We start from the raw sequence: 110,913 nt of genomic DNA on the forward strand, positions 1-110,913 counted from the left end.
CCGGCAACGGCCGTGCCCACATTGCCCGCCTGGCCATTGACCTGCGAGACATGGAGGGCGTCGCCGTCCGGATCGGTGTCATTGGCCAGCACGCCGTTCTCGGCGTCCACGTTCAGGGCGTTGTCTTCGTCGGTCGCGCCATTGTCGGCGACGGCGGTGGGCGCCGGGTTGGCGACGTCCCACGAGAAGTCTTGCGACACCGATGCGCCGCTCTTGTCGGTGGCAGTGATGGTGACGGCATAGACGCCGTGCTCGCCGCCTTGTGAGGCGGACTTGTCCAGGGTGCCCGAGATGATGCCGGTGGCCGGATCGATCGTCAGGCCCGGGGGCAGGCCGGTGGCCGAGAACGTCAGCTTGTCGCCGGTGTCCACGTCGGAGAACTGGTCGGAGATATCAACCGGGATGATGGCTTGGCCGTCGTTGCTGGCCTGGTCGTCCAGCGTCACGTCCGGGTTGAGGATGGGGGTGTCGTTGGTGCCGGTGATGGTAACGGTCAGAGTGGCCGTGCTGGTGCCGCCTTGGCCGTCCGAGACGGTGTAGGTGATCGAGCTGGTGGCGGTCTCGCCGGCGGGCAGGCTGTTGAAAGCCGAGCCCGGGTTGAAGCTGTAGGAGCCGTCGGCGTTCAGCGTGAAGGTGCCGCCGCCTACGCCGGCAACGGCCGTGCCCACGTTGCTCGTCTGGCCATTCACCTGCGAGACAAACAGCGTGTCGCCGTCCGGATCGGTGTCATTGGCCAGCACGCCGTCCTTGGCGGTGACGCTGAGCGCCGTGCCTTGGTCGGTGTCGCCGCTGTCGGCGGTGGCGGTCGGCGCCGGGTTCTTGACGTCCCACGAGAAGTCTTGCGACACCGATGCGCCGCTCTTGTCGGTGGCGGTGATGGTGACGGCATAGACGCCATGCTCGCCGCCTTGTGAGGCGGACTTGTCCAGGGTGCCGGAGATGATGCCGGTATCCGGATCGATGGTGGCGGTGATGGTGACGGCATAGACGCCATGCTCGCCGCCTTGTGAGGCGGACTTGTCCAGGGTGCCGGAGATGATGCCGGTRTCCGGRTCGATGGTCAGGCCCGGGGGCAGGCCGGTGGCCGAGTAGGTCAGCTCGTCGCCGGTGTCGGCATCGGTGAACTGTTCGGAGATGTCGACGGGGGTGATGRGTTSGCCGTCGTTGTTGGCCTGGTCGTCCAGCGTCACGCCCGGGGTGAGGGTGGGGGTGTCGTTGGTGCCGGTAATCTCAACCGTCAGGGTGGCCGTGCTGGTGCCGCCTTGGCCGTCCGAGACGGTGTAGGTGATCGAGCTGGTGGCGGTCTCGCCGGCGGGCAGGCTGTTGAAGGCCGAGCCCGGGTTGAAGCTGTAGGAGCCGTCGGCGTTCAGCGTGAAGGTGCCGCCGCCCASGCCGGCAACGGCCGTGCCCACATTGCCCGCCTGGCCATTGACCTGCGAGACATGGAGGGCGTCTCGATGGTCAGGCCCGGGGGCAGGCCGGTGGCCGAGTAGGTCAGCTCGTCGCCGGTGTCGGCATCGGTGAACTGTTCGGAGATGTCGACGGGGGTGATGAGTTGGCCGTCGTTGTTGGCCTGGTCGTCCAGCGTCACGCCCGGGGTGAGGATGGGGGTGTCGTTGGTGCCGGTGATGGTGATCGTCAGGGTGGCGGTATCCGTCGCGCCCTGCGCATCCGCGACCGTGTAGGTGATCGAGGTGGTGGCGGTCTCGCCGGCGGGCAGGCTGTTGAAGGCCGAGCCGGGGTTGAAGCTGTAGGTGCCGTCGGCGTTCAGCGTGAAGCTGCCGCCGTGGGAACCCGCCACAGCCGCGCCGACGCTGGCCGCGCTGCCATTGACCTGCGAGACGTGCAGCGCATCGCCATCGGGATCGGTGTCGTTGCCGAGCACGCCTTCGGCGCGGTGGTCCACCTTCAGCGTCTCGGCCTGGCCGGTTTCGCCATTGTCGTCGACGGCGATGGGTTCGGGATTGCCGACCTTCCAGACAAAGGTCTGCGAGACCGTGGCGCCCGACGAGTCGGTGGCCGTCACGGTGATCTTGTATTCGCCCTTCACGCCGGTGTTGGTGTGATCGGAAGCCCATTTGGCAAGCTGACCGGTGAAGGTGCCCGTGGCCGTGTCGAACGTCAGCCCGCCGGGCACATGGTCGACCGAGTAGGTCAACACATCGCCGCTGTCCACATCACTGAAGAAGCCGGACAGGTCGTAGTTGACCTCATCGCCGTCCATGTTGTCCTGATTGTCCAGCGTCACGACAGTCGGTGCGTCGTTCGCGCCGGTAATCTCAACCGTCAGGGTGGCCGTGCTGGTGCCGCCTTGGCCGTCGGAGACGGTGTAGGTGATCGAGCTGGTGGCGGTTTCACCGACCGGCAGGCTTTGGAAGGCCGAGCCGGGGTTGAAGCTGTAGGAACCGTCGGCGTTCAGCGTGAAGGTGCCGCCGCCCAGGCCGGCAACGGCCGTGCCCACATTGCCCGCCTGGCCATTGACCTGCGAGACATGGAGGGCGTCGCCGTCCGGATCGGTGTCATTGGCCAGCACGCCGTTCNCCGTCGGCGTTCAGCGTGAAGGTGCCGCCGCCCAGGCCGGCAACGGCCGTGCCCACATTGCCCGCCTGGCCATTGACCTGCGAGACATGGAGGGCGTCGCCGTCGGGATCGGTGTCATTGGCCAGCACGCCGTTTTCGGCGTCCACGTTCAGGGCGTTGTCTTCGTCGGTCGCGCCTTCGTCGGCGACGGCGGTCGGCGCCGGGTTGGCGACGTCCCACGAGAAGTCTTGCGATACCGACGCGCCGCTCGTGTCCGTGGCGGTGATGGTGACGGCATAGACGCCATGCTCGCCGCCTTGCGAGGCGGACTTGTCCAGGGTGCCGGAGATGACGCCGGTGTCCGGGTCGATGGTCAGGCCCGGGGGCAGGCCGGTGGCCGAGAACGTCAGCTTGTCGCCGGTGTCCACGTCGGAGAACTGGTCGGAGATATCAACCGGAATGATGGCTTGGCCGTCGTTGCTGGCCTGGTCGTCCAGCGTCACGTCCGGGTTGAGGATAGGGGTGTCGTTGGTGCCTGTGATGGTGACGGTCAGGGTGGCCGTGCTGGTGCCGCCTTCGCCGTCGGAGACGGTGTAGGTGATCGAGCTGGTGGCCGTCTGGCCGGCGGGCAGGCTGTGGAAGGCCGAGCCGGGGTTGAAGCTGTAGGAACCGTCGGCGTTCAGCGTGAAGGTGCCGCCGCCCAGGCCGGCCACGGCCGTGCCCACGTTGCTCGTCTGGCCATTGACCTGCGAGACAAACAGCGTGTCGCCGTCCGGATCGGTGTCATTGGCCAGCACGCCATTTTCGGCGTCCACGTTCAGGGCGTTGTCTTCGTCGGTCGCGCCTTCGTCGCCGGCGGCGGTGGGCGCCGGGTTGGTGACGTCCCACTGGAATTCTTGCGAAGTGGAGGCGCCCGAAGGATCGGTGGCCGTCACCGTGACCGAGTAGACGCCTTCCGCGCCGCCTTGCGACGCCGAATGATCGATGGTGCCGGTGATGACGCCGGTGACCGGATCGATGCTCAGGCCCGGCGGCAGGCCGGTGGCGCTGAACGTCAGCTTGTCGCTGGTATCCGGGTCCGAGAACCGGTCCGAAACGTCATAGCGGACTTCCGTTTGGGCATCGATGCCGGACTGGTCGGAAAGCGCGGAAGAAACGGGACCGTCGTTGGTGCCGGTGATCGTCACGACCACGGTCGCGGTGGACGTCGCGCCGCTGGGGTCCGTGATGGTGTACGAGATGGTGCTGGTGGCGGTTTCGCCCACGGCCAGGTGATCGTACTGGCCACCCGGCGTGAACACATAGCTGCCGTTGGGTTGCACGACGAAGGTGCCACCGGTGGAGCCAAGCACGCTGACACCGTCGGGCGTCATCGGACGGCCGCTGACCGAGGTGATCGCAAGCGGATCGCCGTCGGGGTCCGAGTCATTGATGAGCAGATTGCCGCGGACCAGGGCGCTTTGGTTGCCGCTGCCCGCATCGTTCAGCGCGTTCGGCGCATTGTTGACCGCGACGGGCGTGACCGTGGGCGGAGTGACCGTGGGAGGCGTGACGGCCGGCGTGCCGGCGGCGTCGCCATCGTCGGCGCCGTCGCCCGACAGGGCCGCGCCCGAGACGCGGGGCAGGGTCACGTCGCCGCGCGACGGGTTCGGGTAGGCCAGGTCCAGCGGGCTGGTGCTTTCAAGGATGCGGGCCAGGCGGACAAAGCTGCTGCCGCCGGCCTCGCCGCCGCCGGCCACGACGGCGGCGGTGGGGTCCAGGTCTTCGAAGGGGTCACGGCCGGCTTGCAGCGCGGCCAGCAGGCGGTCGGAGTCCGTACCGGAGGGGGGAGCGACCGCGGCTTCCGTCGGATCCGCCAGCGGGCCGGTCATGTCGCCATTCACCGCGACTTCACGGCCTTCGCCGATGACGATCGGCATGCCGTTTTCAACCTGAAGCGAAACCGTGGCGCCCGAGGCGGTGACCACGTCGCTGCCAGCGGGGACTTTGCTGCCTTGATGCAGTTCGGTCAGGGAGCCGTCGCTATTGCGTATCCACGCGCGACCGGTGATTTCGTTGACGACTGCGGGTGAGGAGTTGGCCATGTTGGTTCCGTTTCAGGGAGTTATCCAAGATGGCCAAATACTAAGGGGCGGCGCTGCGGGCGGATATTGTCCTCAAGGACAGTATCAGGCGGTGATTTTGCTCCGGGCTTCCGCGGGTGCGGAAATGCCGTGAACCAGCAGGGCAAGCTGCAGGCGATCCGTGACGCCAAGCTTCTCGAAAACGGCCGAGAGATGGGCTTTGACCGTGCGCTCGGTAATCCCCAGCGCCTCCGCGATCTGCGCGTTGGCCTGGCCGCTGGCGGCGTAGCGCGCGACCGTGATTTCGCGTTCGGTGAGCCGGCCGCCGTCCCAGGCGTAGGCATCCTGCGCCCGTTCGCTGACCAGCTTGAGCAGGCGTGACACCAGGGACCGGCCCATCCAGATGCCCCCGGAAGCGACGACGTCCAAGGCCTGCGACAGCGCAGCGGCCTGCGCGTAGCTGTGGCAATAGCCGTGGGCGCCGGCGCCAAGCGCCTGGGTGCCTTGCTCGTCGTTCGGGCTGGCGCTGGCGACCACGACGTGCAGGCCGGACAGGGTGGCTGTCCAATCGGGATTCTGCCAGGAGGGCAGCCGAGGCACGTCGGCATCCAGGACCGCCAGCGAACGGCCTTGTTCGCGCCAGCGTTGCAGATCCGCCAGGCCTCGCCCGCGAGCGGCCATCCAGCGCGCCGGGTCAAGCGCGCGCCAGTGCTGCCAGAGCAGATCGTCGTGCGTAATCAACAGGACGGGAACGGGTTTCATAGGGCCTTGAAGCTCTCCATTAACGTTCGGTGAAGGCGTTAGCCTTGGCGCGCAATATGGGCTTGAGCAGGTACTGAAGCACCGTGCGCTTGCCTGTCAGGATATGAACCTCGGCCACCATCCCGGGGATGATGGGCAACAGCTTGTCGCCTACCGTGCTGCGGTCCGTGCGGACGCGCACCACGTAATAGGAATTGCCTTTCTCGTCGGTCACGGTATCCGCGCCTATCTGTTCCACCTTGCCTTTCAAGCCGCCGTAGATGGCGAAGTCGTAGGCCGTGAACTTGACCTCCGCCTCCTGGTCCGCGTGCAGGAAACCGATGTCGCGCGGCTGGATGCGCACTTCGAGCAGCAGGGTGTCGTCCTTGGGGACGATTTCGATGATGTCCTTGCCCGGCTGGACGACGCCGCCCACGGTGTTGTTGAACAGCGTTTTGACCGTGCCGCGGACGGGTGCGCGGACTTCGGCCAGCTTCACGCGGTCGGCCAGCGCCAGCTTGCCCTGGCGCAGGGTGGACAGCTTGGTGTTGGTTTCCGAGAGTTCGCTGCGGGCCTGATTGCGAATGTTCAGCTCGGTTTCCTGGATCTTGCTTTGCGCTTCCTTGATGGCGGCCTGGAAGCGGTCGATCTGCGCCTCGGCTCCCTTCTGTTCTCCGCAATAGCGGGCGACGTCGCGCTGCAGGCGCAGCAGGTCCACTTCGGAAACGGCGCCGCTCTTGAGTAGCGGACGCGTCACTTGCAGTTCGCGCGAGGTAAGGCCGCAGCTGGCCGACGCCTGGTCGCGCTTGGCGACCGTTTCGCGCAGGTCTTCTTCGCGTTGTTTGAGCTGTTCGCGGGCGACGTTCACCGTGGCGTTGAGCTCTGAGTTGCGCGCCTGCCAGGCGTTGCGCTCCATTTCGACGAGGCCCGGCGCCTGTTTCAGGGCTTCTTCGGGCGCCACGAAGGGCTCGCCAGTGGCCAGCGCCTGCAGGCGGGCCGACTTGGCCAGCAGCGACAGGTATTCGGCGTTGTTTTCGCCCAGCGACGAGGCGAATCGCGTGGAGTCGATCTTCAGCAGGATTTCGCCGGCTTCCACTTCCTGGCCGGGCCGGACCAGGATCTCCTCGACGATGCCGCCGTCCAGGCTCTGGATGATCTGCACTTGCCGCGACGGCACGACCTTGCCTTCGCCGCGGACGACTTCATCGATGCTGCCGGTGCCCGCCCAGAACAGCAGCCCCATCGTGGCCAGCAGGGAGGTCCAGAGCAGAATGCGCGAGCCGCGGGCCTGCGATTCGTGGATGACCCATTCGGCGTTGCCGACATAGTCGGAACGCTGCTTGGGCTTGCCCTTTTCCGCGCCGTCCAGCAGCCGGTCGAAAAAGAACACAAAGATGTTGCGCGGTGCGCGCCACAGGCTGCCAAAGAAGCCGTGCTTGGTTGCGCCAGGATTATTCAGCATGGCTCTCTCAGCTTCCGCGTCCAACGCGTCCTTGACGCAGGGCTTCGACGACTTGTTCCTTCGGACCGTCGGCGACGATGTGGCCGTTGTCGATCACGATCAGCCGGTCGACCAGATCCAGCAGCGCGGTGCGGTGCGTGACCAGCAATATCGTCTTGGTCGCGCTGGCCTCGCCCAGCCGCTTGCGCAATTGGGCCTCGCTCTGGTGGTCCATGTTGCTGCTGGGTTCGTCCAGCAGCAGGATGGGCGGGTCGTTGATCAGGGCGCGCGCCACCGCCACCGACTGGCGCTGGCCGCCCGACAGCGACTCGCCGCGTTCGCCGATGAGCATGTCGAAACCATTGGGGTGCAAATTGGCGAATTCGGTGACGCCGGCCAGGTTGGCGGCGGCCAGGATGCTCGCGTCGTCGGCGTAGGGCGCACCCATGGCCAGGTTGTGCTTCAGGCTGCCGTAGAACAGCAGGGGATCCTGCGGCACGTGGCCGATGGCCCTGCGGACGTCGGCCGGATCGATCTGGCGTACGTCCACCCCGTCCAGCAGCACCGCGCCTTCGGTCGGCTGATACAGGGCCAGCGCCAGCTTTTCCAGCGTGGTCTTGCCCGAGCCGATGCGGCCGATCACGCCGACCTTTTCTCCGGGCTGGAGCTTGAAGGACACCTTCTTGAGCACGGGCTGGCTGCTGCCCGGATAGGTGAACGTGACATCGCGGAATTCGATGCCCCCGTGAAAGACGGGGCGATGCAGGAATTCGGCCTCGGCCGGACGTTCGATCGGCAACTTCATGTAGTTGTCGATGGAACCCAGCGACGTGCGCGCATTCTGGTACTGCATGAGCAGGCCGGCGACCTGTCCCAACGGGGCCAGGCAGCGGCCAGCAATCATGGATGCCGCGATGATGCCGCCCATGGACATGGCGGACTCCTGGGCCTGGTACACGCCGATGATCACAACCGCGATCGACACCATCTGCTGGACAGCCTGCACGAAGCCGACCGTCGACGACGAAATCAGCTTGAGCTTGCCGCCGGTCTGGGCGATGTACTCGGTGGCGCGCTCCCAGTTGCGCTGGATCGCGCCCTGGGCATTGAGGGTCTTGACGGCTTCCAGTCCGGTCAACGCTTCCACGAGCGTGGCGTTGCGCTGCGAAGAGGCCTGGAACGAGGCCATCGTCAACGCTTCCATGCGGGCCTGCGCGGCAAGCGAGACCAGCAGAATCAGCACGATGGCGACCAGCGGGGGCAGGATCATCCACGGCGATATCCAGGCCAGCGCGGCCAGGAACAGCAGGATGAAGGGCAGGTCGACCAGGGTGGTGATGGTGGCCGATGCGATGAAGTCGCGAATGGACTCGAATGAACGCAGGTTGGCCGCGAAGGAACCGACCGAGACGGGCCGGCCTTCCAGGCGCAGATCCAGCACGCGTTCCATGATTTGCGCGGACAGGCGTACGTCGACCCGTTTGCTGGCGCTGTCCACCACATGGGCCCGCGCCGTGCTCAGGATCATGTTGAAGATCACGACCAGCGTGATCCCGATCGCCAGCACCCAGAGCGTTTCGACGGCGTTGTTGGGCACCACGCGGTCATACACGTTCATGGTGAACAAGGGCATCGCCATGGCGAAAATATTGATCAGCAGCGCCGCGACGAGTGCGTCGCGGTACAGCCGGCGGTTCTCCAGGATGGCGGCCCAGAACCAATGACGCTCGCGCACCTTGGCGACTTCCGGGGCACGGGCGTCAAAGCGGAACTGCGGGCGGACAAAGCACACCAGTCCGGTGTATTCGGCGGCCAGGCCGGCCAGGTCCATCTCGATGGAACTGCCGCCCAGCTCGGGGTGGCTGACAAGATACTTGCCGCCTTCCTTCTTGAGCAGAAGGCAGGCGCGCTCGCCATTCAGCAGCAGGATGGCGGGAAGCAGATCTTGCGAGATGCTGTCCAGCGTGCGCTTGACCACCCGCGCCGAGAGCTGCGCGCGCGCGGCGGCGCGGGGCAGCAGGGCGGGAGTCAGGCGGTGTTCTTCCAGCGGCAGGCCCGAAGACAGGGCCTGCGCGGTTGCCGTGACGCCATGCAGGCGCGTGATTTCAACCAGGCAGTCCAGCAAGGGGTCGTCGTGCGCGGCGCGAGCGTCCGCACGCCATTCCCGGGCGGCCATTTCAGATAACTTGTCCATCTTCGTCATCCAATAGGTCCAGATGTTCCGAGAGGCGCGCGCGCTGTTGCTTGCGCTGTGTGAGCTTTTGCTGAGCCTGGATAGGCAGATCCGTCATGCGCAAGGTGCCGTTGGCGATCAACGCGTCGATCAAGTCTTCCAGGACGCGGACAAAGTCCGCGTCCAACTGCGAGAAATCATTGCCTTGGTTTGCCATTCGGCCTCCTTGCGTCCTCGGCCGTTCAGGGCTTGGCGTTGGGCGCGGTGATCGGCACGAGCGTGGGCGGCAGCGTGCCTTCGTTGTAATGCACGCGCACCGGAGCCAGGCGGGCGGTGTCCGGAACCGTCGAATTGCAGAGTTTGATCACTTCATCCGACACTTCCAGCTTGCCGTTTTCTTCGGGCATCTCGTTGCGCGCGGGCTGCAGGGACAGCGCGGGCAGCAGCGCATGCGACAACGCCAGCCAGCGGTACTGCGCGAGGCGGAGATCATAAATGCCATTGGTCAACGCGCGGCGCGATTCGAACAGTTCGTTTTCGGTGTCCAGCAAGTCCAGCAGCGAACGCTGGCCGATCTGGAACTGCTGCGCATAGGCATCGCGCACCTTGGTGGTGGCCACTTCGTGGTCGCGCAGGAAGGGCAGCTTCTGGCTCAGGCTGGTGATGTTGTTCCAGGCCACGGCCAGATCCTGCTGCACATTGCGGCAGGTGTAGTCGCGGATGTCGCGGGCGGCGTAGGACTGCGCAGAGGTCTGGCGCACGCGGGCGGAATCGGCGCCGCCACGGTAGAGGTTGTAGCTCATCACAACCTGCACGCTGGAGCTATTGATGTCGCGGTTTTGGGGCGTGGGATCGTTCTGGTCGCGGCCGGTACTGGCCACGAATTCGAATTTCGGTGAGAAAGCGCCCTTGGACGAGGCGACGCCGGCCTGCGCTGCCTGAAGGCCGGCCTGCTTGGACAGGAAGCTGGGGTTGCGGCGCAGGGAATCGTTGAAACTGCCCGGCTTCACCGGCAGCTTGTCGGTGATGTCGGGCGGCGGCTGCATCGATTCGGGCGGGAAGGCGCCCGTCACGCGCTGGAAGCGCTGCTGCACGTCCAGCAGGTTGGCCGTCTCGGTCATCAGGTTGGTCTGGGCCAGCGACAGGCGTCCGCCCGCCTGTTCCAGGTCGACCCGGCGGCCCACGCCCGACTCGGTGCGCTCGCCGATCTGCTTGAGCGTCTGCTCATGCAGGGAATAGTTCTGGCGGGCCAGCAACTCCATGTCGCGATAGCGCTGCAGGTCGATGTAGGCCTGCACGGCGGAAAAGGCGGTGGTGTCGCTGGTGGCCAGCACGTCATAGAAGCGCGCCAGCTTGTCGAAGCCGGCCTGCTTGACGTCGTTGTTCGTGCGGAAGCCGTCGAATATGAGCTGACGCAGTTCCACGCTGTAGCCGGGGCGGCTCCAGCTCTGCGACCCGACTCCGGGTACGTTGTTGCGGTATTCACGGCCCAGATAGCCTTGCGCGTTGATCTGCGGGAAGAAGGCGGCGCGGGCGACGCTCTGGCCCTCTAGCGAGGCTTGGAAATCGTGGTACTTGGCCTGGATTTCCGGGTTGCTGAGCAGCGTCTGTTCGACGACCTGATTAAGTGTTACAGGTTGTCCCGCGGACGGTGCCGCGGACTGTGCAAATGCAGCAGGAACGAACGCCAGGGCGAGGGCCGAAGCCGTGCTTTTGAGCAAAAACGAAGCCATAGTGATTATTCGCGAGTCGGGTTGATATGAGTGGCCGCCATATTGTGTGGAAATGTCAGTTTTGGCGAGTCAAGATTTGTTAATTCTTGATTGGGTTTACTAGCGGCTGGCAGGTGTTTTTCGCGCAACATCTTATAACTTCGTTGAATTTGCACGAACATCGCTTTTGCGAAAATATTATATTTCTATTAATACGGTTTATTGCGTATTATTTCGAACAGCATATTGACGCGGCGAAGCGGGATTATATCTATTTGCGAGTTTTGTATCTATTTAGTTTAAAGATCTTTCTGCCCGCGCCGGTTTAAACGGTATGCGGCGGACATGAAATAAATTGATGCATTTGCGAGTTTTGCCCGGCATTTTCAGGGATCGTGGTAGTTGTAGTACTGGTATATGCGGTGTTCTTGTACTAGGTTCAGTGCCTGGGCATAATTCCCTCATGCCGCAGCAGCCGGCGCGGGAGCGATCCGCTTCTTTCACCGCGCGAGGCTCGAGCCGGATTGTCCTTTTGCAGAGCGCACCCATGGCCCAAACCCTTTACGACAAACTCTGGGACGCCCACATCGTCCATCAGGAATCAGACGGCACCTGTCTGCTCTATATCGATCGCCACCTGGTGCATGAAGTCACCAGCCCCCAGGCGTTCGAAGGCCTGGCGATCGCCGGCCGCAAGCCATGGCGCACCGGCGCCAACCTGGCGGTTGCCGATCACAACGTGCCGACGCTGAACCGCGCCCAGGGAATCGATGACCCTGTGTCCCGCCTGCAGGTGGACACGCTGGACGCCAACTGCGAGAAGTACGGCATTACCGAATTCCGCATGAACGATCTGCGCCAGGGCATCGTCCACGTGATCGGCCCGGAACAAGGCGCGACCCTGCCTGGCATGACGGTCGTCTGTGGCGACTCCCATACCAGCACGCACGGCGCGCTGGGTGCGTTGGCCTTCGGCATCGGCACCTCCGAAGTCGAACACGTGCTGGCCACGCAGACGCTGCTCATGAAGAAAGCCAAGAGCATGTTGATCAAGGTCGAGGGCGAACTGCCCTTCGGCTGTACGGCCAAGGACGTGGTGCTGCACATCATCGGCATCATCGGCACGGCCGGCGGCACCGGCCATGCCATCGAATTCGCCGGCAGCACGATACGCGCGCTGTCCGTGGAAGGGCGCATGACCGTCTGCAACATGGCGATCGAAGCGGGCGCCCGTTCGGGCATGGTGGCGGTGGACGACAAGACCATCGAGTACTTCCGCGGCCGTCCCTTCGCGCCCACCGGCGTGGTCTGGGACCAGGCGGCCAAGTACTGGCGCACCCTGCGCACCGACGAGGGCGCCACCTTCGACACCGTGGTGGAAGTCAACGCGCGCGACATCAAGCCGCAAGTTACTTGGGGAACGTCTCCGGAAATGGTGCTGCCGGTGGATTCCCGCGTGCCGGACCCGGATCGCGAAAAAGACGACGTGCGCCGCAGCGGCATGGAACGCGCCCTGCAGTACATGGGCCTGAAGCCCAACACGCCGCTTACCGATATCCGCGTGGACCGCGTCTTCATCGGGTCTTGCACCAATTCGCGCATCGAAGACCTGCGCGCCGCGGCCGTGGTGGCGCGCGGCAAGCACGTGGCATCCAACGTCCGCCAGGCCATGGTGGTTCCGGGGTCGGGGCTGGTCAAACAGCAGGCCGAACGCGAAGGGCTGGACAAGATCTTCATTGAAGCCGGCTTCGAATGGCGCGAACCGGGCTGCTCGATGTGCCTGGCCATGAACGCCGACCGCCTGGAACCGGGCGAGCGTTGCGCCTCCACGTCGAACCGCAATTTCGAGGGCAGGCAGGGGCAGGGCGGCCGCACGCACCTGGTCAGCCCGGCCATGGCCGCCGCCGCGGCCGTCGCCGGCCATTTCGTCGACGTCCGCACGTTCCGTTAAGCGTCAAGCACCGAGTAGACATCATGCAAGCATTTACCACTCACGAAGGCCTGGTGGCTCCGCTCGACCGCGAAAACGTCGACACGGACCTCATCATCCCCAAGCAATTCCTCAAGTCCATCCAGCGCACGGGCTTCGGTCCGAACCTCTTCGACGAGCTCCGCTACCTGGACCATGGCGAGCCGGGCATGGACAACAGCAAGCGCCCGCTGAACCCGGATTTCGTGCTGAACCAGCCGCGCTATCAGGGCGCTTCGGTGCTGCTGGCGCGCAAGAACTTCGGATGCGGCTCCAGCCGCGAGCACGCGCCCTGGGCGCTGACGCAGTTTGGCTTCCGCGCCATCATCGCGCCGTCCTACGCGGACATCTTCTTCAACAACAGCTTCAAGAACGGTCTGCTGCCGATCGTGCTGTCCGAGCTGGAAGTGTCGCGCCTGTTCGACGAAGTGAAGGCCTTCCCGGACTACAAGCTGCGCATCGACCTCGACCGTCAGGTCGTGATCGCGGCGGATGGGCGCGCCATGGGTTTTGACATCGAACCCTTCCGCAAGTACTGCCTCATCAATGGCTTCGACGATATCGGCCTGACCTTGCGCCATTCCGACAAGATCCGCGCCTTCGAGGCCGAGCGCCTGGCCCGCCATCCCTGGCTGGAAAGCCGTCCCATCGCCTGATCATCATTCTGACCACTGGATCGCTTCTTAAATGACTCACAACATCGCAGTCTTGCCGGGTGACGGCATTGGCCCGGAAATCGTCGAACAGGCCGTGCGCGTCCTGAAGGCGTTGGACGTTTCCTTCGACATCAAGCAGGCCCCGGTGGGCGGCGCGGCGTTCGACCAATTCGAGCATCCGCTGCCGCCGGCCACGCTGAAGCTGGCCAAGGAATCGGACGCCGTCCTGTTCGGCGCCGTCGGCGACTGGAAGTACGACAGCTTGCCGCGCGAATTCCGCCCCGAACAGGCAATCCTTGGCCTGCGCAAGGCCCTGGGCCTGTTCGCCAACCTGCGTCCCGCGATCCTGTATCCGGAACTGGCCAGCGCATCGTCGCTCAAGCCCGAAATCGTGTCCGGGCTGGATATCCTGATCATCCGCGAGCTGACGGGCGACATCTATTTCGGTGCGCCGCGCGGCGTGCGTTCGTCGCCCGACGGCGCATTCGCCGGCGAGCGCGAAGGGTACGACACCATGCGTTACGCCGAATCCGAGGTGCGCCGCATCGCGCGCATCGGCTTCGAATCCGCCCGCAAGCGCAACAAGAAGCTGTGCAGCGTGGACAAGGCCAATGTGCTGGAGACGTCCCAGTTCTGGCGCGACATCGTCATTGAAGTGGCGCGCGAGTATCCGGACGTGGAACTGTCGCACATGTATGTCGACAATGCCGCCATGCAACTGGTGCGCAACCCGCGCCAGTTCGATGTCATCGTGACCGGCAACCTGTTCGGCGACATCCTGTCGGACGAAGCCGCCATGCTGACCGGTTCGATCGGCATGCTGCCGTCGGCGTCGCTGAATGCCGGCGGCCAGGGCCTGTACGAGCCCAGCCACGGTTCGGCGCCCGACATCGCTGGCCAGGGCATCGCCAACCCCCTGGCGACCATCCTCTCGGCCGCCATGCTGCTGCGCTATTCGTTGAACCTGGCGCCGCAGGCCGACCGCATCGAGGCCGCCGTGCGCGGCGTGCTGGCCAGCGGCCTGCGCACCGCCGACATCTTCGAGCCGGGCACGACGAAGGTCAGCACGGCGGGCATGGGCGACGCGGTTCTGAAAGCCCTGGCCTGATCCTGGGCAAGGGCGCGCCCTTGCGGGCGCGGCCCTTCGATATCAAGGGCCGCCCGCCGGGCGGCCCTTGGCCTGTGTTGCCGGTGCGCAGCGAAAGCGTCTCCTGTCATATTGCGGCCCCATTTTTTTCTAGCTGCGCCGCAACATCCCCCCGTGCATTCTGATAAATTGTTGAATTGCACGTAATTTCCCTTTCCCGGGCCCTTGTCTCCACCTTTAAAGAGCGATTGAAATGAATCAAGCAGTAGGCCTTGTCGGCTGGCGCGGTATGGTCGGCTCGGTGCTCATGCAACGCATGCGCGACGAGAACGATTTCGCACTGATCGAACCGGTGTTTTTCTCCACCAGCAACGCTGGCGGCGCCGCGCCCACGTGGGCCAATGGCGCAGGTCCGCTGCAAGATGCCTACAACATTGATGCTCTGAAAAAACTGCCGATCATTCTGACGGCACAAGGCGGGGACTACACGTCCGAGGTCTATCCGAAGCTGCGCGGCGCGGGCTGGAACGGCATCTGGATCGATGCGGCCAGCACCCTGCGCATGGCGGAAGACGCCATCATCGTGCTGGATCCTGTCAACCGCCCGGTGATCGACGCGGCGCTCAAGCGCGGCGTGCGCAACTTCATCGGCGGCAACTGCACCGTCAGCTGCATGCTGATGGGCTTGGCCGGCCTGTTCAACAACGACCTGGTGGAATGGATGACCTCCATGACGTACCAGGCGGCGTCCGGCGGCGGCGCGCAGCACATGCGCGAACTGCTGACCCAGTTCGGCGAGATCAACCAGTCGGTCAAGCCCTTGCTGGACGACCCCGCGTCGGCCATCCTGGAAATCGACCGTGGCGTGCTGGCCAAGCAAAAGGATCCGTCGCTGCCTCACGAGCACTTTGGCGTGCCGCTGGGCGGCAACCTGATTCCCTGGATCGACAAGGATCTGGGCGATGGGATGTCCAAGGAAGAGTGGAAGGCCGAAGTCGAGACCAACAAGATCCTGGGCCGCGGCGCCGCCTTCGGCACGCCCGCCACCCCGATCGACGGCCTGTGCGTGCGCATCGGTGCGATGCGTTGCCACAGCCAGGCGCTGACCATCAAGCTCAAGCGCGATGTGCCGCTCGACGAGATCGAAGCGCTGATTGCACAGGGCACGCAATGGGCCAAGGTGGTTCCGAACACCAAGGAAGCCACTGTCGCCGCGCTGACGCCGGTTGCCGTGACCGGCACGCTGGACATCCCGGTCGGCCGTCTGCGCAAGTTGTCGATGGGCTCGCAATACCTGGGCGCCTTCACGGTCGGCGACCAACTGTTGTGGGGCGCGGCAGAGCCGCTGCGCCGCATGCTGCGCATCGCGCTGGCCGAAGCCTGATCACGGCAGGGCCGCGAATCACGCGGCCCGGTCATGCGGCACAGGCCGGCAGGGGGCACCTTCGGGTGCCCTTGTCATTTGCGCGGCGCGGCCCCCGCAGGTGACGCGTGTGCCGGTCAGCCAACGTCCATGCCCCTTTCAGGTTTGTGAAATGCGCTTCATCCATTACACTTTTCGGGTGAATTGAGGCCTTTTCCCACTGAAATCAGTGTGAATGGGTTCGAGCCCGTAATTCGACTACAAGAACGGAAATTCCAGCTTATGTCCCAGCGTTCGCGCCAAGTGAAGCATGCCCGCCGTTTGAAAGCCCTTCAATGGGCAATTGCGCTGGCGATAGGCTCAAGCGTTTGCGGGTCGGCGCTGGCCATGCGCGTGGGGCATTCGCGTGTCACTTCCGTGCCCGGCGCGCCGCTGCAGGCAGTAGTGGGATTGCAGGAACTGACGCCAGACGAAGTCAATTCCCTGAAAGTCTCGGTCGCCGATGAAGCCGCCTGGCAACGAGCGGACGTGAAACCGCCTGCTCCCTTGGCCAGCATGGTGGTCCGGGTTGAAGACGGCATGGACGGCACGCGCAAGAATCTGCGTGTCCGGTCCACGCAACCGCCCGCCAGCGGCGCCGTGGATCTGCTGCTGAATATCAGCTCCAGTTCGGGGCAGCGGCAGGTGCAGGTCAGCATTCTGGTGCCGCTGCGCGGCACGGGCGCCGATGTGACGCCGGCCTCGGTAGGCACGCCGGCGCGTTCGGGTGGCACCACGGGGACGGTCACCGTGAAGTCCGGCGACTACCTTTTCGCCATTGCCCAGCGCAACGCGGTGCCCAATGCATCGGTCTATCAGATGCTGGTGGCTTTGTGGCGGGCCAATCCCGAAGCCTTCATCCAGAACAACATGAATCTGGTGCGCACCGGGCAGAAGCTCAAGATACCGGATGCCGCCACCGTGCGCGCCGTGGATCCCGCGGAAGCGCGCCGCATCTTTAACGAACACGCCGAAGCCTACGCCAAGTACCGCGCCAGGGTCGGCGCGGCGGCGGGCGCGAAGCCCTCCCTGGTCAAGGGACAGGATGCCGCGTCCGGAACCGTCGCCCAGCCGGGCGATGCCGGTGTTGCCAGCGCTTCGCCGCCGCAAGACAGGGTGCGCCTGTCCACCGGTCAGGCGCAGGATGGCGTCTCCGCGAAAGCCGAGGCGCAGGCGGATGCAAGCGCCTCTTCTGGACGCGCGTTGGCGGATGCGCAGGGGCGCGTGAACCAGCTTCAGAGCAATGTGGATGACCTGAACAGGGCGGTGGCTCAGCAAGGCGCCACGGCAGGCTCGGGCGCCGCCGGTTCCCCGGGCGTAGCGGGAACGCCGGGCGCGACAGGCGCTTCGGGCGCGGGTGGAACGCCGGGCACGGCAGGCACTTCCGGCGCGGGCGGAGCTCCCGGTACTACAGGCGCTCCTGGCGCAGCAGGCACGCCCGGTGCGGCAGGCGCTCCCGGTGCGGCAGGCACTCCCGGTGCGGCAGGCACTCCCGGTGCGGCAGGCACTCCCGGTGCAGCAGCCACTCCCGGTGCAGCAGGCACTCCCGGTGCAGCGGGCACTCCCGGTGCGGCGGGCACTCCCGGCGCGGCGGGCACTCCCGGCGCTGCAGGAACTCCCGGTGCAGCAGGCACTCCCGGTGCGTCAGCAACTCCCGGTACGGCCGGCACGCCCGGTGCAGCAGGCACTCCCGGTGCGTCAGGAACTCCCGGTACGGCCGGCACGCCCAGTGCGGCAGGCACTTCCGGTGCCGCAGGCACGCCCGGCGCGGCAGGAACTCCCGGTACGGCCGGCACTCCCGGTGCGGCAGGCACGCCCGGCGCCGCAGGAACTCCCGGTACGACCAGCACTTCCGGTGTGGCAGCCACGCCCGGCGCCGCAGGCACGCCTGGCGCGGCGGGCACTCCCGGCGCGACAGGAACTCCGGGTACGGCAGGAACGCCAAGCGCAGGAACGTCCGGCTCGCCGGGGACCTCCGCACCCGCCGCGGCGGACAAACCTGTCGGCACCTTGCCGGACAAGACCGTCTCATCGGGCATGCCCAGTTGGCTGACTGACAATCTGCTCGTCATCGTCACCGCCGTGCTGGCGCTGATCGCGTTCGCCATCGCCTGGCTGTTGCGCAGGGCCGGCGCCCGCCGCGGCGACGATGATGAGGAAACCTACGAGTACAACGAGCCGGCGCTGGACACGGCAGCGCTGAACCGCAAGCTCGACACCATCAATCTCGACCTGGACGAACCGCCCACGGACGAACCGCGCCGGGTCGGCGGTCCACGGGTTTAAGGCATGTCTAGAGTTGCATTGGGGCTGGCTTATGACGGCTCCGCCTGGCAGGGCTGGCAGACACAGCCGCACCGGCAAACGGTGCAGGACACGCTGGAATCCGCGCTAGGCCGTTTTTGTGGCGTCGCGGGCCCGGTGCCCACCATTTGCGCGGGCCGCACCGATACGGGCGTGCACGGCGCGATGCAGGTGGTTCATCTGGATACATCGCTGGACCGCCGGATGGAGTCCTGGGTGCGGGGCGTGAACGCGTTTCTGCCGTCCAGCATTTCGGTGCAATGGGCGCAGCCTGTCTCCGACGAGTTCCACGCGCGCTTTTCCGCGCGGGCGCGCACCTACGTGTATCTGCTCTGGCGCGGCCGGGTCCGCCCGGCGCTGTGGGCGGGGCGGGCCGGCTGGTGTTTCCAGCCGCTGGATGTGGATGCCATGCGCGCGGCGGCCCAAACCTTGGTCGGCGAACATGACTTCTCCAGTTTCCGTTCCTCGCAATGCCAGGCGAAGCACCCGGTGCGCCATATGCACGGCCTGGATATCGAGGAGCGCGGTCCCTTCCTGGTGTTCACATTGAAAGCGAATGCGTTCCTGCATCACATGGTGCGCAATATCATGGGAGCGCTGCTGCAGATCGGGCAGGGCAGGGAATCGGTGGACTGGATGGCGCAGCTTCTGTCGTGGCGCGACCGCAAGCTTGGCGCGCCCACGTTCGCGCCGGATGGCCTGTACCTGTCCGCCATCGATTACCCTGAATCGTTCGGCCTGCAAGAGCTGGACGGGGGATCGTTGTTATTGTCGCCATTCACTCAATCCTATTAGGGAAGCCGCCGCGCGAACGGCTGCATCCACCCGTGCCCTGGAGGCCTCGCCATGCAACGCCGCGCGTTTTTAAAGCAAGCCGCCTTGGGCGCCGCTTCGGGCAGCGCCGTGCTGGCGGCCCCGGTTGTCGCTCAGGAAGCTCCCAACGTTGCGTGGCGCCTGGCGTCCAGTTTTCCGAATGAATCGCCCACGCTGTTCGCGGGGGCGGAAGACGTCGCGCGCTATGTGAGCGAGGTCACGGAAGGGCGTTTCAGCATCGAGATCTTTCCCGCTGGCGACCTGGTGCAGCCCGGCCAGGTGCTGGAAGCCGTGCAGCACCGCATCGTTGACTGCGGCCATACGGCATCGACCCGCTATTTCGACACCGACCCGGCACTTTGCTTTGACGCCGGCGTGCCCTTCGGTCTCAACACCCGCCAGATGAACGCCTGGATGAGCCAAGGCGAAGGCCTGGCGCTCACGCGGGTCCTGTTCGACAAATACAACATCCTGAACTTCCCGTGCGGCTACACCGGCGCCCAGATGGGCGGGTGGTTCCGTGGCGAGATCAAGACCGTGGACGACTTGCGCGGGCTCAAGGTGAAGGCCGGGGGCTTCGCCCGCCATGTGCTTGCGCGCCTGGGCGCCACGCCCGTGGACGTGCCGGCCTCGGAAACCTATTCCGCGCTGGAGCAGGGCGTCGTGGATGCCGTTGCGTGGATTGGACCGTATGACGACGAACGGCTGGCGCTCTACAAGGTGGCGCGGAATTATTACTTTCCGGGATGGTGGGCGGGCACTCTGCAGTTGTCGTTGTACGTGAACCAGGAATCCTACGACGAACTGCCCAAGCCCTATCAGTCGGCCCTGGCGTTGGCTTGCGGCATGGCCACCAGCAACATGATCGCCAAGTACGACGCCGGCAATCCGGATGCGCTGCGCCGGCTGGTGTCGCACGGCGCGCAACTGAAGGCGTTTCCCAAGCCTGTCCTGCAGGCCTGCCACGAAGCCTCCCTTGCGGCCTACAAGGAATTGAGCGCGAAGGATCCGATGTTCAAGAAGCTCTACGACAGCATGGTTGCTTTCCGGGACAAGCAGATTCCCTGGTTCCGGCTGGCCGAGGGCAGCTTCGACAATCTGGTGGCGACCATGAGCCAGCCGGGCGCGTAGGCCCCTGGCCTGCGCCGGATATACTGATTCAGCACGTCGCGTTGGGCGGCGTTAGTGAAGAGTGCCATGCGTACACGCATCAAGATCTGCGGATTGACCCGCGAACAGGATATCGACGCCGCCGTCTCGGCCGGCGTGGATGCGATCGGTTTTGTTTTCTATCCCAAGAGCAAGCGTTGCCTGACCCCGACGCGCGCCGCGCAACTGCGGCGTATGGTGCCGGCGTTCGTGGATGTCGTCGCGCTGTTCGTCAACCCCGAGCAGGCGCAGGTTCAAGCCGTGCTGGATCAGGTGGCGCCCGATCTACTGCAATTTCATGGTGACGAAACGCCGCTGGACTGCGCGCGTTACGGCCATCGGTTCCTGCGGGCTTTCCGCGCCGGCGCGCCTGGGCTGGATACGGCGGAAAACCTGGCCTCCAGTTGCCGCGCCTACGGCGAAGCCGCGGGCTGGCTGTTCGACAGCTACAGCGCAGGCTACGGCGGCAGCGGACATGGTTTTGACTATGCCTTGCTTGATGAGGTCCGGGCGGATCCCATGTCGCGCCCGCTGATCCTGTCGGGCGGATTGAACGCCGAAAATGTGGGTCAGGCCGTGCAGCGTGTTCGGCCATGGGCGGTCGATGTGAGCAGCGGCGTCGAGGTCGAGCAAGGAATAAAAAGTTCTGATAGAATCTCGTTCTTCGTTGCTGCGGCACATGACGCAGACACGAAATTGAAGGGCAAATAAGTAGTGCAGAAGTGGTTTGAAAGCGAGGCGTGAAAACACTCCGAAAACACTTCGAACGCATTGCGAATCGAGATCTGGCGGCGAATTTTTGCAGCACATGCCACGACGCTCGAAGCGCAATGAAAAGTGCAATAAGCACTGCAAAAAATCTTCCAAGACGATTTGCACAGTTCAAAAAAGCACTATATAATTTTGCTTCTTTGCAGGCGGTTAGCTCAGCTGGTTAGAGCGCCACGTTGACATCGTGGAGGTCGTTGGTTCGATTCCAATACCGCCTACCAAATTCCTGCAAAGTGGTGCCAAGCACCACCTGAAAAAGCCGCGAAGTCATAGACTTACGCGGCTTTTTTGCATTTGCCCGGCGCTTGAAGCCGAGGTCGGCATCGAGGGCGTTTATCCCTTCCTTTTATCCCCGGGTAATCGGAATTGCCATTATTCGATACCCGGCTACTATGGCGATCCCATCAGTCTGTTTTCATCGTCATGGATACTAAGCAAGCGGTTCACTTGATTATCCTTGCGCCGCAACCCGAAAACCAAAGGGAGCTGGTGGGTTTGGTTAATAGTGTTTGTTGTCGGGTCCATTGCCATCGGCGGTCTGTGATCCCGCCGAAGCGCCTCGCGAGATCCTGCCCATGCGCGTCATCCTGAAGACCGTCGTCCTGGTCCAGCTCCTGTGGCTGGCCGGTTGCGCCGTCAAGTCCCCGGCTCCATCCCCGGCGCGGGCCGACGAAGCGCCGATGTATGCGGGCGTCGACCGTTCCGCGGCGGGCGAACTGCGGGCAAGCGATGAAAAGCTGGTCGCCGAAGCCACGAAGGCCTTCGGTTCCTCCGGCAAGGCATCGCAGGCCTGGGTGGAGCAGGGATATCGCTTTTACCGGGCCGACCAACTGGGCATGGCCATGCGGCGGTTCAACCAGGCGTGGCTGCTCAACCCCGACAATCCCGAGGTGTATGCGGGCTTTGCGGCGGTCTTGCACGATCAGCGCAAATTCTGCCAGGCGATGAGCATGATGGACCGGGCCATCAGCCTGAATCCGCCGTCGTTCCAGGGCATTTATGCGGATGCCGGCAGGATCGCGGCCCGCTGCGCGGCCGAAGACAAGACGCTGCCGCCCGAAGCGCGGATCGCGGCCACGGCGCGTTCGGACGAGTGGTACCGCAAGGGCGAGGCCGTCGAACCCGACAAAGCCTATCTCTACGCTTCGTGGGCCACCGCCTATTATTGGCGCGGACAATACGCAGAGGCCTGGTCCATGGTGTTCAAAGCGCGCGCCGCCGGAGGCAAGCCCAGCCCGCGGTTTGTCGAGATGCTGCGCGCCCGGATGCCGGAGCCCGCCTCTTCGTGAGCCACGCGCCGCGTTATCGCCGCCGGCAACCTGACCGGGCATTTGCGATATCCTGCTGACCATCATGATGAGAGCACTTTGGCTTTGTCTGGGTTGTCTGATGCTGGCGTTGGGCGTCATCGGCGCGTTCCTGCCGGTCATGCCGACGACGATTTTCCTGATCCTGGCCGTGGCCTGCTTTTCCCGTTCGTCGCCCAGGCTGGAGCGGTGGCTGCTGGACAGCCCCACGTATGGCCCTTCACTGCGCGCCTGGCGCGAGCAGGGAGCGGTGTCGCGCAAGGGCAAGGCCTACGCTTGCGCGGGGATGGCGGCGGGTTACCTGATTTTCTTCTGGAGCGCGCACCCCTCGTTGCCGCTGAGCATCGGCGTGGGGATATTCTTTCTGGCCAGCGCCGCCTATGTCGTCAGCCGTCCCAATCCCAGGACCCGGGATTCGGACGGCAGGACGTCGCGCGACTGAAGTGGGGCGCCGGCGCCGTAGCCGGTTCAATGCGAATGCCGCGGATCCCCACGAGTCTCCACCACCTTGAGGTACAGCGTTGCCGGTTCCAGGCAGCCCCCGGTCGACAGTTGGCCGACCAGTTGCCGGTATAGCTCCTGCCAGGGCGTCTGCGAGGGCGGCGCCTGGTACGCGGGCTCCTGCCTGCGCCTGTCCATTTCGGTTTCGTCGACCAGCGCCGTGACCGACCGCTGGTTCAGGTCGACGCGGATCCTGTCGCCCGTGCGCAGGAGCGCCAGCCCGCCGCCCACCGCGGCTTCGGGCGACATGTTCAGAATGGAAGGGCTGGCCGACGTGCCGCTCTGGCGGCCGTCGCCCAGGCAGGGCAGGGAGTCGATACCGCGTTTGATCAGGTGGGACGGCGGCGCCATGTTGACCACTTCGGCGCTGCCCGGATAGCCCACGGTGCCGGCGCCCCGGATGACAAGAATGCAGTGTTCGTCGATGTTCAGGGCGGGGTCTTCGATGCGCGCGTGATAGTCCTCGGGTCCTTCGAACACGACCGCGCGCGCTTCGAAGGCATTTTCGGAACCGGGTTCAGACAGGTAGGTGCGGCGGAACGATTCCCCCACGACCGACATCTTGATGATGGCGCTGTCGAAGAAGTTGCCGGACAGCACGATGAAACCGGCGCGGTGCTTGAGCGGCGCATCGCAACTGCGGATCACGTCCGCGTTGTGGGTCTTTGATGTGGCGGCGATGTCGCCGATGGTCTTGCCGGATACCGTTGGACAATCGGGGTGCAGCCGGCCGGCGGCCAGCAATTCGTGCAGCACCGCCGGGACGCCGCCCGCGCGGTGAAAGCCTTCGCCCAGGTATTCGCCCGCGGGGACGCAGTTGACCAGCAGGGGCACGTCTTCTCCCAGCCGCTGCCAGTCGTCCAGGCTCAGGTCGATGCCGGCATGACGGGCCATGGCGATCAGGTGAGGCGGACAATTGCTGGATGCGCCTAGCGCCGAGGCGACGACGATGGCGTTCTCGAATGCTTCCCGGGTCAGGATATGGGAGGGGCGCAAGTCCTCGCGCACCATGTCACAGATGCGCATGCCGGTGGCGTATGCCATCTGGCCGCGCTCCCGGTAGGGCGCCGGGATGCTGGCGCAGGTGGGCAGCGACATGCCCAGCGCCTCGGCCAGCGAGTTCATCGACAGGGCAGTTCCCATGGTGTTGCAGTGCCCGATCGAGGGCGACGATGCGGTGGCCAGGGTCATGAAACCTTCGTAGTCGAGCTTGCCCGCCGCCATCAGGTTGCGCGCGTGCCAGATGACCGTGCCCGATCCGACGCGCTGGCCCTCATGCCAGCCGTCCAGCATGGGTCCGCCGGACAGGACGATGGCCGGGATGTCCACGGTGGCCGCGGCCATCAGGCAGGCGGGGGTGGTCTTGTCGCAGCCCGTGGTCAGGACCACGCCATCCAGCGGGTAGCCGTGCAGGATCTCGACGAGCCCCAGATAGGCGAGGTTGCGGTCCAGCGCGGCGGTGGGGCGCCGGCCCTGTTCGGCCAGCGGATGTACCGGAAACTCCATGGGGATGCCGCCCGCGTCCCGGATGCCCGCCTTGATGCGCTCGGCCAGCGCGAGGTGATGGCGGTTGCAGGGCGCCAGATCGCTGCCGGTCTGGGCGATGCCGATGACCGGCCGCCCCGATTGCAGTTCTTGCCGCGTCAGGCCGTAATTGAGATAGCGCTCGACGTAGATCGCCGTCATGTCGGCGTGCGAGGGATCGTCGAACCATTTCTGGCTGCGCAGTCTGCGGGGTGTCTGGGACATGGCTTTCTCGCTTGCTTCGGTTGCAGGGTGGCCCGGACCGGCCCGATGGGGCATGGGTCCGGGCCGCCAGGGCTAGTTGCGCGCCTTCTGGATTTCGTCGTTGAGCTGTTTCACCAGTTCAGGGCCGAGCTCCTGCGTGTACTTGTCGACGACGGGCTGGACCTTCTGCCGCATGCGGGCGACCTCTTCCGGTGTGACGGTATTGATCTTCATGCCGTTCTGCTCAAGCGTGCCCATGGCCTTCTTCGAGTCAGCGCGGCTGTCCTGACGCTCGAAATCACGCGATGCCGCCGCGGCCTGGCGGATCAGCTTCTGTTCGTCGGGCGACAGGGTGTCCCACCATTTCTTGGAGGCCATCACCACCCATGGCGTATAGACGTGGCGAGTGATGGTCAGGTACGGCTGCACTTCGTAGAACTTGCTGCTCTGGATCGTGGTGATGGGGTTTTCCTGGCCGTCCACGGTGCGCGTCTCCAGCGCGGTGAAGAGTTCGGAGAACGGCATGGGGACGGCGTTGGCGCCCAGCGTGTTGAAGACGCCCAGGGCAATCTGGTTCTGCATGACGCGAAGCTTGATGCCCTGCAGGTCTTCGGCGCGCGTGATCGGGCGCTTGGAATTGGTCATGTTGCGAAAGCCGTTTTCCCAATAGACCAGGCCGACCAGCCCCTTGGCTTCCAGCTTTTTCAGCATGTCCTGGCCGAGCGGCCCGTCCAGCACGGCGTCCGCCTCTTTTTCGCTGTTGAAGAGGAAGGGCAGGTCGAAGATGCCGAACTCCTTGACCATGCCGGCCAGCGGCGCGGTCGAGCCGACCATCATTTCCTGCGCGCCGCCGACGAGCGCGCTCTGCATCTGTTCGTCGGAGCCCAGGTTGGCGGACCCGAAGGTCTTCATCTTGAGCTTGCCGCCGCTGACTTTTTCCAGTTCCTGCGCCAGGAAACGGGCGGCGCGGCCCTGCACGCTCTCGTCATTCAAGCCATAGCCGAAACGGATCAGGCGCGGTTTGACGTCCGCGGCCGCCGCCACGCCCGCGACGGTGCAGGACAGCACCGTCGCCAGGACAAGAATGCGGGTCTTGAAGTGCTTGATCATGGTGTTCCTCCTTGGGGTTTTTAATGCCGCTAGTGCAGCCAGCGTGCGGGTACGGTGATCAACTCAGGGAAGATCACCAGCAGGACCAGCAGTAGCGTGTAGGCGACGACATAGCGCCACACCCCTCTGCAGATGGTTTCCATATTGATGCGGGCCACGCCGCAAACCACGTTGAGCACCGTGCCCACGGGGGGCGTCAGCAGGCCGACGCTGCCGACCATGACGAACATCACGCCGAAGTACACCGGGTCGATGCCCGCCTTGATGACCACCGGCATGAGCACGGGGCCGAGGATCAGGATGGTGGGCGTCAGATCCATGACGGTGCCCACCAGCGTCAGCAGGATCAGCAGCGCGAACATCAGCATCTTGGGCTGGTCCATCACCGGTTCGAGCAGCGCGATCAGGTCCTGCGGCATGTCGGCCAGCGTGATCATGTAGGACGACACCATGGCGGCAGCCACCAGGAACATGACCACGGCGGTGGTGCGGGCCGCGTTGATGAAAAGCGGCGCCAGGTCGCGCAGGCCGATCTCGCGGTAGACGAACAGGCTGACCAGCAGCGCGTAGACGGCGGCGACGACTGCTGCTTCCGTGGGCGTGAAGATGCCGCCGCGCAGACCGCCGATGATGATGACCGGCAGCATCAGCGCCCAGAGGGAGCCGCGCAGGGCTTTCAGCCGGTTGCGCCAGGGTTCGCGCGGCGAAGGCTTGATGCTGCCGTGCTTGCGAGCCACCCAGGCCCATACGGCTATCAGCGTCAGTCCCATCATCAGGCCCGGCGCGATGCCCGCGAAGAACAGCTTGGTGATCGACACGTTGGTGGCGACGCCGAAGATGATGAACGAGATCGACGGCGGGATGATGGGGGCGATGATGCCACCGGCCGCGATGAGGCCGGACGCCTGGCCGGCCTCGTAGCCCTTTTCGCGCAGCATCGGAATCAGCAGCGAACCCAGGGCCGCGGCATCGGCCACGGCGGAGCCCGACAGGGAAGCCAGCAACACGCTGGCGAAGATGGCCACATAACCCAGGCCGCCCTGAATGTGGCCCACGAAGGTCGTGGCAAGGTGAACGATGCGGCGCGAGATGCCGCCCGCGTTCATCAGTTCGCCGGCCAGCATGAACAGCGGCACCGCCATCAGCGTGAAGCTGTTGGCGCCCGACAGCATGTTCTGCGCGAGGAGCTGGGTATCGTAGAAGTCCAGTTGGAACATCATGGCGATCGCGCTGATGAGGAGCGCGAAGGCAATCGGCATGCCCAGGGCGATCAGGCCCAGCAGCACGAGCAGGAAGACGGTCAGGATCATTGCGGACGTCCGGGCGGATGAGGGGGAGGTGAGGGGCGCGGCCGTTTCAGACCAAGGGGTCTTCGGGGCTGGATTCCGCCGGCAGGGGACCGCCCGCAAGAACGCGGACCAGATCGATGAGCGTCAGGATGCCCATGGCAACCGCGGCGTAGAGACCGGCGACGTTGAACACGGCCAATGACATGCCCGTGACGGGCAGCACGGTGTCCAGGCCGATGACGCTCTGTACCCAGCTGCCTTCCGCCATCAGCCAGAGCACCCACAGGATCAGGAGCTGACAGGCGATGTGAGAGACCCGGCGGGCGGCGGGACCAAAGCGTTCCACCAGCATGGTCACCCCGATGTGCTGGTGTTCGCGCAGCGCGACCACCGAACCCAGGAAGATCATCCAGACAAACGCCAGCCGGGACACTTCGTCCGACACATTGATGCCGGAGTTGAACAGGTAGCGCAACGTCACGTTGCCGAACAGCAGCACGACCATGACGGCCAGACAGGCGACCATCAGCCAGGTCTGCAGCGCGAAGCACCAGTCGGCGGCGCGGGCCAGGGGCGAGCCGTCTGGCCGCCCCGATGGGGAAGCTTGCATGTTTGTCTCCTATCCGTTTCCCGGAATTTTTTCTGGATTATGCTGACAGCGATGTTAGCGCTAACATTTTCACTTTGGCAACCCCCCTTTTTTGCGTCAGACTACGCGCTTCCTACTCCATCGCGAGGGCCAATGTCCGTCCGTAAACCCAGAAGCTCGCGCGCCGGGCGCGTCACCATGCAGGAGGTCGCGCGCCGCGTCGGCGTCAGCGCCATCACGGTGTCGCGCGCCCTGCGCACGCCGGACAAGGTGGGGCAGGAGTTGCGCTTGCGCATCGCGCGGGTGTGCCAGGAACTGGGCTATGTGCCCAACCATGCCGCCAGCGCGCTGGCGTCCGCGCGCTCGCAAACCATCGTGGTGCTGATCCCTTCGCTGAGCAATGTGGTGTTCGTGGATATCGTCTCGGGCATCAAAGAGATTCTGGACAGCAACGGCTATCACATGCTGATCGGGGTTACCGGCTATTCGCCGGATGAGGAAGAGGCGCTGTTGCGCAAGTACCTGCAGCATTCGCCCGACGGGCTGGTCCTGACCGGCATCGACCACAAGCCGGGCGTGTGGGATCTGCTGCGCGCGCAAGCGATTCCCACCGTCCACACGATCGAGACGCTGCAGGGCGACGACGGCATGAGTGTCGGGTTTTCGCAGTTCGATTCCGGCTACGCAGCCGGCCGCCACCTGGTGGAGCGCGGCTCCCGCCGCATCGGCATCGTCGGGGCTCAACTGGACCCGCGTTCGCTGCGCCGCTGCGAAGGTTGCCGGCAGGCATTGCGGGATGCGGGCCTGTACGACGCGGCGCTGGAAATCATGACGCCGGAAAAGTCTTCGATCAGCCTGGGGGCGTCGCTGATGGAAGACCTGCACGCCCGACATCCCGATTGCGACGCGGTCTTTTTCTGCAACGACGATCTGGCGCAGGGCGCCGTGTTCCAGTGCGGCCGCGCGGGGCTGTCCGTGCCCGGCCAGATGGCCATCATCGGGTTCCACGATCTGGCCGGCACGGCCTGGACCACGCCGCCGCTTTCGACCATTGCCACGCCCCGCTATCAGATCGGCCTGTCCGCCGCGCAACTGCTGATGCGCCATCTGGCGGGAGAACCCGTCGGCGAACGCCATGTGGACCTGGGTTTTACGCTGGTGCGGCGCGAAACGAGCTGAGCGCCGCCGGGTTCGCTGCGCCTCAAGCGGCGCGGCGCAATGCCAGGAATACGCCCGAGGCCATGATCAGGCCCATGCCCGCCAGCGCCAACGCGTCGGGCGGTCGTTGGAACCAGAATGTGCTGAAGCCCACGGCCAGCAGCAACTGAAAGTAGTTCAAGGGCGCCAGCGTGGCGGCGGAGACGCGCTGAAACGCGGCGATCAGCAGGATCTGCGCCAGGCCGCTGCAGGCGCCCAGGCTGATGATGATGACGGTATCCGCCAGGCCGGGCCACGGATCCGGCAGAAAGAAGGGCGCCGGCAGCGCGGTGACGATGAGACAGATGAAGGCCGTGTAGGCGTACTGGACCGGGCCGGGCACCTTGCCCGACAGCTTGCGCGTCAGTACCTGGAAAATAGCGTAGCTGACCGCGGAGACCGCCATTAGGACCGTGCCCAGCCCGGGCAGATCGGAGCCGGGGCGCACGATCAGCAGCATGCCTGCGAAGCCGGCCGCGACGGCGCCCCATTGCGCGGGACGCACGCGTTCGCCCAGCATCCACGGAGACAGCGCCACCATGATCAGGGGCGCCGTGAAGTAGATGGCGGTGGCTTCGGACAACGGCATCCAGATCAGCGCCGTCATGAAGCAGGTGGCCACCGTGGCCAGCATGACGCCACGCAAAATCAGCAAGGGCTTTTCCGGCGCGTCGCGCAGGCGCACGCCGCCGCCTTGGCGCAACAGCATCACCACCGCCAGCGTCACCACGGCCAGATAGCGCATCACGTTCAGAAAAGGCGCGGGGTAGCGTTCCAGCATCTGCTTGGCCCCCGCGTCGAAGGTGGCAAAGGCCACCAGTGCCGCGAAAAACAGCAGGATGCCCGTCTGGCGCGTGGCGGCGGGGGCGGGCAAGGCGGCGGGCACGGCGCTCATCGGGTGGCGGTTCCTGGGGCTGCGATTCCTTCAGGCGGCGCCATGGTCCATGCCCTGGATGAACGCGTCCAGCGCCGGACCGATGGCCTGGACCATGTAGCCGCCTTCCTGCACGACGACGGTAGGTATCTTAAGGCTGGCGACGCGCGCGCCGATGTCGCGGTAGGCATCGATATCCAGCTTCAGGACGCTGATGGGATCGTCCTTGTAAGTGTCGAAGCCCAGCGCCAGGACCAGCGCCTGGGGCGCATAGCCGGCCAGCGCGGCCAGCGCCGTGTCCAAGGCTTGCAGGAAGGCCTCGTTGCCGGATCCGTGAGGCAGCGGCAGATTCAGGTTGTAGCCTTCGCCCGCGCCGTGTCCGCGCTCGTGCGCGTAGCCCGTGTAGAACGGGTAGTAGCCGGCGGGATCGGCGTGCAGCGACACGGTCATCACGTCCGGGCGCTGGTAAAAAATGTTCTGAGTTCCGTCGCCGTGATGCGCGTCCACGTCCAGCACCGCGACCTTGGACCAGGTCTGCAGCAAGCGGCTGGCCGCCGCGGCGCTGCTGTTCAGGTAGCAGAAGCCGCCCGCGCGGTCGCGGTGGGCGTGGTGACCCGAAGGCCGGCACAGCGCGTAGGCCATGCCCCGGGTGTTGGCGACATGGTCCGCGGCGGCGACGGCGCTGTGCGTGGACCTGAGCGCCGACCGCCACGTTTGCGGCCCGATGGGGCAGGACAGGTCGCTCAGGTAGTAGCCGGTCTGGGCCACGATGGACGGAGACGGGCAGGGGCCACGCCCGGCCAGTTCGGTCCGGCCGTTGTAGTAGGGCGAAAGGTTGGGCAGCACTTCCGGGCCGGGATCCACGCCGGGCGCCCTCAGGGCTTGCCAGCGTGCGTAGGCGGTCTCCAGGTAGTCCAGGTAGTCCTGGCTGTGGATGTGCTCCAGCGGCTTGCGGCCATAGTCGGCGGGCGCTTCCACCTTGATGCCTCTGGCGGCCAGCGCGCTTTGCAGGCTTTCGGCGCGCGACGGCAGGTCGGTGGGGGCGCTGATGCGCCCCAGCCGCATGAATTGCTGAGGGGAATGCAGCAACTGTTCTTCCGAGAAAAACGCCTTCATGGGTATCCTCGCTGGCCTTATGCGCGCTTGAGCTCGATTTCGACGAAAACGAATTCGGTATCGCTGGGGTTGATGACATTGTGCTCGACGCCGACGGGGCGGCAGTAAGCCACGCCGGTGGTGAGCTGGCTGGTCACCTGGCCGTCGGGCGTGTCCAGCAGCAGCGGGCCTGTCGTTTGGGGCACCACCACGTAGTTCATGCCGTGGCGATGCCAGCCGGTTTCCCCGCCCGGCGGAAAGCGCCATTCGGTGACGGTGACCAGTTCGTTGTCGATCTGCACGGTGGGCACGGCGGCGGGACGTTGCATGGCTTCTCCTTAATTCGATCAATGTGTCGTGTGGGGCTCAGGCGGGCTGCGCCTTGGTGGGGTCCCAGTGCTGGCCCGGCACGGCGGCGATCAGCTGCTGCGTATAGGCGTGCTGCGGATTGTCGAAGATCTGCGCGGGCGATCCGTATTCGACCACCTTGCCGCGATGCATGACCAGGACCGAATTGCAGATCTGGGCCGCCACGCGCAGGTCATGGGTAATGAAAACCAGCGCGATCTTCAGGCGCTGCTGCAGATCATGCAGCAGTTGCAGCACCTGCGCCTGCACCGACACGTCCAGCGCGGATACCGATTCGTCGGCCACCAGCACCTTGGGTTCCAGGGCCAGCGCGCGGGCGATGCCGATACGCTGGCGCTGTCCGCCCGAGAACTGGTTGGGATAGCGGTCGAAGGCGGAAGGGTCCAGCCCCACCAGCGATAGCAATTCGCGCACCCGCGCTTCGGCCTGCGCGCGGGGCACGCCATTGGCGACCGGACCGTCGCTGATGATGCGTCCGACCGTATGCCGGGGATTGAGCGAGGCGAACGGATCCTGGAAGATCATCTGGATGTCGTGCCGCATGGGGCGGAAGCGCGACTCGGACAGGGTAGCGATGTCCTGGCCGTTGAAGAGCAGTTGGCCCCCATTGATGCCCACCAGCTTGAGCAGGCATTTTCCGATGGTGGACTTGCCCGAGCCGGATTCGCCCACGATGCCCAGGGTCTCGCCGCGGCGCACGGAGAAGCTCACGCCATCGACCGCGTGGACCTCGCGCCTGCTCCCCAGCCAGCCGTGCCCGATCACGTAGGTCTTCTTCAGGTCCTTCACTTCCAGTACCGGCCTGTCGTCCTCGGTGGCGGCGCGCTCCTCGCCGCGCCGGTGCGGCACCGCCGCGATCAGGCGCTGGGTGTAGGGATGGCGGGGGCGGTTGAGCACCTCGTCCGCCGGGCCCTGTTCCACCAGGATGCCTTTCTCCATGACCGCGACCCGGTGGGCGATTTCGGCGACCACGCCGAAGTCGTGCGTGACGAACATCACGCCCATGCCTTTCTCTTTCTGAATGCGGGCGATCAGCGCCAGGATCTGCGCCTGGGTGGTGACGTCCAGCGCGGTAGTGGGCTCGTCGGCGATCAGCAGCGCGGGCTCCAGCGCCAGCGCCATCGCGATCATGACGCGCTGGCGCTGGCCGCCCGACAGGCGGAAGGGGTAGACGTGGTAGAGCGTGGCCGGGTCGGGCAGACCCACGAAGGCAAGCAGCTCGAGCGTGCGTTTCATGCGGTCGGCGCCGGGGTAGGCGTTGTGCACGCGCATGACCTCGCTGATCTGGTCGCCCACCGTCATCAGCGGATTCAGGGCCGACAGCGGCTCCTGGAAGATCATCGCCATGTCCTTGCCGCGCATGGCTTGCAAGGCGGACTCGTCCTGCTGGAGCAGGTCCTGGCCCCGGAACAGGATGCGGCCCTGTTGCGGCGTCAGGTAGTCGGGCAGAAGGCCCATGATGGCGTTCGCGCTCATGGACTTGCCCGAACCGGACTCGCCGACGATGCACAGGATCTCGCCGGCGCGGATGTCATAAGACACGTCCTGCACGGCGTAGGGGCGGTCGCCTCCCTTGGGCAGCGCAATGCTGAGGTTCTGGACGGACAGCAGGGGCGGTGCATCATTCATGTCGGCCTCCTATTCGCCGCGTTTGCGCAATTGAGGGTTGAGGGCGTCGTTCAGGCCTTCGCCGATCAGGTTGATCGCGAGCACGGTCAGCAGGATGGCCACGCCTGGCCAGACGCTCATCCACCAGGCCTCGCGGATCATGGTGCGCGCCGCGCCGATCATGAAGCCCCAGCTCATCAGGTTGCGATCGCCCAGGCCCAGGAAGGACAAGGACGATTCCGTCAAAATCGCCGTCGCCACCATGAAGGAAGCCGAGACGATGATGGGAGACATCGCGTTGGGCAGGATCTGCGTGCCGACGATGCGGGCCGGCGTCTGGCCGATCACGATGGCCGCCTGCACGAACTCGCGTTGCTTGAGCGTCATGAATTCCGACCGCACCAGGCGCGCCGCCGGGGGCCAGGACACCACCGCGATGGCGCCCATGATGGAATACACCGAAGGGCTCAGGATGGCGACCAGCACCACGGCCATGGCCAGTTGCGGGATGGTCTGGAAGAACTCGGTGAAGCGCATCAGCGCGTCGTCCACGCGCCCGCCGCAATAGCCCGCGACCGAACCCACCAGGATGCCGAATAGCAGCGCCACCGCGGTGGACAGCAGGCCCACCATCAGCGACACCCGCGCGCCCCAGACCAGCCCGGCGGTGATGTCGCGTCCCAGCATATCGGTGCCGAAGGGGTACTCGGCGTTGGTGAAGGGGCGGATCAGCGGATCGGCCACCATCATCCACGGCGACTCTTCATACAGCAGCGGCGCCGCCAGGGCCACGACCACCACGATCAGCATGATGACCAGGCCGGCTACCGCCCCGTAATTGCGCATGTAACGTTGGGCGAATGACTTCATGCGGAGGCTCCTTGCTGCGCACCCGCGCCGATGCGCGGATCGATCAGGCGGTACAACACATCGGTCAGCAGGTTGAACACCACCACCATGATCGAAGTCACCAGGAAGATCCCAAGCAGCAACTGGTAGTCGCGCTGCAGCAGGGCGTCGAACATCAGCCGGCCGATGCCCGGCCAGGCGAACACGGTCTCGGTCAGCACCGCGCCGCCCGCCATCTGGCCAAGCTGGATCCCGGCGAAGGTGATGACGGGAAGCAGTGCATTGCGCAGCACATGGGCGCGGATCACGCGGCTCGGGCTCACGCCCTTGGCGCGCGCCGTCTTCACGAAGTCCATGCCGATCACTTCCAGCATCGACGCGCGGGTCAAGCGCACGTAGACCGCCATAAAGAAGCAGCCCAAGGTGACGGTGGGCAGGATCAGGTGCTGAGCGATGTCGCCCGCGCGCGCCCAGCCGGTCAGCCCCGCGCCCACGGTTTCCATGCCGAAGGCGGGCAGCCACCCCAGCACCACCGAGAAAAGCAGGATGCCCATGAGCGACAGCCAAAAGAGCGGCGTCGCATAGAGCAGCAGGGCGCCCGTCATGACCGAGCTGTCGATCCAGCGGCGCTTGTTGCGGTAGCGCGCCTTGGCCGCCACGACCCCCAGGAAGACGCCCAGCACGATGGAAAACACAAAGGCGCAGGACATCAGCAGGAACGTGGCGGGCAGGCGCTCGACGATGAGATCCAGCACGGGGACATGATTGCGGTAGGAGAAGCCCAGGTCCAGTTGGATCACGCCCTTCAGGTACAGCATCAACTGCGTCAGGATGGGCTTGTCCAGGCCGAATGCCGCGCGCAGCTGTTCCACGTAGGCGGCGTCGCCCGCGCCAGCCTGGCCCGCCAGCACGGCGGCGGGGTCGCCGGGCGCCAGGCGGATCAGGAAGAAATTGATGATCACGACGCCCAGCACGACCACCAGGGCCTTGCCGACGCGGGAAAGAAGGAAAGACAGGAATTTCATGCTCTGGGTCCTTTCAGGACGGGCGCGGAGTCTTCATGCTTGTCCGTCGCGCGGCCAGGATCCGCCGCCGCGGGAACCTCCGCGGCGGCGTCTTGCGGCGCTTACTTCTCGATGTAGACGTCGTCGAACGACTCGTTCAAGCCGATGGCGGTCTTGACCAGGTTCTTGACGTTGGCCCGATACAGCGTGGGGAATTCCATGTCCACCATGAAGCCGTTGGCCACATCGTTGACCAGGGTCGTCTGGATCTTGCTGTAGAGCTCCTGGCGCTTGGCCGGATCGATTTCGGAGGCGGCGGCTTCCCACTGCTTGTCGGTCTCGGGGTTGCTGTAGCCCTGCACGTTGGCGAAAGGCGACCCCTTGACGATGTTCGACGAGATATACAGCCGCTGCACGCCCAGCGCGGGGTCGCCGTACTGGTAGGTGAAGGTGGTCGTCAGGTCGAAGTCCCAGTTGCCGGTGCGGCTGGCCCAGCCGCCCGCGTCGGTGGATTCCACGTTGACCTTGAAGCCCAGCTGTTCCAGTGCCTGCTTGGTGTATTCGCCCAGACGGTCCCACGTGGAGCCATAGGGGAAGCTCAACTGGCGGATCGTGTAATCCTCGGGCTTGATGCCCGATTCCTTGATCAGCGCGCGCGCCTTCTTCATGTCGAACGCCAGGGCCGGCATGTTCTTGTCGTAGAACATCTCGGTGGTCACAAAGGGGCTGGTCGACACCTTGCCCAGGCCGAAGAAGATGTTGTTGACCACCATGTTGCGGTTCATGGCCGCCATGACGGCCTGGCGCACCTTCAGGTTGTCGAACGGCGGCTTGCGCATGTTGAAGATCAGGTACGCCTGCGGCGAGAACATCTCCCAGCCGGCCGTGGTGTATTCCACCTTGGGCAGCGCGCGCAGGCGCTTGATGTCGACGTTGTCCACGTCCCCGCCGCGCAGCACGTCCACGCTGCCGCGCTCGAACGCCACGGCGCGCGAGGCCGCGTCGGGAATCACGTTGAACACCAGCTCATCCAGGTAGGGCATGCCCGGTTTCCAGTAAGCGGGGTTGCGCGTGAGCTTGATGTATTCGCCGCGCTTCCATTCCTTGAACATGAACGGCCCGGTGCCGATGGGTTTCTGGTTGGCCGGATTGGTCATGTAGTCGGTTCCGGCGTAGATGTGCTTGGGCATCATCGGCGCAAAGCCCGGCTCGAACATCAGCATGAAGGCCGGGAACGGCGACTTGAGCTTGATGACCACCGTCTTGGCATCTGGCGCCTGCACCGAATCGACGAACTTGTTCAGGATGACGCGGGCGCGCGCATGGGTCTTGGGCAGCATGTCCGCCAGCGAGAACACCACGTCCTCGGAAGTGAAGGGCTTGCCGTCATGCCATTTCACGTTGTCCTGCAGATGAAAGGTGTAGGTGAGGCCGTCCGCGGCGGCTTCCCAGGACTTGGCCAGGCCGGGCTGCGGCTTGAGGTCGGTGGAATAGGTCAGCAGGCTTTCGTAGATCTTGCCCGCGACGAACTGCGTGGGGCCTTGCTGGTTGATGGCCGTGACGATCACGGGCGGCTCCGGCTGAACGATCATGTTCAGCGTCCCGCCTTTGGTCTGGGCCAGGGCCTGCGTGGCGGGCAGCGCGGCCGCAAGGACCAATGCACCGATGCTTAGGGAGAACCAATTTTTCGATTTCACTGCGAGCCTCCGGGCTGGAAAGGGTCTGACAGGCGGCCGCTTGTGCGCGGCGGATGCCGTGCAGTAATAAGCAAACCTCATGCCACCTGTGTTTCTCGGGGGTACTGCGGGTGGAGCAGCTTCAACAATGCTTCGTATAGGTGCTGGGTAAGGCGCCGCGCACCAATGCGGCGAAATCAGCGGTGCATGCGGTGTGCGTCTGGCGCGTCTGGGCGGCACGGCATGGGCGAGCGAATGGCCGGGGCTGCCTGGCGGGAAGGGCGCTAGCGCGTGCCGTTGGCCCGCGCCACCATGGCGTCGAGCAGTACGTTGCAGCCCGCTTCCAGGTGCTGGGGCTGCGCATCCTCGATTTCGTTGTGGCTGATGCCGTCCTTGCAGGGCACGAAGATCATCGCCGTGGGCGCGACCGCGGCCATGTATACGGCGTCGTGGCCCGCGCCCGTGACGATGTTCATCGCGGGCAGGCCGCGGCTGGCTGCTCCCTTGCGCACCTTGTCCACGAGGTCCGTGTCGAAAGGGGTGGGGCGGAAGTACTGGACGTCCTTCACGTCGACGCGCACGGCATGCGCGACCGCGATGTCGTCGCAGACGCGGCGCCACTCCTGGTCCATGCGGGTCAGCGTGGCTTCGTCCTCGTGGCGCAGGTCGGCGGTGAAACGGACCTGTCCGGGGATCACGTTGCGCGAACCCGGGTGGGCATGGATTTCACCCACCGTGCCGCGTCCGTGGGGCTGGTGGGTGTTGGCGATGTTGACCACGGCCTGCAGCAGGAAGCTGGCCGCGAAGAGCGCGTCGCGGCGGATCGCCATGGGGGTCGGGCCGGCATGCATCTCCATGCCGGTCACCGTGATGTCGTACCAGCGCAGGCCCAGCGAGCCGGTCACCACGCCGATGGTTTTCTCTTCGTGTTCCAGGATCGGACCCTGTTCGATGTGGGCTTCGAAGTAGGCGTCCACGGCCCGTCCGCCCACCGGATCGGGACCCGCATAGCCGATGGCCTGGAGTTCGTCGCGCACGCTGATGCCCTGGGCGTCGCGCGCGGAGAGCGCGGTTTCCAGCGGGAATTTTCCGGCGAATACACCCGATCCCATCATGACCGGCACGAAGCGCGAACCTTCCTCGTTGGTCCAGATGGCGACCTCGAGCGGCGCTTCGGTCAGCACGTCCGCATCGTTGAGCGTGCGTATGACTTCAAGGCCCGCCAGCACGCCGTAGCAGCCGTCGAACTTTCCGCCGGTCGGCTGGGTGTCGATATGGCTGCCGGTCATGACGGGCGGCAGGTCGTTGTTGCGGCCGGCGCGGCGGGCAAAGATGTTGCCCACCTGGTCCACCCGCACCGTCATGCCCGCCTCGCGCATCCAGCCGGTGACAAGATCGCGGCCCTGGCCGTCCAGCGCGGTCAGAGCAAGGCGGCAATTGCCGCCCTTGGGCGTGGCGCCGATGCGGGCAAGGTCCATCAGGGACTGCCACAGGCGGTTGCCGTCGATGGACAGGGTGGGAGTAGTCATGGTTCGCCTCGGTGCTCGTTGAAGTCTTCCCGTAGCCGCGCCAGGATGCCGAGCAGGTGCGCATGCATGGCATGGCGCGCGCGGATCGGGTCGCGCGCCAGGATGGCGGTCAGGATGCGCTGGTGTTCGGCGTGGGCCGTCGCCCACACTTTGGTGTCGACAAAGTAATCCTGCATCCGGCGGTATACGGAGCTGGTCTGGGACAGGTTCCACAAGTGCGCCACCGTGGACGCGAGCGCCGCGTTGCCGCAAGCCGCGGCGATGGCGCCATGGAATTCGCGGTCATGCCGGCCGGGGGAATCGGTCAGGGACATGCCTTCATGGGCTGCCTGGATCGCCGTGAGCTGCGCGGACGTCGCGTGCTGCGCGGCCATGCCGGCGCATTCGGGTTCGATCATCAAACGGGCTTCCAGCAGGTCGAAGGGGCCGATGTCGTCGTGGCCCGGGACCCAGTTGGCGGCGGAACGGGACGCCACCGCGTTCGCGGGGCCTTCCTGGGTCGCGGCGAACACGCCCGTGCCCACGCGCACCTCGACATAGCCTTCGATCTCCAGCGCGATGAGGGCCTCGCGGATCGAGGCGCGGCTGACCTGCAACTGTTCGGCGAGTTCTCTTTCCGAAGGCAGCCGCCGTCCGCGGGGGAAGTCGCCCGCCCTGATCCTGCCGGCTATCTGGTCGGCGATCATGCGATACAGGCGGGTGACGGCAACGGCTTGGAAGGTGCTCATCGGTGCGGAACGCGCAATGTTTGGCCTGGTGGTCAGGCCACCAATATAGGCACCTCTTATTTGTATTAGAAGGAGAATTTCATCGTTTCAGGGAAAACGATGTGAGGGAATCCACCTCTTTTCGTCTGGTGGTCAGGCCAGTCAGAGGGAGTGTAGACGCGCGCCGGCGGGGCGGCGTCTTCGAGCTTACTGCGCGTCTTCGTCCGGTTCCGGTGTTTGCGTGAAGGCGCGCACCAGGCGGGCGATGCCGTCGAGCTCATCATGGGCGCCCACTACCCATTCCGGTTTGTCGAAGGGGCTGTCCGACGGGGCCTTATCAAGATTCGCCTTCAGGTCGTCCAGCAGTTCCAGCGCCATGTCGGTGGCCTGTGGGCTGCTGCGGGTCGATAGGGCGATGGCGATCGCCATCGCCTGGCGCAGTGCCAGCAGGCGGCCGTCCAGTTCGGTGTCCATGTACATATCCTTGTTTTCGGGGTGAATGCCCGCATTTTAAGTGCCGGAACACCGTCGCGCATGTGCGTGCCCGCCGGCACGCAAAGCGGTCCGGTTTGCGCAAGATCAAGGTGCGGTGGCCGGCACGGGCGAATAATCCAGGGTATGCAAGCCGCTCTACGCCCACACTCTTCAGAACCGCCGGCGCCCGCCACCGCCGAGCCGCTTTTCCCTCCCCAGTTGCTGGCGCGGCTGGATAAGAATGGGCCGCGGTACACCTCGTACCCCACAGCGGACCGGTATCACGGCGGCTTTGGCGAGCAGGACTACCGGCTGGCGCTGCAGCAGCGCCGCGCGGCCAGCCCGGCAGAGCCGCTGTCGCTCTACCTCCATATTCCCTTCTGCGAGTCCGTCTGTTACTACTGCGCCTGTAACAAGGTAGTGACTCGCCATCATGACCGAGCCGCCCGCTATCTGGACGCCTTGGCAAAAGAAATTGATTTGCACGTGCAGGAGCTGGGGCGGGGCGTGCCCGTCTCGCAGCTGCATTTCGGCGGAGGCACGCCGACATTCCTGTCCGACGAGGAACTCGCGCGTCTCATGGGCGACCTGCGCGCCGCTTTCCATTTCGAGCCGGACGCCGAGATCTCGATCGAGGTCGATCCGCGCACGGCGACGCCCGAGCGGCTGGCCTATCTGCAGCGGCTGGGCTTCAATCGGCTGAGCTTTGGCGTCCAGGACTTCGACAAGCGGGTCCAGGTGGCGGTGCATCGGGTGCAGTCCTTCGAGTCCGTGTCCGCGCTGATGCAAAGCGCAAGGGCCCTGGGCTACGCGTCCGTCAACGTGGATCTGATCTATGGCCTGCCCTTGCAGACCGCCGAATCATTTTCCCGCACCATCGCGCAGGTCATCGCATTGCGGCCCGACCGCATCGCGCTCTATGCGTACGCCCACCTGCCCGAACGATTCAAGCCGCAGCGGCGCATCCACGAAGCGGATCTGCCCGACCGCGCCACGCGTGTCGGCCTGCTCAGCGCCGCCATTGAAGGCTTCCTGAAGCAGGGCTATACCTACATCGGCATGGACCACTTCGCGTTGAATGGCGACGCGCTCGCCATTGCCAAACAGCGCGGCGAACTGCACCGCAATTTCCAGGGCTACAGCACGCAGCCGGACCGCGACCTGATCGCGCTCGGCGTGTCCGCCATCGGACGCATCGGCAATACCTACAGCCAGAACGCGAAGGTGCTCGACGAGTACTACGCGGCCATCGAAGGCGGGAAATTCGCCGTCGAGAGAGGGCTGGCGCTGAACGCCGACGATCTGGTCCGGCGCGAGGTGATCATGGACATCATGTGCCAGGGGCGCGTCGACTTTGCCCGGATCGAGGCACGCCATGGCCTGCGGTTTGGGGAATACTTCAGCCGCGAGCTCTCGCAGATGGCAAGTCTGGCCGAACTGGGGCTGGTCAACCTTCGGCCGGATGCGGTGCAGGTGACCGGGCTGGGCTGGTACTTCGTGCGCGCGGTGGCGATGGCTTTCGACGGCTATCTGCGCACCGTCAGCACCGGCGCCAGCTACTCTCGCATCATCTGATTCCTTGCCGCAGCCAAGGCGGCGCCGTTCGGCGCCACGCGCTCATCCGGCGAATTTCTCGCGCAGGTAGAGCGCCAGGGAGAGGTCGTCGGCCAGTTGCAGTTTTCGCATGGCGCGGCGCTTGTGCGTGCTGACGGTTTTCTTGCTGCGCACGAGCCGCGCCGCAATCTGCGTGACCGACAACCCCTGGCTGATGTGCCGCAGGATCTCGACTTCAGAGGCCGTCAGCAGCGAGTGCGGAGCGGGCGGCAGCAGGCCGCGGATCTTGCCTTCGTGTACGGACAGGAACGGCGCCTTGGCGCTGATCACCCCGCGGATCATGTCCGGCAGCAGAATCATGCCCCATTGCTTGGCAAGGTATCCGTTCGCGCCCGCGCGATACGCGGCGTATTGGGTTTCGAGCCGGTTGCCCGCGGAAAACGTGATGATCGCCATGGTGGGGTGATAGCGGCGCACCCGCCGCAGATAGTTGACGCCGTCCCAGGGCTCCAGAGGCAGGTAGAAGTCGATCAGCGCTACATCGCAGGGTGCGTGCGCCAGCTTTTCGAGCAACGCCCGGGCCGAGGTTTCCCGATGTACGAGCTGAAAGCCCGGACGGCTCTCGAGGTAGGCGCCGACTCCCAGCGCCACCACGGGGTGGTCGTCCAGGATGGCAACCCGGATGACCGGGGGCGGGCGTGACATCAGCAGGTGCCGGTGCGTACCCTGGCCTTGGACTGGGGCACCAGCAGGTGCGCCCCCTTTTTCGGGGGGCGTGGCGAAGGGGGCCCTGCTGGCTGGCTCTGAAACCGGTTTCATCGTTGCTCCACAAACGGGTGAGGGGAAGTTGGGCGACGGGCGCCGCACGAAGGCGGAGCCAGTGCACATGTCCCGATTAGTCCTAAAATTTTGTGGGCAGATTACGGTTTCGAGCGGCTGAGCGGATGTGAAACGACTGAAAATCAGACCGTTGCACCCTTGGCCTGTCAGCAAATTCGAAAGCGACTCCACGATGGCCTTCGTTTCGTCGAGGCCGGGCGGCTTGACCAGACGGGTGTCGCTTGGGCCGGATCGGGCGGAGCCATCCGGACTGTCGCGCTTTCGCCACGAAATGCATGCGGATGGTGCTACAATCGGCAACGATAAACGTGGCTGCATGCTGTAACTGATTTGGCCGCGCCGTTTTTGCTACACCTTGATCCGCGCCGCCTCGGGCGCGTACCAACAGGCCCAAACACCATGTTTTTCCCGCTGGCACGAACTACGACCCGGAACTTTCGCCCTATGTCGCGTTAGTTTTTCGTGCGTCGGGTTTTACCGTGTCAGGTCAGCGGCAGAACTCAGCAAGACAATCAAATGAACGCGGCTCTCAAGCCGCGTTTTTCGTTTCTGTTTTTCGTTTTTTTTGTTCCAAGAACCCCAGGAAGCACTCCCGATGGTACAGATCACATTGCCCGATGGTTCGCAGCGCCAATATCCGGGGCCGGTAACGGTCGCCGAAGTGGCGCAATCGATCGGTACGGGCCTGGCGAAGGCGGCCTTGGGCGGCCGAGTGACGATTGATGGCGCGGATTCCAAGCTGGTCGACACCAGCTTCCGCATTGAAGGCGATGCCCGCCTGGCAATCGTGACCGCCAAGGATGCGGACGGCCTGGACCTGATCCGCCATTCCACGGCGCACTTGCTGGCCTATGCCGTCAAGGAGCTGTTCCCGGATGCGCAGGTCACCATCGGTCCGGTGATCGACAACGGCTTCTATTACGACTTCTCGTACAAGCGCCCGTTCACCCCCGAGGATCTGGCTGCCATCGAAAAGAAGATGGCCGAACTCGTCAAAAAGGACGAAGTGGTCACGCGCGAAGAATGGTCGCGCGACGACGCCGTGGAATTCTTCAAGAGCATCGGCGAAAAGTACAAGGCCGAAATCATTGCTTCGATTCCGTCCAACGAACCGCTCAGCCTGTACCGTGAAGGCGACTTCATCGATCTGTGCCGGGGCCCGCACGTGCCGTCCACCGGCAAACTGAAGGTCTTCAAGCTGATGAAGGTGGCCGGCGCCTACTGGCGCGGCGACAGCAAAAACGAGATGCTCCAGCGCATCTACGGCACCGCCTGGGCTACCAAGGAAGAGCAGGAAGCCTACCTGCACATGCTGGAAGAGGCCGAGCGCCGCGACCACCGCAAGATCGGCCGCGAACTCGACCTGTTCCACTTCCAGGACGAGGCCCCTGGCCTGATTTTCTGGCATCCCAAGGGCTGGACCCTGTGGCAGCAGGTCGAGCAATACATGCGCGCCGTCTACCGCGACAACGGTTACCAGGAAGTCAAGGCGCCGCAGATTCTCGACATTTCGCTCTGGAAGAAGACGGGCCACTGGGACAACTATCGTGAAAACATGTTCACGACCGAGTCCGAGAACCGCGTTTACGGCCTGAAGCCGATGAACTGCCCGGGCCACGTCCAGATTTTCAACGCCGGGCTGCACTCCTACCGTGAACTGCCCCTGCGCTACGGCGAATTCGGCCAGTGCCATCGCAATGAACCCTCGGGTTCGCTGCACGGCATGATGCGCGTGCGCGGCTTTACGCAGGACGATGGCCACATTTTCTGTACCGAAGACCAGCTTCAGGACGAATGCGCCGATTTCACGGCGCTGTTGCAGAAGGTCTACCGTGATTTCGGTTTCACCGAAGTGCTGTATAAGGTCGCCACGCGTCCCGAAAAGCGTATCGGTTCGGACGAGGTCTGGGATACGGCCGAAGCCGCCTTGATGGAAAGCCTGCGCCGCACCGGTTGCGATTTCGAGGTTTCCCCGGGCGAGGGCGCTTTCTACGGTCCCAAGGTCGAGTACACGCTGAAGGATGCCATCGGCCGCCACTGGCAGTGCGGTACGATCCAGGTCGACTTCTCCATGCCCGTACGTCTGGGCGCCGAGTACGTGGACCAGAATGACCAGCGCCGTCCGCCTGTCATGCTGCACCGCGCGATCCTCGGGTCGCTCGAGCGTTTTATCGGCATGTTGATCGAAAACCACGCCGGCGCGATGCCTCCCTGGCTCGCCCCGGTGCAGGCTGTCGTATGCTGCATTTCCGAACCTTCAGCCGATTATGCGGCTGAAATCACGCAAAGCCTGAAAAAACAAGGCTTTAGAGTAGAGTCCGATTTGCGCGGTGAAAAAATCACTCGTAAAATTCGGGAGCACAGCCTGCAAAAGGTGCCGTACATTCTTGTCGTCGGCGACAAAGAGAAGCAAAACGGCACCGTAGCCGTACGCGGACTGGGCGGACTGGACCTTGGCGCCATCGCATACGACGAGTTCGTCGCGCGATTGTCCGAGGACGTAGCCGCCCGTCGCGACGTCAATCAACCTGATAGCAGTGCTGCTTAACATTTCTAGGAGCTTTCAACATCGCCACTGAAAAAGCCAATCGCATCAACGGTGAAATCCGCGTCCCCGAGGTGCGCCTGATAGGTCTGGACGGAGAACAGCTCGGCATCGTCAAGATTGCCGACGCCTTCCGTCTTTCCGAGCAAAGCGACGTGGATCTGGTGGAAATCGCGCCGAACGCCGAGCCGCCGGTCTGCCGTTTGATGGACTACGGTAAGTTCAAGTACCAAGAGCAGAAGCGCCAGGCCGAAGCCCGTTCCAAGCAGAAGGTCATCCAGGTCAAGGAAGTCAAATTCCGTCCGGCCACCGACGAGGGCGACTACCAGGTCAAGCTGCGCAACCTGCGCCGCTTCCTCGAGGAAGGCGACAAGGCCAAGGTGACGCTGCGGTTCCGTGGCCGCGAAATGGCTCACCAGGAACTCGGTATGCGGGTGCTTGAACGTGTGCGCGACGACCTGCTGGAACTGGCCCAGGTCGAAGCCATGCCGAAGCTCGAAGGCCGTCAGATGGTCATGGTGCTGGCGCCGAAGAAGAAGGTCGTGCCCGCGGGCAAGCCTGAATCGGCGGCCTGATCGCCAGCCGTAGCCTCCGCAAGAGGCTCGGCCGCTCCAACAACCCGCCGTGTCCGTTGCGTGACCGGCGGGTTCGCTTATTGGGCGGCTCTGCGCTACGATGTCATAAAGCCGCCTTCCCGCGAGGGGAGGCGGCGTCCGTTTCGGGGTGTCGCGATGCATGTTTTGTTCGTTTTGGATCCCTTGCCGCTGCTCAAGGCGTACAAGGACAGTTCTGTCGCCATGATGCGTGCGCTGGTGGCGCGCGGCCATACGCTCAGCGTGGCCATGCAGGGCGATCTCTTTATTGAGGCCGGCACGGTCAAGGCCGCCGCCACGCCGATCGAGCTGGTCGCGGACGCCGACCTGCACGGCCATGAATGGTGGCGCGAATCCGCTGCCCGGGATCTGCCGCTGGCGGACTTCGGCGCCGTCGTCATGCGCAAGGATCCTCCGTTCGACATGGAATACGTGTATTCGACGCACCTGCTCGAATACGCCGAGGCCCAGGGCGCCCGTGTGTTCAACAGCGGCGCGGCCATACGCAACCATCCCGAAAAGCTGGCCATCACCGAAATCAGCGAGTTCACCGCGCCCACGCTGGTGACCCGCAACATGGCCCGGCTGAAGGCGTTCCACGACACACATAGCGACGTGATCGTCAAGCCGCTGGACGGCATGGGAGGCACCGGCGTGTTCCGTCTGCAACCCAAGGATCCCAACCTGAACGCCATCCTTGAAACCCTCACGGACAATGGCGCGCGCACCATCATGGCGCAGCGCTATATCCCCGACATCGTCAAGGGTGACAAGCGCATCCTGCTGATCGGCGGCGAGCCTGTGCCGTACTCGCTTGCGCGCATCCCGCTGGCCGGCGAAACGCGCGGCAACCTGGCTGCCGGCGGACGAGGCGTGGCGCAGGAGCTGTCTGCCCGGGACCGCGAGATCGCCGAAGCCGTGGCCCCCAAGCTTGCCGCCCGCGGTCTGCTTCTGGTCGGTCTGGATGTCATTGGCGATTACGTCACCGAGGTCAACGTCACCAGCCCCACCTGTTTCGTGGAAATTGCCGAACAGACCGGTTTCGATGTCGCAGGCATGTTCGTCCAGGCGCTTGAAAAAGCCGTGGCGGGCGCTGCCGCCGCGGTCTGACCTCTCAGGACTTTTGTCATGACCACGGGTATTGTGATCGTCGTGCACGCGCCCCTGGGCGCGGCCATGCGCGAATGCGCCAGCCACGTCATGGGCAACCTTGACGGCATGCTGGCCGTTCACGACATCCAGCCCGAGGACCTTCCGGACGATCTGACCCCCGATGTCCTGAAGGACATCCTGGGGCAGGATCACGGCGGAGGCGTTCTGGTCCTGACGGACCTGATCGGCGCCACGCCCGCGAACATCTCGAAGCGCGCCGTCGCGGACGCGCAGGCCCAGGGCATCCAGTGCTGTGTGCTGGCGGGGCTGAACACGCCGATGCTGCTGAGGGCGTTGACCTACCGCAACCTGCCTTTGGCCGAAACGCGCGAGAAGGCACTGGCCGGAGGAGTGCAGGGCGTCTTGCGTGTAGACTGACGGGCAAGAATTTGCCCTATTATGTCGGCTATTATTTCAAGCCGAAGCGGTTCGACGATTGCTGCGATCAACACTGCGGCGTAGGCCGCGGCCATAATCTTTCCTATGCCCAATACAGACATTGTCATCAGCAATAAACTGGGTTTGCACGCCCGGGCCGCCGCCAAGCTGACGCAGCTTGCGAGCAAGTTTTCCAGCGAGATCTTTATTTCACGCGGCGCGCAACGCGTAAATGCCAAGAGCATCATGGGGGTCATGATGCTGGCCGCCGGCTTGGGCGTGACGGTCAAGCTGGAGGCTTCGGGCAGCGACGCCGAGCAAGCCCTTTCCGAAATCGAAACACTGTTCGACAGCAAATTCGGTGAGCAGGAATAGAACGTCTTCTGAATCAGCCGGCGCGAGCCATGCTCGTGCCGGCTCGTCCGCGACCCTTACCGATACTCGCAACGGGGCTGGCCCCGCCAGCCCCGTTGTCTGCCTGTATGGCAAGGGCGTCGCCAGGGGATATGCGATCGGCCGCGCGGTCGTCATGGGCGCCGCGGCGCTGGAAGTGGCGCACTACCGCATTTCGCCCGAAGACATTCCCGCCGAGAGCAGCCGGCTGACCGAAGCCCTGGCTTCCGCGCAGCAAGAGCTCCTGCAATTGGCCGACACCTTGCCGGCCGATGCCCCGCGCGAACTGGGCGCCATGCTGAATGTGCACAGCCTGCTGCTGGGCGATCCGTTGCTGGCCGAACAGACGCTGGCCCTGATCGCCGAGCGCCACTACAACGCCGAATGGGCGCTGACGACGCAGGGCCAGATCCTGGGGCAGCAGTTCGACGCCATGGAGGACGAGTACCTGCGCGAGCGCGGGGCCGACGTGCGCCAGGTCATCGAGCGGGTGCTGCACGTCCTGGCGGGCACGTCGGCGATTCTGCCCGACATGTCCCACATGGGCGGCGACGATGCGCTGGTGGTCGTGGCCCACGATATCTCGCCGGCCGACATGCTTCGGTTGCGCGGCGGACGCTTCGCCGCCTTTGTCACCGACCTGGGCGGCCCGACCTCGCATACGGCAATCGTGGCGCGCAGTATGGGCGTGCCGGCCGTGGTCGCCATGGGGAACGTGCGCGAACTGGTCCGCGACGGCGACATGCTGATCATCGACGGGGCGGCCGGCGCGGTGGTGGTCAATCCGTCCGACCGGATCCTGCAGGAATACCGGCGGCGCCAGGCCATCTACGCGGACGAACGCGCCGAACTCGGTCTGTTGCGCGACGAGCCCTCCATCACCCTCGACGGGATCGACATCACCTTGCATGCCAACATCGAGCTGCCGGACGAGGCCGCTCTGGCTTTGGCGTCGGGCGCGCATGGCATCGGGCTGTTCCGCAGCGAGTTCCTGTTCATGGGACGCCCGGATCTGCCGGGCGAGGAAGAGCAATACGAAGCGTATGCCTCCGTCGTCAAGGTAATGGCCGGCAGGTCTGTCACGATCCGCACGCTGGATATCGGCTCGGACAAGACGCTGGACGGGGAGGCCACCGTGGCCACCAACCCGGCCCTGGGGCAGCGCGCCATCCGGTATTGCCTGGCCCGGCCGGAAATGTTCGCGACGCAGTTGCGCGCCATCCTGCGGGCCTCGGCGCACGGGCCGGTGCGGCTGCTGATTCCGATGATCGCGCACATGCACGAGGTGGTGGCAACCAAGGCGGCCATCGAGGCCGCCCGGCGCGAACTCGATGCCCGGGGGCAAGCCTATGCGCCTCAAATGGAAGTGGGCGCTATGGTCGAAGTGCCTGCCATCGCCATCGCGATCGAACCCTTCGCGCAGGCGCTGGATTTTCTTTCCATCGGCACCAATGACCTGATCCAGTACACGCTGGCGATCGACCGCGGCGACCACGACGTGGCCGCGCTCTACGATCCCCTGCATCCAGCGGTGCTGCGCCTGGTTGCCAATACGATCAACGCGGGCGAACGCGCAGGCAAGCCCGTTGCGGTTTGCGGCGAAATGGCGGGCGATTCGCGCATGACCCGGTTGCTGCTGGGGCTGGGCCTGACCGAGTTCTCGATGCACCCCCAGCAATTGCTGGATGTGAAGCGCGAGGTTCGCCGGGCGCATTCCAATGCCCTGCGCATCAAGGTGGCGACGGCGCTGAACCGCGCGTTGCCCGTGGACCTGGACGCGCTGGGGCCGGCCTGATCCGCTCCGGCGCCACGTAGAAAGCCGCCCGTTGCTCGGGCGGTTTTTTTTCGGAAGACAGCAAGCCTGAAAAAAACGGCGCCGGTGCGAAAGCGCCGGCGCCGTTTCCTGTGCCGGCCCGCTTTGCCTGGAAGGCAGCGGACCGGGGCATCGCTTTAGCTGTGGTACGCCGATTCGCCGTGGCTCGTGACGTCCAGGCCTTCGCGCTCCTGGTCTTCCGGCACGCGCATGCCGCACAGGGCATTGGCGATCTTGTAGGCGATCCAGGCCACGACGCCGGACCAGACGATGGTCAGCAGCACGCCTTCGAGCTGGACCCACAACTGGTGGGCGATCATGCCGGGTTCGGCCAGGCCGGGGCCGCCGAAGAACTGCGCGTTGAACACACCGGTCAGCAGCGCGCCGACGATACCGCCCACGCCGTGGATGCCGAACACGTCCAGCGCGTCATCGGCGCGCAGCAGGCGCTTCAGGCCGTTCACGCCCCAGACGCAGACCACACCGGCAACCACGCCGATGATCAGTGCGCCCACGGGGCCGACCAGACCAGCGGCCGGGGTGATGCCCACCAGGCCGGCGATCGCGCCCGATGCGGCGCCCAGCATCGAGGGCTTGCCCTTGATGGCCCATTCGGTGAACAACCAGGCCAGCACGGCGCCCGCGGTCGCGATCATCGTGTTGAAGAAGGCCAGGGTTGCGTTCTCGTTGGCGGCCAGTGCCGAGCCGGCGTTGAAGCCGAACCAGCCCACCCACAGCAGGGCGGCGCCCACGAAGGTCATGGGCAGGTTGTGCGGCTGCATCGCTTCGCGGCCATAGCCCACGCGCTTGCCAACCACATAGGCGCCCACCAGGCCGGCCACGCCGGCGTTGATGTGCACCACGGTGCCGCCGGCGAAGTCCAGCGCGCCTTGGGCGTTGAGCAGGCCGGGCGCCGTTTCGGACGCAAACCACACCATGTGCGCGATCGGCACATAGGCGAACGTGAACCAGATCACCGTGAACACAAGGACCCCGGAGAAGCGGGCGCGTTCGGCGAAGCTGCCGACGACCAGCGCGCAGGTGATGCCCGCAAAGGTGGCCTGGAAGGAGGCGAACAGCAGTTCGGTCAGCGTGTTCGACATGGCGTAGGTGCCATCGGCGGGCGTGAACATGCCAGAGAAGAAAGCGCGCGACAGGCCGCCGAAGAAGGCGTTGCCTTCCGTGAACGCGAGGGAATAGCCATAGATGAACCAGAGAACCAGGCCCAGCACGAACGTGCACAGCACTTGCAGCAACACGGACAACACGTTCTTGCTGCGTACCAGGCCGCCATAGAACATCGCCAGACCGGGTACGGCCATCATCAATACAAGCAGGGTAGAGACGAGCAACCAGGAGATATCTGCTTTATCCATTTTCAGGCTCCATTGAGTCTTTATTTATTTACAGCGCAGCTTCGCCGGCTTCACCCGTTCTGATACGGATAACTTGTTCCAGGGGAGCGGCGAAGATCTTGCCGTCGCCGATCTTGCCCGTCCGGGCGGCTTGTTCGATCGCTTCGATGACCTGATCGACAAGATGGTCGGGTACCGCGGCTTCGACCCGCAACTTGGGCAGGAAGTCGACGGCGTATTCGGCGCCGCGATAGAGTTCGGTATGGCCTTTCTGGCGGCCAAATCCTTTTACTTCGGTGACTGTCAGTCCCTGGACGCCGATCCCGGATAGAGCCACTCGCACTTCGTCGAGCTTGAAGGGCTTGATGATGGCGATGATGAGTTTCATGGCATTTCCTCTCATGGTTGCACGCACCGTCAGTCAAGCAAATTCCGTGCCATGTTGGTCCGCACCCGGGACGACGGAAAATGGCGCGGGAATTGTGCGTGCCGGCACCATCGTGGTGCGCCATGCACCGCGCGTTGGCCTCAAATTGGTGCGTAGCTCAGAAGAAGTGAAGAATGCAACGAAACATGTTTCAAACCCGGGATTTGTAGCGATTTGATGCGGGGGCTGTTGCGGTTTGTACTGATATTCATTGCCGCTCCCGTACCGTCCATGGACCTGCCGCAGCCCGCACACCCTTGCGCGCCGGGCCTGAGAGGGCAATCGGCCCTGAGCAAGCCCCTGCTGCTGGGTCGGTGAAAACCCCAAAACGGGTGGGGGCATCTGATACCGGGGTTTACACGGACAGGCTTGTTGGCGCGGGTGGGGTCGCGAAGAATCGATCTCAGTCAGGCGCAAACCCGTTTCTGTTTGCGCAAGCGGCACGCCAGGCTGGCTGGCCGTAATGATGTTGGTAGGGGGTTGCCGTCAGGCAGCCCGGTTTTCTCCTGTGCTTTGATGGGCGGTCACCGCATGCGGCCCGCCCTTTTTTTTTGGGGCGGCCCGCCATCGGGAAAAAGGGATCCCGCCGACGCACTACACTTGAGTCATCAGAACACCGAGAGGTCCTTATGAACAATCGCACGCAATGGATGGAAGACATCCAGAAGAATATTTCCGACCTGATCGCCCGCAGCCCGGCGGCCGATGTGGAACGCAATGTGCGCGCAATGATGACGCAAGCGTTTTCCAAGCTGGATCTGGTCACGCGCGAAGAGTTCGACGTCCAGGCCGATCTGCTGGCCAGAACCCGCGCGCGCGTGGATCAGTTGGCTGCCCAGGTGCAGCAACTGGAATCGCGCTTGTCCGCCCTGGACAAGTAAGCGCCGCTGGCCCCGCCGCGCCTCGACAGGATGCGGCAGGGCGGGATGGTTTTGCCACGGCCGCGTCTGCGGCCGTTTGTTTTTTGCCGATACTGACGGTCCGCATACCCGTTTGGAGACCGCATTGACGCTCGCCGTTCTTGCCAGCAGAGCCCTTTGCGGCATGCATGCCCACGCGGTTCGCGTAGAGACGCATCTGGGGCCTGGCCTGCCGGGCTTCAATGTGGTCGGGCTGGTCGATACCGAAGTGCGGGAAAGCCGCGAACGGGTCAGGGCGGCAATCATCAATAGCGGGTTCGAGTTTCCTGCGGGCCGCATCACCGTCAATCTTTCGCCCGCCGACATACCCAAGGAATCGGGGCGGTTCGACCTGCCCATTGCGCTGGGGCTGTTGCTGGCTTCCGGCCAACTGGCCGCGCCGGCCGACGAGAGCGGCACGGGTCCGGTCGCGCCCGATCCCGCGCTTGCCAATCTGGTCCTTGCCGGCGAACTGTCCCTGACCGGCGCCCTGGTGCCCGTTGCCGCGCCCTTGGTCATCGCGTTGAGCGTGGCCCGCGAAGCCCCCCACGCCACCCTGATACTGCCCGCCGGCAGCGCCGAACAGGCGGCCTGGGTGCCGGGCCTGCGCGTGCTGTCGGCGCGCAGCCTGGCCGATGTCGCCGCGCATGCGGCCGGTGTCTGCCTGCTGCCGGATGCCGTGCCCAAGCCGTGGCCGGACGCGGTGCCGATGCCCTGCCTGTCCGATGTGCGGGGGCAGCCCGGCGCGCGGCGGGCACTGGAAGTCGCGGCGGCAGGCGGCCACAGTCTGCTGATGGTGGGACCGCCCGGCGCGGGCAAGAGCATGCTGGCCGCTCGTCTGCCGGGCTTGTTGCCGCCCCTGGCGCGCGAACAGGCGCTGGAAGCCGCTGCGGTGGCGGCGATGGCCGGCTTGCCGGACACCTTGACGGGCCAGCCGCCGTTCAGGTCGCCGCACCATTCGGCCTCGGTGGCCGCCTTGGTGGGCGGTGGCGGGCGGCCACGTCCCGGCGAGATCAGCCTGGCGCATCATGGAGTGTTGTTTCTGGACGAATTCCCGGAGTTCAGCCGCCGCACCCTGGAGGCGCTGCGCGAACCGCTCGAGGCGGGCAAGGTGGTCATCGCCCGGGCCCTGCGGTCCGCGCAGTTTCCGGCCCGGTTCCAACTGGTCGCCGCCATGAATCCCTGCCCGTGCGGATGGCGCGGGCATCCGGTGCGCACGTGCGCATGCAGCCCGGATCAGGTGGCTCGCTACGCGGGCAAGATATCGGGCCCCTTGCTGGACCGCATCGATCTGCATGTCACGTTGCCGCCATCCGACCCCGAATGGATGGCGGCTCCGCCGGGCGAGGCTTCAGACCCGGTCCGGGCGCGGGTGGTCCGGTGCCGGGAGCGTCAACTGGCTCGGCAGGGCAAGCTCAATGCTGGGCTGGCCGGGGCCGAACTGGATCAATTCTGCGCCATGGACCCCGACGCCAGGGGGCTGTTGTTGCAGGCCATGCGCCGTCTGGCGGGATCGGCGCGGGCGCTGCACCGGGCGCTGAGAGTGGCCCGTACAATCGCTGACCTGGATGGCGCGGAGGCGCTTGCCGCCCGCCATGTCGCTCAGGCGGTGCAGTACCGGCGGGCAGGTGTATGACCGGCCCCGGGGCAGGGACGTGACGCCACGTACCGTCCCGTCACGCGCTTCGACTCGACAAATTGCAGGAAATCACCATATAATCAAAGGCTTTCCCGGATATGGGCTATCTTTTTGCCTTGGCCTGGGAAGCTACGTGCGCGACGGTCAAGCATCGGCAGTCAATATCGCCAGTCAAGCAAGTTGGCAACGCCAGCAAGCCCGCCGTCACGGAAAGAGCAGTACTAGAAGTAGTACTGCAAGCAATACCCCAAGCAGTACCCCAAGCAGTACCCCCCAGAAGTGGCAACAGGTCTACAAGTTTTGCCGTCGTGGAGGCTTTCAGCCGCTGCGCGTCAAGCACCTGGCGTCATGTAAATCAACAACGAGTGTTTCAGTTTAGGGAATCATCATGCCCAAGATGAAAACCAAAAAAAGCGCCTCGAAGCGCTTTAAGGTTCGCGGCAGCGGCTCCATCAAGCGTGGTCAGGCGTTCAAGCGTCACATCCTGACCAAGAAGACCACCAAGGCCAAGCGTCAATTGCGCGGCTCCGCGGCGGTTCATGAATCCAACGTGGCCTCCGTCAAGGCCATGATGCCTTTCGCTTGATCTAAGGGAGATCTACTATGCCTCGCGTCAAACGCGGCGTAACTGCCCGCGCACGTCACAAGAAAGTCATTGCCGCCGCCAAGGGTTACCGTGGCCGCCGCGGTAATGTGTTCCGTATTGCCAAGCAAGCAGTCATGCGCGCTGGCCAATACGCCTACCGCGACCGTCGTAACAAGAAGCGCACGTTCCGCGCTCTGTGGATCACGCGTATCAACGCGGCCGTCCGCGAGCATGGCGTCAGCTACAGCGTGTTCATCGCTGGCCTGAAGAAGGCTTCGATCGAACTCGACCGCAAGGTCCTGGCCGATCTGGCCGTGCGCGACAAGGCCGGCTTTGCCGCCATCGTGCAGCAAGCCAAGGCTGCCTTGGCTGCCTGATCGCGCGCTTTAACTCATCGCGCATCGCTGCAAACGGGGCTGTAATAGCCCCGTTTGCGTTTTGAAGGCTGGATTTCATGACTCGATTGGTTGACGACCTGGTATCCCAGGCGCAAGAACGGTTCGCCGCGGCTACGGATGCCGCCGCGCTTGAGAACGCAAAGGCTCGCTTCCTGGGTAAGGAAGGCGCACTGACGGTGCTGCTGAAGGGCCTGGGCAAACTCGATCCCGAGCAGAAGCGCGAGGCGGGCGCCCGGATCAATCAGGCCAAGCAAAAAATCGAAGAGCTTCTGAATGCTCGCCGCGCCGCGCTGGCGCAGGCGGAACTGGATGTCCGGCTCGCATCCGAAACCATTGACGTCACCCTCCCGGGCCGCGGCCGCGCGCCGGGCGGCATCCATCCGGTGATCCGGACCTGGGAACGCGTGGAAGAAATCTTCCGTTCCATAGGCTTCGATGTGGCCGACGGCCCCGAAGTGGAAAACGACTGGACCAATTTCACCGCTTTGAACAATCCGCTGGACCATCCGGCGCGTTCCATGCAGGACACGTTCTACGTCGACATGAACGACGCCGACGGCCTGCCGCTGCTGCTGCGCACGCACACCAGCCCCATGCAGGTGCGTTACGCCCGCATGAACAAGCCGCCCATCAAGGTCATCGCGCCGGGGCGCACCTACCGCGTCGATAGCGACGCCACGCACTCGCCCATGTTCCACCAGGTGGAAGGGCTGTGGATCGCCGAGGACATCTCCTTCGCGGACCTGAAGGGCGTGTATACGGATTTTCTGCGTTGCTTCTTTGAAAGCGACGATCTCGTCGTGCGTTTCCGTCCGTCTTTCTTCCCGTTCACGGAACCGTCCGCCGAAATCGACATGATGTTCACCTCGGGCCCGAACCGCGGCCGCTGGCTGGAGATTTCCGGCTCCGGCCAGGTGCACCCGCAGGTGGTGCGCAATTTCGGGCTGGATCCCGAGCGCTACATCGGCTTTGCCTTCGGCTCCGGACTCGAGCGCCTGACGATGTTGCGCTATGGCGTCAACGATCTGCGCCAGTTCTACGAAGGCGATTTGCGCTTCCTGCGCCAGTTCAACGAATAACAGACGGCTGATCATGCAATTTCCCGAATCCTGGCTGCGTACGCTGGTCAACCCCCCGATCGCAACCGACGAACTCGCGCACCGGCTCACCATGGCCGGCCTGGAAGTCGAAGACACCGTGCCCGCCGCACCCGCCTTCACCGGCGTGGTCGTGGGCCATATCGTCGATATCGCTCCGCACCCGGACGCCGACAAGCTGCGCGTCTGCCAAGTCGACGACGGTTCCGGCGAACGCCTGCAGATCGTGTGCGGCGCGCCCAACGCCGCCGCCGGCCTGAAGGTGCCGCTGGCCCGCGTGGGCGCGGAACTGCCCGGCGGCATGAAGATCGGGGTGGCCAAGATGCGCGGCGTGCAGTCGTCCGGCATGCTGTGTTCGGCCCGCGAGCTGGGCTTGTCGCAAGACCACGCGGGCTTGCTGGAATTGCCGGTGGACATGGTCCCCGGCCAATCCATCCGCGAAGCGCTGGACCTGGACGACACGCTGTTCACGCTCAAGCTGACGCCCAATCGCGCCGACTGCCTGTCGATTCTTGGCGTGGCCCGCGAAGTGGCCGCGCTGACCGGTGCGCCGCTGTCGGTTCCCACGGCGGTCGCCGTGCCCGTGACCCTGGACGAACGCCTGCCGGTCAAGATTGAAGCTCCTGATCTGTGCGGCCGTTTTGGCGGCCGCGTGATCCGTGGCGTGAATGCCCGCGCCGCGACGCCCGATTGGATGAAGACGCGCCTGGAGCGCGCCGGGCAACGCTCGCTGTCGGCGCTGGTGGACATCTCCAACTACGTCATGCTTGAACTGGGCCGCCCTTCGCACGTTTTCGATCTGGACAAGATCGGCGGCGACATCACCGTGCGCTGGGCCCATGAAGGCGAATCGCTGGAACTCCTTAATGGCCAGACCGTCACGCTGGATCCGAAGGTCGGCGTCGTCGTCGCCGGCGAACAGGTAGAAAGCCTGGCCGGCATCATGGGCGGCGAAGCCACCTCCGTGACGCTGGACACGCAGAACATCTATCTGGAAGCAGCGTTCTGGTGGCCGCAATCCATCGCCGGCCGCGCCCGCCGCTATAAGTTCAGCTCGGAAGCCAGCCATCGCTTCGAGCGCGGCGTGGACTACGCCAGCATTCCCGAACACCTGGAATTCATTACCCGCCTGATTGTCGATATCTGTGGCGGCCAGGTCGGTCCCGTCGACGACCAGATCGTGAACCTTCCCCAGCGTCCGCCCGTGCGCATGCGCCTGGCGCGTTGCCACCGGGTGCTGGGCGTGCCGGTCACGCCGGAACAGGTCGCCAAGATTTTCGGCAGCCTGGGCCTGGAGTTCACGGTCGAAGGCGATGACTTCATCGTCAGCCCGCCCTCGTACCGCTTCGATCTGGAGATCGAGGAAGACCTGATTGAAGAAGTGGCCCGCATCTACGGTTTCGAAAGCATTCCCGATGTGCCGCCGATGGCGCGCGCCAAGATGTTCTCGCAGCCCGAAATCCGCCGGGGCGCCCATGCGCTGCGTCGCCTGACGGCAGCGCAGGACTACCAGGAAGTCGTCAACTACAGCTTTGTTGAAGCCGACTGGGAGCGCGACTACGCCGGCAACGACACGCCGGTGCGTCTGGTGAATCCCATCGCCAGCCATCTGTCGGTCATGCGTTCCAGCCTGATCGGCGGCCTGGTGGCCAACATCCGCCACAACGCCAACCGCAAGCAGTCGCGCGTGCGCCTGTTCGAACTTGGCCGCGTGTTCATGCGCGACGCGTCCGCGCAGGATGGTCCTCTGGAAGTGGCGGGCGTGCGTCAGCCGATGAGGCTGGCGGGCGCGGCCTGGGGGCCGGCGGTGGAAGAGCAGTGGGGCGTGCCCACGCGCCACGTCGACTTCTTCGACGTGAAGATGGACGTCGAGGCGCTCTTCGGCGCGCGCGGCCGCCGCTTGCGTTTCGAGGCCGCGCCGCATCCGGCGCTGCATCCTGGCCGCGGCGCCCGCGTCGTGCTGGACGGGCAGCAGGTCGGCTGGATTGGCGAATTGCACCCGCGCTGGGCGCAGCAGGCCGATCTGGCGCACGCGCCGGTCGTGTTCGAACTGGATGTGGCCGCGCTGTCGGACGGCGAACTGCCGCAGGTGCGCGACCTGTCGCGTCAGCCCGTGGTGGTGCGCGATCTGGCGCTGTGGGTGGACGAGCACGTGCAGGCTCAAGCCATGCTGGACACGGTGTTCGAGGCCGTCAAGGCGGACGCGCAACTGGCCGTGGTGCAGGATGCGCGTGTGTTCGACGTGTGGCGCGAGAAGGCCCAATCCAGCGAACCCGTCGCCGAGAAAAGCCTTGCTTTCCGATTCTGGCTACAGGACACTGAAGTCACGCTGGACGAGGCTCGTGTGGCGGATTGCCTGGCACGCATCAAGGATGCTTTGGTCAGTGCGCACGGCGCGCGCCAGCGCGCCTGAACCATGGGGACTAGTATGCTTGCCGAGCAACGCACCCTGACCAAGGCCGAGCTGGCCGAACTGCTCTTCGAGCGTGTCGGTCTGAACAAGCGCGAAGCCAAGGACATCGTCGATACGTTCTTCGAGGAAATCCGCGACGCCCTGGCGCGCGGAGATTCCGTCAAGCTCTCGGGCTTTGGCAATTTCCAGGTGCGCGACAAACCGCCGCGTCCTGGCCGTAATCCAAAAACCGGCGAGACCATTCCCATCGCCGCACGGCGCGTGGTTACGTTCCACGCGAGTCAGAAACTCAAGAGCGTGGTGGAGCAGGCGGTGCCTGCCGCACCCGACGCCGCGGAGTGATACGCTTTGTCGGTAATTGTTATCGGCACCCGACGCACCGCGCGCATAAAATCCGCTTATGACACGTACTGAACCCACCGTTACCTTACCGCCCATTCCCGCCAAGCGTTACTTCACCATCGGTGAAGTCAGCGACCTGTGTGGCGTCAAGCCTCATGTGTTGCGGTACTGGGAACAGGAATTCACGCAGCTCAAGCCCGTGAAGCGCCGCGGCAACCGCCGCTACTATCAGCACCACGAAGTGCTGCTGATCCGCCGCATCCGTTCCCTGCTGTACGAACAAGGCTTCACGATCAGCGGCGCGCGCAATCGCCTGGGCGATGCACGCGATGTGCCGCACGATCAAGACGCGGCCGTGCGTTTGTCGGGCACCGAAATGCAATCCTTGCGCACCGAATTGAGCAACGTGTCGACGATGCTTGCCGAAGCGCTTGGCAACCCGGCAACCGCGCCCGCCGCTGCAAGCGCGGGCCACGCGGGTCCCGCATTCTGATCCGGCGCATCGCGCCACGCCGCTTGCGTTCCAACGCTTGCTAGCAGTATCCGCAGCGCGCGTGAGCCTTCGTGGCCAAGCGCGCTGCAAACGTTGGTACACCGCGCCTCGCGCGCGTCCGTTCACCACATGCAGCTAGTGCGAACGGGCGCGCGCGAGGCGCAAATTTTTTCCGAGTATTCAGCACTTTTTTGCACCAATGCGTGCAAACATTTTTTTGTTCTGCTATACTCTTTTTCTTTCGGGGCGTAGCGCAGCCTGGTAGCGCACTTGCATGGGGTGCAAGGGGTCGCGAGTTCGAATCCCGCCGTCCCGACCAGAAGTTCCAAGGCCGTTAGTGAGAAATCACTAACGGCCTTTCTCATTTGCGCGGCCTTTATTTTCGGGCCTTTTCTTTTGCGCGATGCTAATGCGACCTGCCGTGTTCTGCTATCTCGGTATACGGCCTTTTCGCTGCTGAGCAACAGCGATAACATCGAATTCCTTCTTTCCTCCCGCTCAAGTAATCCATGTGCTCGCATCATTGGATCGTTTCTGGCCGCGCAAGCCTGTTCTCGGAAGCTGTCGGCGAGGGCGATCCGGTCGTTTTTTTGCATGCGGGCATTTGCGACCGCCGCATGTGGCGGGCGCAACTGGATGGCGTGGCCGCTTACGCCCGGGCAATCGCGTACGACCGGCGGGGCTTTGGTCAGACCCGATACGATCCCGAAGATCATTCTGCCGTCGCCGATCTGATGGCGGTGATCGACACGATGGCGGGCGGCAAGCCGGCGATTCTTGTCGGGTGTTCGCAGGGCGGGCGCATCGCGATCGATGCGGCGCTCCGGCATCCAGAGCGCGTGCGTGCGCTGGTGTTGATTTCGCCTACGGTGCCGGGTGCGCCGGAAGCGGTCTATCCACCCGATCTCGTGGGTCCGCAGGCAGAACTTGCGCAAGCCGAGGCGGCCGGCGATCTCAAGCGGGTGAATGCGTTGAAGGCGCGGCTGTTCCTGGATGGTGCCTTGGGATCCGAAGGGCGCGTCACGGGAGGCCTGCGCGAATTGTTCCTGGACATGAATGGCGTGGCGCTCGAATCGATGCCTGCGGGCGCGAATCTTGACGCCGGGTCCACCTATGATCGACTGGGCGAAATAGCGGCGCCCGCGCTTATTTTGTGGGGCAGCCTGGACTATCCCCATATTCAAGCGCGGTGCCGTCAAGTCGCGGCGTTGATGCCCGAGGCGACGGGTGTCGAGGTGGCGGGCGCAGCCCATCTTCCCAGTCTGGAACGGCCCGCGGATATCGCCGGCCTGCTTGCCGGATTCATCAACGGCTGCACGGGACATCGCGAACTAGCGGACTAGCGAACTAGCGGACTAGCGAACAAGCGAACAAGCGAACAAGCGAACTGGCGGACTGGCTGCATCGTGCAGGCCGGACGATTCCGTCGCGTGCGGCAGCATCTGTTATGAGCGGAATTTTTCAGCTCTGTGCCTTTCGCGGGCCGGGTCCGATCCGCACAATGGCCTCTTTGCCGCCATGTCCAGGCGGTCTGCGAGGATGCTCCGATGCGCTACCGCTATGTCACTGCCGATGTGTTCACAGGCCATGCCTACCAGGGTAATCCGCTGGCGGTCGTGCTCGATGCCGAGGGGCTCGGCACGGCTCAGATGCAGCGGATCGCGCGTGAATTCAATTACTCGGAAACCAGTTTCGTGCTGCCCGCGCAGGATCCGGCGCATACGGCCCGCGTGCGCATATTCACGCCGGATCGCGAGGTGCCTTTCGCCGGGCATCCCAATGTGGGCACCGCGGTGGTGCTGGCGCGCGAGCAGGTCACCGCCGGACTGCCGGCGCCCCAGGGATTTGTGTTCGAGGAAGAGGCGGGCCTGGTGCGTATTGCGCTGAACTATGGTCCGCAGGGACTGGCCGGGGCCGAACTGCTCGCGCCGCAGCCGCTGTCGCGCGGCAGCGAAGCGCCAGTGTCCGCCGTGGCGCGGGCGCTGAAGCTCGATCCGGCGGACATCGATGTGTCCGAGCATGCCCCCCAGGTGGTTTCCGTGGGCTTGCCGTTCCTGGTGGCGCAGCTTGTCAACCGCGATGCACTGCGCCGCGCCATGCCCGACGCGAGCGGCTATGCGGCATTGATGCCGCTGGTGGGCGCGAAATCCATCTATGTCTACACGACGGATACCGCGTCCGACGCCATGGATGCGCCCACCGATATCCAGGCGCGCATGCTTACCGGGCGCATGACCGAAGACCCGGCCACCGGCAGCGCGACCGCTGCCGTCACCGCGCTGCGGGCGTTCTTGCGGGATGATGAAGGCATGTTGCGGCTGCGCGTGGGGCAGGGCGTGGACATGGGGCGTGCAAGCCTGTTGCTGGCGCACGCGGAGTCCAGGCCGGATGGCGTGTGGGCAGGCGTGTCGGGGCAGGCGGTGGTGGTGATGGAGGGCACCTTGCCCGCGCCCGCCCAGGATTGACCCCGCGTATTGCCCGCGGCGCAGCAGCTCGTGTATGCTTTGCCGCATGAACGCATTGCATCCCGTCCCGGTGTTCCGGGCAGACAATCGACGAATCACTCGACGTCTACGTTGAGTGGCTAGTCACGTTCGGGCGCTGAGTGTTCAGCGCTTTCCCCTGAAGGCCACGATACCCCTCGTGGCCTTTTTGTTTGCATTCCCGTCCCGTGTCCGAGGCGTATCGCAAGGCTTTCATTCTTTTATCGAAGGAATGAAGCATGACCCATCAAGACCTCGCTATCCGGGCTTTTCACCCGTCCGACGAACCGGGCGTAATTCAACTGTGGCAGGCGTGCGGCCTGACCCGGCGCTGGAACGATCCCAGGAAAGACATTGCCCGTAAGCTGACCGTGCAATCCGACCTGTTCCTGGTTGGCGAGGTGGACGGCGCCATCGTCGGCTCGCTGATGGGCGGCTACGACGGCCACCGCGGCTGGATAAATTATCTGGCGGTGTCGCCCGCGTACCAGCGCCGCAACTACGCCACGGCGCTGATGGCGGCGGTGGAGCTCAAGCTGCTTGATTTGGGATGCCCCAAGATCAATCTGATGATCCGGTCGGGCAATGTCGCGGTGAAGGGCTTTTATGACAGCCTGGGCTTTTCTCAGGACGAAGTCATCAGCCTGGGAAAACGCCTGATCCCGGATTGTTGAAGCGCTTGCGGGCGAATCGACCGGGACATGGTCCGATACCGTCGTCTTCAGAATCGCTCGGTCCGATATGCGACGTTGAATTGCGGCCGCCCGTAAGAGGCGGTCGCACACTCCCTGTGCCTGTCTTGCAGATGCCGCGTTCCTGGCGGCGGGCTGCATTGCCGGGGCGGTATCCGCTGCGGCAAATGCCTCGGCGGCACAACAGGGAGGATGACGATGCTATATGGGAACCAATGGCTGCGTTTTGCAGCCGCAGTGTTGCTTGCGCTATGCGGACTGTCCGTCAGCGCCGAACCGGTAAAACTGAAAATGTCGCACTTCCTGGGGCCGCAGAGCTTCTTCCAGGTCGATCTGGTTGAGCCGTGGGCGCGCGAGCTTGAGCGAAGAACGGGCGGCCGGGTGCGGGTGGAGGTGCTGAATGCCGCTTCGCCGCTGGGCAACGTGCGCAACCAGGCCGCGCAGGTCCAGGAGGGCGTGGTCGACATCGCATTGGGGCTGCGCGGCGCGGAAGGCGAGCGCTTTTCGCGCAGCTCGATCATCGAGCTGCCGTTCGTGGTGTCGGATGCCGCCCGCGGATCCCAGGCGTTGTGGGGCCTGTTTCAACAGGGGATCCTTGCCGACGAATACCGGGATTTCAAGGTGCTTGCGCTTTTTGTGCAGAACCCGGGCCTGATTCACACCAAGGCCACGCCGGTAAGAGAGTTGTCGGATCTGAAGGGCTTGCGCCTGCGGGTACCGAATGCCACGGTGGCCACGGCGCTGGAACACGTGGGGGCGCTTCCCAGGCTGTTGCAGCCCGATGAGATCGTTGCCGCGCTGCGCTCGAATCAGCTCGATGGCATCGTGACCAACTGGGGCACGCCCATCGCCGGTTTCAATGATGAAACGACGTGGCATACCTCGGTGCCGTTCTATGCGTCGGCGTTCTTCATCGTCATGAACCGGAAACGGTATGACAGCCTGCCCGCGGACGTCCGCCAGGCCATCGACAGTCTCTCCGGCGATGCGCTTGTTGCTCGGTTCGGACCGCTGTGGGACCAGTGGGACAAGCCTTTGCATGACCAGGCGGTGGCGCTGGGTAGAACGATACTGCAGCCGGATGCGGATGCGCTGCAGCGCTGGAAGAGCGGCTTGCAGCCCATGTCGGACGCCTACGTGAAGATGCTTGAGTCCAAGGGGTTCCACGACGCACGGCGCGTGTATGAGCAATTGCTGGCGGGATCGGCCCGGCGCTGATGGCCGGACCATCCTGCCAGGCGCGTGCCCGCGCCGGAAACGTCAGATCGCTTGCGTCAGGTAAACGGCCTCGCGTCCGACGATGGGCATGCGGGTGGGCATGAAGATCGTGCAGTGGTCGCAAGGCGAACGGATTTCCTCGGTGCCGTTCATGGCGATCAGTTCGCCCTTGTCGAAGGTTTCGAAGCCGATGACCGGCCGCGTGAAGCTGAACGCCTCGGACTTCACCATATGGACCTCCAGCAGGCGGTAGCGTTGCGGAACCGGCGGCGGCGTGGCGCCGGCCGGCTGGTCGATCAAGCCCAGGTGCGCCAGGAAACGCAGCGTCACGTCGGTGGCAAGCAGGGCGGCGGACCGGGAGAAATGCTGGCCGCATTCCACGACCAGTGCACCGCCGCTGTCGGACGCGGGGTCGCCATGGTGGCCATATCCCATGACGCCGGTGCCGGGAAACTTGTCCTGCGGCATGACCAGATGCACTTGCGGCGCGCCGACGGCTGACGCCAGGGCGGTATTGCGGTCCATTTCGTTGTAGACCCAGAAGGGCTGCACCGGCGCTCGGGTGGAGTGGATGTCCAGCACGAAATCGGCGGCGTCCAGCACTGGGCGCATTTCGCGGGCGCGGCGCAATTCCGGGCTGTCGTCGGGCCCATCTAATTGCGCCGCCGACCAGATGCGGTTCAGGTTGTGAACGAGCTGGCGGTTGTCGTAGGGCCTGTCGATGTCGAAGGCCTCGTAGGCCTCGACGTGGGCGAAGCTGACCGTCAGGGTGCCGATCTTGGGCCGCACGCCGGAGTCCAGGAGGTGGGTCGCGGCCACCATGCCACAGATCTCGTTGCCATGCGTGATGGCGTTGATCAGCGCATGCGGCCCCGGCTTGCCCGAATCGAAGCGGTGCACGTACGGAATGCCGGTGTTTCCCTGGCGATACTGGGCCAGGTCGCGGGGAAGGACTTCAAGCGGAGCGGTATCGGGTTCGAAATTGGAGTTTGTCATGGGTATGGGGCAGGTCGTTTTGTTTACGCTATTTTGCAGTACGGACTGCGGATATGAAATAGGTCCGAGTCGTGGTGGCGCCTGGAAGAAGATAAAGGGATTTCGTGATCGGCAAGATGCGCGCGCACTACCTCGTTTAGTACTGTCAAATCCCCCGAAAACACTGCTTTTCAAGCTCGATTTTTTTTGGCATATTGCGGCCGGATAAACAGATTTCAGGAGTACCAGAATGGGCGCGTGGCCGCAGCGTCATATCGATGGATTTCAAGTGCAGTGCGAAGTCGTCAGTCTTGATATCGGGGTATTGGCCATCGAGGTAACCGTGCGCCGCAGCGGCAACGGCGATTTCCAGCAGCGCTGGTCGCTGCCTCGTTTCGTGACCTTCGAGGACGCCGCGATTGCCCGGCGCCATGCGGAACTGGTGTTGTCGGGCATTGTGTCGGTGGACGCGTCCACCGGCGAACCGCGCTACGGAATTCTCTAGGCAGGCTGCTTGTTTTTTGTTTCGTTTATCACAATCGTGTGTCTTGTCCAGAGGGGTTTGGCCGGTACAGTATGGGTGGATGACAACAAAAAAGGAGAGTTCCATGTTTGATACTTTTCCTGTCTTGCGCCGTGCCGGCATTGCCGCCGCGGCGATCGGCGCAGCCGGCCTGCTGTTCGCGGGCTGCACGACCACCACTCCCTCCAAATCTTCTGCCGCATCGACATCCGATCAGCGGCAATCGTTGAACAGCGCGGCCAACGCGACGCTTAGCCGCCTCTACGAGGATGCTCCGCAGTCCAAGGAACTCGTGGCGCGAGCCAAGGGCGTGCTGGTCTTTCCCGATGTGCTCAGCGGCAGCTTCATCATCGGCGCCGAACACGGCAAAGGCGTGCTGCGTGTAGGCGGTGCGAACGCCGGCTACTACAGCACGACGGCAGGGTCGATCGGCTTCCAGGCCGGCGCGCAGTCCAAGGCAATGGTTCTGCTGTTCATGACGGATGAGTCCCTGAACAAGTTCCGCAAGAGCAGCGGCTGGACCGTGGGCGCCGACGCCACGGTGGCCGTCGTCAACATCGGCGCGAACGGCCGGATCGATACCAACACGGCGCAGCAGCCCATCGTGGGTTTTGTCATGAATAATGGCGGCCTGATGGCGGGCGTGTCGCTGGAGGGCACGAAGATCTCGAAGCTGGATCCTTGATCCATCAGCGCTCATGCAAAACGCCGCGGGAGGCCTCCGCGGCGTTTTGTTTTGGTGCGGGGAAAGGGAATGGATGCCCCGCGAGGTTGCGTCGGCCGGCTAGCCGATCACGGAGTCGCTGTTGTTGCGGACGGCTGTCTCGCGTTCCATCTCGGCTTCTTCGATTTTCGGATCCAGGCCGCGCCAGCGCACGATACTGCCGCGCTCTTGCTCGGGCTCCCAGCCCAGCATTCCGTAGCGCGTGATTTCAGTTTCGCCTGTGTCGAACTCGACTTCAAAGTAGCCCTGACGATCGGGTAGCGTGCTGCCGGGGAACCATTCGGTTTCAGGCATGGTTTGCTCCTTGCTAAGCGATGGGAGGGACGCCGGCGCCCGCGGACGGCAGGCGCCAAGCGCCTTTATTGTGGGCTTGCCGCGGTGATCCCGCAAGTGGCGCCATGGCTGACCCTAGGCTAGCGGGACCGCGGTGGTGTAGAGCACCTGCTTGAGCGCGAAGCTGGAACGAATACTGGCCACGCCCGGAATGCGCGTGATGTGCTCGACAATAAGGCGCTCCAGCGCGTCGACATCGGGAACCAGGGCGCGGATCAGGTAGTCGGCATCGCCAGACATCAGGTAGCACTCCATGATCTCGGGCAGTACGGCGATTTCGCGCTCGAAGACGTCCAGAGCGGCCTTGCGCTGCTTGTCCAGCGAGATCTGGATGAACACGTTTACCTTCAGGCCCAATTTTCGGGCATTCAGAAGCGTCACGCGGCGATCGATGAGGCCCTCGGTTTCCAGGCGGCGGACGCGGGCCAGGCAGGGCGAAGCGGATAGGTTGACGCGGGCGGCCAGTTCCACATTGGTGAGGCGTGCGTCGCGTTGAAGTTCGTTCAGGATGCGGATGTCAGTGGCATCCAGGTTGATTTCCGGCATAAGTCACCTAGCGAATATCGATCAGCAGTTCATTTGTGCTGAGTATGCCGCTTATTGGCGCATATTGAGGTGAAAAATGCTGGGGTTTACCCTATAGACTGTTTCATTCTTTGGCTGATCGGCCAAAGCACGAAATATTCAAGCGGTAGACCGGTAGTAATGACTCAGCAAAGTGCGTGGCGCAAGGTTTTGCCGTTGGTGGGGGCGGTGATCATCTGGGGCGGTAATTGGCCGGTGATGAAGTTGGGCCTGGCGCACATGAGCCCGTTGTGGCTGGCCGCCAGCCGCTTCGGGTCCGCCGCGCTGGTCAGCGTGCTGGTGCTGGGTTTGCTGGGGCGTTTGCGCTTTCCCACCCGCCAGGAATGGCCGCTGGTGGCGGGCGTGGCCCTGTTGCAGATGGGCGCGTTTACCGCGCTGGCCCTGTGGGCGCTCCAATATGTGGCGCCTGGGCGCGCATCCGTCATTGCGTATGCAACCTCCATATGGGTGATCCCGCTTTCGTCGCTGGTCCTGAAAGAACGCCTGTCGATGGGCCAATGGTTCGCGACGGCGTTGAGCTATGCCGGCATCGGCGTCATCGTGGCGCCCGCGTTCAGCCCCTGGCAGGCGCACACTGTCATCGGCCTCGCGATGTTGCTGGGCGCGTCGTTCGCCTGGGCGTGCAACATCATCCAGTTGCGCGGCAACCGTCACGTCCGGTTGGGCGCGGACATGATTCCGTGGCAGACCGCCATCGCCGCCGTTCCGCTGGCGTTGCTGGCATGGATGCGCGACGGCGCCCCGGCGTTTCTGGGGACGCCGGATGCCTGGCCGCTGATCCTGTACACCGGGCCGCTGGCGACGGCGCTGACCTTTATCGTGGTGCTGGGCATGACGCAGAAAATGCCGCCTGCGGCGACGTCCATCGCGATGCTGTGCGTGCCCGTCATCGGACTGATCGTGTCGTCGGTGGTGTTCCATGAGCGCATTTCGGCCGACCTGGCGCTGGGCCTGGCGCTGATCGGCGCGAGCGTGGCGGCGTCGGCCCTGGCCGCCCGGTTCAAGCGTTCGCTGGTGCTGCGCGCTTCGTAGAAGGTTCTAGAATGGCTTGCGCCGGGAAAGGTCCCGGCTATCACGCAGGCGCGCAGCAGAAATGGATTCGTCGTTATACGTACTGGTCGTGGTGGGCGCCATGGCCGCGGGTTTCGTGCAGGGTTTGTCGGGCTTCGGGTTCGGCATGGTGGCGATGTCGTTCTGGGCCTGGACGGTGGATCCGAAGCTGGCGGCGGCGCTGGCGGTGTTCGGCGCCCTGACCGGGCAGCTGCTGGCGGCGTTCACGGTGCGCCGGGGGTTCGCCGCGGCGCATCTGTTGCCCTTCATCGCGGGCGGATTGCTGGGTATTCCGCTTGGCGTGCTGCTGCTGCCCCATCTGGATCCCTTGATATTCAAAGCCTTCATCGGCGGGCTGCTTGCGATCTGGTGCCCGGTCATGTTGTTTGCGGCGCGGTTGCCGCGCATTACGGTGGGCGGCAAGGCGGCGGATGGCGTGGTCGGTGCTATCGGCGGCGTCATGGGCGGAATCGGCGGCTTCACGGGCGTGATTCCGACGCTGTGGTGCACCTTGCGCGGATTCGACCGCGACGTCCAGCGCGCGGTGATCCAGAATTTCAACCTGTCGATGCTGATGGTGACGATGGCCAGCTACGTGCTGACGGGCGTCGTGACGCGCGACATGCTGCCGCTGTTCGCCATGATCGTGCCCGCCATGCTGGTGCCCACACTGTTGGGCACGCGCGTCTACGTCGGCATCAGCGACGTGACCTTTCGCCGGGTGGTGCTGGGCCTGCTGACCTTGTCGGGGTTCGCCTTGCTCGCGTCGTCGGTCCCCAGGCTCTTGGCGTAGGCCGGAAGGCCTCGTCCTGATGGCATGCTATCGTTGAGCCATTCAAGAGAGAATCACGCATGGCATTGCATCGTTTCCAGAAAGGCGAACTGGGCCATTGGCTGCGTATCGTGGCCGACAATGGCGAACCCGGCGCCGTCCAGACCGACGTGCCCGAGCATGTGGCATCGGCGCTGGAAACGCTGCGTTGCGTCCAGGCCGGCCCCGATGGCCGCTGGCTCATCACCGATAAGGGCAGGCTTGCCCTGCGCATGGAAGAGCCCGGCGCCATCCACGTGCGCTGACGGGGCCCAGGGAGCTTCTCCCTCGCGGCTTTCGGGTTTCGAACGCCTTCCGCATCGACATCGCCAAGAAGCGCGATTTCGCCAAGTTCCTGCATAGATTGCGAATGTTTTCGCGGTATTTCCCCCTTCTGGGCTGCCCCATAGGGCGGTACGGGGTTTTCCTGAGACGGAATGTGTGATTTGACATCTTTCCGACGTATCGCGGGGGGCAAGGCCCCAGTAAGATGAACTTGCGTGACGTTTGCGGGTCTATTCATTTGCGCGGGAATTCCGTCCGGCGCAACGTCACGCGTGGTTCACGCGTTTAGGTAACCGACTGGGAGGTAGCACATGCAGCATCGTGACCAGGAAGTACTGATCGACGTTTCCACGGCGGCCATGGATACCGGCGGATATGGCGTATTGCTGACGGTAACGGCCGAGGGCGGCACCGAAGTGGATGCCGCGTTTTCCCACTTGGGCAACTGCGCTTCGTTGGACGAAGCACGTGATCGCGCGGAAGTCTTCGCGCAGAACTGGGTCGAGGAAAACATCTTCCGATAGGGCGCGTTGCCCTGGACGGAGCTGATCGGCAGGACAGGTCTGTGTGTGCATGAGCCCCTGGCAGATACTCAAAAGATTGCGACGGCGATTTCGGTTATCGTTGCTGCTCCAAAACCTGGGGCCCTCATCGGGTACGCGTCTTTTCAAGATGACTGCCGCACAGACCAATTTTTCTCTCGCGGAAAACATCCGCGCGTTGCGCGAACATTTTGATTCCGTCGTGCTGCCCCTATGGATGGGGCAGGGCTTCAACGATGCGCTCGGCCTGCCTTTTGAATCGTTGGATTCCGCCACGGGCGCGCCGTTGCCCGTGGTGCGTTATCGCGCGATGGCCTGCGCGCGTCAGCTATATGTCTTCGCGCAAGCCCCTGGCATGGCCGCCGGCCAACATGCCGACCGGCTGTTCGCGTCGCTCCGGCGCGTGTTCCGCGACGAGCGCGGCGGCTGGCGCTACAGCGTCGATGCCCAGGCGCGTCCGTTGGACGATACCCAAGACCTCTATACCCATGCTTTCATCGTGCTGGCGTGCGCGGCCTATTTTCAGCGCAGCCGTAATGCCGACGCGCGCAAGCTGATGCTGGCCACGGCCCAGACCATCGAAGCGCGTTTCAAGACCGCCGATTCGCTGTACCACGCCTCGCTTACCGCCGACCTGTCCCAGCCTTTGCAGCCGCCGGCGCAGAATCCCATGATGCACTTGACCGAGGCGTATCTGGCCGCCGCCCAGGTCGCCGAACCCGCGTTGTTCGCGCAGCATCTGCGTGGGCTGGCGCAGGGCATCAGCCAGTTCTTCGTGCATGCGCCGACGCAATGCATTTCAGAAGCGCTGCAGGGCACTGCCGGCAACCGCCTCGAGCCGGGCCATCAATTCGAATGGCTGTCGCTGGTGCATGGGGCGGCTGAAGTGTTTGAAGGCCTGGATCTTGCCGAGTTGCTGCCACGCGCGGTGCAGTGGTCCAGAAAGCACGGCGTGGAAATGGGCGGGGTGATCGCGGCATTGGATGAAACGGGCGCGGTCATCGACGATACGCGCCGCATCTGGGCGCAGACGGAATATTTGCGCGTGCTGGCGGTGCTGGGCGATCTGTCCGCGCTGGACGCGGGGCTGACTGATTTTCGCGCCCGCTTTCTGCACGCAGACGGCTGGTACGAGTGCCTGGATGCGCAGGGGGCGGTCGCAAGATCAGATATGCCCTCGACGTCTCCTTACCATCTGGCGACCTGTCTGGCCGCGCTGCCAAACGTTGTTTAATGACCGCGTTAACAATTTTTGTCGATTTATGGACATGAATTGATAGAAAAATATTGGTGAAATCCCTTACAATTTGCTAACACTGTTTGTGGGGAAGCATCAATGAGCGTTATGTGCTTGGCTTGCCAACGCATTAACCCCGGGCTTGCGGGCGTGGCGCCGCATTCGCATCTGGGACATCAAGGATTTACCAACCCGACGCAGAAAGGTCGGCAGGAAAGCCGCGAAGACCATTTCCGCTGCTTGAATTGCGGTGCGAAATGGCTGCGCGAAACAGACAAGTGGGGCGTCGATCTGGGCTTCAAGCTGGCGCCTTGAGGTAATCCGCCGCAGTCATGAACGGCCCCCGAAAGGGGGCCGTTTCATTTGGTCTTGAAATTTGCGCCAATACGGCAACCGGATGATTCCAAGCCGCCGCCTGTGTGACGGGGCAGGGGATCAGGCCGCGGCGCCCGCCGCCAGGACATCGGGATCCTGGCTTGCAGTATCCAGCAGCCATTGCCGGAAGCACGCCAGCGCGTAGTGGTCGCGGCGTTGCGCCGGCGCGCACAGATGGTAGCCGCGCGCGATGCGGATGGGCAGTTCGGGGAAGGGAGCCGCCACGCGTCCGGCCTGCAGTTCGTCGCGCACAAGGCACCTCTGCAGGACGGCGATGCCCATGTCCGCCATGACGGCGCGGACCAGGATGGACACCTGATCGAAACCACTGGCCAGCGTGACGGTTTCGCGCGGCACGCCGGCCGCGGTGAACCACTGCGCCCAGTTGGCCATGCCGTTGGAGTGATACAGGAGCGGTTCTCCAAGCAGGCCCTGCGGGGTGGTCCAGAGGCCCTGGGCCTGGCGCGCCGCGAGGCGGCCGGGATGACAGATCACGACCATTTCGCGGCCGATCACGTAGTCGGCCTGCCAGCCTGGCCATTGCTCGGGCGTGCCGGACAGGATGCTGGCGTCCGGCGTGGCGCCTGAGAAATCCTCGTTGCGGCGATATGCGGAAAACCCAAGCTGGATATCGGGATGGCGCTGGTGGAAGTCCGGCAGGCGCGGCACCAGCCAGGCGCTGGCCAGGGTGGGAACCGAGGACAGCGTCAGGCGCAGGCGGCGGTCGTCGGCCCGCAGGCCGGCGCTGAGGGCTTCGATAGCCTGCAGAGGCGCCTGCGCGCCGTCGTAGAGCCGGTGGCCGGTTTCGGTCAGGGTGAGGCCGTGGGCATTGCGATGCATCAGCGGTTGGCCGAAGTGCGCTTCCAGCCGCGAGATGGCGCGGCTGACGGCGCCTTGGGTAACGCACAGCACTTGGGCGGCCTGGGTGAAGCTGCCCAAGCGCGCCGCCGTGACGAAGGCATGCAGCTCGGACATGGAAGGCGAGTGCAGGCGCATTCAGCATGACCTTTGGTAATGAAGGAGTGCAATATAGTCGTTTGAAAGGACATCGTAAAGTTTGGACACTGGCGGCCTTGTCGATAGACCTTCAACCCTTGGAGTAGCCTCATGTCCCGCCGCCTGTTGGGCCCGTCCGCGCGCTTTGCGCTCGCCGGCATGTTTGCGTCGTTGTCCTTTGCCGGCATCTCGCATGCCGCCGATTACCCCGCCCGTCCCATCAAGCTGGTGGTGCCGTTCGCGGCGGGCGGTTCGACCGACATCGTGGCGCGCCTGGTCGCGGAATATGCGGGCCGCGATCTGAAGCAGACCATCGTGGTGGAGAACAAGGCCGGCGCGGGCGGTTCGCTGGGCATGGAGCAGGTGGCCCGCTCGACGCCTGACGGCTATACGCTCGGCATGGCCACGATGAGCACGCATGGTTCGAATCCGGCGGTGTTTCGCAAGATGAACTACGACCCGGTCAAGGACTTCGCGCCGATCTCCAATGTGCTGGCCGTACCCAGCATCTTTGCAATCAATCCGAACGTTCCGGCCAAGAACATGGCCGAGTTCGTTGCGCTGGCCAAGGGCGCGCCCGAACGCTACAGCTTCGCCTCCCCGGGCGTGGGATCGCTGGGCCACGTGAACATCGAGAACTTCATGATGCTGGCCGGCATCAAGCTGCTGCACGTGCCGTATCGCGGCGCCGGGCCGGCGTTGAACGACGTGATGGGCGGGCAGGTGGACGCGATTACCGACAACCTGTCGTCGACGCTGCCTCAGGTGCTGGGCGGCAAGCTGCGCCCGCTGGCCGTGCTGGGCGCGGAACGTTCGCCCTTGCTTCCCGACGTGCCGACCTATATTGAACTGGGCTATCCCGACATGGGAACGGGCGGATGGTTCGGCCTGGTGGCGCCCGCCGGCACGCCGCCGGCGGTGGTGGACCGTCTGAACAAGGCCGTCCGCGCGGCGATGGAGGATCCGGAGTTCCGCAAGAAGGCCGAGGACGTGGGTGGTACGCTGATGCCCACGACCCCCCAAGAGTTCCAGGTGCAGATCGACGAGGCCCTGGCCCGTTACGCCAAGGTGGCCAAGGCCGCCAACATCCAGGCAGACTGACGATGACTCCCGCCGACTTCGAAGCTGTTTCCGTGCATGAGCCGACCGGCCCCGCGTTGCCGCTGGTCTGCGATTCGCCGCATAGTGGCGAGCGCTATCCCGAAGACTTCGGGGCCCTTGCCACGCTGGCGCAATTGCGCCAGGGCGAGGACACGCACGTGGACGAGCTGTGGTCGGCGGCACCCGGCTTGGGCGCCACGCTGATCGCGGCGAACTTCCCTCGCGTCTATATCGACCCGAATCGCACCTTGCAGGACCTGGATCCCGAGCTGCTGGCCGAACCCTGGCCGGAGCCGCTGGAACCCGGGGAAAAGACCCGTCTGGGCAAGGGCCTGATCTGGCGCAGGATGGATAAGGCGACGCCGATCTACGACCGCAAGCTGACGCTGGCGCAAGTGCTGCACCGGATCCAGGCGTATTACCAGCCTTACCATGCGGCGCTGTCGCACGCGATCGCGCAGGTGGAACAACGCTTTGGCGCGGTCTGGCATCTGAACCTGCATTCGATGCCCAACGACGCGTACGAGCGGCTGGGCCGGCAAAGCGAGCATCCGCTGGCGGATTTTGTGCTGGGCGACCGCGACGGCACGACGTGCGAGCCTGAGTTCATCGCGCTGATCGAAGCGGCCCTGCGCGGCAAGGGTTATACCGTGGCGCGCAATGATCCCTACAAGGGCGTGCAACTGATCGCGCAGATCGGCCAGCCCGCCTTGAACCGGCATAGCCTGCAGGTGGAAATCCGCCGTCCGCTGTATATGGACGAGGCGACGCGCGAACGCAATGCGGGCTTCGAGGCGCTGCGCGCGGATCTGGCGCAAGTGCTGGAGCAGGTGGCGGCGTACGTTCGGGTCCGCATGGCTGCCATCACGTCGACAAAATAGAATCGCGCCGATAATTTCCGGCGGGTGTTGCCGCGTGCCGAGCTGGGCGTTGATGCGAATCAACGCCCAGTTCGCATATTGCGTTTAAGTTTTCTGGCGCCGGGCCGTTGTCGAACATATCGGTTCGCGCCCATTTGAGCGCGGCCATAGGAAACCGAAATGCCTGAGAAGATCATCAACGGATTTTCAGTGGTTGCGTACGCGACACAGCCCGAAGGGCGCACACCTCCGCGCGCGTTCATCGAGACGAGGCGTCTGCCCGCCAAAACGGATGCGCAGACGGCCAGGGCCGACGCCGAACCGGAGAACGAAGCGCAAGAACCCGAAAGCCTGGTGTTCGAGATCTTCCTGAGCCGGCGCTTTCGCAGCACGATCGAGGCCATGTCGGCCGCGCGCAACGCGCTGGATCGTGTCGCTACCGTGGACGAAGGCGGCGTGCCGGATCCGCTGCCCGAGTAGGACGCGGCGGGCGCTCGGCGCCGCACTGGAAGGCCGCCGTCAGCGGCGCCTTCAAGTCAGGGTGCTGCGCATCAGGATCTCGGTCAGGGCGCGGGTGGGCTTGTTGGGGGCGGCCGCCGAGATGACGATGAATTCCACCTGGGGCAGGACGGGCAGTTGCGCCGCGCCCGCGGGCGCTGACAGCCCGGCCGTGGACAGGTGCGACGGCTGCACCGTGACGCCCAGGCCCGCGCGGGCGGCGGCCTGGCAGCCCGCGTAGCTGGTGCTGGTGCAGACGATCTGCCAACTGCGGCCGGCGCGCGCCAGCGCATCCAGCGCCAGCGTGCGCGTCACGCTGGGTTCACGCAGCAGTATCAGGGGCAACGGCTCGTCGATCGCCACGCGCAAGCCTTCCTTGGCCCGCCACAGCAGCGCTTCCTTGTGCAAGGTCTGGCCGCGGCGGTCGCCGCGTCGGCGCTTGCCTATCATCACATCCAGTTCGTTGTCGTCCAGCAGCTTGTAGAGTTCGCTGGTGACGCCGATCGTCAAGTCCAGTTCCACTTCGGGGTGGGCCAGCCGGAAGGCTGCCAGCACATCGGGCAGGGGGCCCATCGCCAGGTCGTCGGACGTGCCCAGACGGATGCGGCCACGCAGCCGGGGCGCGTCGAACAGGCGTTCGGCCCGTTCGTGGGCGTCGAGGATGATCTCGGCGTGCACGAGCAGGCTGCGGCCATCGCTGGTCAGCGCAAGCGAATGCGTGTCGCGCTGGAACAGGCGCCTGTTCACGGCCTGTTCAAGCTGCCGGATATGTTCGCTGACGGTGGGCTGGGTCAGGGCCAGCCGGCGGGCGGCTTCGGAGAAGCTGGGCGCGGCGGCGGCCGCGGCGAAGGTCTTGAGCCACAGAGGATTGAGCATGGCGTGCGCTGGTCATAGGATATGCCGATGACAGTTAAAGTAACTACTGGTCTTCACGATGGCAAGGGGCGCGCCTATAGTTTGCGCAACTTTACGGAAATCCTTCTGCCATGCGCCGCTTCCTGCCCGACCAATTCACGCTCCTCCTGATCGCCACGGTGGCCTTCGCCAGCGTCTTCCCGGCGGTGGGCAACGGCGCGTCGTTCATGATGGTGGCCAGCAACGTGGCCATTGCGTTGCTGTTCTTCCTGCATGGCGCGCGCCTTTCCACGGACGCCATCGTGGCCGGCGTGAAGGATGTGCGGCTGCATGCGCTGATCCTGGCCTGCACCTTCATCCTGTTTCCCGTGCTGGGGCTGGCGCTGCGCGCGCTGTTTCCTGACCTCTTGACGCCGTCGCTGTGGCTGGGGGTGCTGTTCGTCTGCACCTTGTCGTCGACCGTGCAATCGTCGATTGCATTCACGTCCATGGCGCGCGGCAACGTGCCCGGCGCCATCTGCGCGGCGACCGCGTCCAATCTGCTGGGCACCGTGCTGACGCCGCTGCTGGTGGCGGTGCTGCTGCACCGGCAGGGCGGCGGGCATGGCCTGGCCGACGCCGGCCGCATCCTTATCCAGCTATTGCTGCCTTTCGCGGCCGGCAGCCTGCTGCGCCCGTGGATCGGCGCCTGGGCGCTGCGCAACAACCGAACGCTGTCCAAGGTCGATCGCAGTTCCATCCTGCTGGCCGTCTATACCGCGTTCAGCGCGGCCGTGGCGCAAGGCATCTGGCATGCGTTTCCGCCGATCGACCTGGCGACCATGGTGCTGGTGAACGCCTTGCTGCTGGGCTCGGTGCTGCTGATCACGACCTGGGGCAGCCGCAAGCTGGGGCTGTCCAAGGAGAACGAGATCACGATGGTCTTCTGCGGCTCGAAGAAGTCGCTGGCGTCGGGCATTCCGCTGGCCACCGTGCTGTTCGGCACGTCGCAGATGGGCGTAGTGGTGCTGCCGCTGATGATCTTCCACCAGATGCAACTGATGGTCTGCGCGGTGCTGGCGCGCCGCTATGCGGAGCGCGAAACGCCCGTGGTTGCGGTGGCGGCGCGGGCGTAGATCCGGAAGGGGCTCTCAACCCCGCGCTTTCAAACTGGCGCGTCCAGCGGGCGGATCTTGCCGCTGGGCAGCCAATACACGCTGCCCTCGCGCTCCTGCACGGCCAGCACGGTCAGGCGGCCGTTCTTGCAGGGGCCGCCCACGCACAGGCCCGTGTCGGGCTGGTAGGTGGCGCCGTGGCGGGCGCACATGAGCAGGTCGCCCGCCCGGGTGAAGAAGCTGCCTTCCCAGTCCAGTTCCACGCCCACATGGGCGCAGCGGTTCAGGTAGCCGTGCACGCGGTCCTGGTAACGCACGAAGAAGGCGGTGGTCTGGCCGGCGCTGTCGGACACGGGCACCTTCACGCCCAGTCCCCCGTTGACGAGATCGGCGGCGGCACAGACGCGGACTTCCGGGGTGGACGAGGAATCTTGCATGGGTAGCCTGGAAATCAAAGGATGCGATGTTCGGGTAGCGGCCGGGGCTTGTCAATCGGCGGGCGCCGCGCGGGCGCTTTCCTGCTGGCGCGCCCACATGCCGGCATAGATGCCACCCTGGGCCAGCAACTGCGGGTGGCGGCCGCGTTCGACGATGCGGCCGTCGGCCAGCACGATGATCTCGTCCGCGTCCGCCACGGTGGACAGGCGGTGGGCAATGATCAGCGTGCTGCGGCCCTGGCTGACTTCGCGCAGGTTGGCCTGGATCTCGCGTTCGGTGTGGGTGTCCAGCGCGCTGGTGGCCTCGTCGAACAGGAAGATGGCCGGGTTCTTGAGGATCGTGCGGGCGATCGCCACGCGCTGCTTTTCGCCGCCGGACAGCTTCAGCCCGCGCTCGCCCACCATGGTCTGGTAGCCGTCCGGCATGGTCATGATCAGGTCGTGGATATGGGCCAGCCGCGCGGCGGCCTGGATTTCCCCGTCGGAGGCGCCTGGACGGCCGTAGCCGATGTTGTAGTGGATGGTGTCGTTGAACAGCACCGTGTCCTGCGGGACGACGCCGATCGCGGCGCGCACGCTGGCCTGCGTCACGTCGCGCACGTCCTGTCCGTCGATGGCGATGGATCCGCTGTCGGTGTCGTAGAAGCGGAACAGCAGCCGCGCGATGGTGGATTTGCCCGCGCCCGACGTGCCCACCACGGCCACGGTATGGCCCGCGGGAATGCGGAAGCTCACGCCCTTCAGGATGGGGCGGCGCGCGTCGTAGCCGAAATGCACATCGCGGAATTCCACCTGTCCGCCGCTCACCCGCAGGGCCGGCGCGCCGGGACGGTCGGCGACCTCGCGGTCCTGGCCCAGCAGTTCGAACATGCGCTCCATGTCGATCAGCGCCTGCTTGATCTCGCGGTAGATGAAGCCGAAGAAGCTAAGCGGGGTGTAGAGCTGCAGCAGATAGGTGTTGACCAGGACGAAGTCGCCCAGCGTGTAGCGGCCGTCGGCGATGCCGGTGGCGGCCATCCACATCACCAGCGTCAGGCCCACGGAGATGATGGCGGCCTGGCCGATGTTGAGGACGGACAGACTGACCTGGCTGCGCACGGCGGCGCGTTCGTAGCGGGTCAGCGAGGCGTCGTAGCGGCGGGCTTCGTGCTCCTCGTTGCCGAAATACTTGACGGTCTCGTAGTTCAGCAGGCTTTCAATGGCCTTGGTGTTGGTCTCGGCATCGGTTTCGTTCATCTGGCGCCGGAACTTCGCGCGCCATTCGGTGACGACGAGCGTGTAGGCCATGTAGAGCGTGACGGTGGCGCCGGTGGCCAGCGCCAGCCAGCCATCGAACATCTTCCACAGCACAATGCAGACCAGGCCGATCTCGAAGAAGGTGGGCAGGATGTTGAAGAGCAGGAACGACAGCAGGGTCTGGATGCCCTTGGTGCCGCGTTCGATGGCGCGGTTCAGGCCGCCGGTCTGGCGCGCCAGGTGAAAGCGCAGCGCCAGCGCGTGCAGATGACGGAATATCCGCAGGCCGACCGCGCGGATGGCGTGCTGGCCCACGCGGGCGAAGATGGCGTCGCGCAGTTCCGAGAACAGCAGCGACAGCACCCGGGCGGTGCCATAGGCCAGTATGAGTCCCAGCGGCACGGTCACCGCGCCGGGCGCGCCCTTGCCCAGTTCGTCGATGGCCTGCTTGTAGAGCAGGGGCACATAGACGGTGGCCGCCTTGGCGGCGAACAGGCAGAGCAGCGCGGCCACCACGCGTATCTTCAGGCCCGTCCTGCCGGGCGGCCAAAGATAGGGAAACAGGGTGCGAAGCGTGGAAATGCCGCCGCCCTTTTTGGGCAGCGCGTCGGGAGAATTCATGTCTGGATGCGGTTGTTGCGCAAGGCTGCGCCGGGTGGCGGCCAGCCGCTAGAAGGGCATTATCCGGCACCAGCGGTACTATTCGACGGATAACCCCTGGGATGGAGCGACCTCTGCCCCGGGGGGATCGACGCGGTATCGTGGCACGGGCGCAGCGCATCGGGCCCGTTTTCTTCTCTTCCAACCAAGGGTTCTGCCCGGCTGCCCCCTTGGTTGCGCGACTTGGCGCGTATTCGCCGCGCAAGTGTCGCGTCGCATGCTACGGAGGGTCTTATGGCGAAGGTACCCGCAGTGAAATTGAACGACGGCAACAAAATTCCGCAGTTGGGCCTGGGAGTCTGGCAAGTGCCCGACGAGCAGGCGGCCTCCAGCGTGAAGGAGGCGCTGGCGGCTGGTTACCGCTCGGTGGACACCGCGGCCATTTATGGCAACGAAGCCGGTGTGGGCTCGGGCCTGCGCGCGGCCGGGGTGGCGCGCAAGGATCTGTTCATCACCACCAAGCTCTGGAATGACCGGCATGGCTACGACGATGCGCACAAGGCGATGGACGAAAGCCTGGAGAAGCTTGGCCTTGCCTACGTGGACCTGTACCTGATCCATTGGCCGGTGGCGGGCAGCGAGAAGTTCCTGGACGCCTGGCGCGCCATGGTTGAAATGAAGGAAGATGGCCGGGCGCGGTCGATCGGGGTGTCCAACTTCACGCAGGCCAATCTGGAGCGGCTGATCGACGCGTCAGGCGTCACGCCGGCGGTGAACCAGATCGAGCTGCATCCGGGGTTCACGCAAGTTGGACTGCGGGCTTTTCATGCCCGGCACGGCATCGCGACCGAGTCCTGGAGCCCCCTGGCGCAAGGCGGCGTCGGCAAGGAAAAGGTCATCCTGGACCTGGCGGAAAAGCACGGCAAGTCGCCCGCTCAGGTGACGCTGCGCTGGCATCTGCAAAGCGATCTGATCGTGATCCCGAAGTCGGTCACGCCGGCCCGCATCCGCGAGAACATCGACGTGTTCGATTTTGAGCTGTCGACAGAGGACATGGCCGCCATCGACAGGATCAAGCAGGGCGCCCGGCTGGGGCCGGATCCCGAGAAGTTCGGCGGGTAGCCGGAAAGGTCCGGTGGCGGGCGCGGCGCGCGGGGCCGCGCTGCCGGCCGGGCCGGTGTGCCCAAGGCTGGCGTCGCCTTGATCTGGTGTTGCTCTAAGCTGGTGTGGCTCTAAGCGGGCGTGGCCCTGAGCTGACCTTGTCCTTGGCTGGCATGGCCGCTGGCTGCGATGGCCCTTAGTGCTTGAGCGGCACCGCCCAGTAGCGCACGATGACCACGAGCAGAAGGGTCAGCGAGGTCCAGGAGGCCCAGTGCCAGGCGCCGGTGCCGAGCAGGGCCGCCAGCAGCCCGAAGACGCTCAGGACGCCCAGCAGGATGGGCGCGCCCCAGACGAACATGACGCCACGGCCGTGCTTGCGTGGGGGCTTGTTCATGCAGGAGTCCTTTGCGGCGCGGCGGCGGCCTGGTGTTTCTTGACGAGTTCGTTGATGCGCGCTTCGGTGGCGCGGCGGCGCGCCAGCCACAGGTAAAGTCCGCTGGCGAGGACCACGATTGTGACGAGGTCCAGCAACGCCCAGATGATCTTCAGGGGCAGGCCGCCGTAGTCGCCGAAATGCAGGGGGCGGGACACTTCCAGCGCCGTCAGATACCAGGGCATCCTGGCGACCGTCGTGAGCTCGCCGGTCTTGCCGTCCACCAGCACCGGCGTGTTCAGCTTCGAGGTCAGCGGCGAGTCGCCGCGCATCCAGGCGATGTAGTGATGGGGGCTGCCGAAGGCATTGCCCGGGAACGAGATGAATGACACTTCGTTGCCCGGCAGGGCTTTTTTCGCGGTGTCGGCGGCGAGCTGGGCCGACGCCAGTTCGGCGGGCACGGCCTGGCCCTTGTAGGGTTCAAGCACGCGGACCAGTTCGGTGGATTGCCACAGGCGGAACAACGGTGTCGACAACTCGTTGATGACGCCGGTGAGGCCCACCACGAGTGCCCAGACCAGCGTCACGATGCCCAGCAGGTTGTGCAGGTCCAGCCATTTCAGGCGCGTGGAGCGCGAGGCGCGCACGGTGCCGAATTCCAGCTTTTTCATGAAGGGCCCGTACAGCACGACGCCCGACACGATGGCCACGCAGAACAGCAGGCCCATGAAGCCGAGGAAGAGTTCGCCCGTCAGGCCGGCAAACAGGTCCACGTGCAGGGCCAGCATGACGCCCATGAAGGAGAATTTCTCTTCGGTGTAGAGCGGACCGTCCAGCAGGACATCGCCCGTGCGGGCGTCCATGCGCACGGCATGGCCGGAGGCCTGGCCGTCGCCAGGTTTTTTCGCCAGGCCCACGAAGACCTGGGGCTCGTCGGGATCGAAGAACAGATAGTCGACGACCTCGCCGGGATACATGGACTTGGCGCTGTCCACCAGCTTGTCCAGGTTCGCGGGGGGCGTATCGGCGGGCACGGCCGACAGCGGCTTGGCGTCATCCAGCCAGTGCTCGATCTCGTGGTGGAACACCAGCGGCAGGCCGGTGAGACAGATGATGAGCAGGAAGACCGTGCAGATCAGGCTGGTCCATTTATGGACCAGATACCAGGTTTTGATGGTGGATGCGGCTGTCATGGCGGCGTCGGGGATCGGCTTGCGCGTCCCCTTCCAGGCATGGCTGAATAAAGGGGGAACATTATCACGAATAAAAGCGATTCTCGTAACGCTATTTGACCCTGCCGGCTACGCGGTGGCAGATGGGGACGGAGCAAAGCAGGTTAAAAAGAAGGGTCGGTTTTTCCATTGCGTCAGTACTGAATCATCATGGAGCAGCGTTTTCTGAAAGTCCCTCGTAACGAATCCGGCCGCGACTATGCGGTGGGTGATGTGCACGGGCATTTTTCGCGTTTGCAGGAGAGCCTGGATCGTCTGGGCTTCGACCCGTCCCGGGACAGGCTGTTTTCCGTGGGCGATCTGGTTGATCGCGGTCCCGAGAGCGAGGCCGCGCTGGAATGGCTGGCTCGCCCCTGGTTCCAGGCCGTCCAGGGCAACCACGAGGACTACGCCATCCGCCACGTGCGCACCGGCCAGGTGGACGTCATGAATTGGCGCGGCTACGGCGGCGGGTGGTTCCTGGACCTGCCCCCCGAGCGCCAGGAGGTCTTTGCCGAGGCATTCACGAAATTGCCGATCGCCATCGAGGTCGAAACCTCGACTGGCGCGGTAGGGCTGTTGCATGCCGATTGTCCGGTGCTGTTCTGGCCCCGGCTGGAATCCGCCCTGCAGGACCGCTACCGGCGCACCAGCGCGGCCTGCCAATGGTCGCGCGACCGTCTGCGGCAGATGGACCGCACCGGCATTCTTGGCGTGCGCGCCGTGGTGGCGGGGCACACGCCGGTGGCTTCGCCCCTGGTGCTGGGCAACGTGTATCACATCGATACCGAGGGCTGGAACGAGGGTTACTTCACCTTCCTGGACCTGGAGTCCCTGCAGGCGTGGCCCTGCGAAGTCGTGACCGAGTCGGCGGCCACCGAGTAGATCCCGGCCGCCCTGAAACAGAAACGCCCCCTGGCGCGCAGCGCGGGGGGCGTTTTTTTTGCCGTAAGCCGAGAGGCTACAGCGGCCGGGCCGTCACCGAGCCCGGGCTGTTGACGGCGCTGGCGCGCGCGCCGTCGGGGTCGACGCCAGCCGCGGGCAGGGCGGGCGCCTGCGGCGCGCTGGCGGCGGGCGCGTTGCCGGCCTGCGGCACGGGGATCGGCATCAACGGCGGCTGGACGGCGCTGTCCGGCGGGGCCATGGCGCCGCCCGGGGGCAGCGGCTTGACCGAGGTGTCGACGCCATCGGTGGAGCGGTTGTTGTTCAGGAAGTCGGTCAGTGCGTCGCCAGAGGACAGGTCCAGCGAAGCCACCGCCTGGCCGGGCGGGAACTCGGCGAAGAAGTACTCGCCGTTGTCCACCAGCAGGCCGTCGGGACGGGGCGCGGGCTTGGTTTCGGGCACGCCCTTCAGGACCGGCTGCATGTAGTCCAGCCAGGTGCTCAGCGCGAGGCCGCTGCCGAATTCATTGGTGCCCAGCGATTTGGGCTGATCGAAGCCCATCCACACCGTGGTGGCCAGATTGCCCGAGAAGCCCGAGAACCAGACGTCCACGGCATCGTTGGTGGTGCCGGTCTTGCCGCCGATGTCGTTGCGCTTGAGTACCTGGTGCGCGCGGGCGGCGGTGCCGTTGACCGTGACGCCGCGCAGGATGTCGTCCATGACCCAGGCGGTGCGCGGGTCGATGGCGCGCGCCTCGGCGTCGCCGGCGACGACGGGCTGCGCCTGCATCAGCACCTTGCCGGAGCGGTCGGTGACGTGGTCGACCAGATAGGGCGTGACGCGGTAGCCGCCGTTGGCGAAGACGCTGTAGCCGTTGGCGACCTGCAGCGGCGTGGCTCCCCCGGCGCCCAGCGCCAGCGGCAGGACGGCGGGCCAGCGCGACTTGTCGAAGCCGAAGCGGGTGAGATAGTCCTGCGCGTACTGCGGCGAGATCGCCTGCAGGATGCGGATCGACACCATGTTCTTCGAGCGCATCAGGCCCTGGCGCAGGGTCAGCATGGGTTCGTACTGGTTGCCGTCGTTCTTGGGCTGCCAGGCCTTGGAGCCGGTCTGCTCGGCCGTCAGCATGAAGGGCTGGTCCGAGATCTGCGTGGCGGGCGTGAAGCCGCGTTCCAGGGCGGCCGCGTAGACGAAGGGCTTGATGTTGGAACCGGGCTGACGCCAGGCCTGCGTCACGCGGTTGAAGGTGCCGCGGTTGTAGTCGAAGCCGCCGATCATGGCGCGGATGGCGCCGTCCTGCGGAACCATGGACACCAGCGCGGCCTGCAGCGCGGGCATGTTGATGATTTCCCAGTGGTCGCCGGTTTTGTGGATATAGACCACCGAACCGCGGCGGATGCGCTGGCTGTTGCTGGCCTTGGGGTTCAGGGCCCGGGCGACGACGGCCAGGGCTTTCTTGTCGGAGATCGTGATGATGTCGCGCGCGCTGCGCGCCACGGTGACTTCGGTGGGGCTGGCGGCCAGCACCACGGCGGCGAGCAGGTCTTCGCTGTCGGGCGTCTTTTCCTGCACCCCGTCCAGGATCTCGTCCAGCGCCGGCGCGTCCTTTTCGACGTCGTCGGGCAGGTCGATCTGGTCTTCCGGTCCGGGGTAGACGGCGCGGCGCGTGTAATCCATGACGCCGTCGCGCACCGCGCGGTAGGCGGCTTCCTGCGCCTTGGAGTCGATCGTCGTATAGACGTCGATGCCCTTGGAATAGGTGTCCTCCTGGAACACGCCATACATGAGCTGGCGGGCAAGTTCGGCGGGGTAATCGCCATGCACGGCGAAGCCGCGCGCGCTGGTGCCGTCCGCGCCGCGGATGGTCAGGCGTTCCTTCAACGCTTCGTCGGCCTGTTCGGGCGTCAGGTAGCCCAGCGTCTTCATGCGGCCCAGCACATAGTGCTGGCGGATCTCGGCGCGCGGGTAGTTGGTGATGGGGTTGAAGCGCGACGGGGCCTTGGGCACGCCGGCCAGCATGGCGGCCTCGGCGGCGGTGACTTCGGACAGGGGCTTGCCGAAGTACGTGCGCGAGGCGGCCGCGAAACCATAGGCGCGGTGGCCCAGGTAGATCTGGTTCATGTAGAGCTCGAGGATCTGGTCCTTGGTGAGCTGGGATTCGATCTTGAACGTCAGCAGCAGTTCGTAGAACTTGCGCGAATAGGTCTTTTCCGACGACAGGTAGAAGTTGCGCGCGACCTGCATGGTGATCGTGCTGCCGCCCTGCGTCTTGGATCCCTTGACCAGGTTGGTCAGCACGGCGCGTGCCACGCCCATCCAGTCGACGCCGCCGTGGCTGTAGAAGCCGTCGTCCTCGGCCGCCAGCACCGCCTGCCGCATCACGGGGGGAATCTCGTCAAAGCGCAGCACGTTGCGGTGCTCTTCGCCGTATTCGCCGATCAGCACCTTGTCCGCCGTGTAGATGCGCAGAGGCACGCGCGGGCGGTAGTCGGTCATGGCGTGCAGGTCGGGCAGGCTGGGCCATGCCAGAGCCAGCGCCAGGCCGATCAGGACGGCTCCGCACACGGCGGCTCCGGCCGCGGCGATGCTCGCTTTGACCAGGAGACGTTTCCAGGGAAGGCCCGATTTGCCGCCCGGGGTGGCGGTGGATTGCTGGGGGGTGCTCATTGCAGGCGATTCTAGGGCAGAACGTTATAGACCGCCCAGGGCCCGATAAGGTTTCAGTAACCAAATCTGCCGGCGGGGCGATGCGGGGCGATCTGCCGATCAAATAAAGGGACGGGCTTCAGGACAGGCGGGCTGCGGAATTCAGGGGGGGCGGGGGATACCTACGCCCGTTGCACGCGCCCGTTGCACGCGCCCTGAACTGTATTGCGCGCGGTGACAAACGGCAAGCGCCGTCGCGGCCGCCGTCGGCTTGTCAGCCGCTGTGCAGAGGCGCAACCGATGTGGGGACGGATTGCAGGTAGCGTTGGGGCGGGGCGCCCAGGGCGCGGTGGAACATGGCGGAGAATGCGCTGGCGCTGCGATAGCCCAGGTCGGCGGCGATGCGCGCCACCGGCACGCCGAGCGACAGCCTGCAGACGGCATCCGCCAGCCGCACCTGCTGCACCCATTGCCGATAGTTCAGGCCCAGTTCGGACTGGAACAGGCGGATCAGCGTGCGCGCGCTGGCGCCGACCTCGCTGCCCCAGGTTTCGATGCCGCGCTGCAGGCCGGGCTGGTCCAGGATCGCCGTGCAGATGGTTTGCAGGCGGCGGTCGCGCGGCCAGGGAATCTGGATGGGCACCACGCGGGCGGCGGAGAGTTCGGCAAGAATCAGTGCGGCGATCTGCTCCGCGCGGCCTTCCAGCGGGTAGTCGATGGGCTCCGCGGTCAGCGCCAGGATCAGTTCGCGCAACAGCCCGCTGACTTCGATCACCTGGCATTGCGGCCAATAGCCTTGCGCGGCGTCGGCCTGGATGTACAGCGAACGCATGGATACCGCGCCCACCATGTCCACGCCGTGCGGCACACCGGCCGGCACCCACAGCGCGCGCAGCGGCGGCAGCGCCCAGAACCCGCTGGGCGTCGTGACGCGCATCACGCCTTCTACCGCGTAGATGAGCTGGGCCCTGGGGTGCGAATGGGCGCCCGTCTGGGCGCCGGCGGAAAATTCCTTGGCCATGGCCGTGACCACGCGCGGCCGATCCTGGTAATCCAGGGCATTGATGCTGCGGGCGGGGTCGAGCGCGGCGGCGTGGCGGAGGGGCATGAGTGTCACTTCCGGCGAAAGTATCAGGGGAAAGGTGAAAGTGCGATGCCCGTATTTTGTCACTTTCGCGACGAAAATTGGCAGATGGCTCCGGGCGCGCATTCCTACACTATCGGCAGGTCCCGGCAGCGCGCCGGGCAGGCCATCCTCTACGTGTGCGACCCATGAACTCCGCCCAGAATCCCGCCGCCGGCGTCCCCGGCGGCCATGTTCCCCCCGCCGCAACCCCCACCGACCCGGCGGCTGCCTCGGATCCGTCCACCGCCTTCAAGGTGCTGGGCGCGATCAGCGTGGCGCATCTGATGAACGACATGATCCAGTCGATCCTGTTGGCCATCTACCCCATGCTGAAGGACTCTTTCAGCCTGACGTTCACGCAGATCGGGCTGATCACGCTGGTCTACCAGTTGGCTGCGTCGTTGCTGCAACCCTTCATCGGCTTCTATACCGACCGTCATCCCAAGCCGTATTCGCTGCCGGTGGGCATGGGATTCACGCTGCTCGGCCTGCTGCTGCTGTCGGTGGCGCCGTCGTTCGGCTGGCTGCTGGTGGCCGCGGTCCTGGTGGGCACGGGCTCATCGGTCTTCCATCCCGAATCGTCGCGCGTCGCGCGCATGGCCTCGGGCGGGCGGCACGGGCTGGCGCAATCGCTGTTCCAGGTGGGCGGCAACGTGGGGTCGGCCCTGGGACCTCTGCTGGCGGCGCTGTTCATCATTCCGCACGGGCAGGGCAGCGTTGCCTGGTTTTCTCTGGCGGCCTTGTTCGGCATGGTGGTGCTGACCGGCATCGGCCGCTGGTACAGCGCCAACCGCGTGTTGCTCAAGCCGCGCGCGCGCCGCGAGGCCGCCGGCAACGGGCTGTCGCGCAATCAGGTGCTGGGCGCGTTAGGCGTGCTGGGCGTGCTGGTGTTTTCCAAGTACTTCTACCTGGCCAGCCTGAACAGTTATTTCACGTTCTACCTGATCGACAAGTTCGCGCTGTCGGTGCGCGAGGCTCAACTCTATCTGTTCCTGTTTCTGGCCGCCGTGGCGGTGGGCACGGTGGTGGGCGGGCCGGTCGGCGACCGGATCGGCCGCAAGATCGTGATCTGGGTGTCCATCCTGGGCGTCGCCCCGTTCACGCTGATGCTGCCGCACGCCAACCTGTTCTGGACGGGCGTGCTGGTGGTGATCATCGGCGTGGTGCTGGCATCGGCATTTTCGGCGATCGTGGTCTATGCCCAGGAACTGGTGCCCGGCAAGGTGGGCATGATCGCCGGCCTGTTTTTCGGCTTCGCCTTCGGCATGGGCGGACTTGGGGCGGCGGCGCTGGGCCGGCTGGCTGACGCCACCAGCATCGGCTATGTGTACCAGGTTTGCGCCTATCTGCCCTTGCTGGGGGTGGTGGCGATCCTGTTGCCCAAGGTGGGAAAGACGCGGGCCTAGGGGCGCGATCGAACGTTTGATTGAGGCCCGCGCGGCGCCCGCCCCGCGGGCATGTGCATTCCCGCAACGGGAGTGCATGAAGGGTACGCGTCAGGCTGGCCGGGCGCGCTCGGGGCGGTCGGATGGCGTTTTCGCGGCGCTTTGGTGGCGCCTTGGTGCGGGACCTGACGGGCGGACCTGACGGCGTGCTCACGGCGCCTGGGTGGCCTTCGCGTCGCATCGGGCAGGGTGAACCCTGTCCCTGGCCAAGTTAACTGTCAATTACTGCAAAGAGAACATCACCTGGCGCCAGCCTTGTCGTATCCTGTTCGCATGCCGTGCAATCGTCTTGGCGCGGGCAGTAAAGGTTCAGGACGGACAGACATGCGTTGCCTCATGGCCTCGTGCATGAAGAGGTCTTTTCGTCCTTCTGGTAACAAAAAGCATCAAAAATGCTTACGTGTAACGCGTTTCCTAGTGCGAACCCAGTGCAACAGCAGTTCCAAGCGACGGAGAGGGTCCACAAGGCCCGAGCCGGCATAAACCATGACGACTTCCCTGTATTTTCTGGTGTGGGGCCTGGCGACGGCGTTGGCGCTGCCGTTGCTGCTGCCATTTCACGCCCGCGCCCTGGAGGGCGTTCCCGCATTCACGGCGGCGAACGCACTGGCTGTGCTGTCCCTGCTGGCATACGCCGCCGCCGAGATCGTTCCCCCCGGTGCCTATGTGATGGTGTCGAACGCGGCCTGGGTCTGCTCGGTTGCGTTGGTCTACATCGGGGTACGGCAGTTCTTCGGATTGCGCCCGCATGTCTTGCGCACGGCCGTGCTGTGCGCGCTCTGTGCGGCCGGGCTGGCGGTGCTGCTGTACCGGAGCGACGACCTGGCGGCGCGCCTTGTGCTGTTTTCGGTCTATACCTGTGTGCTGATGGCGGCGACGGCCAGGGTCATCTTCCGGCAGCGCAAACGCATCCAGACGGGGGGCGTGGTGCTCTATCTGCTGCTGGCGGTCCTTGCGCTGGCCGCGTTGCACGCCTTGCGCATATTTGTCTACGGCACGGGGGTGGCAACGCCCATGTCGCTGCTGCAGCCATCGGCCTGGGGCCTGTTTTTCATTGTCTGCGGGTCGGTCACCGTGCCGGCGCTGTTTTTGGCGCTGCTGCTCCTGATCCAGACCTGCCAGTCGGAAAAAATGCAGGCAGCGCTGACGTTCGACAGCCTGACCCAGGCGTACTCGCGCCGCAGCATCCTGGATGAACTGGAGCGCGAGCTGCAGCGCTGCGAACGCTCCGGGGGCCGGCTGGCGGTGCTGGTGCTGGACATCGATCACTTCAAGTCCATCAACGACCGCTACGGCCATGCGGCCGGCGATACCGCGCTGCGCCACTACGCGCAGGTCGTGCAGAACGCCGTGCGCGCAAGCGACCGCTTTGGCCGATTGGGCGGCGAGGAATTCGTGCTGCTGATGTACGACTGTGATGCGGCCAGCGCGCTGGTGCACGCGCAGCGCGTCTGCGATGCCCTGCGCGATACGCCCCTGTACCTGCAGGGGCTGGAAGTGCCGATGACCACCAGCGGCGGACTGGCCTCGTATCAGCCGGCGGATAGCGCGGACGGCATTCTGGCCCGCGCCGACGTGGCGCTGTATCAGGCCAAGGAGCAGGGGCGTGACCGCGTGGTGATGGCCCGGAGCGCGCGCGGCGCGGGCCGCGCGGCTGCGGGCGTGCCGGCATCGGCCCCGCACAACGCGCCGGCCCCGCACAACGCGCCGGCCCCGCACAACGCGCCGGCGGGCGCTCCGCAAGCGGCGGGCACTACGGCTTGAGGTGTTCCGTCAGGAACTTCTCCATGGCTTCGTAGAACTCGAACTTGTTCTCGTCGTTGTGGAAGCCGTGGCCCTCGTTGTCCTTGACCATGTATTCCACGTCCACGCCGCGCGCCTTGAGCGCCGCGACCATCTGGTCGCTTTCGTCCTTGTTGACGCGGGGATCCTTGGCGCCCTGCGCCACGAACAGCGGGGTCTTGATCTTGTCCGCATGCATCGCGGGCGAGGTCGCGGCCAGGCGGTCATGGTCGCGTTCGGGGTCGCCCACCATGTCCTGCATTTTGTCCAGCATCGGCTTCCAGTACGGCGGAATGGACTTCATGAACGTGAACAGATTGGACACGCCCACATAATCGACCGCCGCGGCATACAGGTCCGGCGTGAAGGCGACCCCCGCCAGCGTGGCGTAACCGCCGTAGCTGGCGCCATAGATGCCGATGCGCTTGGGGTCGGCGATGCCTTGCCCCACCAGCCATTGCACGCCGTCCGTGATGTCGTCCTGCATCTTCAGGCCCCATTGCCCGAAGCCGGCCTCCCAGAAGTCGCGGCCGTAGCCGGTGGATCCGCGGAAGTTCATCTGCAGCACGCAGAATCCTCGGTTGGCCAGGAATTGCACCTCGGGGTTGTAGCCCCAGCCGTCGCGTGCCCACGGGCCGCCGTGCGGGTTCACGATGCAGGCCAGGTTTTTGGGGTCGCGGCCGGCGGGCAGGGTCAGGTAGCCGTGTATGGTCCTGCCGTCGCGGCTTTGATAACTGATGGGCCGCACCCGCGACATGTCGGCTTCGGGAATGGCCGGATTCAGATCGGCCAGCTTGGTCAGCGTGTCGGCGGCGGCGTCGTAGATGTAGCGGGAACCCGGCGTGCGGTCGTTGTAGGCGGCGACGATGAACTTGTCTTCGTCGCGGTTGGCGCCCTGGATGACGAAATCGTATCCGCTCAACCTGGCGGCCAGCTTCTTGTTCAGGGCCTCGGTTTCGGCATCGAAGAACTTGTATTGCGGCTTGTCGGTCTGGTAGGAGGCCACCGTCAGCACGCGGCGCTTGCGCGAGAACGCGGCGCCGTCCAGGTCCACCGTGTCGGGCGTGAAGATTTCTTCTTCGGCGTCGGGGTTGGCCGGGTCGATGATCACCAGCGACAGCTTGTCGCGCCCGCGGTTGCTCAGCGCGTAGAGCCTCTTGTCGTCGAAGGTGAAGAATGCCGGGCTGACGCTGGTGCGGTAATCGGTGGTGATCAGGGGGCGGAAATCCGAGGCTTCGTCGTCGCGGTAGAGCAGGGCGGTGTTCAGCCCGTCGCTGGTGATGGCGGCGCGCACCTTGCCCGCGTGGTCGGTCTGCCAGCCGATGATGTTGCCGGGATTCTGCGCCACCAGCACGGCCGCGCCGGTGTGGACATTGACGCGATAGACGTCGAACACTTCGGGGTCGCGCTGGTTGTGGCTGATCAGGACGTGTTCGGGGTCGTCTTCGAGGTCGTCCTCGATGCCCGCGCGCACGCCCTCGTAGGGAGTCAGGTCGGTGATCGTGCCCGTCTTGGTGTTGACGGCCAGCACGTGGTAGTTCTCATCGCCGCCAAAATCCTTCTGGTACAGCACGACGTCCGCGCCCTTCCAGAAATAGGCGCTGATGTCGCGCGCGGTTTCGCGGGTGAGCTGGCGGGGCTCGCCCACCAGCTGGCTGCCCTGCAGCGGCTGGACGTAGATGTTCATGCGGGCGGGGTTGCCGTCGACGCTGGTGGGCTGCATGAAGGCGAGCGTCTGGCCGTCTTCCGACAGGCGGAAATAGCCGCGCTCCGGATTGCGGAAGAAGTCTTTCAGGGGATAGGCGCGGGGAGGCGGCTGCGTGGCGCAGGCACCCAGGGTGGCGCCTACGATGCTGGCGGCCAGGACGGTGCGCGTCATGAATGAGAACAAGGGAAACCTCCGAGATGTCGATCCGCGTTGCGATGGGCGCGCTCGGGACGAGGGGCGGACCGCCAGGCGTGGCGGACGGTCCGGCGGGCATGTGCCGGCGGCTCGCCGATAATGCCATAGCCGCGCGGGCGGTGTCGAACCCGGCCCCACTTATGCCGTCAGGCCGTTTGCGGGATAATCGCGGCAATTCATCTGGAGATTTACATGTACAGGAATCTGGTCGCGGGACCGGCGCTGGCGCTGGCACTGGGCCTGACGGGCTGCTCGATAGGCATCTCGCAGGACAGCTCGTCGCCGCACAGCGAGTTCAAGAACGTGGCGGTGACCTTCAAGGATGCCTACGATACGGCGATCCGGCAGTCCAATGCGTGCCTGCGCAGCACCGACAACGCCTACCGCGTGGTGACCGACCTGAACGAAAGCGCGCAGTCCGGCGTGGTGCGGGTGCTGGCGCCTTATTCCGACAACGAGATGGCGCGGGTCGACCTGAAGGCGGCCAGCCCCAAGACCACGGACGTGCGGATCGTGATGTGGGGCAAGGGCACCTGGGACGCCGCCGCGATGCAGGCCATGCAGAACGCCATCTACTATGGCCTGGTGTCGTGCAGCGCGTACATGCCGCTGGACCCGCGCCCCAAGGTCAAGCCGTCGCGCGACCTGCCCGGTTAGTGGCGGGCGCGTGCGGGTTCAGTCGCCGCCCGGACGGCGGCGGATGATCTTGAAGGTGGCGGTGGCGCGCGCCACCAGTTCGCCGTCGGCGCGCCGGATGTCGCCTTCACAGAAGGCGATGGAGGCGCCGCGGCGCAGGCAGCGCGCCTCGATGACCAGGTCGCCCGTGGCGGGGGACAGGAACGTGGTGTTCATGTCGATGGTGGCCATGCCTTCGGAAGCCTCCGCCGAGCCGCGCGCCGCGGCGCTCAGCGTGAAATCCAGCACGCTCATGAGCGTGCCCCCATGCACGTCGCCGCGGCTGTTGGTCAGGTCCTGGCGCCACGGCAGCGTGGTGCGCGCATAGGCGGGCGCGATGCTTTCGGGCACCAGGCCGATGAAATGCATGAAAGGAATGGTCAGGCCGAAGTAGTCGGTTTGGGTGGAAGCGGATGCAGTCATGGAACCGTTGTGGGCGGGAAGGGATAGCGGGTTGTCGCCGGTCATAATATATGTTTTTGCCACGGGATTGAGGCCATGACCGGCCAGGAACCCTCGCGGTCCTTTCGCAAGATCGTGCATGTGGACATGGACGCGTTCTATGCGTCCGTGGAGCAGCGCGACAACCCGGAATTGCGCGGCAAGCCGGTGGTCGTTGCGTGGACTGGCCCGCGTTCGGTCGTGTGCGCGGCCTCTTACGAGGCGCGCCGCTTCGGCATCCATTCGGCCATGTCGGCCATCAAGGCGGAGCGGCTCTGTCCGCACGCGGTCTACGTGGCGCCAGACTTCAACCGCTACCGCGATGTGTCGCGCCAGATCCGCCAGATTTTCGCGCGCCATACCGACCTGATCGAACCCCTGTCGCTGGACGAAGCCTATCTTGACGTGACGGTCAACAAGTACGGGCTGCCGTCAGCCACCGAGGTGGCCCAGGTGATCCGCCAGCAGATCCGCGAGGAAACCGGTCTGACCGCCTCGGCCGGCGTGGCGCCCAACAAGTTCCTGGCCAAGATCGCGTCCGACTGGAACAAGCCGGACGGACAGTTCGTGGTCCGTCCGAACAAGGTGCTGGCTTTCCTGCAGCCCTTGCCCGTGCGCAAGGTGCCGGGCGTGGGGAAGGTGACGCAGGCGCGCCTGGAGCAACTGGGCATCCATACGGTGGGCGATCTGGCGACGCACACCGTCCAGGAACTGGAACACTATTTCGGGCGCTACGGCCGGCGCCTGTATGAACTGGCACGCGGCATCGACGAGCGCGAGGTGCAGACGGACCAGCCCTTGCAGCAGGTGTCGGCCGAAACGACGTTCTCGCAGGATATCCGTCTGGACGCGCTGGGCGACGCGATCGACCGCATGGCGGAAAAGGTGTGGGATCAGGCGCTGAAGAAGGGCGCGCTGGGTCGCACGGTGGTGCTCAAGCTGAAGACGGACCGCTTCCGCATCCTGACGCGCAGCCAGACCAGCGCGAATCCGCCCGCGTCCGCGGCGGAACTGGCCGCGCTGGCCCGCCTGCTGTGCGAACGCGTGGAACTGCCGCCGGAGACGCTGTACCGGCTGGCCGGGGTGGGAATGAGCAACTTCGCCGACCCCCAGGAACAGTCGCGCCAGCCCGATTTGTTCGGCGGCGCGTTCTAGACGAGGCACGCAGGAAAGCGCCCCGCGCAGGGGCCCTTTCCCCCGCCGGACCGCCTCAAGGGGGAGGAAGCCCTTGGGGGGCAGCAAGCGAGCGCTGCGTGGGGCTTTCTTTCAGGCCAGGCGGGCTTTTACTTGCTGCGACAGCGCGGTCATGTCGGCGCGGCCGGCCAGCGCCTGCTTCAGGATGCCCATGACCTTGCCCATGGCGGGCGCGCCGGTCACGCCCTGCGCGGCGACTTCGGCCAGCGCGGCGTCGATGGCGGCGGCCACTTCTTCAGGGGTGGCGGCCTGCGGCAGGAATTCCTGCAAGACCACCAGTTCGGCCTTTTCCTGTTCGGCCGTTTCCGTGCGGCCGGCCTGCTCGAACGCGGCGATCGACTCGCGGCGCTGCTTGACCTGCTTTTCGATGATGGCGGTGATCTCGGCATCGGACAGGTCGCGGCGTTCGTCCACTTCCTTCTGCTTGATGGCGGCCAGCAGGAAGCGCAGCGTGGTGAGGCGCGCGGCGGCCTTGGCGCGCATCGCGTCCTTGACGGAGTCGGACAGGCGGGTCTTGAGCGTAGCAGTGCTCATGGGTGAACCTTTGTGGTGTTGCGGTAAGCAAGAAGTGTAAACCGCCCGGCGGCGGACCGGGCTGGCGGGGAACCCGGCCTATTTGACGGTGGCGAGGTCGCCACGCAGGGCCACGCCCGCCACCACCGCGCCGGCATGGCATTCGTAGTCGGTGGTGCTGCGGTATTCATTCTTGCGGTAGTAGCTGACGATATTGGTGACGGCGTTGGCGCCCGCCTGCTTGGCGGCTTCGTGCAGCGCGATCACGGCGGACTGCGCCACCCACAGGCAGGCTTCCTCGTCTTTCTTGGCGAAGGCGTTGGTCTTGCGGTTGGTGACCACGCCGGCTTCCAGCACCTTGCCCTGGGGACCCGTGCCCGCCAGGTAGAACTTGACGCTGCCGTCGATCTTTCCGGCCGCCTGGGCGGCCTCGATCGCGGGCTGGATCGGCAGGTGCACGGTGCGGTCGGCGGCCAGGGCGGGGGCCGCGCCCGCCAGCGACAGCGCCAGCGTTCCAAACAACTTGCAAGAGATGTTCATGACATGGGTTCCAGAGTGGGACAAAGGGGTAAGCGGCCGCCGCGTCGGCATCAGGACCAGCGCCGGAACACCAGCGACGTGTTGATCCCGCCGAAGGCGAAGTTGTTGTTCATCACGTATTCATTGCTCATGCGCCTGCCTTCGCCGGCGAGATAGTCGAGGTCGCCGCACAGCGGGTCGACATTGCGCAGGTTCAGCGTGGGGGCGTACCAGTCGCGGTTGAGCATTTCGATGCTGAACCAGGACTCAAGGGCGCCGCAGGCGCCCAGCGTGTGTCCCAGGTAGCTCTTCTGGGAACTGATGGGCATGCGGCTGCCGAACAGGCTGCTGGTGGCCTGCGTCTCTGCCACGTCGCCCTGTTCGGTCGCGGTGCCGTGGCCGTTCACGTATCCGATCGCCTCGGGGGGCAGACCCGCGTCGGCCAGCGCCATTTCCATGGCGATGCGCATGGTGCGGGCTTCGGGACGGGTGATGTGGGTGCCGTCGGAATTGCTGCCGAAGCCGACGATTTCGGCGTGGATGCGCGCGCCGCGAGCCTGGGCATGTTCCAGGGATTCCAGCACCAGCATGCCGCCGCCTTCGCCGATGACCAGGCCGTCGCGGTCGCGGTCATACGGCCGCGGCGTGAGTTCGGGCGTGTCGTTCTTCTGGCTGGTGGCGTAGAGCGCGTCGAACACCAGCGCCTCGCTCGGGCAGAGTTCCTCGGCCCCGCCGGCCAGCATCAGGTCCTGGCGGCCATAGCGGATCGCCTCGTAGGCGTAGCCGATGCCCTGGCTGCCGGAGGTGCAGGCGCTGGAGGTGGGGATGATGCGCCCCTTCAGTTCGAAGAAGATGCCGACGTTGGCCGCGGTCGTGTGCGGCATCATGCGTACATAGGAGTTGGCGTTCAGGTCGTCGGTGACGCCGTTGAGCAACATGTTGCCGAACGCCCGGATCTCGGCCGTGCTGCCCACCGAAGAGCCGCATGCGACGCCCATGCGGCCGTCCGCGATGCTGGGATCGCCCAGCAGCGCGGCATCGTCCAGCGCAAGTTCGGCCGCCCGGACCGCCAGTTGGGAAACGCGCCCCATGCTGCGCAGTTGCTTGCGGGTCCAGTGCGAAGGCGTCTGAAATCCCTCGATGGGGCCGGCCAATCGCGTATTCAGTTCCGTGTACCGCGACCAGTCGGGCATGACGCGGATGGCGCTGCGGCCCGATTGAAATGCCTGCTGGACCGAGGTCCAGTCGGACCCCAGCGCGCTGATGCCGGCCATGCCGGTAATGACGACGCGTTTCATCAACACAATCCTCCGTTTACCGCGATGACCTGGCGCGTAATGTAGGCCGCGCCAGGCGACATCAGGAACGCCACCGTGGCGGCGACCTCTTCGGGCCGGCCCATGCGCTGGGCCGGCACCGCCTTGAGGATTTCTTCCACGGGTACGTGCTCGTCGATCATGTCGGTATCGATCAGGCCCGGGGCCACGCAATTCACGGTTATCTGGCGCTTTGCCAGTTCCACCGCCAAGGCCTTGGCGGCGCCGATCAGCCCGGCCTTGGAGGCGCTGTAGTTGACCTGGCCGCGGTTGCCGATCAGGCCGGACACCGACGCCATGCAAACCACCCGGCCCGGGGAGCGGCGCCGGATCATGGGCATCGCCAGCGGACTGAGGACGTTGTAGAAGCCGTCCAGATTGGTGCGCAGCACGGCGTCCCAGTCGTCGCCGGTGAGCGCCGGAAAGGCGCCGTCCCGCGTCAGCCCGGCGTTCAGGACGACGCCGTAGTAGGCGCCGTGCGCGTCGATGTCCGCTTGCAGGACGGCGGCGCATTGCGCCCGGTCCGCCACATCGAACTGCAGGACGCGCGCCTGCCGGCCGCGGGCCTGCACGTCGGCCTGGACGGCCTCGGCCTGGCCGCGCTGCTGGCGGCAATGCAGCACCAGGTCGTGGCCGGCGTCGGCCAGCGCCAGCGCGATCGCGCGGCCTATGCCGCGGCTTGAGCCGGTGACGAGAATAGGGGCGCTCATTCGGGGGATTCTTCCTGGATAAAGGCTTGGGGATCTTTCGGCTGATAGACGTTCAGCCTGGCTTGGGCCAGCAGGTGCTGGCCCTCGCGCAGTTCGCATTCGAAGACGCTCATGCCGCTGGCATCGATCAGGCCGCGCTGGACATGGATGGTCAGCGTGGCCCCTGGGGGCAATGCGCCGGCGTGGCATTCATAGCGCCGCGTGCCCAGCAGAAAGCCCAGCTTGACCTCCTGACCGGCCTCGCGGGCCTGGCACCCGGCCCAGGCGCCCACGGCCTGGGCCATGAGCTCCATGCCCAGCCAGGGCGGCAGGGAGCCGTCGGGCAGCGAGTAGGGACCGGGTTTGACGGTGGCGCGGGCCGTGAGGCTGTCCGTGTCGTAGCCGTCGATGTCGTCGAGCAGGATCATGTCGCCGGCGTGCGGCAGCAGGCTCGCGATGGGCCAGGGCGTCATGGCCGTCCTCCAAAAACCAGGCTGGCGTTGTTGCCGCCGAAGGCGAAGGAGTTGCTCATGGCCAGGCGCGGCTGGCCCTGCGCGTAGCGGTGGCCGGGCGTGCTGAACTGCAACGGGGGCAGCGCCGGGTCCGCCTGGCCGTCCCAGACGTGCGGCAGCAGCCGTCCGCTGGCGTTCCCGGCGGACAGCGTGATCCAGCAGAGCGCCGCCTCCAGCGCGCCTGCCGCGCCGAGCGCGTGGCCGGTGAGCGCCTTGGTCGAGGCGCACGGCACGCCCTGGGGGAACACGGAATGGGTGGCGTGGCTTTCCATGGCGTCGTTGTGCGTGGTTCCGGTGCCGTGGAGATTGAGCCAGCCTATGGCGTGCGCATCCACCTCCGACGAGCGCAGCGCGGCGAGCATGGCGCGGCGCGCGCCGGCGCCGGTGGGATCCGGCGCCGACATGTGCCAGGCGTCGGAACTGGCGCCGCCGCCGAGCAGGGCGACCGCGTTGGCGTCGGCCGGCGCGCGTTCCATCAGGAAGACCACGCCGGCCTCGCCGATATTGATGCCGCGGCGGTTGGCGGAAAACGGCACGCAGCGCGCTTCGTCGATGGCTTCGAGGGTGGCGAAGCCGTTGATGGTCAGCCGGCACAGCGTGTCCGCGCCGCCGCAGACCACGGCGTCGCACAGGCCAAGCCGCAGCAGCCGGTGCGCGGACAGCAGGGCGCGGGCGCTGGAGGTGCACGCGGTGGACAGGGTGTAGGCCGGGCCGGTCGTGCCCAGCCAGGCCGCGAAGAAAGCGGCGGGGGACGACAGCGCCTGCCGGCGGTAGTCGTAAGTGTCCGGCCAGGCGTCGCGCTCGCGCAGTTGCCGGAACGCGGGCGCGTTGTCGTTCACGCCCGACGTGCTGGTGCCCAGGATCACGGCGACGCGGCCGGGGCCGTATCGCGCGACCGCCTCGCGCAGCCGCGGCTCGATCTGCGTGGCCGCGGCCAGCAGCAATTGGTTGTTGCGGCTGTGATGATGGAGGGGGAGGCTGTCCGGCAGCGGCGGCAGCGCGCCGCGGTGGCTGCCCAAGGTCAGGGCGCGGCCGTCGACCCAGCCCGTCTGGGCCTGCATGCCGGCGGTGTCTCCGGCGAAGGCGGCGCGCGACACGGCCTCGATGCCGGCGCCCAGCGCGCAGACGATGCCCGGTGTGTCCAGCCAGGCGGTCATGGCAGTTCCTTCAAGGGGGTGACCGTCCATGTGACGCCGTCGGCCGTTGCGATGGAAAAGACGTCGGCGCGCGCAGGCTGGCGCCAGCGCACGGTCCATCGTGCGCGCCCCTGCTCCAGCAGTTCGCGTTGCGCCGTGCCGTCGGCGGCGACGCTGGCGCGCCAGGAGCCGGCGCCGTAGGCGGCATCGAGTTCCGTTTCGGGCGTCCACGAGAACACCAGGGCCGCGAAGAGGTCGCGTGCCTGCGCGTTGGGCCGCAAAAAGCCATCGTTGCGCCATTGCCCCCGCTCCAGCATCTGCCGGGCTTGCGGCACGCCCATGGGATCGAACAGGGACCAGCGCAGGGAGGGGCCTTCGCGTTGCGCCACCAGCAGCAGATCCAGCGCGGGCTGGCCCGCCGCCGTCTGGACGACGTGCAACTGGCGCGGCAGCGAGAAACCGGCCTCGCGGGCGGGCACCGGCGGCGCGCCTGCGCAGCCGGCCAACAGGGCCAGGGCCAGGATCGGGGACATGACCCGGATCAAGAACCGGCTCAAATTCCGGAATGGCGCGCGGCAGGGGGAGGGGATGGGCATGGCGGTCATTGCGGAATCAGGCGGGCTGCGCCAGCGGCGCGCCGGCGCGGCACAATTCGCTCAGCATGCGCAGGCGGCGCTGCGGGTTGGCGACGAAGGGGTTGGTGGTGTCCCAGGCGTAGCCGGCCAGGATGGAACTGATCATGCGGCGGATGTCGGGCTGCGCGTTGCGATAGAACACGACGTCCTGGAATTCGCCGCTGTACCAGCCTTGAACGTAGGCGCGGAAGGTCTCCACGCCGACCATCAGCGGATCGGCGAATTCCGCCTGCCAGTCCACTTCCGCGCCGTTCAACTGGCGGTGCAGCGCATCGGCGGCCAGCTTGGACGAGCGCAGGGCGATGGTGACGCCCGAGGAAAACACCGGATCCAGGAATTCGGCCGCGTTGCCCAGCAAGGCGTAGCCCGGGCCGTGCAGCCGCGTCACGCTGGCGGAATAGCCGCCGATGGTGTTGGCCGGGGTATCCCAGACGGCGTTCTTCAGAATCCGCTTCAGATTGGGCGCGGCGTCGGCCATCTGGCGCAAGGTGGTCATCAGGTCCTGGCCGCCGCCACCGAACAGGTCTTCGCCGCCCACCACGCCGAACGAGCAGCGGCCGTTGGAGAACGGGATCAGCCAGTACCAGATGCCGCGCTGCTCGGGATGCACGCTGATAAGGATTTTCTCGCGGTCGAAGCCCGCGTCATCGATCCGGTCCTCGATGTGGGTGAAGATGGCCTTGCGGGGCGGCATCGAGGATGGGCGTTCCAGGTCCAGCAGGCGCGCCAGGACCCGGCCGTAGCCACTGGCGTCCAGCACGAAGCGGCTCTTGACCTGGTAGTCCGTGCCATCCGCGCGGCGCACGTCCAGCAGCGGGCCGGTATCGCTGAAATCCGCGGCGGTCACTTCCTGCTGGTAGCGGACCTCCACGCCCTGGCGGGCCGCGTCGTCCGCCAGCACCTTGTCGAACGTTGCGCGCTGCACCTGGAAGGTGGTGCCCGGACCGGCCGTGAACTTGTCGCGGAAATCGAAGTAGGTGTAGGCGTCGCCGCAAGCGAAGGCGGCGCCGTTCTTGACCTGGAAGCCGGCCGCTTCGACGGCGGGCATCATGCCGGCCTCTTGCACGAATTCCAGGCAGTGCGCGAGCAGGCTTTCGCCGATGGAAAAGCGCGGAAACTGCTGGCGCTCCAGCATCAGGACATCGTGCCCCTGCCGCTTGAGCAGAGCCGCCGCGACGGCACCCGCGGGGCCCGCCCCGATGACCACAACTTCCCGATGTTCCATGCTGCAGGTTTCCTTGTTGTTTTGATGACAGTGACTTGCGGGTCAGGCGCGCCGGGGCGCGCGGATCCACGGCGCCCACAGCAGTGAAAATGCGACGCCCAGCGCCACCGCCAGGCCGAAGTTGGCAATGGCGGGCGTGCGGCTGACCGCGAGCAGGCCGAACGACAGCAGCGTGGTCACCGCGCCGAGCAGGATGCCGACCAGGCTGGCGGCCGCGCCCGCCACGCGTTCGTACATGAAAATGGCGTAATCCACGCCGATGGCCGATACCAGCAGCAGCCCGAACAGGCTGAACAGCGTAAGCGGCTGGCCCAGGTAGCCCAGCGCTGCCAGGCTGCAGGCGGTCGCCGCCAGCGGCACGGCCAGGATGCGCCAGGCGGCGGCCCGGCCCAGGGTCAACAGCAGCAGCACGGCGGCAACGGCGTAAGACAGCAGTTTGAGTTCGGCCGCTTCGATTCGCGTGGCGGCGAACATGCGGTTCAGCTCGCCGCTGCGGTCCACCAGCGTGACGCCGGGCGCGGCCGCCGCGATGGCGGCCAGCGCGGCGGTATCGCGCAGGCCCAGCAGGACGACCATGCCCGCGGCCTCGCCGCCGTGTTCTCCGAGCCACAGCGTGCGCCATCGTTCGGCCTGCGGAGCGCGCAGCGCACTGTCTATGGTGACGACGGGCAATGCCGCCATCGATCGCAGTTCGTGTTCCAGCGCCGCATAAGGGATGCCGAGGGCGGTCATGGCCTTCCAGACGCCGGGCTGCGCGGCGAGATCGGCCAGGCGCGCGCCCAGCGCCTGCTGTTCGGCGGCGGGCGAAACGAGCTGGCTCAGCGAGTTGTAGCCAGCCAGCCCGCCGCGCTTGACCAGGGCATCGAGCTGCCCCGACACCAGGGCCTGCCGGCGCAGCAGTTCATCGGCGTCCGGCGCGCGCACCAGGAAGAACTGGCTGGTGGGCATGAAGCCGGTGATTTCGCCGATCTGTTTTGCCTGCTGCAGCAAGGGGGCGGGAAGGCTGAGCCATTGACGCAGATCGTCCTGTATCCCCAGGCGGGCAATGCCGCCCGCGGTGGCCGCGGTCAGGGCCGCCGCGCCTATCCACAGCACGGCGCGCCGGCCGGCAAGCCGCTCGCGGGCGCGCAGCGCACCCTCGGCGAAGCGCAGCAGCGGCTGCCACGGACGCGGGCTCCAGCCATCCATCCAGGCCGGCAACTGGCACACGGTGCAGGCATACGCGCCCAACAGGCCCGCGGCCGAAAACACGGCGGTCTGCGTCAGGGCGGGAAAAGGGGTGAACGCCAGGGCGACATAGCCGACCAGGCTGGCGGCCAGGCTGATGGTGAGGCCCGGCAGGACGCGGCGTAGCGCGGGCCATGCCTGCCAATCCGGCATGCCATAGCTTTTGCCCAGCCAATGCATGGGGAAATCCACCGCGACGCCGATCAGGCTTGCGCCGATGACCAAGGTCAGCACGTGGATGGAGCCGAATACCGCGACGCACGCGACGGCGCCCGTCAGCAAGCCCACGGCCACCGGCACAAAGGCCAGCAGCGCCCGCCCGCGCCGCAGCGCCAGCAGCAGCACCAGCACAATGCCGATTGTGGCGCCGGACCCAATCCAGCCGCCTTCGGCCACGGCCTGCGCCTTGCCCGCGGCGGCGTACAACGGCCCGCCCGCCACCAGCAGATCTGCGCCGGATGCGCGCAAGGCCAGCCTGTCCTGCTCAAGCTGCGCCGCGATCCGCTCCGGCGCGGCGGCATCGAACGCGTCGCCGCGCGTCTCGGCGCGCACCAGCACCCAGCGCCGGCCTTCGTGTTCGGCCTGCAGCGTGCCCGATCCAATGTCGAACTGCACGGCGCCGCCCGGGCGCAACGCCTGCTCGGCGCGCCGGGTCAGGCCCAGCCAGTCCTCGGCCACGGGCACGAGGCCCGAGGATGAGAACGGGTCGGACAGTTCACGGGCCCGGCGCTGCGCGTAGGCGGCGGGGTCCGTCGTCAGTTGCTGGCGGTCGGCCAGCGGCAGCATGGCCAGGCGGCCCGCCTGCAACTGCGAGCGCAGCGCCGCCAGATCCGCGTCCACGTCCACTTGAACCAGCGAAAACAGGCCGCTGTCGGACCAGCGCCTGGCCAACAGCCGCGCCGGGGCCGCCGGTTCCGCGCCGGCGGGGGCGGCGACCAGCGCGACGATCTGCCGCGACAACGGTTCCTGGATGCGGGCTTCCGCGAGCTGGCGCGTGGCGTCGGCCGCCGCGTGCGGCACCAGTTCCATCAGGTTGGCCGACACCGGCCAGCCATTCCGGCATTGCCATGCGCCGGCGCACAGCACCAGCAGCAGCGCCAGCTTGAACAGCCGGGGCAGCCAGCGTTCAATCGGCAAACGCACGTTGTTCCTCGGCGTTCAGGGCGCTGGCGGCGACCGCGTCGACCATCAGGAGGACGCTGCGGTCGCCCTGGGTTTCGCGCAGTTCAATGCGGTCCACCAGTTTGCCGCCGTTGATTTGGATGCTCTCGAATATCTGGCGCAGCAGGGCCGAACGCGGCGTCAGCAGAAGCTGCCAGCCGTCCTGTTGGCCAGTCAGCGCCAGATCGAAGCTCTGCTGCAGGCCGGCGGTATCGCCCGCGAGCACGGACAGGAACAGCCGGTTCTCGCGGCCGGCGCCGGAATGCTGCGGCAGCGCTTGCCAGTGGCCCGATTCATCCCGGCGCGAGATGCCGTCGGCGTTGATGCGCAGGTCCTGCGCGATGGGCGTGCGCAGCAGCCACAGCAGGCCCTTGCCCGCGGCGAGCGTGAAGTCTCCCCGGCTGGTCAGCGGCTGCGGCAGCGAGCGCAGGAATTTCTGCTGCACGAACTGGCCGCGCACGACGGGCGTGGCGCGCAACTGTTCCTGCAGGTCGTTCAGGTCGAACGCGCGCGCGGCCAGGGGCGCCAGGGCCAGCGCCAGCAGGCAGACGGCACGGCCCAGAAGGGTGCGGAGCGGGGAGAGGCGCGGCATCACGACGGCTCCTGGGATGCCAGCCTGCGCTGGACGGCGGCGACGAATACCGGAGGGGATGCCAATTGCATTTCACGGCTTGCCAGGCAGACCGCGACCTGTTCGGAGGTGGCGCGCGTCAGCCGCTGGCCGCTGTCGGCGTCCTGGATCAGATAGTTGATCTTGAGCCGGTGTTCCCATTCCACGAGTTCCGCGCGCACGACGAGGCGCTGGCCGAACTGCGCGGGCTGGGCGTAGCGCAGGTGCAGGTCGATCACCGGCCAGGCATAGCCGCTGGCGCGCATGGCGTCGTAATTGTGGCCAATCTGGTCCAGCAGTTCGCAGCGCGCCTGTTCCAGGTATTTCACATAATGGCCATGCCACACGACGTTGATCGAATCGACATCGAAAAATGGCACCCGGATTTCGACTTCGGCGCCGATGGCTCCACGTTTACGCATCGTCTTTCCAGAAAGGGTAGAAGTTGAACCATTGCAGCGGCGCCAGGCGGCAGTGGGCCGCCAAGCGGTCGGCGTAGCGCTGTGCCCAGTGCGCGATCCGCGCCTGACGGGTGGCGCGAGTCCATTCGATCCCGTCGGACAGCCGCTCCATCGACACGCGGTAGCGCGCGCCGTGGCGCGTGCAGAACAGCAGATTCACCGGGCAGCGCAACAGGCCCGCCAACAGCCAGGGGCCCTGCGGCAGCAAGGCCGTGGCGCCCAGAAAATCCACCGGCGTGCTGCGGTCGCCGCGCAACGGCACGCGATCGCCCGCGATGGCCAGCCATTCGCCGCGCTCGAGGCGCTGCGCCAGGTCCAGCATCACGGGCGCGTCCAATTCACTGACCTGTATCATGCGCAAGCCGCCGCCGGCCTCGTCAAGCAGCCGGCTGAAGTGCACGGCGTTCTTGCTGTGGACCAGCACGTTCAAGCGCAGCGCGCCCGTCCGTTCGGCCAGCGCCCGGCAGATTTCGATATTGCCCAGATGCGAGCCCACCAGAATCTGGCCGCGGCCGCGCCCCATCTGCGCATGCAGGCCGTGGGGGTCTGCCATGTCCAGACTGTCCATCGTGATCCTGCCTTGCCACACATCCAGCTTGTCCAGCATGGCGTCCGCGAACGCGAGGTACTGGCGGTAGACGGGCAAGACGCGCGGCAGCGGCACGGTGAGCTCGCCGGTGTGCGCCAGCCGCCGCTGATACGCCGCGATGGCGCGCCGCGCGCGTCCGCCAAACAGGTAGAAGTACAGCACCACCAGCCACACGGCGGGCGCGACGACGCGCCGGCCCAGCTTGCGCGCCGCCCAGGCCGTCAGACGCATGAGCGCGGGACTGCCCCGTTCGGCCTGGCCGGCCCAGTGCGGGTCCGCGGTGTTCATGGGCGGGATTTCCGCGCCAACCGGCGCCACAACAGCGCGGGCGAGCGGGCCAGCATGCCGAAGAACAAGCGCGCATGCATGCGGCTGATCAGCAGGTTGTCGCGCAGTCCCTTGAAGTGCGAGACGCCGCCTTCCGGGTAGATCACGCGCGTCGGCAGCCAGGCCATCGCCACGCCCCGCCAGTGCAGCCGCACCAGAATGGCGATGTCGAAATCCATGCGGCGCCCCACGTGGGTCTGGTCGATGACGTCAAGCGCCCGCGCAAGCGGATACACCCGAAAGCCGCACATGGCATCGGGAATGTCCAGCGACAGCGTATTGATCCAGACCCAGACGCGTGTCAGCCAGCGTCCGTACAGACGGCTGCGGGGCACGTCGTCGCCGTAGACGGGCTCGCCGCAGATCACGGCCTGCGGGCGCGCGCGCGAGGCGTCCGCGAACGCGGCGGCATCCTGCAAGGCATGCTGGCCGTCGGCATCGACCTGCAGGGCGTGCGTATGGCCCAGGGCGGCCGCCGCGCGAAGTCCGTCCTGCACCGCCGCGCCCTTGCCGCCGTTGACGGCGCGGCGCACCAGATGCGTGCCAGGAAGTGCCGCCAGCGCGTCGAGCGCGGCCGCGCATTCCGGCGCCGAGCCGTCATCAACAAGGACGCAGGGCAGGCCCTGCGCGGCCAGTTGCGCGTGAACGGCGCCCACCGTGCCCGCGTGGTTGTACACGGGGATGACGGCGCAGAGACTATGCGCCGCCATGGTCTTCCCCCTGCAGCACGCGGCCCGACGAGCAGGGCGCGCCGCCCACGGTGAAGGCGAAGTACAGCTTTTGCCGGGCCTCGTCCCATTTCAGCGCAAGGACCGCGCTGTCGCCCGGGCGCAAGAGGCGTTGGAACTTCAGCGCTTCCATGCCCGCGAACCGCAGGCCTGGGCGCAGGTCGCGTTTGCCCAGCGCCAGGGCCCAGCCGATCTGCGCCACGCCCGGCACCACGGGCGCCGTGGGGAAGTGGCCGCTGAAATAGGTCAGGTCGCAGGGAATGTCCAGCGTGTAGCGGCGTTCGTTGTCCGGTTGCCCGGGCAGGTCCGCCGCTACCGCGACGGGCGCCGCGGGCCGGGGACCGGCCGCGGCGTCGAACTCGGCTTGCGGCAGCTTGCCCTGCGCGTTGGCGGGCAGGTGCTGGAAAAGCCGCCACGTGCGCGGCACGGCCAGGGATTCAAACCCGGCCGCCAGATGCGCGCGCAAGGCGTCGATCACCGCCTTGCGGCCCTGGTTGCGCAGCGTGTGCAGGCCCCGTGGCGACAGCGCCACCAGCGCCGCCAGGCGGGCGCCGCCGGCAAGCTTGCCCAGCCGCGCGTCCGCCACGTAGGCATGCCGCATCAGCGCTTGCTCCACCATCGGCAGCGAAATGCGCTTTTCCTCGATCTTCACGATGCGGTCCAGCCGGCCCAGCAGTTGGAATCCGTGCGCCGTGATCTCGGCGCCGTCGGCGGTGTGTTCTTCAGTGGCGCTTATCCAGGGCGCCCGAACCCGCAGGGCGCCATCGCCGCCCAGGCCGGCTTCCACGCCTGGCAGCGGCTGCCAGTCCGACGAGCCGGTCCGCCACGCGACGGCGCCGGTCTCGGAGCTTCCGTAGATTTCGGTGGGACGCAGTCCCAGCGACCGTTCGATATGGTCGGATACGTCTTGAGGCAAGGCGCCGCCGGACGAATGGATGCGGGTGAGCCGCCCGCGCAGCCCGGCCCAGTCCAGGCGCTGTCCCAGGCGCCGCAGCAAGGCGGGGCTGGCGATCCACGTGAAGGAGGGATGGCGCAGGCTGGCCTGCTGCAGGTCTTCGGGATAGAGGCGCTGGCGCCGGTCGATCAGCCGGCCCGCGCACAGCGGCCACAAGACGCGGAAGGGAAGGCCGTACATGTGCTGCGCCGAAACGCTGCCCAGCACGGGCGAGTCCGTATCCGGCCACTGCTGTTGCAGCGCATGCACCTCTTGCGCGAGCTGGCGCCATTGCTTGACGATGTGTTTGGGCGTTCCGCTGGAACCCGACGTGCACAGCACCAGCGTGAGCGACGCATCCAGTTCGGCCGGCTCCAGCGGGGGATGGTCTTGCAGGTCTTCCAGCCGCCATTGCCGCTGCCCGGGAACGGGCAGGTCGGCGTCCGTCAGCCAAGCGTCCACCGTGGGATCCAGGCTGGCGCAGGTGTGCGCCTGGCAGTCGCCGGGCAGCACCGCCACCACGCCGGCGCGCCAGCATGCGAAGAGCGCGCAGGCCAGGTTGGCGGCGTCGTCGAACCAGAGCGCAGCGCGTCGTGTCGCACGCGCATGCAGTCCGGCCGCCATGCGCAGGCTGGCCTGCGCAAACGCATCGCGCGTCAGCAAGGGCTCGTCCGCCAGCGGAGCAATGGCCGTGGCAGGAAGCAGCAGGCGCGTCAGGGGCGTCCAGGCCATGGCTCAGGCGGCCCTTGCCGCGGCGGGGCGCAGCAGCCATTCGCCGGCCATCATCAAGCCCATCAGCGCATAGCTTGCGCCGCCGTTGTAGGCGAGCCACCAGCTCCAGGGCGCCCAGGCTGCCAGCGCGGCGGCGAGCGCGCCGTTCAGCAGGAAAAACAGGCACCACGCCCGCGTCACGTTGCGCGTGTAGCGCACGCCTTCGGGCGGCAGGTCGGGATGGCGCAAGCGCGCCAGCCGTTCGATCACGGGGCGGCCCACGCGCAGGCTCGATCCGAAGATCGCCAGCATCATGCCGTTGACCAGGACGGGATACCAGCGCAGCCAGCCTTGCGAGTTCGACACCGCCAGAATCAGGCAGAAGACGAGCGCCGCCGCGGGCAGCAGCCTGTCGGCGGCTTGCGGGTCCCGCGCCGTCCAGGCGCGCGCCAGCCACAGCAGGGCAAGCGGCAAGGCCAGCCAGGCGGCATTCAGATGTTCCAGCGTCGCGTAGACGATGAACGGGTAAGCCAGGCCGGCGGCGGCCAGCGCCGCGGCCACGCCGCGACTCATGCGGCCGGATCCTGCTTTTGCCACATGGCCTGCACCACGTCCTCGACCGTGCGCACGGTGCGGAAGTCGTTGGCGTCGAGCTTGCGGCCGGTCTGGCGGCGGACGTGGTCGATCAGGTCGATCGCGTCGATGCTGTCGATTTCCAGATCGGTATAGAGATTGGCTTCGGGCGTGATCCGTTCCGGTTCGATTTCGAACAGTTCGACCAGCGCGCCGCGCAGCGTGGTAAAGATTTCCTCGCGGGTATGCATCGTGACTCCGTATGCGTCAGTCGCGGCGTTGCGCCGTGACAAAGGCCGCCAGGCTGGCAATGCTGGCGAAATGCTCGCGCATGTTGCGCGTTTCGGGGTCGATGACGATGCCATAGCGCTTTTGCAGCGCCAGCCCCAGTTCCAGCGCGTCCACCGAATCCAGGCCCAGCCCATCGCCGAAGAGATGGGCCTCGCGGTCGATGTCGTCAGGGGTGATGTCTTCCAGACCCAGGGATTCGATGACAAGCGTTTTCAGCTCGATTTCCAGTTGATTCATCCAGCTATGACTCCACTTCCGCCGCGTTCGCGGGCTGTTTGTTCATTGAAATGCCGTCGGCCGCGGTACGTGCCAGCTCGGCTTCGAAATAGGTGTGCAGATAGGCGTTCATCTTGCGGCCGGCGATGGGCAGTGGATGCGCGGCGCTCCAGGTGGCGGGGTCGATATCGTCGCCCACCTGAATGACGTAGCGCATCCGGCAAGGGGGAATGCGGTACCAGGGCTCGCCTTTGGTCAGGCTGCGGGGATTCATGCGGATGACGACAGGGGTCACGACGCGGGCCCCGCGCAGCGCGATGGCGCAGGCGCCACGATGGAACTGCGGAAGCGCGTCGGGCGGGGTGCGCGTGCCTTCGGGGAAGACGATCAGGGTCTCGCCGTCGCGCAGCACGTCCGCGGCGCGGTCGAACATGTCGAAACTCTCGTCGTTGGTGATGTAGCCCGCGTTCGCGACCGGGCCCCGCGTGAACGGGTTGGTCGCCAGGCCGTGCTTGACGATGCAGTTGGCATTTTTCACGTGTCCGACCAGAAACACCACGTCGAGCAGCGAAGGGTGGTTGGCCAGGATCATCTGGCCCGGCTTGCCCAGGCGTTCGGCGCCCTTGAACTCGACGGTCAGGATGCCCATCCGCACCATGAAGCGGATGAACAGGCGGAATGTCCCGTGCAGCGCCCAGCGGGCCCGGCGCTGTTTGTCGAGCCGGCTTCCGGGCAGCAGCCGCTGCGGCGGAAACACCATTAGGCGCAGCAGCACGCCGCCCAGGCCGAACATGGTGAAGGCCATGCCGGTGGCGAACAGGCGCCAGAGCCAGAAGTCCTGGCGGGGGCGGGCAGTGTCGTTCATGGCGTGCGGGTCCAGGTCCATGCGCGGGCGCGGTTCGCGTGCCGCCAGCTCGGCGTGCGCAGCGTCAGGTGCCGCAGCAGACTCAGCGGATTCGGCCAGAGTTGCGCGGCGGCTTCGTCATCGCCGCCCGGCGGTGGGCCCAACGCCAGCGTCCAGTCGGTGCCGGGACAAAGCCGGAATGCGGCGGCATAGGAAACCGGCACATCCTTTATCCAGGGGGCATAGGGCGCGGGCGGCTGTTCTTCGGCCAGCACCACAAGCACGTTTTCGTGCCCCTGTTCGAACAGCATCGCCGCTTCGATGAACGCATGCTCCAGGCCGTCATCTTCGACGGACAGGGCGACGGACTCAGCGGTTTCGCGGCGTATGATCGACCACTGCGCGGCGATGGCGTTGTGCACGGACAGGCCAAAGGCCGTGGGTGAAAGCGGTTCGTCCGCCGCCAGCGATTGCAGCAGGCCGAAATTACGGGTGGTTTCACCATGCCTGGACGCGAACACCAGGGGCATGCCGGCATGAGCGTCGGCCAGCGGCCACGCGCAGGCGAACACCGCGCGAGCCAGGGGGCTCAGGCGGCGGCGTTGCATGGGGGGCAGGAAGTCCAGGCGGGGGGCGCTCTGATCTCCAATGGGGCAGTAGGGGTGTTCAGCCCAATCCAGCCAGCCGTCGGGATCTTGAAATCCTTGCGTCCAACCTTGCCATTGCGCGATTGAAAACGTCAACATAGCGCGCGAGTTTACTATGGGGGTCCGCGTCTATTTTGTTTTAAAAAGTTACCATTCATACATATTCAGGGTGTAACTTACAAATTGTATTATCAACCAGTTACATAATTGCGTGGCTATTCAGGAACTTTTCATCTGGTGGGCGGACGAAAGCGCCGCCGCTAATTATGGGGTCAACGATCTGTCGCCGCCGGATGCCGTCCGGGCGGCGGCGGTTCGCGGTCCCAAGGCGCTGAGCGACTGGAAGGTCAGCCGCGCCCTGCTGCAGGCCGTGCGGGCGTCGATACCCGCGCCGGGCGTGTCGTCGCTGAGCCACAGCCACGGCCACGCGATTTGCGCCACGGCTCCCGCCGGATGGAAGGTCGGCGCCGATCTGGAACGCATCCGCCCTCGGGACGTCGAGCGGCTGGCGCAATGGGTCTGCTCAACGGCGGAGCGCGAGGCATTGGCCGCGCTGGATGGCGCCGAACGGCTGGAACGCTTTTACCTGCTCTGGACCCTGAAGGAGGCCTTCGTCAAGGCTGCCGGGCTGGACTTTCCCGCCGATATGGCGCGGGTGGGGCTCGATCCGGCGCCCGACGGACCAGGGCTGCTGCTGCGCGCGCCGCCCGGAGGGTGGGGCGCCGCCGCGTTTCGGGTCGGCCACGATTGGATGGCTTGCGCCGTATGGCAGGAGCCCGCGGCGTGGCCAGCCGGCACGGCGCGCCCCGGGTGGCGCGGCGCCTGGTCATGCGAGGTGCCCGCGCTGATGGCGGCGGGGCACTGGCGCACGGACACAGACTGAAGCGGGAAGGGATTTCACGATTCGCTTTTAAAGATGTATTATAAATATATGTTTAAAAGCGAGCACGATCGCACCACTAGGAGCAGCAGATGTTGAGCCCCCAAACCCGCGAGCTGGTCAAGGCCACGGCCCCCGTCCTGAAGACGCACGGCGTAGCGCTGACCAAGCATTTCTACGCGCGCATGTTCGAGCACAATCCCGAACTCAAGCACATCTTCAATCAGGCCCACCAAGCGGGCGGCCAACAGCAGCACGCCCTGGCCGGCGCGGTGACCGCCTATGCCGAGCACATCGAGGATCCTTCCGTGCTGATGCCCGTGGTGACGCGCATCGTGCACAAGCACGTCAGCCTGGGCATCCGGCCCGAACACTATGCGATCGTGGGCAAGCACCTGCTGGCTTCGATCCGCGAAGTGCTGGGCGAGGCGGCCACGGATGAACTGGTGGACGCCTGGGGCGCGGCCTATGGCCAGCTCGCGGATCTGCTGATTGCCGAAGAAGCGCGCCTGTACGCGGAATCCGCGAACAAGCCGGGCGGCTGGACGGGCTGGCGGGCGTTCCGGGTGGTCGGCAAGCAGCCTGAAAGCGCCGAAATCACCTCGTTCTACCTGGCGCCGGCCGACGGCGGCACGGTGCCGGCATACCGGCCTGGCCAGTATGTATCGGTGCGCGTCTACGTGCCCGAATTGGGCCTCATGCAGCCCCGCCAGTACAGCCTGTCGGACGCGCCGGGCCAGGATCGCCTGCGCATTTCGGTCAAGCGCGAAGCGGCCGGCCATCAGACGCCCGCCGGGCGCGTGTCCAACGCGCTGCATGACCGCCTGGAAGAAGGCGGCGTGCTGGACGTGGCGCCGCCGCAGGGCGACTTCCATCTGCGCGAAGACAGCGATGCGCCGGTGGTGCTGCTGAGCGGCGGCGTGGGCCTGACGCCCATGGTGTCGATCCTGAACCATCTGGTGCGTGCCGACGACGGCCGCCAGATCCGCTTCGTGCACGGCTGCCGCAACCGTTCGGTGCATGCCATGAAAGACCACATCAACGGCATCGCCGCCGAACGCGGCAATGTGCGCAAGGCGGTGTTCTACGAGGAAGTCGGCCACGGCGACGAGCCCGGCCGCGACTACGACTACCAGGGCCGCGTCGATCTGCACGCGATTCGCGACGAGGCCATCGTGCCCGGCGCGGACTATTACCTGTGCGGTCCGGCCGCCTTCATGCGCGCGCAGCGCGAGGCGTTGCAAGGCTTGGGCGTGGCGGAAGACCGCATCCACGCCGAGGCCTTCGGCACCGGCGGCGCGCCCGCCTGAGCGGTGTATCCTGGCGGCCTGGTCCTCCCGGGCCGCCCGGATCTCACTCCAACCAGCCATGCAACTGACCCGATTCACCGACTTCGGCCTGCGCGTCCTGATGTACCTGACGCAATGCCGTGACCGGCCCGCCGCCGTCACCATTCCAGAGATCGCCGACCGCTTCGCGCTGTCGCGCAATCATCTGGTCAAGGTGGTGCATTTCATGGCGCAGCGCGGGTGGGTCAGCACGACGCGCGGCAAGGGCGGCGGGCTGAGCCTGGCGCGTCCGGCCGCCGACTACCGGGTGGGCGACCTGATCCGCGAACTGGAGCAGCAGGGGCCGCTGATCGATTGCCATGAGCCGCCCTGCGCGCTGGACGGCGTCTGCCGGCTGTCGGGCGTGCTGGCGCAGACGCTGCAGGCATTCTATGACGTGCTCAACGGCTATACGCTGGCCGACCTGGTGCGAGAACCGACGGCGGCCGCCATCATCAAGTTGCACCGCGTGGCCTGAGATCACGCATGCACCGCATGCCCTGAGATCACTTTGCACCGCGTGCCCCGAGGCCGGGCAGCGTCCCAGCGGGCATGATGTTTGGTTATGGCCCCTGCGGCGTTTGGCATTTGCCGGCGCGGGCGCGCGTGTTACAGAATGGACGCATTCGCAGTCTTTTTTGGATAACGGTATGCGCGTTTGCGTAATCGGCGCCGGCGTCGTGGGTGTCGCATCGGCCTATTTTCTGGCGCGTCAGGGCCATGACGTGGTGCTGGTGGACGGCCAGCCCCGTCCGGCGGAAGTCTCCAGCTATGCCAATGGCGGCCAGCTCAGCTACAGCTATGTGGCGCCGCTGGCAGGGCCGGGCGTGCTGCCCAGCGTGCCCGGGTGGCTGCTGCGCCAGGACTCGCCGTTGCGCTTCCGGCCACGGCTGGATCCCCATCAGTGGCGCTGGTGCCTGCAATTCG

General features: G+C 65.6%; 108 protein-coding genes, 2 tRNA genes and 1 pseudogene (1 of these 111 only partly in view). 54 read left to right on the forward strand and 57 right to left on the reverse strand.

Translation table 11 applies throughout. The features are described 5' to 3' along the window. The 8 genes and pseudogenes from ASE30_RS29630 to ASE30_RS21555 all read right to left on the reverse strand — a co-directional run. A partial coding sequence (locus ASE30_RS29630; protein ID WP_235515316.1) for a putative Ig domain-containing protein occupies positions 1-1,412 on the reverse strand: 1,412 nt, incomplete at its 3' end. Further along, entirely contained in the window at positions 1,367-2,533 is a 1,167-nt protein-coding gene (locus tag ASE30_RS29635; protein ID WP_057286329.1) for an Ig-like domain-containing protein, read from the reverse strand. The genes ASE30_RS29635 and ASE30_RS29630, both read right to left, overlap by 46 nt. Before the next feature lie 8 nt (positions 2,534-2,541). Next, positions 2,542-4,604 (reverse strand): annotated as a pseudogene (locus tag ASE30_RS29640) (retention module-containing protein); the annotation flags it as partial. Positions 4,605-4,688: 84 nt separating this feature from the next. Then, positions 4,689-5,345 (reverse strand): response regulator transcription factor, encoded by a 657-nt coding sequence (locus ASE30_RS21535; protein ID WP_057286331.1) that lies wholly within the window; start codon positions 5,343-5,345, stop codon positions 4,689-4,691. A 19-nt stretch (positions 5,346-5,364) separates the two neighbouring features. Next, a complete protein-coding gene (locus ASE30_RS21540) occupies positions 5,365-6,786 on the reverse strand; it encodes an HlyD family type I secretion periplasmic adaptor subunit (protein WP_057286332.1) in 1,422 nt (473 codons plus the stop codon). 7 nt (positions 6,787-6,793) lie between these two features. Beyond that, positions 6,794-8,959 (reverse strand): type I secretion system permease/ATPase, encoded by a 2,166-nt coding sequence (locus tag ASE30_RS21545; RefSeq protein ID WP_057286333.1) that lies wholly within the window; start codon positions 8,957-8,959, stop codon positions 6,794-6,796. Next, positions 8,943-9,155, reverse strand: a complete 213-nt coding sequence (locus ASE30_RS21550; RefSeq protein WP_057286334.1) for a hypothetical protein — start codon at positions 9,153-9,155, stop codon at positions 8,943-8,945. Before ASE30_RS21550 ends, ASE30_RS21545 begins: the two co-directional genes overlap by 17 nt. A gap of 25 nt (positions 9,156-9,180) precedes the next feature. After that, positions 9,181-10,671, reverse strand: coding sequence for a TolC family outer membrane protein (locus ASE30_RS21555; protein WP_057286335.1), 1,491 nt, complete (start codon positions 10,669-10,671; stop codon positions 9,181-9,183). Positions 10,672-11,197: 526 nt separating this feature from the next. Here ASE30_RS21555 and leuC point away from each other — a divergent pair. From leuC to ASE30_RS21610, 11 genes are all read left to right on the forward strand, one after another. After that, positions 11,198-12,601, forward strand: a complete 1,404-nt coding sequence (gene leuC, locus ASE30_RS21560) for a 3-isopropylmalate dehydratase large subunit (RefSeq protein WP_057286336.1) — start codon at positions 11,198-11,200, stop codon at positions 12,599-12,601. Positions 12,602-12,624: 23 nt separating this feature from the next. Continuing rightward, the gene (gene leuD, locus ASE30_RS21565; protein ID WP_057286337.1) at positions 12,625-13,275 is read left to right on the forward strand and encodes a 3-isopropylmalate dehydratase small subunit; all 651 of its coding nucleotides are present in this window, start codon (positions 12,625-12,627) and stop codon (positions 13,273-13,275) included. A gap of 31 nt (positions 13,276-13,306) precedes the next feature. Continuing rightward, positions 13,307-14,383: a 3-isopropylmalate dehydrogenase gene (gene leuB / locus ASE30_RS21570; protein ID WP_057286338.1), complete on the forward strand. Its 1,077-nt coding sequence runs from the start codon at positions 13,307-13,309 to the stop codon at positions 14,381-14,383. A gap of 232 nt (positions 14,384-14,615) precedes the next feature. After that, positions 14,616-15,746 carry an aspartate-semialdehyde dehydrogenase gene (asd, locus tag ASE30_RS21575; protein WP_057286339.1) on the forward strand — a complete coding sequence of 377 codons (1,131 nt, stop codon included), beginning with the start codon at positions 14,616-14,618 and terminating at the stop codon, positions 15,744-15,746. Between the two features lie 261 nt (positions 15,747-16,007). Continuing rightward, positions 16,008-18,050: a FimV family protein gene (locus tag ASE30_RS21580; protein ID WP_057286340.1), complete on the forward strand. Its 2,043-nt coding sequence runs from the start codon at positions 16,008-16,010 to the stop codon at positions 18,048-18,050. 3 nt (positions 18,051-18,053) lie between these two features. Beyond that, positions 18,054-18,863, forward strand: a complete 810-nt coding sequence (truA, locus tag ASE30_RS21585) for a tRNA pseudouridine(38-40) synthase TruA (RefSeq protein WP_057286341.1) — start codon at positions 18,054-18,056, stop codon at positions 18,861-18,863. 51 nt (positions 18,864-18,914) lie between these two features. Beyond that, a complete protein-coding gene (locus ASE30_RS21590; RefSeq protein WP_057286342.1) occupies positions 18,915-20,012 on the forward strand; it encodes a TRAP transporter substrate-binding protein in 1,098 nt (365 codons plus the stop codon). Between the two features lie 66 nt (positions 20,013-20,078). Beyond that, positions 20,079-20,741, forward strand: coding sequence for a phosphoribosylanthranilate isomerase (locus tag ASE30_RS21595; protein ID WP_057286343.1), 663 nt, complete (start codon positions 20,079-20,081; stop codon positions 20,739-20,741). A 204-nt stretch (positions 20,742-20,945) separates the two neighbouring features. Next, positions 20,946-21,022, forward strand: a tRNA-Val gene (locus ASE30_RS21600). 354 nt (positions 21,023-21,376) lie between these two features. Next, positions 21,377-22,090 carry a hypothetical protein gene (locus tag ASE30_RS21605; protein ID WP_057286344.1) on the forward strand — a complete coding sequence of 238 codons (714 nt, stop codon included), beginning with the start codon at positions 21,377-21,379 and terminating at the stop codon, positions 22,088-22,090. A gap of 64 nt (positions 22,091-22,154) precedes the next feature. Beyond that, a complete protein-coding gene (locus ASE30_RS21610) occupies positions 22,155-22,550 on the forward strand; it encodes a YbaN family protein (protein WP_200964463.1) in 396 nt (131 codons plus the stop codon). Positions 22,551-22,576: 26 nt separating this feature from the next. On the opposite strand, the gene ASE30_RS21615 is transcribed toward ASE30_RS21610, so the two are convergent. From ASE30_RS21615 to ASE30_RS21630, 4 genes are all read right to left on the reverse strand, one after another. After that, on the reverse strand, positions 22,577-24,358 hold the full coding sequence (locus ASE30_RS21615) for an IlvD/Edd family dehydratase (protein WP_057286345.1): 1,782 nt from the start codon (positions 24,356-24,358) through the stop codon (positions 22,577-22,579). Between the two features lie 72 nt (positions 24,359-24,430). Further along, a complete protein-coding gene (locus tag ASE30_RS21620; protein WP_057286346.1) occupies positions 24,431-25,447 on the reverse strand; it encodes a TRAP transporter substrate-binding protein in 1,017 nt (338 codons plus the stop codon). A gap of 29 nt (positions 25,448-25,476) precedes the next feature. Beyond that, positions 25,477-26,757 carry a TRAP transporter large permease gene (locus tag ASE30_RS21625; RefSeq protein WP_057286347.1) on the reverse strand — a complete coding sequence of 427 codons (1,281 nt, stop codon included), beginning with the start codon at positions 26,755-26,757 and terminating at the stop codon, positions 25,477-25,479. A gap of 46 nt (positions 26,758-26,803) precedes the next feature. Then, a complete protein-coding gene (locus ASE30_RS21630) occupies positions 26,804-27,346 on the reverse strand; it encodes a TRAP transporter small permease (RefSeq protein WP_057286348.1) in 543 nt (180 codons plus the stop codon). A gap of 132 nt (positions 27,347-27,478) precedes the next feature. On the opposite strand from ASE30_RS21630, the gene ASE30_RS21635 reads away from it, so the two are divergent. Beyond that, positions 27,479-28,504 carry a LacI family DNA-binding transcriptional regulator gene (locus ASE30_RS21635; protein ID WP_057286349.1) on the forward strand — a complete coding sequence of 342 codons (1,026 nt, stop codon included), beginning with the start codon at positions 27,479-27,481 and terminating at the stop codon, positions 28,502-28,504. 22 nt (positions 28,505-28,526) lie between these two features. On the opposite strand, the gene ASE30_RS21640 is transcribed toward ASE30_RS21635, so the two are convergent. From ASE30_RS21640 to ASE30_RS21685, 10 genes are all read right to left on the reverse strand, one after another. Next, the gene (locus tag ASE30_RS21640) at positions 28,527-29,417 is read right to left on the reverse strand and encodes a DMT family transporter (RefSeq protein ID WP_057286350.1); all 891 of its coding nucleotides are present in this window, start codon (positions 29,415-29,417) and stop codon (positions 28,527-28,529) included. Positions 29,418-29,447: 30 nt separating this feature from the next. Beyond that, the gene (locus ASE30_RS21645; protein ID WP_057286351.1) at positions 29,448-30,512 is read right to left on the reverse strand and encodes a histone deacetylase family protein; all 1,065 of its coding nucleotides are present in this window, start codon (positions 30,510-30,512) and stop codon (positions 29,448-29,450) included. 17 nt (positions 30,513-30,529) lie between these two features. Continuing rightward, positions 30,530-30,820: a cupin domain-containing protein gene (locus ASE30_RS21650; RefSeq protein ID WP_057286352.1), complete on the reverse strand. Its 291-nt coding sequence runs from the start codon at positions 30,818-30,820 to the stop codon at positions 30,530-30,532. A gap of 37 nt (positions 30,821-30,857) precedes the next feature. Continuing rightward, positions 30,858-32,489: an ABC transporter ATP-binding protein gene (locus ASE30_RS21655; RefSeq protein WP_057286353.1), complete on the reverse strand. Its 1,632-nt coding sequence runs from the start codon at positions 32,487-32,489 to the stop codon at positions 30,858-30,860. 9 nt (positions 32,490-32,498) lie between these two features. Beyond that, positions 32,499-33,338 carry an ABC transporter permease gene (locus ASE30_RS21660; RefSeq protein WP_057286354.1) on the reverse strand — a complete coding sequence of 280 codons (840 nt, stop codon included), beginning with the start codon at positions 33,336-33,338 and terminating at the stop codon, positions 32,499-32,501. Next, positions 33,335-34,342, reverse strand: a complete 1,008-nt coding sequence (locus ASE30_RS21665) for an ABC transporter permease (RefSeq protein ID WP_057286355.1) — start codon at positions 34,340-34,342, stop codon at positions 33,335-33,337. The genes ASE30_RS21660 and ASE30_RS21665 overlap by 4 nt, the downstream gene beginning before the upstream one ends. Positions 34,343-34,443: 101 nt before the next feature. Next, positions 34,444-36,018, reverse strand: coding sequence for an ABC transporter substrate-binding protein (locus ASE30_RS21670; RefSeq protein ID WP_057286356.1), 1,575 nt, complete (start codon positions 36,016-36,018; stop codon positions 34,444-34,446). Positions 36,019-36,281: 263 nt separating this feature from the next. Next, positions 36,282-37,526: a Zn-dependent hydrolase gene (locus ASE30_RS21675; RefSeq protein ID WP_057286357.1), complete on the reverse strand. Its 1,245-nt coding sequence runs from the start codon at positions 37,524-37,526 to the stop codon at positions 36,282-36,284. Then, entirely contained in the window at positions 37,523-38,254 is a 732-nt protein-coding gene (locus tag ASE30_RS21680) for a FadR/GntR family transcriptional regulator (protein ID WP_057286358.1), read from the reverse strand. Before ASE30_RS21680 ends, ASE30_RS21675 begins: the two co-directional genes overlap by 4 nt. A gap of 186 nt (positions 38,255-38,440) precedes the next feature. Further along, a complete protein-coding gene (locus tag ASE30_RS21685; protein WP_057286359.1) occupies positions 38,441-38,707 on the reverse strand; it encodes a hypothetical protein in 267 nt (88 codons plus the stop codon). Between the two features lie 144 nt (positions 38,708-38,851). On the opposite strand from ASE30_RS21685, the gene hemN reads away from it, so the two are divergent. Beyond that, a complete protein-coding gene (hemN, locus tag ASE30_RS21690) occupies positions 38,852-40,282 on the forward strand; it encodes an oxygen-independent coproporphyrinogen III oxidase (protein WP_082601673.1) in 1,431 nt (476 codons plus the stop codon). A 42-nt stretch (positions 40,283-40,324) separates the two neighbouring features. Here hemN and ASE30_RS21695 read toward each other — a convergent pair whose 3' ends face one another. Continuing rightward, positions 40,325-41,080: a response regulator transcription factor gene (locus ASE30_RS21695; protein WP_082601674.1), complete on the reverse strand. Its 756-nt coding sequence runs from the start codon at positions 41,078-41,080 to the stop codon at positions 40,325-40,327. Between the two features lie 616 nt (positions 41,081-41,696). Between ASE30_RS21695 and thrS the strand changes: the two genes are divergently transcribed. The 6 genes from thrS to ptsP all read left to right on the forward strand — a co-directional run bounded on the left by thrS (position 41,697) and on the right by ptsP (position 47,957). Beyond that, positions 41,697-43,649, forward strand: a complete 1,953-nt coding sequence (thrS, locus tag ASE30_RS21700) for a threonine--tRNA ligase (protein ID WP_057286361.1) — start codon at positions 41,697-41,699, stop codon at positions 43,647-43,649. Positions 43,650-43,669: 20 nt separating this feature from the next. Further along, positions 43,670-44,221 (forward strand): translation initiation factor IF-3, encoded by a 552-nt coding sequence (infC, locus tag ASE30_RS21705; RefSeq protein ID WP_082601675.1) that lies wholly within the window; start codon positions 43,670-43,672, stop codon positions 44,219-44,221. Between the two features lie 156 nt (positions 44,222-44,377). Then, on the forward strand, positions 44,378-45,349 hold the full coding sequence (gshB, locus tag ASE30_RS21710; protein ID WP_057286363.1) for a glutathione synthase: 972 nt from the start codon (positions 44,378-44,380) through the stop codon (positions 45,347-45,349). An 18-nt stretch (positions 45,350-45,367) separates the two neighbouring features. Then, positions 45,368-45,769 carry a PTS sugar transporter subunit IIA gene (locus ASE30_RS21715; RefSeq protein ID WP_057286364.1) on the forward strand — a complete coding sequence of 134 codons (402 nt, stop codon included), beginning with the start codon at positions 45,368-45,370 and terminating at the stop codon, positions 45,767-45,769. A 105-nt stretch (positions 45,770-45,874) separates the two neighbouring features. Beyond that, a complete protein-coding gene (locus ASE30_RS21720; RefSeq protein WP_006387993.1) occupies positions 45,875-46,144 on the forward strand; it encodes an HPr family phosphocarrier protein in 270 nt (89 codons plus the stop codon). A gap of 103 nt (positions 46,145-46,247) precedes the next feature. After that, positions 46,248-47,957: a phosphoenolpyruvate--protein phosphotransferase gene (gene ptsP, locus ASE30_RS21725; protein ID WP_057286612.1), complete on the forward strand. Its 1,710-nt coding sequence runs from the start codon at positions 46,248-46,250 to the stop codon at positions 47,955-47,957. A 155-nt stretch (positions 47,958-48,112) separates the two neighbouring features. Here the strand turns inward: ptsP and amt are convergent, their stop codons facing one another. Then, positions 48,113-49,351 (reverse strand): ammonium transporter, encoded by a 1,239-nt coding sequence (amt, locus tag ASE30_RS21730; protein WP_057286365.1) that lies wholly within the window; start codon positions 49,349-49,351, stop codon positions 48,113-48,115. Between the two features lie 28 nt (positions 49,352-49,379). Next, positions 49,380-49,718: a P-II family nitrogen regulator gene (locus ASE30_RS21735; protein WP_006218735.1), complete on the reverse strand. Its 339-nt coding sequence runs from the start codon at positions 49,716-49,718 to the stop codon at positions 49,380-49,382. Positions 49,719-50,386: 668 nt separating this feature from the next. Between ASE30_RS21735 and ASE30_RS21740 the strand changes: the two genes are divergently transcribed. The 13 genes from ASE30_RS21740 to ASE30_RS21800 all read left to right on the forward strand — a co-directional run bounded on the left by ASE30_RS21740 (position 50,387) and on the right by ASE30_RS21800 (position 62,017). Beyond that, positions 50,387-50,638, forward strand: coding sequence for an accessory factor UbiK family protein (locus ASE30_RS21740; RefSeq protein ID WP_054458252.1), 252 nt, complete (start codon positions 50,387-50,389; stop codon positions 50,636-50,638). A gap of 124 nt (positions 50,639-50,762) precedes the next feature. Then, positions 50,763-52,292, forward strand: a complete 1,530-nt coding sequence (locus tag ASE30_RS21745) for a YifB family Mg chelatase-like AAA ATPase (protein ID WP_057286366.1) — start codon at positions 50,763-50,765, stop codon at positions 52,290-52,292. Between the two features lie 391 nt (positions 52,293-52,683). Beyond that, positions 52,684-52,881, forward strand: a complete 198-nt coding sequence (gene rpmI / locus ASE30_RS21750; protein ID WP_006226956.1) for a 50S ribosomal protein L35 — start codon at positions 52,684-52,686, stop codon at positions 52,879-52,881. Positions 52,882-52,898: 17 nt separating this feature from the next. Then, positions 52,899-53,258 carry a 50S ribosomal protein L20 gene (gene rplT, locus ASE30_RS21755; RefSeq protein WP_006218741.1) on the forward strand — a complete coding sequence of 120 codons (360 nt, stop codon included), beginning with the start codon at positions 52,899-52,901 and terminating at the stop codon, positions 53,256-53,258. A 77-nt stretch (positions 53,259-53,335) separates the two neighbouring features. Next, the gene (gene pheS / locus ASE30_RS21760; protein WP_057286367.1) at positions 53,336-54,358 is read left to right on the forward strand and encodes a phenylalanine--tRNA ligase subunit alpha; all 1,023 of its coding nucleotides are present in this window, start codon (positions 53,336-53,338) and stop codon (positions 54,356-54,358) included. A gap of 13 nt (positions 54,359-54,371) precedes the next feature. Beyond that, the gene (gene pheT, locus ASE30_RS21765) at positions 54,372-56,789 is read left to right on the forward strand and encodes a phenylalanine--tRNA ligase subunit beta (protein ID WP_057286368.1); all 2,418 of its coding nucleotides are present in this window, start codon (positions 54,372-54,374) and stop codon (positions 56,787-56,789) included. Positions 56,790-56,792: 3 nt separating this feature from the next. Beyond that, positions 56,793-57,131, forward strand: coding sequence for an integration host factor subunit alpha (locus ASE30_RS21770; protein WP_081477996.1), 339 nt, complete (start codon positions 56,793-56,795; stop codon positions 57,129-57,131). A 58-nt stretch (positions 57,132-57,189) separates the two neighbouring features. After that, the gene (locus ASE30_RS21775) at positions 57,190-57,624 is read left to right on the forward strand and encodes a MerR family transcriptional regulator (RefSeq protein WP_057286369.1); all 435 of its coding nucleotides are present in this window, start codon (positions 57,190-57,192) and stop codon (positions 57,622-57,624) included. A gap of 242 nt (positions 57,625-57,866) precedes the next feature. Beyond that, a tRNA-Pro gene (locus ASE30_RS21780) sits at positions 57,867-57,943 on the forward strand. Between the two features lie 190 nt (positions 57,944-58,133). Beyond that, complete coding sequence (locus tag ASE30_RS21785; RefSeq protein WP_057286370.1) at positions 58,134-58,967, forward strand: alpha/beta fold hydrolase; 834 nt, start codon at positions 58,134-58,136, stop codon at positions 58,965-58,967. A gap of 204 nt (positions 58,968-59,171) precedes the next feature. Further along, on the forward strand, positions 59,172-60,089 hold the full coding sequence (locus tag ASE30_RS21790; RefSeq protein ID WP_057286371.1) for a PhzF family phenazine biosynthesis protein: 918 nt from the start codon (positions 59,172-59,174) through the stop codon (positions 60,087-60,089). A gap of 257 nt (positions 60,090-60,346) precedes the next feature. Next, positions 60,347-60,781: a GNAT family acetyltransferase gene (locus ASE30_RS21795; RefSeq protein ID WP_057286372.1), complete on the forward strand. Its 435-nt coding sequence runs from the start codon at positions 60,347-60,349 to the stop codon at positions 60,779-60,781. A gap of 255 nt (positions 60,782-61,036) precedes the next feature. Then, entirely contained in the window at positions 61,037-62,017 is a 981-nt protein-coding gene (locus tag ASE30_RS21800) for a TRAP transporter substrate-binding protein (RefSeq protein ID WP_162259938.1), read from the forward strand. Between the two features lie 42 nt (positions 62,018-62,059). Here ASE30_RS21800 and ASE30_RS21805 read toward each other — a convergent pair whose 3' ends face one another. Then, on the reverse strand, positions 62,060-63,013 hold the full coding sequence (locus tag ASE30_RS21805) for a succinylglutamate desuccinylase/aspartoacylase family protein (RefSeq protein ID WP_057286374.1): 954 nt from the start codon (positions 63,011-63,013) through the stop codon (positions 62,060-62,062). Between the two features lie 268 nt (positions 63,014-63,281). Here ASE30_RS21805 and ASE30_RS21810 point away from each other — a divergent pair, with 268 nt between their 5' ends. Together ASE30_RS21810 and ASE30_RS21815 are read left to right on the forward strand one after the other, a co-directional pair. Then, on the forward strand, positions 63,282-63,497 hold the full coding sequence (locus tag ASE30_RS21810) for a hypothetical protein (protein ID WP_235515318.1): 216 nt from the start codon (positions 63,282-63,284) through the stop codon (positions 63,495-63,497). Positions 63,498-63,600: 103 nt separating this feature from the next. Then, positions 63,601-64,200, forward strand: coding sequence for a YSC84-related protein (locus tag ASE30_RS21815; protein WP_057286376.1), 600 nt, complete (start codon positions 63,601-63,603; stop codon positions 64,198-64,200). Between the two features lie 99 nt (positions 64,201-64,299). Here the strand turns inward: ASE30_RS21815 and ASE30_RS21820 are convergent, their stop codons facing one another. Both ASE30_RS21820 and ASE30_RS21825 read right to left on the reverse strand, forming a co-directional pair. Next, a complete protein-coding gene (locus tag ASE30_RS21820; protein ID WP_057286377.1) occupies positions 64,300-64,533 on the reverse strand; it encodes a hypothetical protein in 234 nt (77 codons plus the stop codon). A gap of 114 nt (positions 64,534-64,647) precedes the next feature. Beyond that, positions 64,648-65,118: an Lrp/AsnC family transcriptional regulator gene (locus ASE30_RS21825; protein WP_006226939.1), complete on the reverse strand. Its 471-nt coding sequence runs from the start codon at positions 65,116-65,118 to the stop codon at positions 64,648-64,650. 159 nt (positions 65,119-65,277) lie between these two features. Between ASE30_RS21825 and ASE30_RS21830 the strand changes: the two genes are divergently transcribed. The 6 genes from ASE30_RS21830 (at position 65,278) to ASE30_RS21855 (ending at position 69,397) form a co-directional block, all read left to right on the forward strand. Beyond that, positions 65,278-66,189, forward strand: a complete 912-nt coding sequence (locus ASE30_RS21830; protein WP_057286378.1) for a DMT family transporter — start codon at positions 65,278-65,280, stop codon at positions 66,187-66,189. Positions 66,190-66,250: 61 nt separating this feature from the next. Then, positions 66,251-67,000 (forward strand): sulfite exporter TauE/SafE family protein, encoded by a 750-nt coding sequence (locus ASE30_RS21835; protein WP_057286379.1) that lies wholly within the window; start codon positions 66,251-66,253, stop codon positions 66,998-67,000. 59 nt (positions 67,001-67,059) lie between these two features. Next, a complete protein-coding gene (locus ASE30_RS21840; protein WP_057286380.1) occupies positions 67,060-67,284 on the forward strand; it encodes a hypothetical protein in 225 nt (74 codons plus the stop codon). 330 nt (positions 67,285-67,614) lie between these two features. Next, on the forward strand, positions 67,615-67,827 hold the full coding sequence (locus tag ASE30_RS21845; RefSeq protein WP_008159938.1) for a hypothetical protein: 213 nt from the start codon (positions 67,615-67,617) through the stop codon (positions 67,825-67,827). A 148-nt stretch (positions 67,828-67,975) separates the two neighbouring features. Further along, positions 67,976-69,079 carry an AGE family epimerase/isomerase gene (locus ASE30_RS21850; protein WP_057286613.1) on the forward strand — a complete coding sequence of 368 codons (1,104 nt, stop codon included), beginning with the start codon at positions 67,976-67,978 and terminating at the stop codon, positions 69,077-69,079. Positions 69,080-69,181: 102 nt separating this feature from the next. Then, on the forward strand, positions 69,182-69,397 hold the full coding sequence (locus tag ASE30_RS21855) for a hypothetical protein (protein ID WP_057286381.1): 216 nt from the start codon (positions 69,182-69,184) through the stop codon (positions 69,395-69,397). A 120-nt stretch (positions 69,398-69,517) separates the two neighbouring features. Here ASE30_RS21855 and ASE30_RS21860 read toward each other — a convergent pair whose 3' ends face one another. Then, positions 69,518-70,453, reverse strand: a complete 936-nt coding sequence (locus tag ASE30_RS21860; protein WP_057286382.1) for a LysR substrate-binding domain-containing protein — start codon at positions 70,451-70,453, stop codon at positions 69,518-69,520. A 111-nt stretch (positions 70,454-70,564) separates the two neighbouring features. On the opposite strand from ASE30_RS21860, the gene ASE30_RS21865 reads away from it, so the two are divergent. The 3 genes from ASE30_RS21865 to ASE30_RS21875 all read left to right on the forward strand — a co-directional run bounded on the left by ASE30_RS21865 (position 70,565) and on the right by ASE30_RS21875 (position 72,894). Continuing rightward, on the forward strand, positions 70,565-71,554 hold the full coding sequence (locus ASE30_RS21865) for a tripartite tricarboxylate transporter substrate binding protein (protein ID WP_057286383.1): 990 nt from the start codon (positions 70,565-70,567) through the stop codon (positions 71,552-71,554). A 2-nt stretch (positions 71,555-71,556) separates the two neighbouring features. Continuing rightward, positions 71,557-72,435 carry an N-formylglutamate amidohydrolase gene (locus tag ASE30_RS21870; RefSeq protein WP_057286384.1) on the forward strand — a complete coding sequence of 293 codons (879 nt, stop codon included), beginning with the start codon at positions 71,557-71,559 and terminating at the stop codon, positions 72,433-72,435. Between the two features lie 159 nt (positions 72,436-72,594). Continuing rightward, positions 72,595-72,894, forward strand: a complete 300-nt coding sequence (locus ASE30_RS21875) for a hypothetical protein (protein WP_057286385.1) — start codon at positions 72,595-72,597, stop codon at positions 72,892-72,894. Positions 72,895-72,945: 51 nt separating this feature from the next. Here the strand turns inward: ASE30_RS21875 and ASE30_RS21880 are convergent, their stop codons facing one another. Next, entirely contained in the window at positions 72,946-73,788 is an 843-nt protein-coding gene (locus ASE30_RS21880) for a LysR substrate-binding domain-containing protein (RefSeq protein ID WP_057286386.1), read from the reverse strand. Positions 73,789-73,898: 110 nt separating this feature from the next. Between ASE30_RS21880 and ASE30_RS21885 the strand changes: the two genes are divergently transcribed. Beyond that, entirely contained in the window at positions 73,899-74,882 is a 984-nt protein-coding gene (locus ASE30_RS21885) for a bile acid:sodium symporter family protein (RefSeq protein ID WP_057286387.1), read from the forward strand. A gap of 29 nt (positions 74,883-74,911) precedes the next feature. Here ASE30_RS21885 and ASE30_RS21890 read toward each other — a convergent pair whose 3' ends face one another. Beyond that, the gene (locus ASE30_RS21890) at positions 74,912-75,298 is read right to left on the reverse strand and encodes a Rieske (2Fe-2S) protein (RefSeq protein ID WP_057286388.1); all 387 of its coding nucleotides are present in this window, start codon (positions 75,296-75,298) and stop codon (positions 74,912-74,914) included. A 51-nt stretch (positions 75,299-75,349) separates the two neighbouring features. Beyond that, entirely contained in the window at positions 75,350-77,155 is a 1,806-nt protein-coding gene (locus ASE30_RS21895; protein WP_057286389.1) for an ABC transporter ATP-binding protein/permease, read from the reverse strand. 273 nt (positions 77,156-77,428) lie between these two features. Here ASE30_RS21895 and ASE30_RS21900 point away from each other — a divergent pair, with 273 nt between their 5' ends. Continuing rightward, a complete protein-coding gene (locus ASE30_RS21900; protein ID WP_057286390.1) occupies positions 77,429-78,256 on the forward strand; it encodes an aldo/keto reductase in 828 nt (275 codons plus the stop codon). Positions 78,257-78,431: 175 nt separating this feature from the next. Here the strand turns inward: ASE30_RS21900 and ASE30_RS21905 are convergent, their stop codons facing one another. Together ASE30_RS21905 and ASE30_RS21910 are read right to left on the reverse strand one after the other, a co-directional pair. After that, positions 78,432-78,629, reverse strand: a complete 198-nt coding sequence (locus ASE30_RS21905; RefSeq protein WP_057286391.1) for a hypothetical protein — start codon at positions 78,627-78,629, stop codon at positions 78,432-78,434. Next, complete coding sequence (locus tag ASE30_RS21910) at positions 78,626-79,801, reverse strand: PepSY domain-containing protein (protein ID WP_057286392.1); 1,176 nt, start codon at positions 79,799-79,801, stop codon at positions 78,626-78,628. The genes ASE30_RS21905 and ASE30_RS21910 overlap by 4 nt, the downstream gene beginning before the upstream one ends. A 189-nt stretch (positions 79,802-79,990) precedes the next feature. Here ASE30_RS21910 and ASE30_RS21915 point away from each other — a divergent pair, with 189 nt between their 5' ends. Next, positions 79,991-80,704, forward strand: a complete 714-nt coding sequence (locus tag ASE30_RS21915) for a metallophosphoesterase (protein ID WP_057286393.1) — start codon at positions 79,991-79,993, stop codon at positions 80,702-80,704. A gap of 76 nt (positions 80,705-80,780) precedes the next feature. On the opposite strand, the gene ASE30_RS21920 is transcribed toward ASE30_RS21915, so the two are convergent. Together ASE30_RS21920 and ASE30_RS21925 are read right to left on the reverse strand one after the other, a co-directional pair. Beyond that, positions 80,781-83,369 (reverse strand): penicillin-binding protein 1A, encoded by a 2,589-nt coding sequence (locus ASE30_RS21920; protein ID WP_057286394.1) that lies wholly within the window; start codon positions 83,367-83,369, stop codon positions 80,781-80,783. Between the two features lie 253 nt (positions 83,370-83,622). Then, complete coding sequence (locus ASE30_RS21925; RefSeq protein ID WP_057286395.1) at positions 83,623-84,456, reverse strand: helix-turn-helix domain-containing protein; 834 nt, start codon at positions 84,454-84,456, stop codon at positions 83,623-83,625. Between the two features lie 164 nt (positions 84,457-84,620). Here ASE30_RS21925 and ASE30_RS21930 point away from each other — a divergent pair, with 164 nt between their 5' ends. Beyond that, positions 84,621-85,880, forward strand: coding sequence for an MFS transporter (locus tag ASE30_RS21930; RefSeq protein WP_057286396.1), 1,260 nt, complete (start codon positions 84,621-84,623; stop codon positions 85,878-85,880). A gap of 525 nt (positions 85,881-86,405) precedes the next feature. Then, on the forward strand, positions 86,406-87,683 hold the full coding sequence (locus tag ASE30_RS21935) for a GGDEF domain-containing protein (RefSeq protein WP_082601676.1): 1,278 nt from the start codon (positions 86,406-86,408) through the stop codon (positions 87,681-87,683). Here ASE30_RS21935 and ASE30_RS21940 read toward each other — a convergent pair. Further along, positions 87,673-89,580, reverse strand: a complete 1,908-nt coding sequence (locus tag ASE30_RS21940; protein ID WP_369819352.1) for a prolyl oligopeptidase family serine peptidase — start codon at positions 89,578-89,580, stop codon at positions 87,673-87,675. The genes ASE30_RS21935 and ASE30_RS21940 overlap by 11 nt on opposite strands. 216 nt (positions 89,581-89,796) lie before the next feature. Here ASE30_RS21940 and ASE30_RS21945 point away from each other — a divergent pair, with 216 nt between their 5' ends. Further along, a complete protein-coding gene (locus ASE30_RS21945) occupies positions 89,797-90,261 on the forward strand; it encodes a BPTD_2524 family lipoprotein (RefSeq protein ID WP_057286398.1) in 465 nt (154 codons plus the stop codon). 18 nt (positions 90,262-90,279) lie between these two features. Here the strand turns inward: ASE30_RS21945 and ASE30_RS21950 are convergent, their stop codons facing one another. Next, positions 90,280-90,702, reverse strand: a complete 423-nt coding sequence (locus ASE30_RS21950) for a PaaI family thioesterase (RefSeq protein WP_057286614.1) — start codon at positions 90,700-90,702, stop codon at positions 90,280-90,282. A gap of 75 nt (positions 90,703-90,777) precedes the next feature. On the opposite strand from ASE30_RS21950, the gene dinB reads away from it, so the two are divergent. Further along, on the forward strand, positions 90,778-91,875 hold the full coding sequence (dinB, locus tag ASE30_RS21955; RefSeq protein WP_057286399.1) for a DNA polymerase IV: 1,098 nt from the start codon (positions 90,778-90,780) through the stop codon (positions 91,873-91,875). Positions 91,876-91,986: 111 nt separating this feature from the next. On the opposite strand, the gene ASE30_RS21960 is transcribed toward dinB, so the two are convergent. The 19 genes from ASE30_RS21960 to ASE30_RS22050 all read right to left on the reverse strand — a co-directional run bounded on the left by ASE30_RS21960 (position 91,987) and on the right by ASE30_RS22050 (position 107,877). Continuing rightward, positions 91,987-92,448 (reverse strand): GatB/YqeY domain-containing protein, encoded by a 462-nt coding sequence (locus tag ASE30_RS21960; RefSeq protein ID WP_057286400.1) that lies wholly within the window; start codon positions 92,446-92,448, stop codon positions 91,987-91,989. Positions 92,449-92,526: 78 nt separating this feature from the next. Continuing rightward, positions 92,527-92,967, reverse strand: a complete 441-nt coding sequence (locus ASE30_RS21965; RefSeq protein WP_057286401.1) for a hypothetical protein — start codon at positions 92,965-92,967, stop codon at positions 92,527-92,529. 50 nt (positions 92,968-93,017) lie between these two features. Beyond that, a complete protein-coding gene (locus ASE30_RS21970) occupies positions 93,018-94,244 on the reverse strand; it encodes a beta-ketoacyl-ACP synthase (protein WP_057286402.1) in 1,227 nt (408 codons plus the stop codon). Then, positions 94,244-94,972, reverse strand: coding sequence for a 3-oxoacyl-ACP reductase FabG (gene fabG, locus ASE30_RS21975; RefSeq protein ID WP_057286403.1), 729 nt, complete (start codon positions 94,970-94,972; stop codon positions 94,244-94,246). The genes ASE30_RS21970 and fabG overlap by 1 nt, the downstream gene beginning before the upstream one ends. After that, positions 94,969-95,424, reverse strand: a complete 456-nt coding sequence (locus ASE30_RS21980; RefSeq protein WP_057286404.1) for a hotdog family protein — start codon at positions 95,422-95,424, stop codon at positions 94,969-94,971. The genes fabG and ASE30_RS21980 overlap by 4 nt, the downstream gene beginning before the upstream one ends. Further along, entirely contained in the window at positions 95,421-96,620 is a 1,200-nt protein-coding gene (locus ASE30_RS21985; protein ID WP_057286405.1) for a beta-ketoacyl-ACP synthase, read from the reverse strand. Before ASE30_RS21985 ends, ASE30_RS21980 begins: the two co-directional genes overlap by 4 nt. Continuing rightward, on the reverse strand, positions 96,617-97,132 hold the full coding sequence (locus ASE30_RS21990; protein ID WP_057286406.1) for a hypothetical protein: 516 nt from the start codon (positions 97,130-97,132) through the stop codon (positions 96,617-96,619). Before ASE30_RS21990 ends, ASE30_RS21985 begins: the two co-directional genes overlap by 4 nt. Before the next feature lie 79 nt (positions 97,133-97,211). Further along, positions 97,212-98,459 (reverse strand): NAD(P)/FAD-dependent oxidoreductase, encoded by a 1,248-nt coding sequence (locus ASE30_RS21995; RefSeq protein WP_057286407.1) that lies wholly within the window; start codon positions 98,457-98,459, stop codon positions 97,212-97,214. Between the two features lie 42 nt (positions 98,460-98,501). After that, positions 98,502-100,829, reverse strand: coding sequence for an MMPL family transporter (locus ASE30_RS22000; RefSeq protein WP_057286408.1), 2,328 nt, complete (start codon positions 100,827-100,829; stop codon positions 98,502-98,504). After that, positions 100,813-101,439, reverse strand: coding sequence for an outer membrane lipoprotein carrier protein LolA (locus ASE30_RS22005; RefSeq protein WP_057286409.1), 627 nt, complete (start codon positions 101,437-101,439; stop codon positions 100,813-100,815). The genes ASE30_RS22000 and ASE30_RS22005 overlap by 17 nt, the downstream gene beginning before the upstream one ends. Continuing rightward, a complete protein-coding gene (locus tag ASE30_RS22010; protein ID WP_057286410.1) occupies positions 101,439-101,879 on the reverse strand; it encodes a thioesterase family protein in 441 nt (146 codons plus the stop codon). Before ASE30_RS22010 ends, ASE30_RS22005 begins: the two co-directional genes overlap by 1 nt. Beyond that, positions 101,872-102,795, reverse strand: a complete 924-nt coding sequence (locus ASE30_RS22015; protein ID WP_057286411.1) for a glycosyl transferase — start codon at positions 102,793-102,795, stop codon at positions 101,872-101,874. The genes ASE30_RS22010 and ASE30_RS22015 overlap by 8 nt, the downstream gene beginning before the upstream one ends. Next, positions 102,792-103,544: a glycosyltransferase family 2 protein gene (locus tag ASE30_RS22020; RefSeq protein WP_057286412.1), complete on the reverse strand. Its 753-nt coding sequence runs from the start codon at positions 103,542-103,544 to the stop codon at positions 102,792-102,794. Before ASE30_RS22020 ends, ASE30_RS22015 begins: the two co-directional genes overlap by 4 nt. Continuing rightward, positions 103,531-105,228: an AMP-binding protein gene (locus ASE30_RS22025; RefSeq protein WP_057286413.1), complete on the reverse strand. Its 1,698-nt coding sequence runs from the start codon at positions 105,226-105,228 to the stop codon at positions 103,531-103,533. The genes ASE30_RS22020 and ASE30_RS22025 overlap by 14 nt, the downstream gene beginning before the upstream one ends. A 3-nt stretch (positions 105,229-105,231) precedes the next feature. Then, the gene (locus ASE30_RS22030) at positions 105,232-105,780 is read right to left on the reverse strand and encodes a hypothetical protein (RefSeq protein WP_057286414.1); all 549 of its coding nucleotides are present in this window, start codon (positions 105,778-105,780) and stop codon (positions 105,232-105,234) included. Beyond that, positions 105,777-106,031, reverse strand: coding sequence for an acyl carrier protein (locus tag ASE30_RS22035; protein ID WP_057286415.1), 255 nt, complete (start codon positions 106,029-106,031; stop codon positions 105,777-105,779). The genes ASE30_RS22030 and ASE30_RS22035 overlap by 4 nt, the downstream gene beginning before the upstream one ends. Before the next feature lie 16 nt (positions 106,032-106,047). Continuing rightward, on the reverse strand, positions 106,048-106,308 hold the full coding sequence (locus tag ASE30_RS22040; protein ID WP_057286416.1) for a phosphopantetheine-binding protein: 261 nt from the start codon (positions 106,306-106,308) through the stop codon (positions 106,048-106,050). 4 nt (positions 106,309-106,312) lie between these two features. Next, positions 106,313-107,152: a 1-acyl-sn-glycerol-3-phosphate acyltransferase gene (locus tag ASE30_RS22045; protein ID WP_082601694.1), complete on the reverse strand. Its 840-nt coding sequence runs from the start codon at positions 107,150-107,152 to the stop codon at positions 106,313-106,315. Further along, complete coding sequence (locus ASE30_RS22050) at positions 107,149-107,877, reverse strand: beta-ketoacyl synthase chain length factor (protein WP_057286418.1); 729 nt, start codon at positions 107,875-107,877, stop codon at positions 107,149-107,151. Before ASE30_RS22050 ends, ASE30_RS22045 begins: the two co-directional genes overlap by 4 nt. A gap of 112 nt (positions 107,878-107,989) precedes the next feature. Between ASE30_RS22050 and ASE30_RS22055 the strand changes: the two genes are divergently transcribed. The 4 genes from ASE30_RS22055 to ASE30_RS22070 all read left to right on the forward strand — a co-directional run. Next, on the forward strand, positions 107,990-108,661 hold the full coding sequence (locus ASE30_RS22055) for a 4'-phosphopantetheinyl transferase superfamily protein (RefSeq protein WP_057286419.1): 672 nt from the start codon (positions 107,990-107,992) through the stop codon (positions 108,659-108,661). A gap of 89 nt (positions 108,662-108,750) precedes the next feature. Continuing rightward, a complete protein-coding gene (gene hmpA / locus ASE30_RS22060; protein WP_057286420.1) occupies positions 108,751-109,968 on the forward strand; it encodes an NO-inducible flavohemoprotein in 1,218 nt (405 codons plus the stop codon). 58 nt (positions 109,969-110,026) lie between these two features. Beyond that, a complete protein-coding gene (locus ASE30_RS22065) occupies positions 110,027-110,464 on the forward strand; it encodes an Rrf2 family transcriptional regulator (protein ID WP_057286421.1) in 438 nt (145 codons plus the stop codon). Positions 110,465-110,636: 172 nt separating this feature from the next. Beyond that, positions 110,637-110,913: the start of a D-amino acid dehydrogenase gene (locus tag ASE30_RS22070; RefSeq protein WP_057286422.1), read on the forward strand. Its footprint extends 971 nt past the window's final position; only the first 277 of its 1,248 coding nucleotides appear in the window; the start codon lies at positions 110,637-110,639; the stop codon falls past the right edge of the window.

It is taken from the genome of Achromobacter sp. Root83, from assembly GCF_001428845.1.
Classification (GTDB): domain Bacteria; phylum Pseudomonadota; class Gammaproteobacteria; order Burkholderiales; family Burkholderiaceae_B; genus Achromobacter.

Bases quoted from the DNA above. Each gene is read 5' to 3' on its own strand.
- ASE30_RS21535 (WP_057286331.1), bottom strand. From the start codon at position 5,345: ATGAAACCCGTTCCCGTCCTGTTGATTACGCACGACGATCTGCTCTGG.
- ASE30_RS21540 (WP_057286332.1), bottom strand. From the start codon at position 6,786: ATGCTGAATAATCCTGGCGCAACCAAGCACGGCTTCTTTGGCAGCCTG.
- ASE30_RS21545 (WP_057286333.1), bottom strand. From the start codon at position 8,959: ATGGACAAGTTATCTGAAATGGCCGCCCGGGAATGGCGTGCGGACGCT.
- ASE30_RS21550 (WP_057286334.1), bottom strand. From the start codon at position 9,155: ATGGCAAACCAAGGCAATGATTTCTCGCAGTTGGACGCGGACTTTGTC.
- ASE30_RS21555 (WP_057286335.1), bottom strand. From the start codon at position 10,671: ATGGCTTCGTTTTTGCTCAAAAGCACGGCTTCGGCCCTCGCCCTGGCG.
- leuC (WP_057286336.1), top strand. From the start codon at position 11,198: ATGGCCCAAACCCTTTACGACAAACTCTGGGACGCCCACATCGTCCAT.
- leuD (WP_057286337.1), top strand. From the start codon at position 12,625: ATGCAAGCATTTACCACTCACGAAGGCCTGGTGGCTCCGCTCGACCGC.
- leuB (WP_057286338.1), top strand. From the start codon at position 13,307: ATGACTCACAACATCGCAGTCTTGCCGGGTGACGGCATTGGCCCGGAA.
- asd (WP_057286339.1), top strand. From the start codon at position 14,616: ATGAATCAAGCAGTAGGCCTTGTCGGCTGGCGCGGTATGGTCGGCTCG.
- ASE30_RS21580 (WP_057286340.1), top strand. From the start codon at position 16,008: ATGTCCCAGCGTTCGCGCCAAGTGAAGCATGCCCGCCGTTTGAAAGCC.
- truA (WP_057286341.1), top strand. From the start codon at position 18,054: ATGTCTAGAGTTGCATTGGGGCTGGCTTATGACGGCTCCGCCTGGCAG.
- ASE30_RS21590 (WP_057286342.1), top strand. From the start codon at position 18,915: ATGCAACGCCGCGCGTTTTTAAAGCAAGCCGCCTTGGGCGCCGCTTCG.
- ASE30_RS21595 (WP_057286343.1), top strand. From the start codon at position 20,079: ATGCGTACACGCATCAAGATCTGCGGATTGACCCGCGAACAGGATATC.
- ASE30_RS21605 (WP_057286344.1), top strand. From the start codon at position 21,377: ATGCGCGTCATCCTGAAGACCGTCGTCCTGGTCCAGCTCCTGTGGCTG.
- ASE30_RS21610 (WP_200964463.1), top strand. From the start codon at position 22,155: ATGATGAGAGCACTTTGGCTTTGTCTGGGTTGTCTGATGCTGGCGTTG.
- ASE30_RS21615 (WP_057286345.1), bottom strand. From the start codon at position 24,358: ATGTCCCAGACACCCCGCAGACTGCGCAGCCAGAAATGGTTCGACGAT.
- ASE30_RS21620 (WP_057286346.1), bottom strand. From the start codon at position 25,447: ATGATCAAGCACTTCAAGACCCGCATTCTTGTCCTGGCGACGGTGCTG.
- ASE30_RS21625 (WP_057286347.1), bottom strand. From the start codon at position 26,757: ATGATCCTGACCGTCTTCCTGCTCGTGCTGCTGGGCCTGATCGCCCTG.
- ASE30_RS21630 (WP_057286348.1), bottom strand. From the start codon at position 27,346: ATGCAAGCTTCCCCATCGGGGCGGCCAGACGGCTCGCCCCTGGCCCGC.
- ASE30_RS21635 (WP_057286349.1), top strand. From the start codon at position 27,479: ATGTCCGTCCGTAAACCCAGAAGCTCGCGCGCCGGGCGCGTCACCATG.
- ASE30_RS21640 (WP_057286350.1), bottom strand. From the start codon at position 29,417: ATGAGCGCCGTGCCCGCCGCCTTGCCCGCCCCCGCCGCCACGCGCCAG.
- ASE30_RS21645 (WP_057286351.1), bottom strand. From the start codon at position 30,512: ATGAAGGCGTTTTTCTCGGAAGAACAGTTGCTGCATTCCCCTCAGCAA.
- ASE30_RS21650 (WP_057286352.1), bottom strand. From the start codon at position 30,820: ATGCAACGTCCCGCCGCCGTGCCCACCGTGCAGATCGACAACGAACTG.
- ASE30_RS21655 (WP_057286353.1), bottom strand. From the start codon at position 32,489: ATGAATGATGCACCGCCCCTGCTGTCCGTCCAGAACCTCAGCATTGCG.
- ASE30_RS21660 (WP_057286354.1), bottom strand. From the start codon at position 33,338: ATGAAGTCATTCGCCCAACGTTACATGCGCAATTACGGGGCGGTAGCC.
- ASE30_RS21665 (WP_057286355.1), bottom strand. From the start codon at position 34,342: ATGAAATTCCTGTCTTTCCTTCTTTCCCGCGTCGGCAAGGCCCTGGTG.
- ASE30_RS21675 (WP_057286357.1), bottom strand. From the start codon at position 37,526: ATGACTACTCCCACCCTGTCCATCGACGGCAACCGCCTGTGGCAGTCC.
- ASE30_RS21680 (WP_057286358.1), bottom strand. From the start codon at position 38,254: ATGAGCACCTTCCAAGCCGTTGCCGTCACCCGCCTGTATCGCATGATC.
- ASE30_RS21685 (WP_057286359.1), bottom strand. From the start codon at position 38,707: ATGGACACCGAACTGGACGGCCGCCTGCTGGCACTGCGCCAGGCGATG.
- hemN (WP_082601673.1), top strand. From the start codon at position 38,852: ATGCAAGCCGCTCTACGCCCACACTCTTCAGAACCGCCGGCGCCCGCC.
- ASE30_RS21695 (WP_082601674.1), bottom strand. From the start codon at position 41,080: ATGAAACCGGTTTCAGAGCCAGCCAGCAGGGCCCCCTTCGCCACGCCC.
- thrS (WP_057286361.1), top strand. From the start codon at position 41,697: ATGGTACAGATCACATTGCCCGATGGTTCGCAGCGCCAATATCCGGGG.
- gshB (WP_057286363.1), top strand. From the start codon at position 44,378: ATGCATGTTTTGTTCGTTTTGGATCCCTTGCCGCTGCTCAAGGCGTAC.
- ASE30_RS21715 (WP_057286364.1), top strand. From the start codon at position 45,368: ATGACCACGGGTATTGTGATCGTCGTGCACGCGCCCCTGGGCGCGGCC.
- ASE30_RS21720 (WP_006387993.1), top strand. From the start codon at position 45,875: ATGCCCAATACAGACATTGTCATCAGCAATAAACTGGGTTTGCACGCC.
- amt (WP_057286365.1), bottom strand. From the start codon at position 49,351: ATGGATAAAGCAGATATCTCCTGGTTGCTCGTCTCTACCCTGCTTGTA.
- ASE30_RS21735 (WP_006218735.1), bottom strand. From the start codon at position 49,718: ATGAAACTCATCATCGCCATCATCAAGCCCTTCAAGCTCGACGAAGTG.
- ASE30_RS21740 (WP_054458252.1), top strand. From the start codon at position 50,387: ATGAACAATCGCACGCAATGGATGGAAGACATCCAGAAGAATATTTCC.
- rpmI (WP_006226956.1), top strand. From the start codon at position 52,684: ATGCCCAAGATGAAAACCAAAAAAAGCGCCTCGAAGCGCTTTAAGGTT.
- rplT (WP_006218741.1), top strand. From the start codon at position 52,899: ATGCCTCGCGTCAAACGCGGCGTAACTGCCCGCGCACGTCACAAGAAA.
- pheS (WP_057286367.1), top strand. From the start codon at position 53,336: ATGACTCGATTGGTTGACGACCTGGTATCCCAGGCGCAAGAACGGTTC.
- pheT (WP_057286368.1), top strand. From the start codon at position 54,372: ATGCAATTTCCCGAATCCTGGCTGCGTACGCTGGTCAACCCCCCGATC.
- ASE30_RS21770 (WP_081477996.1), top strand. From the start codon at position 56,793: ATGGGGACTAGTATGCTTGCCGAGCAACGCACCCTGACCAAGGCCGAG.
- ASE30_RS21775 (WP_057286369.1), top strand. From the start codon at position 57,190: ATGACACGTACTGAACCCACCGTTACCTTACCGCCCATTCCCGCCAAG.
- ASE30_RS21785 (WP_057286370.1), top strand. From the start codon at position 58,134: ATGTGCTCGCATCATTGGATCGTTTCTGGCCGCGCAAGCCTGTTCTCG.
- ASE30_RS21790 (WP_057286371.1), top strand. From the start codon at position 59,172: ATGCGCTACCGCTATGTCACTGCCGATGTGTTCACAGGCCATGCCTAC.
- ASE30_RS21795 (WP_057286372.1), top strand. From the start codon at position 60,347: ATGACCCATCAAGACCTCGCTATCCGGGCTTTTCACCCGTCCGACGAA.
- ASE30_RS21805 (WP_057286374.1), bottom strand. From the start codon at position 63,013: ATGACAAACTCCAATTTCGAACCCGATACCGCTCCGCTTGAAGTCCTT.
- ASE30_RS21815 (WP_057286376.1), top strand. From the start codon at position 63,601: ATGTTTGATACTTTTCCTGTCTTGCGCCGTGCCGGCATTGCCGCCGCG.
- ASE30_RS21820 (WP_057286377.1), bottom strand. From the start codon at position 64,533: ATGCCTGAAACCGAATGGTTCCCCGGCAGCACGCTACCCGATCGTCAG.
- ASE30_RS21825 (WP_006226939.1), bottom strand. From the start codon at position 65,118: ATGCCGGAAATCAACCTGGATGCCACTGACATCCGCATCCTGAACGAA.
- ASE30_RS21830 (WP_057286378.1), top strand. From the start codon at position 65,278: ATGACTCAGCAAAGTGCGTGGCGCAAGGTTTTGCCGTTGGTGGGGGCG.
- ASE30_RS21835 (WP_057286379.1), top strand. From the start codon at position 66,251: ATGGATTCGTCGTTATACGTACTGGTCGTGGTGGGCGCCATGGCCGCG.
- ASE30_RS21840 (WP_057286380.1), top strand. From the start codon at position 67,060: ATGGCATTGCATCGTTTCCAGAAAGGCGAACTGGGCCATTGGCTGCGT.
- ASE30_RS21845 (WP_008159938.1), top strand. From the start codon at position 67,615: ATGCAGCATCGTGACCAGGAAGTACTGATCGACGTTTCCACGGCGGCC.
- ASE30_RS21850 (WP_057286613.1), top strand. From the start codon at position 67,976: ATGACTGCCGCACAGACCAATTTTTCTCTCGCGGAAAACATCCGCGCG.
- ASE30_RS21855 (WP_057286381.1), top strand. From the start codon at position 69,182: ATGAGCGTTATGTGCTTGGCTTGCCAACGCATTAACCCCGGGCTTGCG.
- ASE30_RS21860 (WP_057286382.1), bottom strand. From the start codon at position 70,453: ATGCGCCTGCACTCGCCTTCCATGTCCGAGCTGCATGCCTTCGTCACG.
- ASE30_RS21865 (WP_057286383.1), top strand. From the start codon at position 70,565: ATGTCCCGCCGCCTGTTGGGCCCGTCCGCGCGCTTTGCGCTCGCCGGC.
- ASE30_RS21870 (WP_057286384.1), top strand. From the start codon at position 71,557: ATGACTCCCGCCGACTTCGAAGCTGTTTCCGTGCATGAGCCGACCGGC.
- ASE30_RS21875 (WP_057286385.1), top strand. From the start codon at position 72,595: ATGCCTGAGAAGATCATCAACGGATTTTCAGTGGTTGCGTACGCGACA.
- ASE30_RS21880 (WP_057286386.1), bottom strand. From the start codon at position 73,788: ATGCTCAATCCTCTGTGGCTCAAGACCTTCGCCGCGGCCGCCGCCGCG.
- ASE30_RS21885 (WP_057286387.1), top strand. From the start codon at position 73,899: ATGCGCCGCTTCCTGCCCGACCAATTCACGCTCCTCCTGATCGCCACG.
- ASE30_RS21890 (WP_057286388.1), bottom strand. From the start codon at position 75,298: ATGCAAGATTCCTCGTCCACCCCGGAAGTCCGCGTCTGTGCCGCCGCC.
- ASE30_RS21895 (WP_057286389.1), bottom strand. From the start codon at position 77,155: ATGAATTCTCCCGACGCGCTGCCCAAAAAGGGCGGCGGCATTTCCACG.
- ASE30_RS21900 (WP_057286390.1), top strand. From the start codon at position 77,429: ATGGCGAAGGTACCCGCAGTGAAATTGAACGACGGCAACAAAATTCCG.
- ASE30_RS21905 (WP_057286391.1), bottom strand. From the start codon at position 78,629: ATGAACAAGCCCCCACGCAAGCACGGCCGTGGCGTCATGTTCGTCTGG.
- ASE30_RS21910 (WP_057286392.1), bottom strand. From the start codon at position 79,801: ATGACAGCCGCATCCACCATCAAAACCTGGTATCTGGTCCATAAATGG.
- ASE30_RS21915 (WP_057286393.1), top strand. From the start codon at position 79,991: ATGGAGCAGCGTTTTCTGAAAGTCCCTCGTAACGAATCCGGCCGCGAC.
- ASE30_RS21920 (WP_057286394.1), bottom strand. From the start codon at position 83,369: ATGAGCACCCCCCAGCAATCCACCGCCACCCCGGGCGGCAAATCGGGC.
- ASE30_RS21925 (WP_057286395.1), bottom strand. From the start codon at position 84,456: ATGCCCCTCCGCCACGCCGCCGCGCTCGACCCCGCCCGCAGCATCAAT.
- ASE30_RS21930 (WP_057286396.1), top strand. From the start codon at position 84,621: ATGAACTCCGCCCAGAATCCCGCCGCCGGCGTCCCCGGCGGCCATGTT.
- ASE30_RS21935 (WP_082601676.1), top strand. From the start codon at position 86,406: ATGACGACTTCCCTGTATTTTCTGGTGTGGGGCCTGGCGACGGCGTTG.
- ASE30_RS21940 (WP_369819352.1), bottom strand. From the start codon at position 89,580: ATGACGCGCACCGTCCTGGCCGCCAGCATCGTAGGCGCCACCCTGGGT.
- ASE30_RS21945 (WP_057286398.1), top strand. From the start codon at position 89,797: ATGTACAGGAATCTGGTCGCGGGACCGGCGCTGGCGCTGGCACTGGGC.
- ASE30_RS21950 (WP_057286614.1), bottom strand. From the start codon at position 90,702: ATGACTGCATCCGCTTCCACCCAAACCGACTACTTCGGCCTGACCATT.
- dinB (WP_057286399.1), top strand. From the start codon at position 90,778: ATGACCGGCCAGGAACCCTCGCGGTCCTTTCGCAAGATCGTGCATGTG.
- ASE30_RS21960 (WP_057286400.1), bottom strand. From the start codon at position 92,448: ATGAGCACTGCTACGCTCAAGACCCGCCTGTCCGACTCCGTCAAGGAC.
- ASE30_RS21965 (WP_057286401.1), bottom strand. From the start codon at position 92,967: ATGAACATCTCTTGCAAGTTGTTTGGAACGCTGGCGCTGTCGCTGGCG.
- ASE30_RS21970 (WP_057286402.1), bottom strand. From the start codon at position 94,244: ATGAAACGCGTCGTCATTACCGGCATGGCCGGCATCAGCGCGCTGGGG.
- fabG (WP_057286403.1), bottom strand. From the start codon at position 94,972: ATGAGCGCCCCTATTCTCGTCACCGGCTCAAGCCGCGGCATAGGCCGC.
- ASE30_RS21980 (WP_057286404.1), bottom strand. From the start codon at position 95,424: ATGACGCCCTGGCCCATCGCGAGCCTGCTGCCGCACGCCGGCGACATG.
- ASE30_RS21985 (WP_057286405.1), bottom strand. From the start codon at position 96,620: ATGACCGCCTGGCTGGACACACCGGGCATCGTCTGCGCGCTGGGCGCC.
- ASE30_RS21990 (WP_057286406.1), bottom strand. From the start codon at position 97,132: ATGTCCCCGATCCTGGCCCTGGCCCTGTTGGCCGGCTGCGCAGGCGCG.
- ASE30_RS21995 (WP_057286407.1), bottom strand. From the start codon at position 98,459: ATGGAACATCGGGAAGTTGTGGTCATCGGGGCGGGCCCCGCGGGTGCC.
- ASE30_RS22005 (WP_057286409.1), bottom strand. From the start codon at position 101,439: ATGCCGCGCCTCTCCCCGCTCCGCACCCTTCTGGGCCGTGCCGTCTGC.
- ASE30_RS22010 (WP_057286410.1), bottom strand. From the start codon at position 101,879: ATGCGTAAACGTGGAGCCATCGGCGCCGAAGTCGAAATCCGGGTGCCA.
- ASE30_RS22015 (WP_057286411.1), bottom strand. From the start codon at position 102,795: ATGAACACCGCGGACCCGCACTGGGCCGGCCAGGCCGAACGGGGCAGT.
- ASE30_RS22020 (WP_057286412.1), bottom strand. From the start codon at position 103,544: ATGGCGGCGCATAGTCTCTGCGCCGTCATCCCCGTGTACAACCACGCG.
- ASE30_RS22025 (WP_057286413.1), bottom strand. From the start codon at position 105,228: ATGGCCTGGACGCCCCTGACGCGCCTGCTGCTTCCTGCCACGGCCATT.
- ASE30_RS22030 (WP_057286414.1), bottom strand. From the start codon at position 105,780: ATGAGTCGCGGCGTGGCCGCGGCGCTGGCCGCCGCCGGCCTGGCTTAC.
- ASE30_RS22035 (WP_057286415.1), bottom strand. From the start codon at position 106,031: ATGCATACCCGCGAGGAAATCTTTACCACGCTGCGCGGCGCGCTGGTC.
- ASE30_RS22040 (WP_057286416.1), bottom strand. From the start codon at position 106,308: ATGAATCAACTGGAAATCGAGCTGAAAACGCTTGTCATCGAATCCCTG.
- ASE30_RS22045 (WP_082601694.1), bottom strand. From the start codon at position 107,152: ATGAACGACACTGCCCGCCCCCGCCAGGACTTCTGGCTCTGGCGCCTG.
- ASE30_RS22050 (WP_057286418.1), bottom strand. From the start codon at position 107,877: ATGTTGACGTTTTCAATCGCGCAATGGCAAGGTTGGACGCAAGGATTT.
- hmpA (WP_057286420.1), top strand. From the start codon at position 108,751: ATGTTGAGCCCCCAAACCCGCGAGCTGGTCAAGGCCACGGCCCCCGTC.
- ASE30_RS22065 (WP_057286421.1), top strand. From the start codon at position 110,027: ATGCAACTGACCCGATTCACCGACTTCGGCCTGCGCGTCCTGATGTAC.